Annotated in this window: 84 protein-coding genes, 1 other RNA gene, 1 pseudogene and 2 riboswitches (1 of these 88 running past the window's edge); of the genes and pseudogenes, 58 read left to right on the forward strand and 28 right to left on the reverse strand. The window is 63.7% G+C overall.

All coding sequences use genetic code 11. From position 1 onward, the window contains the following. Together ACVOLS_RS02595 and ettA are read right to left on the reverse strand one after the other, a co-directional pair. On the reverse strand, positions 1-260 hold the start of the coding sequence (locus ACVOLS_RS02595; protein ID WP_282266305.1) for an NCS2 family permease. Its footprint begins 1,057 nt before the window's first position; the window shows 260 of its 1,317 coding nt (coding positions 1-260); its start codon is at positions 258-260; its stop codon lies off the left edge, out of view. A gap of 257 nt (positions 261-517) precedes the next feature. Next, positions 518-2,182 (reverse strand): energy-dependent translational throttle protein EttA, encoded by a 1,665-nt coding sequence (gene ettA, locus ACVOLS_RS02600; RefSeq protein WP_303748868.1) that lies wholly within the window; start codon positions 2,180-2,182, stop codon positions 518-520. A 219-nt stretch (positions 2,183-2,401) separates the two neighbouring features. On the opposite strand from ettA, the gene ACVOLS_RS02605 reads away from it, so the two are divergent. The 5 genes from ACVOLS_RS02605 (at position 2,402) to ribD (ending at position 6,867) form a co-directional block, all read left to right on the forward strand. Further along, on the forward strand, positions 2,402-2,881 hold the full coding sequence (locus ACVOLS_RS02605) for an RcnB family protein (RefSeq protein WP_481544356.1): 480 nt from the start codon (positions 2,402-2,404) through the stop codon (positions 2,879-2,881). 159 nt (positions 2,882-3,040) lie between these two features. Beyond that, on the forward strand, positions 3,041-4,294 hold the full coding sequence (glyA, locus tag ACVOLS_RS02610) for a serine hydroxymethyltransferase (protein ID WP_481544357.1): 1,254 nt from the start codon (positions 3,041-3,043) through the stop codon (positions 4,292-4,294). A gap of 155 nt (positions 4,295-4,449) precedes the next feature. Continuing rightward, complete coding sequence (gene nrdR / locus ACVOLS_RS02615) at positions 4,450-4,983, forward strand: transcriptional regulator NrdR (protein ID WP_481507937.1); 534 nt, start codon at positions 4,450-4,452, stop codon at positions 4,981-4,983. Between the two features lie 231 nt (positions 4,984-5,214). Then, positions 5,215-5,682, forward strand: coding sequence for a GNAT family N-acetyltransferase (locus tag ACVOLS_RS02620; protein ID WP_481544358.1), 468 nt, complete (start codon positions 5,215-5,217; stop codon positions 5,680-5,682). Between the two features lie 99 nt (positions 5,683-5,781). Then, the gene (gene ribD / locus ACVOLS_RS02625) at positions 5,782-6,867 is read left to right on the forward strand and encodes a bifunctional diaminohydroxyphosphoribosylaminopyrimidine deaminase/5-amino-6-(5-phosphoribosylamino)uracil reductase RibD (RefSeq protein ID WP_481544359.1); all 1,086 of its coding nucleotides are present in this window, start codon (positions 5,782-5,784) and stop codon (positions 6,865-6,867) included. Positions 6,868-7,271: 404 nt separating this feature from the next. On the opposite strand, the gene ACVOLS_RS02630 is transcribed toward ribD, so the two are convergent. After that, positions 7,272-7,895 (reverse strand): hypothetical protein, encoded by a 624-nt coding sequence (locus ACVOLS_RS02630; RefSeq protein ID WP_481544360.1) that lies wholly within the window; start codon positions 7,893-7,895, stop codon positions 7,272-7,274. Between the two features lie 346 nt (positions 7,896-8,241). Here ACVOLS_RS02630 and ACVOLS_RS02635 point away from each other — a divergent pair, with 346 nt between their 5' ends. The 10 genes from ACVOLS_RS02635 (at position 8,242) to ACVOLS_RS02680 (ending at position 15,319) form a co-directional block, all read left to right on the forward strand. Continuing rightward, positions 8,242-8,394: a hypothetical protein gene (locus tag ACVOLS_RS02635; RefSeq protein ID WP_481544361.1), complete on the forward strand. Its 153-nt coding sequence runs from the start codon at positions 8,242-8,244 to the stop codon at positions 8,392-8,394. A gap of 133 nt (positions 8,395-8,527) precedes the next feature. After that, positions 8,528-8,713: riboswitch (FMN riboswitch) on the forward strand. A 75-nt stretch (positions 8,714-8,788) separates the two neighbouring features. After that, a complete protein-coding gene (locus ACVOLS_RS02640; RefSeq protein ID WP_481544362.1) occupies positions 8,789-9,391 on the forward strand; it encodes a riboflavin synthase in 603 nt (200 codons plus the stop codon). Further along, on the forward strand, positions 9,388-10,488 hold the full coding sequence (ribB, locus tag ACVOLS_RS02645) for a 3,4-dihydroxy-2-butanone-4-phosphate synthase (RefSeq protein WP_481544363.1): 1,101 nt from the start codon (positions 9,388-9,390) through the stop codon (positions 10,486-10,488). Before ACVOLS_RS02640 ends, ribB begins: the two co-directional genes overlap by 4 nt. A gap of 112 nt (positions 10,489-10,600) precedes the next feature. After that, entirely contained in the window at positions 10,601-11,068 is a 468-nt protein-coding gene (gene ribH, locus ACVOLS_RS02650; protein ID WP_481544364.1) for a 6,7-dimethyl-8-ribityllumazine synthase, read from the forward strand. Beyond that, positions 11,065-11,544 carry a transcription antitermination factor NusB gene (gene nusB / locus ACVOLS_RS02655; protein ID WP_481544365.1) on the forward strand — a complete coding sequence of 160 codons (480 nt, stop codon included), beginning with the start codon at positions 11,065-11,067 and terminating at the stop codon, positions 11,542-11,544. Before ribH ends, nusB begins: the two co-directional genes overlap by 4 nt. Positions 11,545-11,637: 93 nt before the next feature. Next, complete coding sequence (gene thiL, locus ACVOLS_RS02660) at positions 11,638-12,630, forward strand: thiamine-phosphate kinase (RefSeq protein ID WP_481544366.1); 993 nt, start codon at positions 11,638-11,640, stop codon at positions 12,628-12,630. Between the two features lie 180 nt (positions 12,631-12,810). Next, complete coding sequence (locus ACVOLS_RS02665; RefSeq protein WP_282266335.1) at positions 12,811-13,209, forward strand: roadblock/LC7 domain-containing protein; 399 nt, start codon at positions 12,811-12,813, stop codon at positions 13,207-13,209. 162 nt (positions 13,210-13,371) lie between these two features. Continuing rightward, positions 13,372-13,734, forward strand: a complete 363-nt coding sequence (locus ACVOLS_RS02670) for a roadblock/LC7 domain-containing protein (protein ID WP_057627433.1) — start codon at positions 13,372-13,374, stop codon at positions 13,732-13,734. A 77-nt stretch (positions 13,735-13,811) separates the two neighbouring features. Beyond that, positions 13,812-14,768, forward strand: coding sequence for a hypothetical protein (locus tag ACVOLS_RS02675; protein ID WP_481544367.1), 957 nt, complete (start codon positions 13,812-13,814; stop codon positions 14,766-14,768). After that, entirely contained in the window at positions 14,765-15,319 is a 555-nt protein-coding gene (locus ACVOLS_RS02680) for a GTP-binding protein (RefSeq protein ID WP_481510971.1), read from the forward strand. Before ACVOLS_RS02675 ends, ACVOLS_RS02680 begins: the two co-directional genes overlap by 4 nt. A gap of 122 nt (positions 15,320-15,441) precedes the next feature. Here the strand turns inward: ACVOLS_RS02680 and ACVOLS_RS02685 are convergent, their stop codons facing one another. Genes ACVOLS_RS02685 through ACVOLS_RS02705 form a run of 5 tightly spaced genes read right to left on the reverse strand, consistent with a single transcriptional unit; the run spans position 15,442 to position 20,066 of the window. Continuing rightward, positions 15,442-16,824, reverse strand: a complete 1,383-nt coding sequence (locus ACVOLS_RS02685) for an FAD-binding oxidoreductase (protein WP_481544368.1) — start codon at positions 16,822-16,824, stop codon at positions 15,442-15,444. Positions 16,825-16,843: 19 nt separating this feature from the next. Next, on the reverse strand, positions 16,844-17,416 hold the full coding sequence (locus ACVOLS_RS02690; protein WP_481544369.1) for a TlpA family protein disulfide reductase: 573 nt from the start codon (positions 17,414-17,416) through the stop codon (positions 16,844-16,846). A gap of 16 nt (positions 17,417-17,432) precedes the next feature. Then, complete coding sequence (locus ACVOLS_RS02695; protein WP_481544370.1) at positions 17,433-17,978, reverse strand: metal-dependent hydrolase; 546 nt, start codon at positions 17,976-17,978, stop codon at positions 17,433-17,435. Beyond that, positions 17,978-18,352: a YraN family protein gene (locus tag ACVOLS_RS02700; protein ID WP_481544371.1), complete on the reverse strand. Its 375-nt coding sequence runs from the start codon at positions 18,350-18,352 to the stop codon at positions 17,978-17,980. Before ACVOLS_RS02700 ends, ACVOLS_RS02695 begins: the two co-directional genes overlap by 1 nt. After that, complete coding sequence (locus ACVOLS_RS02705) at positions 18,342-20,066, reverse strand: penicillin-binding protein activator (protein WP_481544372.1); 1,725 nt, start codon at positions 20,064-20,066, stop codon at positions 18,342-18,344. Before ACVOLS_RS02705 ends, ACVOLS_RS02700 begins: the two co-directional genes overlap by 11 nt. 82 nt (positions 20,067-20,148) lie before the next feature. Here ACVOLS_RS02705 and rsmI point away from each other — a divergent pair, with 82 nt between their 5' ends. From rsmI to rnpB, 3 genes are all read left to right on the forward strand, one after another. Continuing rightward, the gene (rsmI, locus tag ACVOLS_RS02710) at positions 20,149-20,985 is read left to right on the forward strand and encodes a 16S rRNA (cytidine(1402)-2'-O)-methyltransferase (protein ID WP_481544373.1); all 837 of its coding nucleotides are present in this window, start codon (positions 20,149-20,151) and stop codon (positions 20,983-20,985) included. After that, on the forward strand, positions 20,963-21,727 hold the full coding sequence (locus ACVOLS_RS02715; protein WP_481544374.1) for a hypothetical protein: 765 nt from the start codon (positions 20,963-20,965) through the stop codon (positions 21,725-21,727). Before rsmI ends, ACVOLS_RS02715 begins: the two co-directional genes overlap by 23 nt. A 45-nt stretch (positions 21,728-21,772) precedes the next feature. Beyond that, an RNA gene (gene rnpB, locus ACVOLS_RS02720) (RNase P RNA component class A) lies at positions 21,773-22,124 on the forward strand. Between the two features lie 549 nt (positions 22,125-22,673). Here the strand turns inward: rnpB and ACVOLS_RS02725 are convergent. Then, on the reverse strand, positions 22,674-23,450 hold the full coding sequence (locus tag ACVOLS_RS02725) for an NRDE family protein (protein ID WP_481544375.1): 777 nt from the start codon (positions 23,448-23,450) through the stop codon (positions 22,674-22,676). A gap of 328 nt (positions 23,451-23,778) precedes the next feature. Between ACVOLS_RS02725 and mraZ the strand changes: the two genes are divergently transcribed. The 14 genes from mraZ (at position 23,779) to lpxC (ending at position 39,853) form a co-directional block, all read left to right on the forward strand. After that, positions 23,779-24,225 (forward strand): division/cell wall cluster transcriptional repressor MraZ, encoded by a 447-nt coding sequence (gene mraZ / locus ACVOLS_RS02730; protein WP_057627453.1) that lies wholly within the window; start codon positions 23,779-23,781, stop codon positions 24,223-24,225. A 14-nt stretch (positions 24,226-24,239) separates the two neighbouring features. Beyond that, on the forward strand, positions 24,240-25,208 hold the full coding sequence (gene rsmH / locus ACVOLS_RS02735) for a 16S rRNA (cytosine(1402)-N(4))-methyltransferase RsmH (protein WP_481544421.1): 969 nt from the start codon (positions 24,240-24,242) through the stop codon (positions 25,206-25,208). Continuing rightward, on the forward strand, positions 25,205-25,468 hold the full coding sequence (ftsL, locus tag ACVOLS_RS02740) for a cell division protein FtsL (protein WP_282266357.1): 264 nt from the start codon (positions 25,205-25,207) through the stop codon (positions 25,466-25,468). The genes rsmH and ftsL overlap by 4 nt, the downstream gene beginning before the upstream one ends. After that, positions 25,465-27,327 (forward strand): peptidoglycan D,D-transpeptidase FtsI family protein, encoded by a 1,863-nt coding sequence (locus ACVOLS_RS02745; protein ID WP_481544376.1) that lies wholly within the window; start codon positions 25,465-25,467, stop codon positions 27,325-27,327. Before ftsL ends, ACVOLS_RS02745 begins: the two co-directional genes overlap by 4 nt. An 8-nt stretch (positions 27,328-27,335) precedes the next feature. After that, entirely contained in the window at positions 27,336-28,811 is a 1,476-nt protein-coding gene (locus ACVOLS_RS02750) for a UDP-N-acetylmuramoyl-L-alanyl-D-glutamate--2,6-diaminopimelate ligase (RefSeq protein ID WP_481544377.1), read from the forward strand. Next, entirely contained in the window at positions 28,808-30,190 is a 1,383-nt protein-coding gene (locus ACVOLS_RS02755; protein WP_481544378.1) for a UDP-N-acetylmuramoyl-tripeptide--D-alanyl-D-alanine ligase, read from the forward strand. The genes ACVOLS_RS02750 and ACVOLS_RS02755 overlap by 4 nt, the downstream gene beginning before the upstream one ends. After that, positions 30,180-31,265 (forward strand): phospho-N-acetylmuramoyl-pentapeptide-transferase, encoded by a 1,086-nt coding sequence (gene mraY / locus ACVOLS_RS02760; protein WP_057627465.1) that lies wholly within the window; start codon positions 30,180-30,182, stop codon positions 31,263-31,265. Before ACVOLS_RS02755 ends, mraY begins: the two co-directional genes overlap by 11 nt. Continuing rightward, positions 31,265-32,584, forward strand: coding sequence for a putative lipid II flippase FtsW (gene ftsW, locus ACVOLS_RS02765; protein ID WP_481544379.1), 1,320 nt, complete (start codon positions 31,265-31,267; stop codon positions 32,582-32,584). Before mraY ends, ftsW begins: the two co-directional genes overlap by 1 nt. Next, entirely contained in the window at positions 32,584-33,681 is a 1,098-nt protein-coding gene (gene murG, locus ACVOLS_RS02770; protein ID WP_481544380.1) for an undecaprenyldiphospho-muramoylpentapeptide beta-N-acetylglucosaminyltransferase, read from the forward strand. The genes ftsW and murG overlap by 1 nt, the downstream gene beginning before the upstream one ends. A 43-nt stretch (positions 33,682-33,724) precedes the next feature. Continuing rightward, complete coding sequence (gene murC / locus ACVOLS_RS02775; RefSeq protein ID WP_481544381.1) at positions 33,725-35,161, forward strand: UDP-N-acetylmuramate--L-alanine ligase; 1,437 nt, start codon at positions 33,725-33,727, stop codon at positions 35,159-35,161. Between the two features lie 91 nt (positions 35,162-35,252). After that, complete coding sequence (locus ACVOLS_RS02780; protein WP_481544382.1) at positions 35,253-35,981, forward strand: cell division protein FtsQ/DivIB; 729 nt, start codon at positions 35,253-35,255, stop codon at positions 35,979-35,981. Next, on the forward strand, positions 35,978-37,213 hold the full coding sequence (gene ftsA, locus ACVOLS_RS02785) for a cell division protein FtsA (protein WP_057627474.1): 1,236 nt from the start codon (positions 35,978-35,980) through the stop codon (positions 37,211-37,213). Before ACVOLS_RS02780 ends, ftsA begins: the two co-directional genes overlap by 4 nt. 217 nt (positions 37,214-37,430) lie before the next feature. Then, positions 37,431-38,657 carry a cell division protein FtsZ gene (gene ftsZ, locus ACVOLS_RS02790; RefSeq protein WP_282266376.1) on the forward strand — a complete coding sequence of 409 codons (1,227 nt, stop codon included), beginning with the start codon at positions 37,431-37,433 and terminating at the stop codon, positions 38,655-38,657. Between the two features lie 284 nt (positions 38,658-38,941). Next, entirely contained in the window at positions 38,942-39,853 is a 912-nt protein-coding gene (lpxC, locus tag ACVOLS_RS02795; RefSeq protein ID WP_481544383.1) for a UDP-3-O-acyl-N-acetylglucosamine deacetylase, read from the forward strand. A gap of 226 nt (positions 39,854-40,079) precedes the next feature. Here the strand turns inward: lpxC and ACVOLS_RS02800 are convergent, their stop codons facing one another. Then, complete coding sequence (locus ACVOLS_RS02800) at positions 40,080-40,514, reverse strand: DciA family protein (RefSeq protein WP_062169276.1); 435 nt, start codon at positions 40,512-40,514, stop codon at positions 40,080-40,082. Positions 40,515-40,526: 12 nt separating this feature from the next. On the opposite strand from ACVOLS_RS02800, the gene ACVOLS_RS02805 reads away from it, so the two are divergent. From ACVOLS_RS02805 to ACVOLS_RS02815, 3 genes are all read left to right on the forward strand, one after another. Next, positions 40,527-41,477 (forward strand): M23 family metallopeptidase, encoded by a 951-nt coding sequence (locus ACVOLS_RS02805; protein ID WP_282266381.1) that lies wholly within the window; start codon positions 40,527-40,529, stop codon positions 41,475-41,477. 177 nt (positions 41,478-41,654) lie between these two features. Beyond that, positions 41,655-44,366, forward strand: a complete 2,712-nt coding sequence (gene secA / locus ACVOLS_RS02810) for a preprotein translocase subunit SecA (RefSeq protein WP_481544384.1) — start codon at positions 41,655-41,657, stop codon at positions 44,364-44,366. A 264-nt stretch (positions 44,367-44,630) separates the two neighbouring features. Then, on the forward strand, positions 44,631-45,575 hold the full coding sequence (locus ACVOLS_RS02815) for a Nudix family hydrolase (protein WP_481544385.1): 945 nt from the start codon (positions 44,631-44,633) through the stop codon (positions 45,573-45,575). A 24-nt stretch (positions 45,576-45,599) separates the two neighbouring features. Here ACVOLS_RS02815 and ACVOLS_RS02820 read toward each other — a convergent pair whose 3' ends face one another. Together ACVOLS_RS02820 and metF are read right to left on the reverse strand one after the other, a co-directional pair. Continuing rightward, positions 45,600-46,226, reverse strand: coding sequence for a DUF4124 domain-containing protein (locus tag ACVOLS_RS02820; protein WP_481544386.1), 627 nt, complete (start codon positions 46,224-46,226; stop codon positions 45,600-45,602). 46 nt (positions 46,227-46,272) lie between these two features. Further along, positions 46,273-47,103 (reverse strand): methylenetetrahydrofolate reductase [NAD(P)H], encoded by an 831-nt coding sequence (gene metF / locus ACVOLS_RS02825; protein ID WP_481544387.1) that lies wholly within the window; start codon positions 47,101-47,103, stop codon positions 46,273-46,275. Positions 47,104-47,415: 312 nt separating this feature from the next. Between metF and ACVOLS_RS02830 the strand changes: the two genes are divergently transcribed. From ACVOLS_RS02830 to proP, 4 genes are all read left to right on the forward strand, one after another. Then, on the forward strand, positions 47,416-49,029 hold the full coding sequence (locus ACVOLS_RS02830) for an APC family permease (RefSeq protein WP_481544388.1): 1,614 nt from the start codon (positions 47,416-47,418) through the stop codon (positions 49,027-49,029). 102 nt (positions 49,030-49,131) lie between these two features. Further along, on the forward strand, positions 49,132-49,686 hold the full coding sequence (locus tag ACVOLS_RS02835) for a DUF3228 family protein (protein WP_481544389.1): 555 nt from the start codon (positions 49,132-49,134) through the stop codon (positions 49,684-49,686). Continuing rightward, a complete protein-coding gene (locus tag ACVOLS_RS02840; RefSeq protein ID WP_481544390.1) occupies positions 49,670-50,107 on the forward strand; it encodes a ribosomal maturation YjgA family protein in 438 nt (145 codons plus the stop codon). The genes ACVOLS_RS02835 and ACVOLS_RS02840 overlap by 17 nt, the downstream gene beginning before the upstream one ends. 305 nt (positions 50,108-50,412) lie before the next feature. Then, on the forward strand, positions 50,413-51,942 hold the full coding sequence (gene proP / locus ACVOLS_RS02845; RefSeq protein ID WP_481534906.1) for a glycine betaine/L-proline transporter ProP: 1,530 nt from the start codon (positions 50,413-50,415) through the stop codon (positions 51,940-51,942). Positions 51,943-52,292: 350 nt separating this feature from the next. Here the strand turns inward: proP and ACVOLS_RS02850 are convergent, their stop codons facing one another. Beyond that, on the reverse strand, positions 52,293-52,556 hold the full coding sequence (locus ACVOLS_RS02850; RefSeq protein WP_481544391.1) for a hypothetical protein: 264 nt from the start codon (positions 52,554-52,556) through the stop codon (positions 52,293-52,295). Between the two features lie 455 nt (positions 52,557-53,011). On the opposite strand from ACVOLS_RS02850, the gene ACVOLS_RS02855 reads away from it, so the two are divergent. From ACVOLS_RS02855 to ACVOLS_RS02880, 6 genes and pseudogenes are all read left to right on the forward strand, one after another. After that, positions 53,012-56,203 carry a type VI secretion system Vgr family protein gene (locus ACVOLS_RS02855; protein ID WP_481544392.1) on the forward strand — a complete coding sequence of 1,064 codons (3,192 nt, stop codon included), beginning with the start codon at positions 53,012-53,014 and terminating at the stop codon, positions 56,201-56,203. 597 nt (positions 56,204-56,800) lie between these two features. Next, positions 56,801-58,747 (forward strand): annotated as a pseudogene (locus ACVOLS_RS02860) (phospholipase D-like domain-containing protein); the annotation flags it as partial. 783 nt (positions 58,748-59,530) lie between these two features. Continuing rightward, positions 59,531-60,883: a DUF1090 domain-containing protein gene (locus ACVOLS_RS02865; protein WP_481544393.1), complete on the forward strand. Its 1,353-nt coding sequence runs from the start codon at positions 59,531-59,533 to the stop codon at positions 60,881-60,883. Positions 60,884-61,404: 521 nt separating this feature from the next. Beyond that, positions 61,405-64,302, forward strand: a complete 2,898-nt coding sequence (locus ACVOLS_RS02870; RefSeq protein WP_481544394.1) for a type VI secretion system Vgr family protein — start codon at positions 61,405-61,407, stop codon at positions 64,300-64,302. A 3-nt stretch (positions 64,303-64,305) separates the two neighbouring features. Continuing rightward, positions 64,306-65,928 carry an esterase/lipase family protein gene (locus ACVOLS_RS02875; protein ID WP_303748919.1) on the forward strand — a complete coding sequence of 541 codons (1,623 nt, stop codon included), beginning with the start codon at positions 64,306-64,308 and terminating at the stop codon, positions 65,926-65,928. A gap of 115 nt (positions 65,929-66,043) precedes the next feature. Beyond that, positions 66,044-66,925: a T6SS immunity protein Tli4 family protein gene (locus ACVOLS_RS02880; protein ID WP_481544395.1), complete on the forward strand. Its 882-nt coding sequence runs from the start codon at positions 66,044-66,046 to the stop codon at positions 66,923-66,925. 320 nt (positions 66,926-67,245) lie between these two features. Here the strand turns inward: ACVOLS_RS02880 and ACVOLS_RS02885 are convergent, their stop codons facing one another. Continuing rightward, positions 67,246-67,608, reverse strand: a complete 363-nt coding sequence (locus ACVOLS_RS02885; RefSeq protein ID WP_481544396.1) for a VOC family protein — start codon at positions 67,606-67,608, stop codon at positions 67,246-67,248. Between the two features lie 141 nt (positions 67,609-67,749). On the opposite strand from ACVOLS_RS02885, the gene ACVOLS_RS02890 reads away from it, so the two are divergent. Further along, positions 67,750-68,514: an SDR family oxidoreductase gene (locus ACVOLS_RS02890; RefSeq protein ID WP_481544397.1), complete on the forward strand. Its 765-nt coding sequence runs from the start codon at positions 67,750-67,752 to the stop codon at positions 68,512-68,514. 129 nt (positions 68,515-68,643) lie between these two features. Here the strand turns inward: ACVOLS_RS02890 and ACVOLS_RS02895 are convergent, their stop codons facing one another. The 4 genes from ACVOLS_RS02895 to ahcY all read right to left on the reverse strand — a co-directional run bounded on the left by ACVOLS_RS02895 (position 68,644) and on the right by ahcY (position 71,924). Next, positions 68,644-69,099 carry a GyrI-like domain-containing protein gene (locus tag ACVOLS_RS02895; RefSeq protein ID WP_481544398.1) on the reverse strand — a complete coding sequence of 152 codons (456 nt, stop codon included), beginning with the start codon at positions 69,097-69,099 and terminating at the stop codon, positions 68,644-68,646. 66 nt (positions 69,100-69,165) lie between these two features. Continuing rightward, positions 69,166-69,381, reverse strand: coding sequence for a DUF4287 domain-containing protein (locus ACVOLS_RS02900; RefSeq protein WP_481544399.1), 216 nt, complete (start codon positions 69,379-69,381; stop codon positions 69,166-69,168). A 61-nt stretch (positions 69,382-69,442) separates the two neighbouring features. Further along, complete coding sequence (locus tag ACVOLS_RS02905; protein ID WP_481544400.1) at positions 69,443-70,243, reverse strand: aminoglycoside adenylyltransferase family protein; 801 nt, start codon at positions 70,241-70,243, stop codon at positions 69,443-69,445. 235 nt (positions 70,244-70,478) lie between these two features. Next, a complete protein-coding gene (gene ahcY / locus ACVOLS_RS02910; protein WP_481544401.1) occupies positions 70,479-71,924 on the reverse strand; it encodes an adenosylhomocysteinase in 1,446 nt (481 codons plus the stop codon). Positions 71,925-71,956: 32 nt separating this feature from the next. Further along, positions 71,957-72,075, reverse strand: a riboswitch (S-adenosyl-L-homocysteine riboswitch). A gap of 116 nt (positions 72,076-72,191) precedes the next feature. On the opposite strand from ahcY, the gene ACVOLS_RS02915 reads away from it, so the two are divergent. Together ACVOLS_RS02915 and ppc are read left to right on the forward strand one after the other, a co-directional pair. Next, complete coding sequence (locus ACVOLS_RS02915; RefSeq protein WP_481544402.1) at positions 72,192-74,693, forward strand: alpha/beta hydrolase family protein; 2,502 nt, start codon at positions 72,192-72,194, stop codon at positions 74,691-74,693. 441 nt (positions 74,694-75,134) lie between these two features. Beyond that, positions 75,135-77,846, forward strand: a complete 2,712-nt coding sequence (ppc, locus tag ACVOLS_RS02920; protein ID WP_481544403.1) for a phosphoenolpyruvate carboxylase — start codon at positions 75,135-75,137, stop codon at positions 77,844-77,846. A gap of 160 nt (positions 77,847-78,006) precedes the next feature. Here ppc and ACVOLS_RS02925 read toward each other — a convergent pair whose 3' ends face one another. The 6 genes from ACVOLS_RS02925 to metK all read right to left on the reverse strand — a co-directional run bounded on the left by ACVOLS_RS02925 (position 78,007) and on the right by metK (position 83,914). After that, the gene (locus ACVOLS_RS02925) at positions 78,007-78,528 is read right to left on the reverse strand and encodes an acyl-CoA thioesterase (RefSeq protein WP_303748927.1); all 522 of its coding nucleotides are present in this window, start codon (positions 78,526-78,528) and stop codon (positions 78,007-78,009) included. 182 nt (positions 78,529-78,710) lie between these two features. After that, positions 78,711-79,613: a phosphatidate cytidylyltransferase gene (locus ACVOLS_RS02930; RefSeq protein ID WP_481514052.1), complete on the reverse strand. Its 903-nt coding sequence runs from the start codon at positions 79,611-79,613 to the stop codon at positions 78,711-78,713. Between the two features lie 77 nt (positions 79,614-79,690). Then, positions 79,691-80,284: a lysophospholipid acyltransferase family protein gene (locus ACVOLS_RS02935; protein WP_303748928.1), complete on the reverse strand. Its 594-nt coding sequence runs from the start codon at positions 80,282-80,284 to the stop codon at positions 79,691-79,693. Continuing rightward, on the reverse strand, positions 80,284-80,907 hold the full coding sequence (locus ACVOLS_RS02940; protein WP_481544404.1) for a CDP-alcohol phosphatidyltransferase family protein: 624 nt from the start codon (positions 80,905-80,907) through the stop codon (positions 80,284-80,286). The genes ACVOLS_RS02935 and ACVOLS_RS02940 overlap by 1 nt, the downstream gene beginning before the upstream one ends. Positions 80,908-81,334: 427 nt before the next feature. Next, entirely contained in the window at positions 81,335-82,549 is a 1,215-nt protein-coding gene (locus tag ACVOLS_RS02945; protein WP_481544405.1) for a DUF1444 domain-containing protein, read from the reverse strand. 129 nt (positions 82,550-82,678) lie between these two features. Further along, a complete protein-coding gene (gene metK, locus ACVOLS_RS02950; RefSeq protein WP_296247203.1) occupies positions 82,679-83,914 on the reverse strand; it encodes a methionine adenosyltransferase in 1,236 nt (411 codons plus the stop codon). A gap of 194 nt (positions 83,915-84,108) precedes the next feature. On the opposite strand from metK, the gene olsF reads away from it, so the two are divergent. From olsF to ACVOLS_RS02985, 7 genes are all read left to right on the forward strand, one after another. Next, positions 84,109-85,821 (forward strand): bifunctional ornithine lipid synthase OlsF, encoded by a 1,713-nt coding sequence (gene olsF / locus ACVOLS_RS02955; RefSeq protein ID WP_481544406.1) that lies wholly within the window; start codon positions 84,109-84,111, stop codon positions 85,819-85,821. Next, positions 85,818-86,621, forward strand: a complete 804-nt coding sequence (locus tag ACVOLS_RS02960; RefSeq protein WP_481544407.1) for a UDP-2,3-diacylglucosamine diphosphatase — start codon at positions 85,818-85,820, stop codon at positions 86,619-86,621. Before olsF ends, ACVOLS_RS02960 begins: the two co-directional genes overlap by 4 nt. A 66-nt stretch (positions 86,622-86,687) precedes the next feature. After that, positions 86,688-88,073, forward strand: coding sequence for a TolC family protein (locus tag ACVOLS_RS02965; RefSeq protein WP_481544422.1), 1,386 nt, complete (start codon positions 86,688-86,690; stop codon positions 88,071-88,073). Continuing rightward, a complete protein-coding gene (locus ACVOLS_RS02970) occupies positions 88,070-89,080 on the forward strand; it encodes an HlyD family secretion protein (RefSeq protein ID WP_481544408.1) in 1,011 nt (336 codons plus the stop codon). Before ACVOLS_RS02965 ends, ACVOLS_RS02970 begins: the two co-directional genes overlap by 4 nt. Continuing rightward, complete coding sequence (locus ACVOLS_RS02975) at positions 89,065-90,228, forward strand: ABC transporter permease (protein WP_481544409.1); 1,164 nt, start codon at positions 89,065-89,067, stop codon at positions 90,226-90,228. Before ACVOLS_RS02970 ends, ACVOLS_RS02975 begins: the two co-directional genes overlap by 16 nt. Next, positions 90,225-91,337 carry an ABC transporter permease gene (locus ACVOLS_RS02980; RefSeq protein WP_481544410.1) on the forward strand — a complete coding sequence of 371 codons (1,113 nt, stop codon included), beginning with the start codon at positions 90,225-90,227 and terminating at the stop codon, positions 91,335-91,337. The genes ACVOLS_RS02975 and ACVOLS_RS02980 overlap by 4 nt, the downstream gene beginning before the upstream one ends. Positions 91,338-91,365: 28 nt before the next feature. Further along, positions 91,366-92,421 carry a metal-dependent hydrolase gene (locus ACVOLS_RS02985; RefSeq protein WP_481544411.1) on the forward strand — a complete coding sequence of 352 codons (1,056 nt, stop codon included), beginning with the start codon at positions 91,366-91,368 and terminating at the stop codon, positions 92,419-92,421. On the opposite strand, the gene ACVOLS_RS02990 is transcribed toward ACVOLS_RS02985, so the two are convergent. Next, positions 92,415-93,236 (reverse strand): methyltransferase domain-containing protein, encoded by an 822-nt coding sequence (locus tag ACVOLS_RS02990; protein ID WP_296247192.1) that lies wholly within the window; start codon positions 93,234-93,236, stop codon positions 92,415-92,417. The genes ACVOLS_RS02985 and ACVOLS_RS02990 overlap by 7 nt on opposite strands. A 57-nt stretch (positions 93,237-93,293) precedes the next feature. On the opposite strand from ACVOLS_RS02990, the gene ACVOLS_RS02995 reads away from it, so the two are divergent. Continuing rightward, complete coding sequence (locus tag ACVOLS_RS02995; protein ID WP_481544412.1) at positions 93,294-93,497, forward strand: hypothetical protein; 204 nt, start codon at positions 93,294-93,296, stop codon at positions 93,495-93,497. Positions 93,498-93,589: 92 nt separating this feature from the next. Further along, complete coding sequence (locus ACVOLS_RS03000) at positions 93,590-94,189, forward strand: nitroreductase family protein (protein ID WP_481514039.1); 600 nt, start codon at positions 93,590-93,592, stop codon at positions 94,187-94,189. Positions 94,190-94,440: 251 nt separating this feature from the next. Here ACVOLS_RS03000 and dusB read toward each other — a convergent pair whose 3' ends face one another. From dusB to ACVOLS_RS03015, 3 genes are all read right to left on the reverse strand, one after another. Beyond that, entirely contained in the window at positions 94,441-95,427 is a 987-nt protein-coding gene (gene dusB / locus ACVOLS_RS03005) for a tRNA dihydrouridine synthase DusB (RefSeq protein ID WP_481544413.1), read from the reverse strand. A 226-nt stretch (positions 95,428-95,653) separates the two neighbouring features. Next, the gene (locus ACVOLS_RS03010) at positions 95,654-96,604 is read right to left on the reverse strand and encodes a ribokinase (RefSeq protein ID WP_481544414.1); all 951 of its coding nucleotides are present in this window, start codon (positions 96,602-96,604) and stop codon (positions 95,654-95,656) included. 101 nt (positions 96,605-96,705) lie between these two features. Continuing rightward, on the reverse strand, positions 96,706-98,004 hold the full coding sequence (locus ACVOLS_RS03015) for a NupC/NupG family nucleoside CNT transporter (protein WP_481544415.1): 1,299 nt from the start codon (positions 98,002-98,004) through the stop codon (positions 96,706-96,708). Between the two features lie 203 nt (positions 98,005-98,207). Between ACVOLS_RS03015 and ACVOLS_RS03020 the strand changes: the two genes are divergently transcribed. Beyond that, positions 98,208-99,179 (forward strand): potassium channel beta subunit family protein, encoded by a 972-nt coding sequence (locus ACVOLS_RS03020; protein ID WP_481544416.1) that lies wholly within the window; start codon positions 98,208-98,210, stop codon positions 99,177-99,179. Positions 99,180-99,445: the final 266 nt, after the last annotated feature.

Genomic DNA, 99,445 nt, shown 5'->3' on the forward strand with positions numbered 1-99,445 from the left:
AAGAACGCATTCAAGCCCATGCCGGGTGCCATGCCGACCGGGTAATTGGCGGCCAATGCCATCACCGCCGAGCCAATTGCCGCCGCCAGACAGGTCGCCACGAACACCGCGCCCGGGTCCATGCCGGTGGTGCCGAGGATTTCCGGGTTGACGAAGACGATGTAGGACATCGTCAGGAAGGTGGTGATACCGGCCAGCACCTCGGTACGGACGCTGGTGCCGTGCTGTTGCAGTTTGAAGATTCGGTCGAGCAGGGACATGGGGAATTCCGACGGACAGGCGGCTTGCTGTCCCTTCTCCCGCCTGCGGGAGAAGGTGCCCCGAAGGGGCGGATGAGGGGTGCTTCACCCGCTCTTCAAGCCTTTTTGGCTAATGCAAGCGCTGTCGGTTTCCGCGCAGAACTTGCCCTCACCCCAACCCCTCTCCCGCAGGCGGGAGAGGGGCTCAAGCGGCGGTTGCGCGATCTGCGGGTACCGCCAAAAGCAGACGGCCGCACTGGGCGGCCGTCTGTCGGGTATTACTTCAGCGCCTTGAAACGCAGGCGCTTGGGACCGGCATCGTCGCCGAGGCGACGCTTCTTGTCCTCTTCGTACTCGCGGTAGTTGCCCTGGAAGAACTCCACGTGCGAGTCACCTTCGAAGGCAATGATGTGCGTGGCGATGCGATCCAGGAACCAACGGTCATGCGAAATGACGAAGGTGTTGCCCGGGAACTCCAGCAATGCATCTTCCAGCGCACGCAGGGTTTCGATGTCCAGGTCGTTGGACGGTTCGTCGAGCAGCAGCACGTTGCCACCCTGCAGCAGGGTCTTGGCCATGTGCAGGCGGCCACGCTCACCACCGGACAGCGAGCCGACCATCTTCTGCTGGTCCTGGCCCTTGAAGTTGAAGCGGCCGATATAGGCGCGCGATTGGATCTCGACACCGTTGATGTTGAGGATGTCCAGGCCGCCAGCGATTTCCTGGAACACGTTGTGGTTGCCGGTCAGCGCGTCGCGGCTCTGGTCGACGTAGGACAGCTTGACGGTCGGGCCGACCACGATCTCGCCCGAATCCGGCTTTTCCTGGCCGGTGATCATCTTGAACAGGGTCGACTTACCGGCACCGTTCGGGCCGATGATGCCGACGATGGCACCCGGCGGGATGATCATCGACAGGTTGTCGATCAGCAGGCGCTCGCCGAACTTCTTGGAGACGTTCTTGAATTCCATCACCGAGTTGCCCAGGCGCTCGCCCGGCGGGATGAAGATTTCATTCGTCTCGTTGCGCTTCTGGTAATCAACGCTCTGCAGCTCTTCCAGACGGGCCAGACGGGCCTTGCCCTTGGTGCGGCCACCCTTGGCGTTCTGGCGCGACCACTCCAGTTCCTTCTGGATCGCCTTCTGGCGGGCCTTTTCCTGGTTGTCTTCCTGCTTCAGGCGCTCGTCCTTCTGCTCCAACCACTGGGTGTAGTTGCCCTTCCACGGAATGCCGCGGCCACGGTCGAGTTCCAGGATCCACTCGGCGGCGTTGTCCAGGAAGTAGCGATCATGGGTAACGGCCACCACGGTGCCGGTGTAGCGCGCCAGGAACTGCTCCAGCCATTCCACCGACTCGGCGTCCAGGTGGTTGGTCGGTTCGTCGAGCAGCAGCATGTCCGGCTTCTGCAGCAGCAGGCGGCACAGTGCCACGCGGCGCTTTTCACCGCCGGACAGGTTGCCGATCACGGCGTCCCACGGCGGCAGGCGCAGTGCGTCGGCGGCCACGTCCAGCTGGTTCTCCAGCGTGTGTGCATCGCCAGCGGCCAGGATGGCTTCAAGCCGTTCCTGTTCCTTCGCCAGTGCATCGAAGTCGGCACCTTCCTCGGCATAGGCGTCGTAGATCTTGTCCAGCGCGGCCTGGGCCTGCAGCACTTCGCCCACGCCTTCCTCGACTGCCTGACGCACGGTCTGGGCAGGGTCCAGACGCGGTTCCTGCTCCAGGTAGCCGACCTTGATGCCGGCCTGCGGGCGGGCCTCGCCCTCGAAATCGGTGTCCACGCCGGCCATGATCTTCAGCACGGTGGACTTGCCGGCGCCGTTCAGGCCCAGCAGGCCGATCTTGGCACCGGGGAAGAACGACAGCGAGATGTCCTTGATGATCTGCCGCTTGGGCGGGACCACCTTGCTGACGCGGTTCATGGTGTAGATGTATTGCGAGGACATGACGTCTCCGTAGCGCACGCCTGCGCCCGGTCCAGTGAGGACAGGGCCAAAGGCAAAAGGGAATCCCCGATTATAACCGCAACCCCGGTATGGCCGGCGGCGACGGGCGGGGCGCTTGCTGATTTATGAATGGGAAAGGCCGTAACCGTTTCCAGCCGGAAGCCGTTCAGATCAAGTGAGCATTATGGAAACCGTCCACCAACCCAGTGAGGGCCACCCATGAAGATGAACCGCTTTGTTGTCGCCGCGATGACCACCGTATTGGCGTTAGGTGCCACCGCCCCGGCCTTTGCGGCGGGTGACCGTGATGACCACGACCGAGGCCGCCACGGCTGGGATGACCGCGGCAGGGGTCATGATCGCGGCCGGGGTCATGACCGCCATGAGCGTCGGGACGACCGTCGTCACTACGCCAATGGTTACCGCGAGGGCTACCGCGATGCCCGCCATAACGACCGTCGTTACAACGATCGTCGCTACTACGCGCCGCCACGCGTGGCCTACCGCCCCTACGGGTTTGAACGTGGCCACCGCTACAGCAACTACTACGGTGGCCCGGTCTATGTGGTCAATGACTACGACCGTTACCACGTGCGCCGTCCGCCCTACGGCCACCGCTGGATCCGCGATGATCGCGGCAACATGCTGATGGTGGCCATCGCCACCGGCATCATTGCGGACATCGTGTTCAATCATTGAGCCAGGCTGCGGCCGGTTCCCTGGAAGGCGCCCTGCGGGGCGCCTTCTTCGTTTACGGGCCGTGGATGTTGGTTGCAGATGGCACCGCCTGCTCCCGGGCCGGGGGGCGAAGGAAGCGCTACAATCGACAGCTCCCTCGCCCCCGTACCAGGAGCTGTGATGTTCCCGCGTGAAGCCCGTATCGAGTCCTACGATCCCGAGTTGGCCAAGGCCATTGCCGATGAGTGCCAGCGTCAGGAAGACCATGTCGAGCTGATTGCCAGCGAGAACTACGCCAGCCCGATGGTGATGGAAGCGCAGGGCAGCCAGCTGACCAACAAGTACGCCGAGGGCTACCCGGGCAAGCGCTACTACGGTGGCTGCGAGTACGTGGACATCGCCGAGAAGCTGGCCATCGACCGTCTCAAACAGCTGTTCGGCGCTGATTACGCCAACGTGCAGCCGCACAGCGGCTCGCAGGCCAACCAGGCCGTGTACTTCGCGCTGCTGCAGCCGGGCGACACCATCCTGGGCATGAGCCTGGCCCACGGCGGTCACCTGACCCACGGTGCCAAGGTCAATGCCTCGGGCAAGATCTTCAATGCGATCCAGTACGGTGTGAACGAAGCCGGCCTGATCGACTATGACGAAGTCGAGCGTCTGGCGCTGGAGCACAAGCCGAAGATGGTGGTGGCTGGTTTCTCCGCCTATTCGCAGGTCATCGACTGGGCGCGCTTCCGCGCCATCGCCGACAAGGTCGGTGCCTACCTGTTCGTGGACATGGCGCATGTCGCCGGTCTGGTCGCTGCCGGCGTGTATCCGAGCCCGATTGATCACGCGCACGTGGTCACCTCGACCACCCACAAGACCCTGCGCGGTCCGCGTGGCGGCATCATCATTGCCAAGGGCGCTGGCGAAGAGATCGAGAAGAAGCTGCAGTCGATCGTGTTCCCGGGCATCCAGGGCGGTCCGCTGATGCACGTCATCGCCGCCAAGGCGGTGGCCTTCAAGGAAGCGCTGGAACCGGAATTCAAGGCCTACCAGCAGCAGGTGGTGAAGAACGCCCAGGCGATGGCCACCACGCTGATCGCGCGCGGCTACAAGATCGTCTCCGGCGGCACCCAGAACCACCTGATGCTGGTCGACATGATCGGCAAGGACGTGTCCGGCAAGGACGCGGAAGCCGCGCTGGGCAAGGCCCACATCACCGTCAACAAGAACTCGGTGCCGAATGACCCGCGTTCGCCGTTCGTGACCTCGGGCCTGCGCCTGGGCACCCCAGCCATCACCACCCGCGGTTACGTGGAAGCCGACTGCGTCGCGCTGGCCAACTGGATTGCCGACGTACTGGACGCACCGGCTGATGAAGCCGTCATCGCCCGCGTGCGTGATGCGGTCAGCGAGCAGTGCCGCAAGTACCCGGTTTATGGCTGATCGGCGTCGGGTGCCAGCGGTTTGTGGCACCCGGTCTGCCCACAGTTGACCGCATTACCCCGGGTTGGGCGCTTGCCCCGGCCCGGGGTTTGTTGTATCTGCGTTACAGGTTTTCCACGTCGCATGCGCGGCGCCTGATGTCCAAGGCTTGAAACATGCATTGCCCGTTCTGCCAGCACACCGACACCCGCGTGATCGATTCACGCGTTTCCGAAGATGGCGCCACCATCCGTCGTCGCCGTGGCTGCGAAGCCTGTGGCGAACGCTTCAGTACGCTGGAAACCATCGAACTCAAGCTGCCGGTCATCGTCAAGAGTGACGGCGGCCGTGAGGCCTTTGATGCGCGCAAGTTGCGGGTGGGTTTCGACCGCGCGCTGCAGAAGCGGCCGGTGTCGGAAGAGCGCATCGAGGCGGCAGTACGTGCGGTGGTGCACCAGCTGCGCATGTGCGGCGAGCGCGAAGTGCCGTCGATCAAGGTCGGTGGCTTCGTGATGGATGAGCTGCGCAAGCTCGATCATGTCGGCTACGTGCGCTTCGCCTCGGTCTACCGCAGCTTCGAGGACGTGGCCGATTTCCGCGATGAGATCGAAAAACTCGAGCGCGACCATTCCGCCGACAACGATCAGCTGCCTTTGTTGGAAGGGGCGGGGTCGCCGGATGGCAGGACCGCCAAGTCGGCGAAGCGTTGAGTTTGGTCCGCTTTCAGCGAAGGTGATGCGCGCGTTTGGCTTATGTCTGTCTGTAGGAGCGGCGTAAGCCGCGAAGCTGACTGTTCATCAGATGGCACAGCTAGCTGGGGCTCAAACAACGTTGGCTTCGCGGCTCACGCCGCTCCTGCACACGGGCCCATGCCCAGGCTGGCGGCGCAATCGATGCAGGCGTACCGTGTGCGCCGATCTTCGTGCAGGTGTTGAATCCCGATGTTGATGGTCAATCTGATCGACCGCCCCGAATTGCTGCCCGTTCTGGCTGCCGCGCATGTGCAGGCATTCGGCAGCTTGTTGCCGGAATGGACCTTGGCCCAGGCCGAGGCCGAGCTGCGGGCGCAGCACCGCGACAGCATTCCCTGCAGTTGGCTGGCTGAGGACGACAGTGGTTGGCTGGGTTCGGTCAGCCTGCTGCACGACGATCACGAGCAGATCCGTGGCTGGTCGCCATGGCTCGCTTCGCTGTACGTGAACCCAGCCGCACGCGGCAAAGGCGTGGGCGCTGCGCTGGTGGCGCACTGCGTGACGCAGGCGGCGGCGCTGGCGGTGCCGGTGTTGTACCTGTACTGCGAAGCGCCGCTGGTGCCCTGGTATGGCGCGCTTGGCTGGCGCGTGCATGCCGAGCTGCAGCTGGGGCCGCTGGCCATCACTGTGATGGCGGTGGACACCGGCTACGCCTGAGTTGCAGTGCGCCTGCCGGTGCAGGCGGCGCTGCGCATACACTTGCCTGCAACCGCTCCCGCACTGGCGGCGGACTGCATTCGCAAAGAGGTTCCAGCAATGAGTCAATTCTCCTCCACCGATCACTTGTTGATGGCACGCGCGCTGCGCCTGGCCGAGCGCGCGGCCTGGACCACGCGGCCCAACCCGATGGTGGGCTGCGTCATCGCGCATGGTGACGAGGTGGTGGGGGAGGGCTGGCATCAGCGTGCTGGCGGCCCGCACGCCGAGGTGTTCGCGCTGCGCCAGGCCGGTGAGCGTGCCCGTGGCGCGACTGCCTACGTCACGCTGGAGCCTTGCGCGCATTACGGGCGCACGCCGCCTTGTGCGCTGGCCTTGATCGATGCCGGTGTGGGCCGGGTGGTTGCGGCGATGGCCGACCCCTTCCCGGATGTGGACGGGGGCGGTTTTGCGCTGCTGCGGCAGGCTGGTATCACGGTGGAGGTCGGGTTGATGGCAGCGCAGGCGCGCGAGCTCAATCGCGGTTTCCTGTCCCGCATCGAGCGGGGCAGGCCGTTCGTCCGGGTGAAGCTTGCCGGTAGCCTGGACGGGCGCACGGCGATGGCAAATGGCGAATCAAAGTGGATCACCGGTGAAGCCGCGCGCGCCGATGTGCAGCAGTGGCGCGCACGTGCGGCGGCAATCCTGACCGGTGCGGCCACGGTGCTGGCGGATGATCCGTTGTTGACCGCGCGGCCAGAGTCAGGCGAGTTCCTGCCGCCGTTGCGGGTGGTATTGGATGCACGCTTGCGCACATTGGAATGCAAGCGCGTGCGCGAAGGCGATGCGCCTACCTTGTATCTGCATGATCCAACATTGGTCGCACCCAACGTGGACGGTGCCGAGTTCGGCACCGTGCGCATGCAGGATGATGGCCGGCTTGATCTGGGCGAAGTGATGGCGCTGCTGGCTGCGCGCGGCATCAACGAGGTACATGTCGAAGCCGGGCCAACCCTGTGTGGTGCCTTGCTCAAGGCCGGATTGGTGGATGAGCTGCTGCTGTACATGGCACCGCTGCTGATGGGCGACGGCGCAAGGCCGCTGCTGGCAGGCTTGGGCATTGAATCCATGGCGCAGGTGCAGCGCTTGCAGTTGGTGGACACCCGCATGCTGGGACAGGATCTGCGCCTGTTGCTGCGGCCGTAATGCAACCAGCCTGCAGTTGTGGGAGCGGCGTAAGCCGCGAAGCACGTACATCGTCAGATCGCACCAGCAACACGATGTTTCATTGATGCCAGCTTCGCGGCTTACGCCGCTCCCACAAGGCAGGGTCTGACAGGGCTGGCGCCTGTGAGATTGCCCTGGTGCAAGTTCTTGTCGAGCTCAACCTGGCCGAATGCAGCCGTCTGCGGTTGTGGGAGCGGCGTAAGCCGCGAAGCACGTGCATCATCAGATCGCACAAATGCCCGGTGCTTCCATACGGCCAGCTTCGCGGCTTACGCCGCTCCTACAAGGCAGAGCAGGTGTTGATGCCGCTGTCTGGCCGCGTAAACCGCGCAAAAAAACGGGGGCCTCTCGGCCCCCGCTGCATTAATCCCGGTACTGCCGGATCAGAAGCTGGCGCGCACGCCGACCGAGTACTGGGCAAAGTCGCCCAGCCACTGGCCTTCCGCAACTACGCCCCAGGTCTTGTTGAACTTGACCTGGCCGCCCAGTACGCCGACGAACTCGGTGTCCATGTCGCTGCCATCAAGGGCGCCGCCCTTGATCCAGGCTTCAGTGCGCGCCGACGGCTTGCCGCGCAGGCCGATGGTGACGCGGCCGGCGTTGGTGTGAGTCTTGTAGGTGCCGTTGTATGCGCCAGCACCGCTGAGCTTTTCTTCAAGGCTCAGGCGCAACCAGGCGATGTCGGTGGTGAAGTCGACGCGCTCGCTCATGTTCATGTGGTAACCGGCGCCCAGCTCCGGCTGGCTCAGCTTGAGCTTGGAGCGCTCGCCGTTGCCCCAGCTGATCGACTTGTGGACCTGGGAGTAGCCGGCGAACAGGTTGACCTTGCCGGCGATGTCGAACGAACCGCGCAGGTAGGCGCCGTCCAGGCTCGGGTCATCGAGGTCGTTGCTGTTGATCTGGAGCTGGGTCCAGCCGGCTTCGGCGTAGGTGTAGCTCAGCTCGTCGGCGGAGGCGACAACAGGTGCGGCTGCCAGCATGGCGGCCAGAAACAGGGTCTTGCGCATGGATTCCTCTTCAGTGCGATATCCGTGTCAACCAGCCCATTGCGGACCGGGACCGTACGTCATGTAGCGGCGGCCGGAGTCTAATGAAATCTTTACGCCTGAAAAGTCTGGCTGGTGGCCGGAATTGCAGTTGCGGTGGGTGCGCGTTGATTGGATTTAGGGCGCAGATAGGTGCTGATTGACTGGCGTTGGAAGAGAATGGATGCCTGTAGGTTCGCGGGGCTGCGGCCCGGGAGCGCTCCCGAGGGGCTCAATTTCAAGAACAATCCTATTACCGCGAGGTCGATTACCACCTAATTTGTGCGCGCTCCGCGATGAGCAATGGCACTCAGAGGTAGTAATCGTCTTGAAGCTTGAAAGCTGTTTGTTCCTCTGTGTGGCGGTTCTCTGGTTTGCAGCAGCGGCAATGGCGCAATGGCGTGATCATCTGATGAGCGTGCTGGGCGGCCTGTTTGCCTTGGTTGGTGTGGGCAGTTTGTTCGGACGCAGGCGGCATTAGCCGCGCGCCCGCTTCCACGATGGCTACAGTTGCAGACTCCCGTTCCACCGATGGGAAGCACTTGTTCAGCCCAGCCAAGGCCTTCCCGAGGGTGGCGCTGGTACAATCGTCGGGCCGGTTCGCCGGCACTCACAAACGTCTTCAGGGCGGGGTGCAACTCCCCACCGGCGGTAGGTGCAATGCCCCCCAAAGGGGCGCTGTGCGAGCCCGCGAGCGCTCCAGCAAGGCCCGCACAGCAGTGCGCTCGCCCGGTTGGAGGTCAGCAGATCCGGTCAGATGCCGGAGCCGACGGTCATAGTCCGGATGAAAGAAGACGGTGTTTCGGGCCCTCCAATGGGTCCGTGCGCCTGTTTGCCTTGCGGCGTTTTTCGCTCAACTACTGCGGAGAACGTTAGTGTTTACTGGAATCATCGAAGGCGTCGGCCGTCTGGCCGCTCGCGAACCCATCGGCGGCGATGTCCGCTTTACCTTTGCCGTCGGTAGCCTGCCGTTCGAGCAGGTGCAGATGGGCGAAAGCATCGCCGTCAACGGCGTCTGCCTGACCGTCATCGACTTCGACGGCAGCAGCTTCAAGGCCGATGCCTCAACCGAAACCCTGGACCTGACCACGCTTGGTGGTCTGGCCGAAGGTGCCGTGATCAATCTTGAGCGCGCGATGCGCCCGACCGACCGCCTCGGCGGCCATCTGGTCAGCGGCCATGTCGATGGCCTCGGCAAGGTGCTGTCCGTCCATGAGGATGCACGCGCCCTGCGCTGGCGCTTTGCCGCGCCCAAGCCGCTGCTCAAGTACATCGCCAAGAAGGGCTCGATCTGCGTGGATGGTGTCAGCCTCACCGTCAACGAAGCCGATGACGAAGGCTTCGAGGTCGCGCTGATCCCGCATACCGTCGCCAACACCGCGTTCTCCGCCACCGGCGTGGGCAGTGCGGTGAACCTGGAAATCGATCTGGTCGCCCGCTATGTCGAGCGCCTGCTGGGCCAAGGAGCCGCACAATGAATTTCGCCCCCGTTCCCGAACTGCTGGAAGAGATCCGCGCCGGTCGCATGGTCGTCATCGTCGATGACGAGGACCGCGAGAACGAAGGCGACCTGATCATGGCCGCTGAACTGGTCAAAGCGTCGGACATCAATTTCATGGTCACCCATGGCCGCGGCCTGGTCTGCCTGCCACTGACCCGTACGCGCGCAGCCGACCTCGGCCTGGCGCCGATGGTGCAGGCCAATACTGCGCAGTTCCAGACCAATTTCACGGTCAGCATCGAAGCCGCCGAAGGCGTGACCACCGGCATCTCCGCGCATGATCGTGCCCACACCATCCGCACCGCGGTGAAGGCCAATGCCAAGCCGTCCGACCTGCATCAGCCGGGCCACATCTTCCCGCTGATTGCCCAGCCGGGCGGCGTGCTGACCCGTGCTGGCCACACCGAAGCCGGCGTCGATCTGGCCATGCTGGCCGGGCTGGAACCGGCTGGCGTGCTGGTGGAAATCCTCAATCCCGATGGCAGCATGGCGCGCCGCCCGGAGCTGGAAGTGTTCGCCCGCGAGCATGGCTTGAAGATGGGCTCGATCGCCGACCTGATCGCCTACCGTCTGGCCACCGAGCACACCGTCGAGCGCGTGGACGAGCGCGAGATCGACACCGAGTTCGGCGCCTTCAAGCTGGTGACCTACCGCGACCGCATCGCCAACGACCTGCATTTCGCCTTGGTCCGCGGCACCCCGGACAAGGACACGCCGACCTTGGTGCGCGTGCAGGTGGAGAACCCGCTGGCCGACCTGCTGCATTGGCGCCGTGATGACTTCGGCGTGGCCAATACCGATGCACTGCGCGCCATCGATGCCGCCGGAACCGGTGTGATGGTGGTGCTGTCAGCCCCGCGCGACACCAACTCCCTGTTGGCCCGTCTGCGCCAGCAGCCGGCACCGGTCATTCCTGGCAAGGACAAGGACGTGGGCCAGTGGCGCCGTAACGGTGCCGGTGCGCAGATCCTGTCGGACCTGGGGCTGGGCAAGCTGCGTGTGCTCGGCACCCCGCGCCGGCAGATCGGCCTGGCCGGTTATGGGCTGGAAATCGTCGAAACCGTGCAGCCCTGAGCCATTGGCATGGCCTGCAAGCCCGGCTGGACTGGGCTTGCAGCCGCTTTCTGCGTCGCGGGTTAAGCCCCCGCACGTTAGACTTACCCACCTTTTGGAACCCCACGCCCCCATGAGCCACTACGAAGGCGACCTCCGCCCGGCCGGTTCGGCCCGTTTTGCCATCATTGCCAGCCGCTGGAATGCCCGCATCACCGATGCGTTGGTGACCGGCGCGCGCCAGAGCCTGGCCAGCAATGGTATCGGCGAGGACGCCATCGACGTGGTGCGTGTGCCCGGTGCCTGGGAAATCCCGCTGGTTGCGGCACGTCTGGCTGCGGCCGGGCAACACGCCGCAATCATCACCCTGGGCTGCGTGATCCGTGGCGATACCCGCCATTACGAGCACGTTGCCGACCGTTGTGCCGAAGGCCTGATGCGCGCCCAGCTGGATTTCGGCGTGCCGGTGCTCAATGGTGTGCTGGCGGTGGAGCGGGTGGAAGATGCCGAGGCCCGCGCAGGCGGCAGCCACGGCAACAAGGGTGAGGAAGCCGCCTTGGCGGCAATTGAAATGGTCAATCTTCTGGAACAGCTGCCATGAACAACAAGAACAACGGCAAGCCTGCCGGAAAGCCGGTTCGCCGCGACGGCATCGATCCGGTGCTGCGCTCGCGCGCGCGCCGCCGTGCCCTGCAGGCCATCTACGCCTGGCAGATCTCCGGCGGCAACGCGGAGTCGCTGCTGGCCCAGTTTGCCCATGAGCAGGCCCACGAAATCGCCGATCTGGTGTATTTCGAAAGCCTGCTGCGCGGTGTGCTCGACAACCGCCGTGACCTGGACGAGGCGCTCGCCCCGTTCGTCGACCGCGCGGTTGAGGAAGTGGACGCCATCGAGCGTGCAGTGCTGCGCGTGGCCGCCTACGAGCTGCGTTATCGCCAGGACGTGCCGTACCGCGTGGTGATCAACGAAGCCATCGAAACCGCCAAGCGTTTTGGTTCCGAGCACGGCCATACCTACGTCAATGGCGTGCTCGACCGCGCCGCCGTGGAGTGGCGCAAGACCGAGTCCAGCCAGTAAGCGCTGGCGGCGTGATCGCCGCGCTTGGGGTTTGCCACAACGCCGGGCCGATATCATCGGTGCCGGCGTTGTTGTTTTTGAGGGAGCGCAGTGATGAGCCTTGACGAGTTTGGCCTGATCGAACGCATTCGCCGGCGTACCGCCGTGCGTGCGGACATCGTGTTGGGGATCGGTGATGACGCCGCGTTGTTGCAGCCGGCGCCGGGCCAGCAACTGGTGGTGACCACTGATACGCTCAACGTTGGCGTGCACTTTCCGGCAGAAACGCCACCCGCCGATATCGGCTGGAAGGCCTTGGCGGTGAACCTGTCCGATCTGGCCGCAATGGGCGCGCAACCGGCCTGGTGCAGCCTGTCGCTGTCACTGCCCGATGCCGATCCGGACTGGGTCGATCAATTCGCTGAAGGTTTCTTCCAGCTGGCCGATCTGCATGGCATCGCCCTGATTGGCGGTGACACCACGCGTGGTCCGCTGTCGATCTCGATCACCGCGATGGGCCAGGCAGCAGCGGGGCAGGCATTGCGCCGCGATGGTGCCAAGCCCGGCGATGACATATGGGTCAGTGGTGTGCCGGGTGAGGCTGGCCTGGCCTTGGGGTTGTGGCAGCAGCAGACGCTGGATGTAAGCCGGATTGCAGACGATGCAGCGCTGGAGCATCTACGCCAGCGCCTGGCGCGGCCAACGCCGCGGGTTGAGCTGGGCCGTGCGCTGCGGGGTGTAGCGAGTGCTGCGGTTGATGTATCCGATGGTCTGCTCGCGGATCTGGGTCACATCTGCGCACGCAGCGGGGTTGCCGCCGATGTGCTTGAACACGCATTGCCGGCCTCGTCGGCGGCTGCGCTGGCGGGCCTGTCCGAGGCGTTCAGAACCTCGCGCGCCAGTTCCGGAGACGATTATGAGCTGTGCTTCACCGCGCCGCCGGAGCAGCGGCAGGCCCTGCACGAAACCATGGCATCCGTAGCAGTTCCGCTTACCCGTATTGGCTATATTCGAGCCGGGACAGGGGTACAGGTGATCAACCAGGAGGGGGCTGTGCGGGTGGCATCAAGGCAGGGTTACAACCACTTCTCAGGCGTCGGGGACTAGGGGAGAGCCCCGCAGGCAGTAAGACGGGTTTCAGTGTTCACGCGGCATCCACGTATTCATATTTAACATCTCGTTCGTGATGGAAGTCGCGGTTTGGTGCAATCGAGAGTCTGCATCCGGCGACAGCAAACAGGGGAAGTGGTCGTGGAAACAGCAACGTTGGAAAAAGTGAGGGCGAAGATGAGTGATGTAGGTACGCCCTCGGTCACGGTGGACAGCCGTGCCTTGGAAACAGCACTCGATACCGTCATTGAACGCAACGTTGGCATTTCCATGCTGCTGGTCTCCACGGCCGATGGCCGTGCGATCGCTCACCGTTCGTTGAACAAGCTCGATCCACGGCGCTTGTCGGCGATGAGCAATTCCTTCTTGACGCTTGGGGAAACCTTGTCGCGCGAGCTCGGCCTGACAGCGGCCGACTACGTGACCATGTCCACCTCACAGGGCAGCATGGTGCTGGTACGCGTTGCTGCGGACCGTCCCTATACGCTGGCCGCGCTCGGCCATGCCGATACCTCCCTTGCCATCCTGCTGTACGCCGCTCGCGATGCTGCGGCGCGGATCAAGGTGTTGCTGTAACTCTCTTGTTGTAAATCATCGGTGCTGCAGCTTGCCTGGCATGCCAGGGAGGCGGCGCGGGTGAACGGGTTCGAGTACGAAAACTGATGCGATGCCGGTGCTGCACAGCGGCCTGGCCGCATTCAACACTTAGACAACAATCGATCAGGAACGGAGAAAAACATGGCTGGGAACGTCAAGCTGGACAAGTTGAATGAAATCGCTGGGTTCGTTGGTGCTGCGCTGGTCGACAGTGACAGCGGCATGGCGCTGGGCATGCTCGGCGGTGGCCCGATCAACCTGGAAGTTGCTGCTGCTGGCAACACCGAAGTAGTGCGTGCCAAGCGCCGCGTTGCTGCCTCGCTCGGCATTACCGATGCCATCGAGGACATCCTGATCACCCTGACCAAGCAGTACCACCTGATCCGTCCGCTGGAAAGCAATGCGGACCTGTTCCTGTACGTGGTGCTGGACCGTTCGCGCGCCAACCTGGCGCTGGCACGCCATGAGCTGAAGTCGTTCGAACAGACGCTCGATTTCAAGTGATGCAATGACGTGCTGCTGCTCCATGACGGAGCAGCAGTACGTCGATAGAGCTTCGACTCACAGACTTGATCGACACCATGAGTGCACCCGCCCGCAAGATCTCTGCCGCCGTTATCGGCTGCCAGGGTTTGGATGTCCTGCACATGATGCGGCTGAAGGTTGCCAGTTCGTTGCTGATGGCCGAGTACATCCAGGCCGAGGTGCAGGAGTGGAACCACCAACAGGTGGATCTGCTGGTGGCCTGCATCGATGACAGCAATGGCCAGCAGTTGCTGCGCGAGGCCAGTCAGCAGGGTTTGCCGGTGCTTGCGGTCACGCGCAAGGTGTTGTCGGGTCTGAGCATTCCGGGCGTGGCCTACGGCGCCAGCGTCCGCGACATTTTCCAGCAGCTGCGACAGCTGTTGTTGGCGTCGGACAACAGTGGCGAGCGTTTCAAGCCGCGTACGCTGTTCCGTAGCCTTGGTGACAGCAAGGGCAAGCCCAGTCTGCTGCATATGGGCCTGGTCAAGCTGCTGATTGATGCCACGCATACGCGGGTAACTCTGCTGCGCGATCTGCCCTATGAGAACTTCCTGAAGGCCGCTGCCGAGCCGGGCTGGACCCTGTCGCTGCTGGGCAGTGCCGAGGGGCTGGATGAATGCATGGCTGACGCTGTCAGTACCCATGCATTCGAGGATTTCTGCTGGCAGGCGGCGGCACGCTCGCCGGAGCCGCTGTTGCAACGGGAAACCGCAAACCCTTGCCAGCTGCGCGGCTGGCCCGAGGTCGAGACCGGCAAGTTACCGGTGCAATGGCTGCTGCCAATGGCGGCGATGATGCGGCGGCCGTGGCAGCCGGGTGAACTGGCGCAGGCGACCGGCACGTCATTGGATGATATTGCCCGTATCATGGCCGCGGCGGCCTGTACCGGGCTGCTTGATGGCAGTGGCGCCGACGTTGTGTCGGCGCGTGGTTCCGGTAACAAGGTATCCGGCTTCTTCACACGTATCGCCAAGCGATTCGGGCTCAACTTCTCCAAGGGGCTTCAGGTCTGACGGCTATGGCAACCAAGTTGGTTTTTGTCGGTGAAATGGGTGCGGGTAAAACGACTGCGATCCGGTCGATCTCGGACATGGAACCGATCAGCACGGAAATGCCGATCAGCGACGAAGCAGCGCTTGAGGCATTTGAAGACAAGTCGCATACGACGGTGGCGCTGGATTACAGCTCCATTGAACTGGGCGATGGTGAGTTGCTGCACGTCTATGGCGTGCCGGGCCAGGCCTACCTGGATTTCATGTGGCCGATCGTGGCGGAAGGCGCAATTGGCGTGATCGTACTTGTGAGCGCACTCAACCCGCGCGCGCTGCCAAGTACGTTGACACTGCTGGAGCGTTTCCGTGCGTTGGCGCCGGATGCCTGCTTTGCCGTAGGCGTGACCTGCCAGGACCGCGAACCTGATTTCAGTTTCAGCGAGTTCCGCAATGCCCTGGCCGGCGAAGGCCACCGCTTGCCGGTGATGTGGGTGGACGCCCGCGAAACCAGCCAGGTCGATTTCCTGATCAAGGCACTGCTGTCCTGTCGTTACGCCGAAGCGATTGCCTGAGCTGGCGATGGTGCTGGTTGTTGATTGTGGGAGCGGCGTAAGCCGCGAAGCCGGTGAATCTTCCGACGTTGCGCTTGCAAGGCCCCTGCCGAGCATGGCTCGGCACTACAGCCAGCCGTGCCCTACGCCTCCGGCAACACCTTGCCCGGATTGAGGATGCCGTCCGGATCCAGCGCCAGTTTTATCGCGCGCATCGTCGCCAAGGTGCCTGCCGAAAACGCCTGCGCCATGAAATCGCGTTTGGCCAGGCCAATGCCGTGCTCGCCCGACAAGGTGCCGCCCAGCTGCAGCGCCAATGCAAATACCTTGGGCAAGGCCGCATGCGCACGCGCGTTCTCGTCCGCATCATCCGGGTGATAGAGGATGTTGACGTGCAGGTTGCCGTTGCCGGCATGGCCGAAGGTCACGATCGGCAGCTGGGCCTGTTCGGAGAGTCGCTGCACGCCTTCCACCAGCGCCGGGATCTGCGACACCGGCACCACCACGTCTTCATTGATCTTGCCTGGTGCGATGGTTTTCAGTGCCGGCGACAACGCGCGGCGTGCCGCCCATAGCTTGTCGCGTGCGCTGCCATCGGTGGCCACATCCAGCGCCAGCATGCCGTCGCCTTCAGCCGCTTCGGCCAATGCATTGAGCAGATAGGGCAGGGTGTCCTCATCGCCGTCTGCATCGATCAGCAACATCGCGCCGGCTTCGGGCACCTGCGCACCGTTGCGACGCAGCAGCTGCAGGCTGCGGGCATCCATGAATTCAAGGGTGGTCGGCGTCACCGGTTGTGCCATCACCCGCGATACGGCAGCGGCAGCCGCTTCGGCATCGCGGTACAGCACACGCAGGCCAGCCTGGCTGCGCGGGCGAGGGGTCAGCTTGAGCGTGGCTTCGACAATCAGCGCCAGCGTGCCTTCGCTGCCAACCAGCAGATGGGTGAGGTCGTAGCCGGTGGAATCCTTGGTATAGGCGCCGCCGCACTGGATCAACTCACCGGTGCCGGTGACCGCCACCAGCCCGAGCACGTTGTCGCGGCTGGTGCCGTACTTCACCGCGCGCGGGCCGCCGGCATTGCAGGCCAGGTTGCCGCCAATGCTGCAGATATCAGCGCTGGAAGGATCAGGCGGCCAGAACAGGCCGTGCGGCATCAGTGCCTGTTGCAGATCGCCGTTGAGTACGCCGGGTTCGACCACTGCGCAGCGATCACCGGGCTGTATCGCAACGATGCGGTTCATGCGTGCGAACGACACCACGATGCCACCAGCCGTGGGTACCGCAGCGCCGGTGGTACCGGTGCCGGTGCCGCGACCGACCAGGGGCACGCCGTGTTCGCGGCAGGCGCGGACGATGGCTTGAACCTGTTCGCGTGTGCTTGGCAGGGCCACGCCTTGCGGCAAGGCGTGTCGCCAGGAGTTGTCCTGCGCATGGGCTGCGAGCGAGGTGGCGTCGGTGCGCCAGCCATCGCCCAGCAGCTGTGCCAAGGTGTGCTTGAATGCGTCGGAAAGGGCGGTGTTCACCCGCCCATTCTAGGCCGTGTCATCCGCCACTGTTGGTGTTGATGTTCTGCGCAGGCCGGGTGCGTACATGTTCGGGCAGCTGGGCCAGCACCTGCTCCAGGATCCTCGGCAACGACTGTTCCGAATAGCCGCGATGGACGGCGTTGATGCGGCCATCCTGGTCCAGCACGAACATCAGGGGGATGGCCTTCACCCCATAGGCTTCGGCGGCCTTGCCCTTGCTGTCGAGTACGTATTCCAGGTCGAGCTTCCTGTTGCGGCGTGCAAAGTTCACCACCTGCGCGCGCGGTTCGTCCCAGTTCACTGCGATGACCTCCAGCGCATCCTTGCCAACCACGCTTTGCAGGTGCGCGAGCACGGGCAGTTCGCGCATGCAGGGGCCACACCAGCTCGCCCAGAAGGTCATGATGACCACCTTGCCGCGACGTTGCTGCAGGTCGACCAGTTCCCCGGGCAGGTTCTTGCCGAGTGCGATCGAGGGCGGGAACTCGCCGGCGGCAGGAACTTCAGCGGCGGCGAATGATGGGATGGACAGCAGCAACAGGCAGCAGGACAACAGCAGTCTTGAAGACTGCAGCAGGCGGTGGCGCATGGTTCCCCCAGGTGGCTCAATCGTTGACGCGGCGGCGCCAACCCTGCGGCGATTGAACCATCTTCCAGCCGATTACCGCCACCAGCAAAGGCAGCCATACCCAGCGCAGCTCCGACAACACCGTCTGCAGGCCGCGCGCACTGAAGAAGTTGTTAGCGAACGGGGATACGCGGATCGGTCGCCAAGGAGCGAACAGGCGCTGATCGCTCCACGGCCACCACAGCGCGACGCCTAGGCCGCCGGAGGTCAGGGCGTCCAGCAATGGGTGCGACAACGCGCAGATGAAGACGAATGCAAACGCCTGCAGGCGGCCCGCACGCAGTGCCCTGGCGAAGGCAACGGCCAGGGCCGCCAACAGCGTGGCGAACAGCAGTGAGTGGCTGGCGCCGCGATGACCAAAGCTGTCGGCGTAGGGGATATGCAGGGCGAAGGCCAGTACATCGGCATCGGGCAGCATCGCAGCGATGATGCCCGCGCCCAGCAGGCGCGTGGAAACGCGCCCGCGCTCGCTGGCACACCACAGTGCAAGTGGGATCGCGGCGTGGGTGAATATGCTTGGCATCAGCAGTCGTCGGCGCGGAAAGCGTCGCGTATCCAGTTCAGGCGCGGCGGTTCGCCACTGGCTTCAACCACGTCGAAGCGGCAGGGGCTGTTGGCCAGCGCAGGGTGTTGGTTGAGGTAGAGCTGGGCAGCGCGGACCAGCTTGCGGCGCTTGCTGATATCGATGGAGGCAGCGCCGCCGCCAAACTGCGCTGAGCGGCGGTAACGCACTTCGACAAAGACCAGGCTGGCTGCTTCGCGGTCGTACATCACCAGGTCCAGCTCACCGCCGCGAAAGCGTACGTTGCTGGCCCGCCACTGAAGGCCAGATTTTTGCAGCAGTGCGCGGGCAGCGGTTTCCACCGCTGCACCGCGTTCGTTCTGCTCAGCGACCATCACCGATGGCGACCGGGCGGCCAGTGCTGAAGGTCGACCAGGCCGGGGTGCGCAGCACGTTGCCGAAACCGTCCAGGTGCAGGGTGCCGGTGGCACCGCTGAGGCCGCCGCTGGTGCTGTTGGCCAGCTTCTCCATGTAGGCGGTGATCTTCCAGGCGTCGTAGCCGAAGGCGAACAGACGACCGGCGCCGCCGCGTGCGGTCGGCAACGTGGTGGCAACTGCTGCCGCGGCAGGCAGGCCGGCGACGCCGCGGCTGCTCCAGGCCTCGGTCGGGAAGGCGATGCCATCCAGGGCGACATCGTCTTCGGCCTTGCCGGTGCCTGCGGTCAACTGCGAGGTGCCGACACGGGTGACGCCGCCCAATCCGGCCAGGGCCAGCTGCGGCGCCAGTACGCGCGCCTGGTTGCCCTTGACTGCGAGCAGGATCGCGTCGACGCCGGTTGCCTGGCGCAGCTGCGCGGTGATGTCGGCCGGCACGTCGCCGACGTTGATGGTCGCGGCGATCTTGCCGCCGCGCTCACTGAAGCGTTCCTTGAAGGCGCCGCTGGAACGACGGCCAGCATCGTCACTGCTGGCGATCACCAGCACATTGCGGCGCTCGCGACCGAGCAGGTATTCGGCGGCCATCAGGCCGTCATCTTCCGGTGCCAGCGAGAAAGCCGCACTGCCTGGCGGCGGTGCGTCCTTGCCACGATTCAGGGCGAGCAGCGGCACCGGTAGCTCGCTGCGGTGGAACAGCGCATCCACTTCGTCGCGGCCGAGCGGGCCGACAATGAAGTCGACGCCGTTGCCGACCGCTTTGTCGTAGGCCGCGCCGGCACCGCTGGCGGTGCCCTTGGTGTCGATGAAGTCGATCGATGGGCGGCGGCGGCTTTCACCGTAGTAGCCGGCCAGCAGGCCGTCGCGTACCGAGGCACCGGCCGCGGCCAGGTTGCCGCTGAGTGGCAACAACACCGCCATCTTCACCGGCGGACGATAGCCGTCGGCATCGGCCGCCGGGCGCTTGCTGGTATCCAGCTGCGAGGCGGTGTCACGGTCGAATGGTCGCGGCAGCGGCAGGCCACGGCCGATCATCGCGCGGCCAGCGTGGTTGTAGAGCGGGTCGCCGACCGGCAGCGCGGCGGCGCGGCTACTGAGGGTGGCGTCGTTCAGGCCGGCCAACAGGCGGGTGATGGCACGCTGGTTGTCATTGCGGGCGGTGCCGCTGAGCAGGGTGCCGGCGCGGGCGCGTTCGGCGGCGGCGGCAAAGGCGTCGCCGTTGGCTTCCAGCGCCTGCGCGCGGGCCAGGTACCAGCGTGCCTGCAGCGCTGCCGGCAGCGCTGCCGGGTTCTCGGTCAACACCTGCAGTACGGTGGCCGGCTGCTTGTCGCTCAACGCCAGCTCGGCCTGCAGCAGGTTGAAGCGCTGGCGGGTGGCGCCGGACAGCTGGCGCGGCTGCACCTGTGCCATCAGCATGCGTGCACGCGCGCTGTCACCGGCCTCCTGCCAGGCAAAGGCGGCATCGGCCAGCAGCGAGCTCTTGCCAGCACCGCGAACCAAAGCAGCCTGGGCTTCCAGCTGCTGTGCGGCTTCGCGCGGCTTGCCTTGTTCAAGCAGGGCGATGGCGGCCTGCTGGGCGGGGGAGCTGGTCGGCGCTACGCTGGTGGTGGCGCAGCCGACGAACAGCAGCATCGACAATGACAGGGCGGAAATCCGTGCGGCTGGCTTGTTCATTTGAGGTCCGTTCGACAGGGCGCGGCAGTGCCGGGCGGGGGAAACGGTACGATTCTACCCTTGGCCCACGGAAATACCGATGATGAGTACTGCTGCTGCCACCTTGTATGTCGTTGCCACGCCGATCGGCAACCTTGGCGATCTGAGCCCGCGTGCACAGGAGGTGCTGCGTTCGGTGGCCGCCATCTGCGCGGAAGACACCCGTCATACCGGTCAGCTGTTATCGCATTTCGGCATCAGCAAACCCTTGGTGGCGCTGCACGACCACAACGAAGAAGCGATGGCCGAGCGCGTCGTGGCGCGCCTGCTGGGCGGTGAGTCGTTGGCGGTGGTCAGCGATGCCGGCACGCCACTGGTCAGCGACCCGGGCTTCCGTCTGGTACGCGCGGCGCGCGCGGCCGGGGTCAAGGTCAGCCCAGTCCCAGGCGCCTGCGCGGCAATTGCCGCGTTGAGTGTGGCCGGATTGCCCAGTGATCGTTTTGTATTTGAGGGCTTTCTGCCGGCCAAGGGCGCAGCCCGGCGCGAGCGCCTGAACAAGCTGGCGGCCGAGACCGGCACCCTCGTGTTTTATGAATCCTCGCACCGCATCGCCGAATCGCTGGCCGACATGGCGGCGGCTTTTGGTGGTGAGCGCCCGGCGGTGGTGGCGCGCGAACTGACCAAGCTGTTCGAGACCGTGCTTGATGGCAATCTGGATCAGCTGCTGGCCAAGGTGTTGGCCGACGACAATCAGCGCAAGGGCGAGTTTGTGGTGATGGTGCAGGGCGCCGGTGACGATGAACAAGCCAAAATCGCCGAAGGTCGGCGCCTGTACGCCAAATTGAACGAGCACCTGCCGCCTTCCACTGCCGCCAAACTGGCGGCCGAACTGAGCGGCGCGCCGCGCAAGGCTTTGTATGGACAGGGCAGCAACGACTGAGGCGATGTGGGCGGCGGCTGATGCCGCCAGCCTGCGCCAGCAACTGGACCTGCGCGAGCACCCGCTGGCGGGTGGCACGGGTGCCGAGATCAAGACCCAGCGCGAGCGCTGGATGATGGTGCGCTGGTTGACCGCCTGGGCATCGGAGCTGGTCTATCCGTTAAGGGTGAGCAAGCGCGAGAGCCCGGATTTCATGCTGGACGCTGGCAATGCACGGGTCGGCGTGGAATGCATGGAAGTGGTGCCTGAGGCCTTCAAGCAGGTACAGGCCAAGTTGAACGGCATCAACTCCGGCTGGGTGCGGCCGGTGCCGCAGCACCGTGCCGAGGAAGCGCGGGCCGAATGGGATAGTCCGCTGCTGCGTCAGTTGTTGGCGGATACCTATGAGGGTAGTCCATGGGCGGGCGATGAGCCTGAGCGGCTGTGGGTGGAAGTGATGCGCTGGGCGGTGGAGAAAAAGCGCCAGGTGCTGCACAAGCCGGGTTATGCCCGGCAATCACGCAATGTGTTGTTGCTGTACGACAACTGGCCGTTGCCGACGGTGGCCTTCGTCGAAGACGCCGATCCGGCAGTTTTACGCAGCTGGGCGTTGGCGGCGCTTGATGAGTTGTCGCAGCAGTTGCGGGACGGTGGCGCACATGCGGACTTCCAGCAGATCGACATCCTGCATGAAGGCTGGCTGCTGTCATTCACTGCGGAGGGAGTGCGGCCGCTGCGTTACCAACTGCTTGCAGCTGAATGAAATGATCGGCCGGTGCGGTGCCGGACGTGCGATAATGCGCGCGGCGGAGTCGGCCAGACAGTCGCGTCATTCCTTCGGGAATGCCGAGGAAAGTCCGGGCTCCACAGGGCAAGGTGCCAGGTAACGCCTGGGCGGCGCAAGCCGACGGAAAGTGCAACAGAAAGATACCGCCTACGTCTCTTTCGAGAGGCCGGTAAGGGTGAAATGGTGCGGTAAGAGCGCACCGCGAGTCTGGCAACAGACCGGCACGGCAAACCCCACCTGGAGCAAGACCAAATAGGGACCTAATGGCGTGGCCCGCGTCGGGTCCGGGTAGGTTGCTTGAGCGTTACGGTGACGTAGCGCCTAGAGGAATGACTGTCCACGACAAAACCCGGCTTATCGGCCGGCTCCGCCGCTTTTTCTGCCCGCCGGGCAGAAAAAGCCCCAAAGTTTTGCGTGGCAAAACTTTGGGCCCCGGGCCTCTGGCCTTCCAATTCCCCGCGCCTGTCGGCGCGCCCCCTTTACTAAAGGGGGCTGTTGCTCTTCGGATTTTTTGCTTGGCTCGCTGCGCATCGTGGCGGGGAGGGTGCGGCTGTGGCTTTTGTGGCTGCGAATTTTGCTCTGTTTTTGGCTCCAGCTCTGGCCCTGATTGTGATTGTGGCTCTTGCTCTTGCTCTTGCCTCTGCCTCTGCCTCTGGCTTTTGCTGAGGCTTTGGCTTTGGCTTTGGCTCTGGCTGTTGCTGTTGCTGTTGCCGTGGCTTTGGCCTTGGCTGTTGCTCCTGCCTTGCTGTGTTCTTTCCCTTCTCCCGCCTGCGGGGGAAGGTGCCCGAAGGGCGGATGGGGGGCTTTTGATCTTGCTTTGGCTGTGGGCCAAAGCCAAAGCCAAAGCCAAAGCCAAAGCCAAAGCCAAAGCCAAAGCACCCCTCCCTAACCCTCTCCTTCGCCTGCGGCGAATGGGAGGGAACTAGGAGCCAAAGCCTTCTTTCCCAATCTCCATGCGCACCTCCCCCAGATACACGCCATCTGGGCCGAAGCGGCGTTCGTGGATGAATCCTCCTCCATCCTGGTCGATCGCCACGATGGTGCTGGCGCGGGTGCCGTAGTCGGTCCCGCGTATGAACGCGCTCGACAACCGCCGTTCCAACTCCAGCGGAACACCGGTAGCTGGAAGCTGTGCGTCTGGTGCCTGCTGCTCATCAGCCAGTGCCGCCCAAAGCGGCTCCAGACCGCGGTCACCGGCGGCCAGCCAGGCCTCAAGTACGCACATCAAACGACGAGTCTTGGGCCAGGGCGCATCCAGTGCGCCGTTGGACATGCCGTGCACGCCTGGCGCCAGATCCTGCCGGGCCTGCGGATGGTTGCCCAGATAGCTGCAGCTTTCAGCGTCGGCGACCAATAGATTGAAGGGTGCGAACTCCGGCGCCCGGCTGGCCAGGGTGTCGGCATAGTCCGTGGCCGGCTGTCCGCCAGCCAGGTAGCTGGCGATCAGCTCGCCACGCGAAGGTCCACCAGTGGCTGCGCTCGGGTCGCGCACATTGGTGACCACGGCTGCCTGCCCGCGCAGATTCACGCCCATCCAGCTGCCGCCGGAGCGCAGGTCGCGGCCGGCGATCACGTTGTCGTAGGGCGATGGCCAACGCTGCAACGGCGCGGTGGGGCGGGCGTGGAACTCGTCACGGTTGCCGGCCATGAGCAGGCGCCAATGCGGGTGGGTTTTCCAGGCGAGGGCGACAAGGCACATGCACGGAGTGTGCCGTTTTGCGCGGGTGCCAGCCAAGTGGGGCTGAATGGCGGCTGGGCTCAGGCTCCATTTTCACGCCACCTCTACGCCACTGAATTTCATACAAATCTCAAAATTTGAAGTAAACCAGTAACTTGTGGATAAACCTTGAACAACTCTCTAAACATTGGTGCAAGCCATTGATGCGGCAGGTGATTTTGTGCGCGGAAAGTTGTTGACAACCCTATGGCCGCTGCTAAGGTGGGCATCAGAGGGGAAACCGGGTTTTTTGTGGTTTTTCGTGGTTCAATAACTTCCCAAGCAAAACCAACGAACGGGTGCCATAGGCGTGTTCCAGGGTGAGACTGCCATCACGGTTGACGACAAGGGACGCATGGCGGTGCCAACCGCTTATCGCGACCTGGTCGCGCGTGCCAGCGGTAATCGCCTTGTGCTGACCTACAACCCCTTCGAAGCCGGTTGCTTGTGGTTGTACTCAGAGCAGGAGTGGGAGCGGGTGCGGGACGACGTAATGGCAAAGCCCAATACCCAGCGCGTAGTGCGCACCCTGCAGCAGAAGCTTGTCGGCTCGGCCGCCCATCTGGAACTGGATGGCAATGGCCGTATCAGCCTGCCGTCCAGTCACCGCAGCGCGGTGGGCATCGAGAAGAAAGCAGTGTTGATGGGCATGGGTGAAAAGTTTGAATTGTGGAGCGAGCAAGCGCATCGCGCACTGATCCAGCAGACGTTGTCTGACGAGGATCTGGGCGATGGGCTTCTCGATCTGAAGTTGTGAGCCGGGGTGCCCGGGTGCGCGGAGGAGCGCAGGCCGGTCACCCAGCGGTGTCGCAGCCGCCGGCAGCTCACCTGCCGGTGCTGTACACCCAGGTCCTTGACGGCCTGAGGGTGATCGAAAACGGTATTTATCTGGATGGCACGTTCGGTCGTGGCGGTCACGCTGGCGGCGTGCTGCGCCAGCTCGGCGCGGATGGGCGCTTGCTGGTGATGGACAAGGACCCCGAGGCCATTGCCGTGGCCGAGCGCGATTTCGCGCCGGACGGCCGTGTCTCGATCTATCGCGGCAGCTTTGCCGACCTGCTGGACTGGAGCGAAACCGCTGCCGGTCTGGATGGCGTTCTGTTCGACCTGGGCGTGTCCTCGCCGCAGCTCGACGTGGCCGAGCGTGGTTTCAGCTTCGGCAAGGACGGCCCGCTGGACATGCGCATGGACCCGGACTCGGGTGAAAGCGCTGCGGATTGGTTGAACCGCGCCGAAGATCGCGAAATCGCCGACGTGCTTTTCACCTATGGCGATGAGCGCCAGAGCCGTCGCATCGCCCGCGCCATCGTTGCCCGTCGCGAGAAGCAGCCGTTCACGCGTACCGCTGAACTGGCCGAGCTGATCGCCTCGGTGATGCCGCGCGGCAAGGACAAGATCCATCCGGCGACGCGCAGCTTCCAGGCCATCCGCATCCACATCAACCGCGAGCTGGCCGATCTTGAAGCCGGTCTCGACGCGGCGATGGCTCGACTCAAGCCCGGTGGCCGTCTGGCGGTGATCAGCTTCCACTCGCTGGAAGACCGCATCGTCAAGCAGTTCATGAACCGCCATGCCAAGGCGCCGCCGACCAATCGTCGGCTGCCGGAGCTGCAGGCCTTCGTGCCGACGCTGGAACTGATCGGCGGTGCCATCAAGGCCGATGACGACGAGCTGGCGATGAACCCGCGCTCGCGCAGCGCGGTGCTGCGTGTGGCCCAGAAGTGCGAGGTGGCCGGATGAGCCGCCTGCTGTTGATCGTCCTGCTGGCATGCACGATTGCCTCGGCAATCGGCGTGGTGTTCATGCGCCATCGCCACCGTCAGCTGTTCGTCGAGCTGTCCAAGCTGGAGCATGCCCGCGACGAGATCAACATCGAGTTCGGCCGTCTGCAGCTGGAACAGGCGACTCTGGCCCAGGCCACGCGTGTGGACCAGGAGGCCCGTGGCCGCTTGGGCATGAAGTTCCCCGAGGCCGCTGACATCGTGGTGATCCGGCCATGAACAAGCCCAGCCGCAACCGTACCCGCACGCAGTTCAACCTGCGCACCCGCATGCTGATGGTCGGCGTGGGGCTGGGTCTGTGTGCGGTGACGCTGGTTGGTCGTGCCGCGTATGTGCAGCTGATCAACAACGATTTCTACCAGCGCGAAGGCGAAGCCCGCTTCCTGCGCGATGTACCGATCCCGACCTCGCGCGGCATGATCACCGACCGCAACGGCGAGCCGGTGGCAGTGTCGACGCCGGTGGCTTCGATCTGGGTCAACCCGCAGGAACTGCTGCGCGCCCCGGAGCGTATTCCCGAGTTGGCACGCGCGCTGTCGCTGCCGGTGGACGAACTGACCACCAAGCTGACCCAGAAGGCCGACAAGGAATTCATGTACCTGCGCCGCCGGATCAATCCGGACGTGGCCGAGCAGGTGGTCGCGCTGAAGATTCCGGGCGTGTTCTCGCAGCGCGAGTTCCGTCGCTATTACCCGCAGGGTGAGGCGATGGCGCACGTGCTGGGCTTCACCAACATCGACGATCTCGGCCAGGAAGGGCTGGAACTGGCCTTCGACGAATGGCTGCGCGGCAAGCCCGGCGCCAAGCGCGTCATCCGCGACCGCAAGGGCGCGATCGTCGAGAGTATCGATCTGGTGCGTCCTGCCGAGCCGGGCAAGGACCTGACCCTGAGCATCGATCGCCGCATCCAGTTCCTGGCGATGCGCGAGCTGCGCAACGCGGTCACCACCAACAAGGCGGCTGGCGGTTCCATCGTGATCATGGATGTGGCCACCGGCGAAGTGATGGCCATGGCCAACCTGCCGACCTACAACCCGAATTCGGTCAGTGGTGCGACCCCGGACACGCGCCGCAACCGCGCCGTCACCGATCTGGTCGAGCCCGGTTCGACGATGAAGCCGCTGACCATTGCCACTGCGCTGCAGAACCACGTGGTGACGCCGGACACGATCATCGACACCAATCCGGGTTACATGTCGCTGGGCCGTTACACCATCCGCGACGTGCCGCGTAACAACGGTGTGCTGAATGTAACCGGCGTGATCACCCGCAGCTCGAACATCGGTGCGGCCAAGATCGTGGCGCGCATTCCGGACCAGACCTTCTACGACTCGGTGCGTGGCTTCGGCTACGGCGTGGCCCCGAACAGCGGCTTCCCCGGTGAATCGTCGGGTGTGGTCGCGCGCCCGGGCAGCCCGAGCTGGTATGGCACCACCAAGACCACCATGTCCTACGGCTACGGCCTGTCGGTGACGCCGTTGCAGATCGCGCAGGCGTACTCGGCACTGGCCAATGGTGGGCAGGTGATCCAGCCGACCTTCATCAAGGGCCAGCGTAACGAGGCACGCCAGGTCATCGACCCGGAAGTCGCGCGCGAAGTCGTGCGGATGATGGAAACCGTGGTCACCAACGGCGGTGCCAAGCAGGCGGCCATCCTTGGTTACCACGTGGCCGGCAAGACCGGCACCGCGCGCAAGAACGGCCCGAACGGCTATGAGCGCGGCCACTACAATCTGTTGTTCGCCGGTGTCGTACCGGCTACCGCGCCGCGCTATGCGGCGGTGATCGTGGTCAACGACCCGCAGGGCTCGCTGCAGTACGGCGGCCTGGTCTCCGCACCGGTGTTCCATCACGTGATGGAAGGCACGCTGCGCTTGATGGACGTGCCGCCGGACGACATCCAGTCGTGGCTGGCCGCGCAGGCCGCGGGCAAGGTGGGTGGCAAGCCGGGCAGCAGCGCTGCGCCGCTGCCGATTCCGCAGGACCCGGACGAGGCACCCAATGCCACGGCCGAATTTGATGCCGCACTGCCGACGGCCGTCGCTCCGACGCCTGCCGCCACGGAGGTGCGCCAGTGAGCCACACAATGAAGTTGTCACAGCTGCTGCCGGATCTGGTCCTGTCACAGGACCCGCAGATCGGCGGCCTGGTTCTGGATTCACGGCATGTGCGCGCCGGTGATGCGTTCGTCGCCATCGCCGGCTTTGGCGCGCATGGCTTGGGCTTTGTCGAGCAGGCCAAGGCCGCCGGCGCGGCCGCGATCCTGTTTGACCCGCCGGCACCGGCCGAACTGCCGGCACCGGCCGATGCCATCGCCGTGCCCGGCCTGCGTACGCGCATGGGCGCGATGGCAGACCAGTTCCACGGCCAGCCCTCACGGGCGATGACCATGGTCGGCGTCACCGGCACCAACGGCAAAACCTCGACCGTGCAGCTGCTTGGCCAGGCCTGGCATCTGCTGGGCACGCCCAGTGGCTCGATCGGCACCTTGGGTGTTGGCCTGTACGGCGATGTGGTGCCGATCGGTTTCACCACGCCGCTGGTGCTGCAGATGCATGAAGTGCTGGCCCAGCTGCGCGATGGCGGTGCCAAGGCGGTGGCGATGGAAGTCAGCTCGCATGCCCTGGACCAGGGCCGCGTCGATGCCGTGCATTACGACGTGGCGGTGTTCACCAATCTCACGCGTGATCACCTCGATTACCACGGCGATATGGAAGCGTACGGCGCGGCCAAGGCCAAGCTGTTCCATCGTCCGGGCCTGAAGGCTGCGGCGATCAATCTGGACGACGCCTTCGGCCGTGAACTGATCACCACGCTGGCAGCCGATGTGCAGGCCATCGGCCTGAGCTCGACCGGTCAGGCTGGCGCCACCATCCGCGCCGAGAAGCTGGTGCTGGACGGGCAGGGCCTGGGCTTCGATCTGGTCATCGGCGACGAGCGCCATGCGCTGCGCTCGCCGCTGCTGGGCCGCTTCAACATCGACAACCTGCTGGCTGTGGCCGGCGCGCTGCATGGTCTGGGCCAGTCAGCTGCAAGCATCGCCAAGGTGCTGGGCCAGCTGCAGCCGATTCGCGGCCGCATGAACCGCCTCGGCGGTCAGGGCGAGCCGACCGTGGTCATCGATTACGCGCACACCCCTGACGCGCTGGAACAGGCGCTGCGCAGCCTGCACGGCCATCTTGATGGTCGTCTGCTGTGCGTATTCGGTTGCGGTGGCGAGCGTGACACTGGCAAGCGCCCGCAGATGGCGGCGATTGCCGAAGCATTGGCCGACGTGGTGTTCGTCACTGACGACAATCCGCGCGGCGAGAATGGTGACGTGATCGTCGCCGACATCATGGCTGGCTTTGTGACGCCTGCGCAGGTGACTGTGGTGCGCGATCGCGCCCGCGCCATCGACGCCGCGGTCGCACAGGCAGGGGCCGGCGACATCGTGTTGATCGCCGGCAAGGGCCATGAGCCCTACCAGGAGATTGCAGGTATCAAACATCCTTTCGATGACACCGACGTGGCATCGCGCGCATTGCAGGCGCGCAAGACCAGTGGCGAGGTGCACGCATGAAGCGCACGCCTCTGTCGCTGATCGCGCATTGGGCCGGTGGTGAGATCCACGGCGACGACGCCAGCATCGATGCGGTCAGCAACGACACGCGTACGCTGGCAGCGGGCAGCCTGTACGTCGCACTGCGCGGCGAGCGTTTCGACGGCCACGACTTTGCCGCCAAGGCGGTAGAGCAGGGTGCCAGCGCCTTGCTGGTGGAGCGCCTGTTGCCGCTGGAAGTGCCGCAGATCGTGGTCGCCAACACCGAGCTGGCGCTGGCGAAGATTGCCGCAGCGATGCAGCAGCAGCGCGCTACCCGCGTGTTCGCCATCACCGGCAGCAACGGCAAGACCAGCGTGAAGAACCTGCTGCTGGCCGTCATGCAGCACGCCGCTGCAGTGCTGGGCCAGCATGTGTATGCCACGCCGGGCAACCGCAACAACGAGATCGGCCTGCCGCTGGCGGTGATCGATGCGCCGGAAGATGCCGACTTCGCCATCTACGAGATGGGTACCGGCAAGCCGGGCGATATCGCCTACCTGACCGCCATCGCCGCGCCGGACGTGTCCATCGTCAACAATGTCGCCCCGGCACACCTGGAGCGCATGGGCAGCCTGCTGGAGATCGCCAACACCAAGGCAGCCGTCTACGACGACCTGCGCGATGGCGGTGTTGCGGTGGTCAATGCCGACGATGCGTTCTCACCGTATTTCGCCTCGCGTGCTGGTGACCATCAGGTGATCCGCTTCGGCCTGGAAGTCAGCGCCGATGTCACTGCCACCAACATCGTGCTCGACGAGGCTGGTTCGCGCTTCCAGCTGCGCACGCCGCAAGGTGATGCCGAGGTCGCGCTGCAGTTGCCGGGTCGCCATAACGTGCTGAACGCATTGGCTGCCGCCTCGATGGCACTGGCCGCCGGTATTGCGTTGCCGCTGGTTGTCGAAGGTCTGGCGCAGGCGCGCCCGGTTGCTGGCCGTCAAGTGGCGCATGTGCTGGACAACGGCGCGGTGCTGATCGACGACAGTTACAACGCCAACCCGGGTTCACTGGCAGCGGCGATCACCGCGCTGGCGGCTGGCAAGGGTGAAGGCTGGCTGGTGCTGGGTGATATGCGTGAGCTTGGCCCGGACGCGCAGGCATTGCATGCGCAGGCCGGCCAGCGCGCCCGCGAAGCCGGTCTCAAGCGTCTGTACACGTTGGGCCCGCTGAGCGCAGCGGCATCGGTGGCATTCGGCGAAGGCGGGCGTCATTTCGACTCCCACGCCGCGCTGGCCGCCGCGCTGGAAACCGAACTTCATGCTGGTGTGCGTTGCCTGGTCAAGGGCTCGCGCGGCAGCGCCATGGACAAGATCGTGACTGCGCTGTTGAAGCGCGGCGAGGACACTACACATGTTGCTTGAATTGGCCCGTTGGCTACAGCAGTTGGACGGCCTGTTCCGGTTGTTCAACTACATCACCTTCCGCGGCATCCTCGCCGCGCTGACCGCCTTGTCGCTGTCGTTGTGGTTGGGCCCGATGGCGATCCGTCGCCTGGCCCAGCTCAAGGGCGGTCAGCCGATCCGCAAGGACGGCCCGCAGTCGCACTTCTCCAAGGCCGGCACGCCGACCATGGGCGGCGGCTTGATCCTGACCACGGTGCTGGTCTCGGTGCTGCTGTGGGGCGACCTGCGCAACCGTTATGTGTGGCTGGTGCTGGTGGTGATGCTGTGCTTCGGCGCGATCGGCTGGTACGACGACTGGTTGAAGATCGCCAAGCGCGATCCGAACGGCCTGAAGTCGCGTTGGAAGTACGCGCTGCAGTCGATCTTCGGTCTGGCCGCCGGCATCTTCCTGTACAAGACCGCGGTGGTGCCGGCTGAGCTCACCTTCTACATCCCGATGTTCAAGTCGATTGCGCTGCCGCTGGCAGGCATCAGCTTCGTCGCGATTGCCTACTTCTGGATCGTCGGCTTCTCCAACGCGGTCAATCTGACCGATGGTCTGGATGGTCTGGCGATCATGCCGACGGTGCTGGTGGCCTGTGCGCTGGGCGTGTTCGCCTATGCCTCGGGCAACGCGGTGTTCTCCAGCTACCTGCAGATCCCGCAGATTCCCGGTGCCGGTGAACTGGTCATCATCTGCGCGGCGATTGCCGGCGCGGGGCTGGGCTTCCTCTGGTTCAACACCTATCCGGCGATGGTGTTCATGGGCGACGTCGGCGCGCTGGCGCTGGGCGCGGTGCTTGGCACCATCGCGGTGATCGTACGCCAGGAGCTGGTGCTGGTGATCATGGGCGGCGTGTTCGTGATCGAAACCCTGTCGGTGATGATCCAGGTGGCTTCGTTCAAGCTCACCGGCAAGCGCGTGTTCCGCATGGCGCCGATCCATCACCACTTCGAGCTGAAGGGCTGGCCGGAGCCGCGCGTGATCGTGCGCTTCTGGATCATCTCGGTGGTGCTGGTATTGATCGGCCTGGCAACGCTAAAGGTGCGCTGATGGACGACTACTCGCGTCAGGCAACCCGACTTGAAGCCATTGGTGGCAGCTACGACAAGTGGCTGCTCGGCGCCGCCGTGGCGCTGGCTTCGCTCGGGATCGTGATGGTGGCTTCCAGCTCCATCGCGCTGACGCAGAGTCCGTTCTATTACCTCACCCGCCACCTGATCTTCATCGCCATTGGTGTGGTCCTGGCCGCGGTGACGATGCGGGTGGAGTTGAAGGAAATCGAAAAGTACAACCAGCTGCTGTTGCTGGGCTGCTTCGCGCTGCTGGTGGTGGTGTTCATCCCCGGCCTTGGCAGCAGCGTCAACGGTGCGCAGCGCTGGATCAACCTGGGCTTCTCCAAGTTCCAGACCGTGGAAGCGGTCAAGGTGCTGTACATCGTCTGGCTGTCCAGCTACTTGGTGCGCTTCCGCGATGAGGTCAATGCCACCTGGCAGGCCATGCTCAAGCCGGTCGGTGTGGTCGGCGTGCTGGTGGTGCTGCTCCTGATGCAGCCCGACTTTGGTTCGTCGATGCTGTTGTTGGGCATCACCACCTGCATGCTGGTGCTGGGCGGCGCGCAGATCAAGCGCATCATCCTGCCGGTGCTGCTGCTGTTGCCGGGCCTGATCGCGCTGGTGATCTTCGAACCCTACCGCATGCGCCGCGTTACCTCGTTCATGGATCCGTGGCAGGACCAGCTGGGTTCGGGTTACCAGCTGTCCAATGCGCTGATGGCGATCGGCCGTGGCGAGTGGACCGGCGTGGGCCTGGGTGCATCGATCCAGAAGCTCAACTATCTGCCCGAGTCACATACCGACTTCATTTTCTCGGTGATCGCCGAGGAGCTGGGCTTCATTGGCGTGTGCGGCATCATCAGCCTGTACGTGCTGCTGGTTGGCCGTGCCTTCTGGCTGGGCCTGCGCTGCATCGAAATGCGTCGCCACTTCGCCGGATACATCGCCTTCGGTATCGCCTTGTGGATCAGCCTGCAGACCTTCGTCTCGATTGGCGTGAACCTGGGCATGCTGCCGACCAAGGGCCTGACCCTGCCGCTGATTTCTTCCGGCGGTTCCAGCGTGATGATGACCTGCGTGGCGATGGGCCTGCTGCTGCGCGTGTCCTACGAATACAACCGTGCAGTGCGTCGCCAGGAAGTCCGCGAGGATCTCGAAGGTGCCGAGCCGGATGTTGCCGAGGCGCACGACGGCGCACCGGCTGAGCCGCGTACGGAAGCTGCCAGTGCGGTTGCTGCGGCAATGCAGAGCAGTGCTGCACGCGGCACCAGTCGCATGCAGCAGCGCGTCGAGCCTACCTTCGGGAGGATCGCGTAATGGCAGCAGCGAACAAGAATCTGGACCAGCGCCCGGTAATGATCATGGCCGGCGGTACCGGTGGTCATATCTTCCCGGGTCTTGCCGTGGCCAAGGTGCTGCGCGAGCGCGGCATTCCGGTCACCTGGCTGGGTGCCGACGGTGCGATGGAAACCCGCCTGGTACCGCAGCACGACATCCATGTCGACACGCTGGCCATCTCCGGCCTGCGCGGCAAGGGCAAGCTGGCCTTGCTGGGTGCACCGATCCGGGTAATGCGCGCGATTCGTGGTGCAGGTTATGTGCTGCGTGATCGCAAGCCGCGTGCGGTGGTGGCGTTTGGTGGCTTTGCGTCCGGCCCGGGCGGCATTGCCGCTCGCCTGCATGGCCTGCCGCTGCTGGTACACGAACAGAACCGTGCGCCGGGCATGACCAACCGCATCCTGTCGCGTTTTGCGCGCCGCGTGCTGTCCGGTTTCCCGGGCAGCTTTGCTGATGGTAAGGAAGAGGTGGTTGGCAATCCGGTGCGTGCCGAGATCGCTGCATTGCCTGCGCCGGAGCAGCGTTTGGCCGACCGCAGTGGCCCGATGCGGGTGCTGGTGCTGGGCGGTAGCCAGGGCGCTCGCGCGTTGAACAACGCCATGCCCAAGGCCTTGGCTGCGCTGGCTGACAGCGTCGCCATCGAAGTCTGGCACCAGTGCGGCGAGAAACTGCACGAAGAGGCGCTGCAGGCGTATCGCGCCGCCGGCGTGGAAGGCCGCGTCGACATGTTCATCAAGGACATGGCGGCCGCCTACAGCTGGGCCGATCTGGTGGTGTGCCGTTCCGGTGCATCGACCCTTGCCGAGTTGTGCGCTGTCGGTATCGGCAGCGTGCTGGTGCCGTTCGCCGCCGCGGTCGACGACCACCAGACCCGCAATGCCGAATATCTGGTCGAACGCGGCGCCGCCGAACTGCTGAAGCAGGACGACGCGCTGGCGACCAACCTGGAAGGCGTGCTGCGCACGCTGGCAAACACCCCCGGCCACCGCATGCAGATGGCGCAAGCCGCGCGTGGGTTGGCCAAGGTCGATGCGGCCGAACGCATCGCAGACATCATTCTTGAGGAAGCAGCATGAACACGGCATCGCGCACCCGCGCCAGCCACACCGGAGGCCAGGCATGATCCGCCGCCTCAACGACACCTCCGACCTGGTCCGCGCCTTCCCGCGCGTGCATTTCGTCGGCATCGGCGGCACCGGCATGAGCGGCATCGCCGAAGTGATGCTGACCCTGGGCTATGAAGTCTCCGGTTCCGACAACGCCGACAACGCAGCCACCCGCCGTCTGGCGCGTCTGGGCGCGCGCGTGATGCGCGGTCACTCCGCCGCCAATGTGCTGGGCACCGATTGCATCGTGGTTTCCAGCGCCATCCGCGAGGACAACCCCGAGCTGATGGAAGCGCGCAGCCAGCGCATTCCGATCATGCCGCGCGCGGCGATGCTGGCCGAGCTGATGCGTTTCCGTCGCGGCATCGCCGTCGCCGGTACCCATGGCAAGACCACCACCACCTCGCTGACCGCCGCGATCCTGAGCGAAGGCAAGCTGGACCCGACCTTCGTGATCGGTGGCCAGTTGCTGGCCGCCGGTGCCAACGCCAAGCTTGGCGGTGGCGAGTGGCTGGTTGCCGAGGCCGATGAAAGCGATGGCAGCTTCCTGCGCTTGAATCCGCTGGTGGCGGTGATCACCAATATCGACGCCGACCATCTTGAAAACTACGGCAACGACTTCGCCCGCGTGCAGGCAGCGTTCGCCGAGTTCCTGCAGCGCCTGCCGTTCTACGGTCTGGCGGTGCTGTGCATCGATGACCCGGAAGTGGCCGCGCTGGCTGCCAAGACGCCGCGCCACGTGATGAGCTACGGCCTGAGCAGCAATGCCGACGTGCGCGCCGAGGACGTGGTGCAGGACGGCCCGCGCATGCGCTTCACCCTGCGCCTGCCGGAAGGCACCAGCGTGCCGGTGGTGCTGGCACTGCCGGGCAAGCACAACGTGCTCAATGCACTGGCCGCCGCTGCGGTGGCTTGGCAGTTGGGCGTGGCACCGGAAGACATCGCCGCTGCGCTGCAAAAATTCGAAGGCGTTGGCCGTCGCTTCAACGACCTTGGCGAAGTCACCACCCACAAGGGTTCCAAGGTGCGCGTGATCGACGATTACGGTCATCATCCGCGCGAACTGGAAGCGGTGTTTGCCGCTGCCCGTGGTGGCTGGCCGGACAAGCGTCTGGTAGTGGCTTTCCAGCCGCACCGTTACAGCCGTACCCGTGATCAGTTCGATGCCTTCGCAGCGGTGCTGTCGGAAGTGGACGCACTGGTGCTGAGCGAGGTCTACCCGGCCGGCGAAGCGCCGATTCCCGGTGCCGATTCCAAGTCGCTGGCACGCGCAATCCGCGCGCGCGGCCGCAGCGAGCCGGTGGTGGTGAGTCACTCCGCCGACCTGGCTTCCGTGCTGCCGGATGTACTGCAGGACGGCGATCTGCTGTTGATGATGGGGGCCGGCGACATCGGTGCCGTTGTCCAGCAGGTGGTCACCGACGGCTTCAAGGAGGCCAAGGGCGAATGATGCCTATCGCGCTGCCGCTGCGCCGTACCCACGCAACCGCACTGCGGGCTGCGGTGGTGGCCTGCGGCCGCGCTGCAGGGGAGGGCGCACGATGAATGCCATCCTGCGCATGCTCGCCTGGTTGCTGGCCATCGCCCTGGTGGTGCTGCCGGTGGTGGCGGTGGTCAACGGCTGGGTGGGTGCCGAGCGCTGGCCACTGGCCAAGCTGCGCGTGCACGGCGAGTTCAAGCGCGTGCCGGCCGAAGAACTGCAGAAGACCTTGCTGCCATATGCACGCTCGGGCTTCTTCGCGGTGAAGTTGCAGGACGCACAGGCGGCTGTGGAAAAGCTGCCGTGGGTGGAAAGCGCGCAGGTCCGCAAGCAGTGGCCGGATTTGCTGGAAGTGAGCATCGTCGAGCACCGCCCATTTGCACGTTGGGGCAAGGATCGCCTGCTGTCCGAGCAGGGCCGCTTGTTTGCGGTGCCGCACGGTCTGGAGAACGCGCCGCTGCCCGAACTCGATGGCCCCGATGGCATGACCACCGAAGTTGTCGAGCTGTACAACGATTCACGCGCACTGTTTGCACCGGCCGGTGTGGACGTACGCAAAGTCGCGATGGACGCGCGCGGCAGCTGGTCGCTGGCGCTGGATAACGGCACCGAAGTGGTTGTTGGGCGCAACGATGCACGCTCACGCCTGAGCCGCTTCGTGCGCGTGCTGCCGCAGCTGACCCGCACCCAGGTGCCGATCGTGCGCGCCGACCTTCGCTATACCAATGGATTCACGCTGAGCTGGGGAACCCCGCCGCCGGCAACAAAGCAGACGCAGGACAGGACATGAACCGCAAGGGTGACAAATCACTGATCGTTGGCCTGGATATCGGCACCTCCAAGGTGGTGGCGTTGGTCGGCGAGTACTCGCCGGGCAGCCCGATCGAGGTCATCGGCATCGGCTCGCACGAGTCGCGCGGTCTCAAGCGCGGCGTGGTGGTGGATATCGAATCCACCGTGCAGTCGATCCAGCGCGCCATCGAAGAAGCCGAGCTGATGGCCGGCTGCGAGATCCGTTCGGTGTATGCCTCGATCTCCGGCAACCACGTGCAATGCCGCAACTCGCAGGGCATCACCCCGATCCGCGAAGGCGAAGTGAGTTGGGGCGATCTGGATCGCGTGCTGGAAGCGGCCAAGGCCGTGGCCATCCCTGCCGACCAGAAGATCCTGCATGCGATCCCGCGCGAGTACGTGCTCGACGATTCGCAGGAAGGCATCCGCAATCCGGTCGGCATGACCGGCGTGCGTCTGGAAGTGCACGCCCACCTGGTGGTGTGCGCACAGTCTGCCGCCGCCAACGTCAGCAAGTGCGTGCAGCGCTGCGGCCTGCAGGTGGACGACCTGGTGCTGTCCTCGCTGGCCTCCAGCGTTGCGGTGCTGACCGCCGACGAGCGCGAGCTCGGCGTGGTGATGGTCGACATCGGCGCAGGCACCACCGATATTGCGGTGTTCATCCAGGGCGCGATCTGCCACACCGCATCGCTGCCGATTGCCGGTGACCACGTCACCAACGACATCGCCCACATGCTGCGCACGCCAACCCCGGAAGCGGAGCAGATCAAGGTGCGCTACGCCTGTGCGCTGGCGCAGCTGGCAACGGCCGAAGAAAGCATCCAGGTGCCTTCGGTCGGCGATCGCCCGCCGCGTCGCATGCCGCGTCATTCGCTGGCGCAGGCAGTGCAGGGCCGTTACGAGGAGATCTTCGAGATGGTGCAGGCCGAACTGCGCCGCTCGGGCTTCGAGGAAATGGTGCGCGCGGGCCTGGTGCTCAGCGGCGGCGCTTCGAAGATGGAAGGTGTGGTCGAACTGGCCGAGGAAATGCTGCAGATGCCGGTACGCGTTGGCATTCCGCAGCACGTCACCGGGCTGGGCGAAGTGGTTGGCAACCCGGTGCATGCCACCGGCGTGGGCCTGCTGCTGATGGGCAGCCAGATCGAACACCCGCGTCGCCCGTCGCTGCCCACCGGGCGCGCCGGCAGCATGTTCAACAAATTGAAGAATTGGTTCCGCGGCGAGTTCTGAGCGCGGGACCGGTGGTAGAGCAGTGAGGCAGTCAGAAGGGCAAGCAGTAAGGCAAGACGAAGTGCTGTAACGCAGTCATTGAAGCAAGCAACAACCACCGTGCAGGGGCAACCCGATGCGGTACACCTAAAACAACTCGCCGGTGCGGGCGGGCGCAGAAGGAGAAGGATTCTTCCCGGATGCCCGAACCAATCACGGCAATAGAGAGGACATGGACATGGCGCATTTCGAACTGATTGAAAAGATGGCACCGAACGCGGTGATCAAGGTCGTTGGCGTGGGCGGCGGCGGCGGTAATGCCGTGGCGCACATGGTCAACAGCAGCGTGGATGGCGTGGAATTCATCACCGCCAACACCGACTCGCAGGCCATCAAGAATTGTGGTGCCAAGCTGCAGCTGCAGCTTGGCACCAACGTAACCAAGGGTCTGGGCGCAGGCGCAAACCCGGAAGTCGGCCGCCAGGCCGCACTGGAAGACCGTGAGCGCATCATGGACGCCCTGCAGGGTGCGGACATGGTGTTCATCACCGCCGGCATGGGCGGCGGCACCGGCACCGGTGCTGCACCGGTGGTGGCACAGCTGGCCAAGGAAATGGGCATCCTGACCGTGGCCGTGGTCACCAAGCCGTTCCCGTTCGAAGGCCGTCGCCGCATGCAGGTGGCGCTGAAGGGTATCGAGGAGTTGAGCCAGCACGTCGATTCGCTGATCACGATCCCGAACGAAAAGCTGATCACCGTGCTTGGCCGCAACGCCACCATGGTGCAGGCCTTCCGCGCTGCCAATGACGTCCTGCAGGGCGCGGTGCAGGGCATCGCCGATCTGATCGTGCGTCCGGGCCTGATCAACGTCGACTTCGCCGACGTGCGCACTGTGATGTCGGAAATGGGTCTGGCGATGATGGGCACTGGCACCGCACGTGGTGATGACCGCGCCCAGGCTGCTGCCGAAGCCGCGATCCAGAACCCGTTGCTGGACGACGTGAACCTGGCCGGCGCCAACGGCGTGCTGGTCAACATCAGCGCCGGCACCGACATCACCATGAGCGAGTTCGACGAAATCGGTCGCACCGTGCATGCCTTCGCTTCGGAAGACGCCACCGTGGTGATCGGCACCGTGATCGATCCGGATCTGGGTGACGAGATCAAGGTGACCGTGGTTGCCACCGGCCTGAACCGTGCCGTTGCCAAAAACGCCCAGCGTCCGGGCGAGCGCGGCCCGATCAAGCTGGTGCGTAACGCCACCACCGGCCAGGCCGAGTTCGACGAGTACGAAAGCCCGGCCGACGCCGTGGCCAAGGCCGTGGGTCACACCATGGGCATGGGCCTGCGTCGTCCGAGTTCGGACACCGTGTCTGCTTCCACCTCGTCGGCGTCGCCGGCTGCTGCAGAGCTGCCGAACGACTACCTGGACATCCCGGCGTTCCTGCGCCGCCAGGCTGACTGATGCGGTAGCGGGGGCCATCCAGGTCTGATCATCGCGTGCGCCGGCAACGGCGCCGTGGGTCGGACTGGCGGGTTGCTGGATGCAGAGCTGATACGTCGGGGCTGTCCACCCCGGCGGGAATACCATGTCCTTTATCGTCGGGCCAAGGCCGGCCCGGCGATATTTTCGGTACTGGACGGTAGCTGACGGCCGGATTTGGCGCTGCGAAAGGCGCGTGTTAACGCGTGTTATTCTTGTTTGTCCCCCTGGCTGCGCGTGCGCGGCCCCTCCGGCCTTACATACACATGATCCAGCAACGCACTCTCAAGAATACGATCCGCGCCACCGGCGTCGGCCTGCACAGCGGTGACAAGGTCTATATGACCCTGCGCCCGGCACCGGTTGACCATGGCATCGTGTTTCGTCGAGTGGACCTGGAGCCTGTAGTGGAGGTCCCGGCGCGTGCCGATCTGGTCACCGAGGTCACCCTGTGCACCGGTTTGACCTATGAAAGCGCAAAGATCCAGACCGTTGAACACCTGATGTCGGCCCTGGCCGGCCTCGGTGTGGACAACGCCATCGTCGAGCTGTCCTCGGCCGAGCTGCCGATCATGGACGGTTCCTCGGGTCCGTTCGTGTTCCTGCTGCAGTCGGCGGGCATCATCGAGCAGGGCGCGGCCAAGCGTTTCCTGCGCATCCTCAAGACGGTGGAAGTGCGCGACGGCGACAAAATCGCCAGCTTTTCACCGTATGAAGGCTACAAACTGGGCTTCACCATCCAGTTCGATCACCCGATGATCCCGGCCAAGCAGTCGCGGGTAGAGATCGAGTTCTCCACGGCCGCCTACATCAAGGAAATCTCGCGCGCCCGTACCTTCGGCTTCATGCGTGACCTCGAGTACATGCGTGAGCGCAACCTGGGCCTGGGCGGCTCGATGGACAATGCCATCGTGCTCGACGAGTTCCGCGTGTTGAACGACGACGGCCTGCGTTATACCGACGAATTCGTCCGCCACAAGATCCTGGACGCCATCGGCGACCTGTATTTGGCCGGTGGGCAGGTGCTGGGTGCCTACGAGGGCTTCAAGTCCGGCCATGCGCTCAACAACAAGCTGGTGCGCGCCCTTCTGGCCGACCAGAGCGCCTGGGAATGGGTCAGCTACGACTCGCCGGTGGCTCCCGAGCCGGTGCAGTACGGCATCCCGGCCTACGCCTGAGTTAAATAGCGGTGAGGCCGTAGGAGACGCGGCCTTCACGGACTACGACTAGTCCTATTTGTCGTCGTTGTGTGAACCCGATCCGGGTTTCAGTCTGAATTTAACCATTAATTAACAAAAGACTAACTCCTTCGCTGCATTCCGCGGCTAGGATTCCTGCTGGCTCCAATCCGGTCCTTTGAACGGCCGAGTGGAGGCCGGGGCCGATCAGGCACCCGGTGGCCCTTCAGGACTTTGTTGATTTCACATCCTGCAGGGCAGCCAATGCGTCACGCAGTCCTTTATGTGTGGCTTCGCTTACTGCTGTGCTGCGTTGATCGTTACGCACTGGGGAGTGCGCGGACGCGGTCGCAGTCTTGACGGTCACCCGGGTGGCCTTCAGCCCGATGGATCGGGCCGCGTCGAGCAGCTGGTCTTCGGCAAGCCTTACTTTGGCGTGCCACACCGGCGATTCGACGAGAAAAACGAGGTGTTCGCCGTCCACATTGGCCAACCGGCAACGGTTAGCCAGCGCCGGCGGCAAATGGGGGCGCAATTGCCGGTCCATCGCATCAAGCCACAGGGCTCGGCGCAGCGGATTACCTGCTTTGTCCGCCATCGCCGCTTCCAGCGCCTGTTTGGGCGCGGAACGGGAACGAACACTGGATTTCGGCTCTGACATAAGAATTTTTCAATGACATTTAAAAAGATCGTAATCAAAACGCGTGAACAAAAGGCCAAGACGCCGTTTTCACGTGTTCAGATGTTCTTTGAGGATCGTCCTCAAGCCCTGTTGGGTAGCGTACTTGGCCTTGGTTGCCTGATGGGCGTGGCCCTGAGCTTCGCCATTGGCATGGCCGGCGATGCGGCGCTGCAGTCCAAGGTTGACCATCAGCAGCAGGAACTGGCCAAGGTCCGCGCCGATGCGCAGACCCAGGTCAACGCGCTGGCCGCCCGCCTCGGCGAGCTGCAGGCGCAGGCCACCCGGCTCAACGCCCTGGGTGAGCGCCTGACCCAGATGGGCAAGCTGGAAGACGGCGAGTTCGACTTCCAGGAAACCCCCGGTATGGGTGAAGGCGAGCCCGGCCCGACCCAGGACATCCCGGTCAGCGCGGTAAACACCGACTTACAGGTGCTGGAGCAGCGCTTCGCTGCTTCAGGCAAACAGTTATCGGTGATGGAATCGCTGCTGTTCGACCACCAGCTCGAACAGAACGCCGTGCCTTCGCGCATGCCGATCCGCAACACCTACGTCACTTCCAGCTTCGGTGGCCGCGCCGACCCGTTCGGCCGCGGTGTTGGCAACCACAAGGGCATGGACTTCCACGCCCGCGTTGGCGACCCGGTGCTGGCCGTGGCCGACGGTGTGGTCAGCTTCTCCGGCGTGAAGGGAGGCTACGGCAACGTGGTCGAGATCGACCACGGCAATGGCTACAAGACCCTGTATGCGCACAATTCGCGCCTGACCGTGCGTGAAGGCGGTTTGGTGCGGGCCGGTCAGGAAGTGGCCAAGGCCGGCTCCACCGGCCGTTCGACCGGCGCTCACGTGCATTTCGAGGTCTGGCAGAACGGCGTGGTAATGAACCCGCGCAAATTCCTCGGCGAGGGTGGCAACACGCCGGTCGGCCGGCTCAGCCGTGGCTGATGGGTGGCAAGTCAGCTCCGGCTGACTTGTTTTGGGGTGCTTGAAACCCAAGCGTTCGCCCCAAGCTACAATAGGCGTTGCCATCGACAGGGCGCATTGCGCCCTGTTTCGTTTGTGACCGGTCAACCCAGGGGGTGAGCCAGGTCGCACGGCATTTCATTCAAACCGGTTCCTTCAATGATCAACAGCCTGCTTACCCGCGTTTTTGGCAGCCGTAACGAGCGCCAGCTTCGCCAGCTCAACCGTATCGTCGCCAAGATCAATGCCTTGGAACCGGAGATCCAGAAGCTCTCCGATGACCAGCTGAAGGCCAAGACCCCCGAGTTCCGTGAGCGCATCGCCGCTGGCGAAGCCCTGGACAAGGTGCTGCCGGAAGCCTTTGCGGTCTGCCGCGAAGCCTCCAAGCGCGTGCTTGGCATGCGCCATTACGACGTCCAGCTGATCGGCGGCATGGTCCTGCACCTGGGCAAGATCGCGGAAATGCGTACCGGTGAAGGCAAGACCCTGGTGGCAACGCTGCCGGTCTACCTCAACGCGCTGGAAGGCAAGGGCGTGCACGTGGTCACGGTCAATGACTACCTGGCCCGCCGCGACTCGGCGCAGATGGGCAAGCTGTACAACTGGCTGGGCTTGAGTGTCGGCGTGGTCTATCCGGGCATGCCGCATGGTGACAAGCGTGCTGCCTATGACGCCGACATCACCTACGGCACCAACAACGAATTCGGCTTCGACTACCTGCGCGACAACATGGCGCTGACCCGCGCCGATCGTTTCCAGCGCGGCCTGCACTACGCCATCGTCGACGAAGTCGACTCCATCCTGATCGATGAGGCGCGTACCCCGCTGATCATCTCCGGTCCGGCCGACGATTCACCCGAGCTGTACATCCGCGTCAACCGCGTGGTGCCGGGCCTGATCAAGCAGGAAACCGAGGAAGGCGAGGGCGACTTCTGGGTCGACGAGAAGGGCAAGCAGGTCTTCCTGTCCGAAGCCGGCATGGAACACGCCGAAGAGCTGCTGCGCGAAGCCGGCATCATCGGTGCGGACAACGACAACGGCCTGTACGCCGCGCAGAACCTGACCGTGGTCCACCACCTCAACGCCGCCCTGCGCGCGCACGCCATCTACCAGCGTGACGTGGACTACATCGTGCGTGATGGCGAAGTCGTCATCGTCGACGAATTCACCGGCCGTACCCTGGCCGGTCGTCGCTGGTCCGATGGCTTGCATCAGGCGGTGGAAGCGAAGGAAGGCGTGCCGGTCCAGCGTGAAAACCAGACGCTGGCCAGCATCACCTTCCAGAACCTGTTCCGCATGTACAAGAAGCTGTCCGGCATGACCGGTACGGCAGATACCGAAGCGTTCGAATTCCAGAGCATCTACGGCCTGGAAGTGCTGGTCATCCCGACCAACAAGCCGACCGTGCGCAAGGACTACCCGGACCAGGTGTTCCTCAACCGCAAGGGCAAGTTCAACGCGGTGCTGGCCGACATTGAAGAATGCGCCAAGCGCGGCCAGCCGGTGCTGGTGGGTACCACCTCGATCGAAACCTCGGAAATGCTGTCCGAGCACCTGCGCAAGGCCGGCGTGAAGCACGAAGTGCTCAACGCCAAGCAGCATGACCGCGAAGCGACCATCGTTGCCAACGCGGGTCGTCCGGGCTCGGTCACCATCGCCACCAACATGGCCGGCCGTGGTACCGACATCGTGCTCGGCGGCTCGCTGGAAACCGAACTGCACGAGCTGGGTGAAGACATCAGCGACGAGCAGAAGGCCGCAGTGAAGGCGGCGTGGCAGGAACGTCACGAAGCGGTCAAGGCGGCTGGCGGCCTGCACATCGTCGGCACCGAGCGCCACGAATCGCGTCGTATCGACAACCAGCTGCGCGGCCGTTCGGGTCGCCAGGGCGACCCGGGTTCGTCCCGTTTCTACCTGTCGCTGGAAGACAACCTGATGCGCATCTTCGCCTCCGATTGGGTGCAGAAGGCGATGCGCATGATGGGCATGAAGGAAGACGACGTCATCGAAGACCGCATGGTCAGCCGTCAGATCGAGAAGGCACAGCGCAAGGTTGAAGCGCACAACTTCGACATCCGCAAGAACCTGCTCGACTTCGACGACGTCAACAACGATCAGCGCAAGGTGATCTACGGCCAGCGCGATGAGCTGCTGGATGCCGAGTCGGTCAAGGAAAACATCGACGGCATCCGCGGCGACGTGATCTATGACCTGGTCTCCCGCTTCGTGCCGCCGAACTCGGTGGACGAGCAGTGGGACCTGCAGGGCCTGCAGGCCACGCTGGAAGGCGAGTTCGGCGTGGAGATGGACGTGGTTGGCCTGGTCAAGGCACACGAAGAACTGGACGCCGAAGCGATCGTGCAGAAGGTCATCGACCGTATGGACGAGCACTTCGCGCAGAAGGAAGCGGCGGTTGGTGCGGAGACCATGCGCGCACTGGAAAAGCACGTGATGCTGACCGTGCTCGACCAGAGCTGGAAGGAGCATCTGGCTCGCATGGATTACCTGCGCCAGGGCATCTACCTGCGCGGTTATGCGCAGAAGCAGCCCAAGCAGGAGTACAAGAAGGAGGCCTTCGAGCTGTTCTCGGAAATGCTGGAGAACGTCAAGCGCGAAGTGATCACCATGCTGTCGCGCGTACGCGTGCGCAGCGAGGAAGAAGTGGCGGCGATGGAGCAGCTGGAGCGCCAGCAGGCCGAAGCGCGTCTGCAGATGTCGCAGTTCCAGCACCAGGACAACGGCGGCTACAGTGCCGACGAGGAAGCGGCGGACGTGCTCGACGAAGCCAATGCCCCCAAGGTCGGCCGCAACGATCCGTGTCCGTGCGGAAGTGGCAAGAAGTACAAGCACTGCCACGGCCAACTGAACTAAGAAGAAGCCCCGCCATTGCGGGGCTTTTTTTGAGCGCAGCCTTGTAGTGCCGAGCCATGCTCGGCAAGGGCATTCCCGGTGAAGCCCCTGCCGAGCATGGCTCGGCACTACAGTCAGCCTGGCTTTTGTGGGAAGCGGCGTCAGCCGCGAAGCCGACGACCTGTCCGATGCATCGCCGGTAAGGCCCCTGCCGAGCATGGCTCGGCACTACAGGGGCTCAGCGAACGATTGCACCAACAGCCCTGTTTTCGGCATGCTCAGGGCATGACATCCCCTTCACGCTCGATCCACGTCGTGGCCGCCGTCATCACCGACGCGCGTGGCCGCATCCTGCTCAATCGGCGCACCGGCGACAGCGACATGGCCGGTCTCTGGGAATTCCCCGGTGGCAAGCGCGAGCCTGGCGAGACATCGGAGCAGGCGCTGGCACGTGAACTGCGCGAGGAACTCGGCATCGAGGCTGAGATCGGTGAGTGGGTGATGGACGTGCCGCAGATCTACCCGGACAAGCGCCTGCGCCTGGAAGTGCGTCGTGTGCACAACTGGAAGGGCACGGCACGCGGCCGCGAGGGTCAGGCCATCACCTGGGTTACCCCGGACAAGCTGTCGCGCTATTCGATGCCGCCGGCCGATCTACCGGTGGTGGCGGCGCTGCGCCAGCCCTGCCACTACCTGGTCACGCCGGAGCCGACTGATGGCGTGGACCCATGGTTGGCGTCGATCGAGGCCGCCATCGCCGGCGGCATCCGCCGCATCCAGCTGCGCACCCCGATGGCAGCGCAGCGCGAAGCCTTGGCCAGAACCGTGGTCGAGCGCTTCGGCAAGCAGGTTGAAGTGCTGGTCAATCGCGATATCGCCTTGGCCAGTGCGCTGGGTGTCGGCGTGCACCTTGGTAGCGAGCAGCTATTGCAGCTACAGGCGCGGCCTCTGCCCGAATCAATGCTGGTGGCCGCGTCCTGCCACGATCTTGTGCAGTTGCAGGCGGCACAGCAGCTGGGCTGCGACTTCGCGGTGCTGGGGCCGGTGCAAGCCACCGCCAGCCATCCGGAGGCGGCCAGTTTGGGTTGGGATGCCTTTGTTGAACTGCGTGAGCGGGTCTCGCTGCCGATCTATGCGATTGGTGGCATGGATGCTGGCGATGTCGAAACCGCGCGTCGCCATGGTGCCTTGGGTGTTGCCGCGATTCGCGCATTGTGGCCGCAGGCCTGAGCCGCTGGCGGCGTCGCGTAGCGCTTACAAGGTGATCCAGAAGCAGTTGTATTGGCGGCGCAGATGCAGGATGGTCCGCGTCGGCGTGGCGCTGCGCGGCAGGGTCTGCTCCAGGCGCAACGCTATTGGACGACGTGGGCCGCTGCCGGCATTGCTGATCGCCTGCACTTCCGGATAGCCACTGGTGCCGGCCGCCTGCGCGGGATTGACCGGGGTGCCATCGGTATAGGTGAATGGCTCGGGCGGCGCGGGAACATAAGCCGGTTCTTCTGGAAACACCGGTGCGATGTCGATCAACGGCCGTTGCACGATCTCGTCCAGCCTATCCATCACCCGGGTCGCGGCAGCGCTGGAAAGCCCATTCCAGAGATAGATGCCTGACAGGCGATTGGGATCGCGCGCATCGGCAGCCGATTGGATCTGCGCGACCAGTTCGCTGAGCCGCCGTGCGCAGCTGTCGCGGTACAAGCCACTGCCGCCGACTGCACGCGGATTTGGCAGCAGCCGCGCGCGGGCGCCCATCACCTCGCAGGGCTTGTCGCCATAGACGGTTTGTCCCTGCGCATTGGTGCAGCGGTTGATCTGCTGCGCGCGTGCATTGAATGCCGGCAGGGCGGAGCAGGTGAGCAGCAGGAGCAACAACAGGCGCATCGGCCAAGGGTAGCCGGTGGCTGTGCACGCAGGAAGTGATGGCGGTTCAGTTGTGGCCGATGCGTTCCAGCACGGCATTGGTCGGCTTGGCCAGATTGAGTGTGTAGAAATGCAGTGACGGTGCGCCGCCGGCGATCAGGCGTTCGCACAGCCCGGCAACCACGTCGGCGCCGAAGCTGCGTACCGATTCGGCATCGTCGCCATAGGCCTGCATGCGCTTGCTGATCCAGCGCGGGATCTCCGCGCCGCATTGTTCGGAGAAACGACGCAGCTGGCTGAAGTTGGAGATCGGCATGACGCCGGGAATGATCGGTACCTCAACGCCCAGCTTGCGTGCGGCATCGACGAAGTGGAAATAGGCGTCGGGGTTGTAGAAATACTGGGTGATGGCGGCATCGGCACCTGCGTCGATCTTGGTCTTGAAATGGCGCAGGTCGGTCAGTGCATCGCTGGCTTGCGGGTGGGTTTCCGGATAGGCGCCGACTTCGATACGAAAGGCATCGCCGTGCTCGGCACGGATGAAGGCGATCAGCTCGGAGGCGTAACGCAGGTCACCGGGGAAGCCCATGCCCGAGGGCAGGTCGCCGCGCAGGGCGACGATGCGTTTCACCCCGATGGCGCGGTAGAGCTTGAGCAGCTCGCGGATCTCCTCGCGGGTGCCGCCGACGCAGGACAGGTGCGGTGCCGCCTGCAGGCCGTGATGCTGGTTGAGGTGGCGCACGGTCTCGGAGGTATAGCTCAGGGTCGAGCCACCGGCACCGAAGGTACACGACACGTATTCCGGCGCGTGGGCCTTGAGCTTGGCGGCGGTACGGTCCAGCTGGGCGCGCTGGTCATCGGTCTTGGGCGGGTAGAACTCAAAGCTAAGCGCGGTCATCGGAAACGGCCGGGGCTGACGGGATGTTGGCGATTATATCTCTCCATCAAGATGGATATGCAATTGTTTCAGCCGAGACTAGGGAAAGCAGTCTGCTTGCGCCCCCTCCCTGCGCCTTCGGCGCAAGGGAGGGGGTAGATAGCGGCAGCGGGCTTTGCCGCTTTGGGCATGTCATCGAACGACAGCAATCCGTTGGCTGTGCAAGTTCTGGCGGCAACACCTCGCCACCGCAAACGACGCTCGGCTTAACGTCTGGTTTGCGATGATCGGTCGCCAACGCCGCCCCGGCGCCGTCCCAATTGGAAAGCCACCATGACCGCATCCAGCGCCATCCGCCGCGACGTCGGCCCCATTGCCCTGATGCTCACCGGCCTGGGCTCGATCATCGGCTCAGGCTGGCTGTTCGGAGCCTGGCGGGCCGCTGGTCTGGCTGGGCCCGGCGCGATCTGGGCCTGGGTGCTGGGAGCGGCCATCATCCTCACCATCGCGCTCACCTATGCCGAGCTTGGTGCGATGTTCCCCGAATCCGGTGGCATGGTCCGCTACAGCCATTACTCGCACGGTTCATTGGTCGGCTTCATTGCCGCCTGGGCCAACTGGATCGCCATCGTCTCGGTGATCCCGGTCGAGGCGGAAGCGTCTGTGCAATACATGGCATCGTGGCCATGGCAATGGGCGCAGGACATGTACGTGCAGCAGCCGGGCGGAATGGGTGAACTCAGCCATGCCGGCCTGCTGATTGCCGCAGTGCTGGTGGTGGTCTATTTCCTGATCAACTTCTGGAGCGTGAAGCTGTTCGCGCATTCCAACAGCGCCATCACCGTTTTCAAGCTGATCGTGCCGGCGCTTACTGGCGTGGCTTTGATCGCCAGTGGTTTCCACAGCGAGAATTTCTCGGTCGGTTTGAAAGGGCCGGGCACGCCGATTCTGGATTTCTCCGCCATCCTCACCGCGATCGCTACTGCCGGCATTGTTTTCAGCTTCAACGGTTTCCAGAGCCCAGTAAACCTAGCTGGTGAGGCGCGCAACCCCGGCCGCAGTATTCCGTTTGCGGTGGTCGGATCGATCCTGTTGGCGGCGGTGATCTATGTACTGCTGCAGGTGGCATATATCGGCGCGGTACCGAGCCAAATGCTGGCCGAGCACGGTTGGCATGGCATCGATTTCCGTTCGCCCTTCGCCCAGTTGGCCTTGATCCTCAACCTGCATTGGCTGGCGATGCTGTTGTACGTGGATGCCTTCGTCAGCCCCAGCGGCACCGGCATGACCTACACCGCAACCACCGCGCGCATGATCTACGGCATGCAGCAGAACGGCACCGCGCCCAAGGTGCTGGGCAACATCCATCCGCGCTGGGGCGTGCCGCGCCCAGCGATGTGGCTGAACCTGGCGGTGTCCTTCCTGTTCCTGTTCTTCTTCCGTGGCTGGGGCACGCTGGCGGCGGTGATCTCTGTGGCTACAGTCATCTCCTATATGACGGGGCCGATCAGCGTGATGTCGCTGCGTCGCACCGCGCCGAACCTGCATCGCCCATTGCGGGTAGTAGCGCTGCCGATACTGGCAGGTGTGGCCTTCGTGATGGCCACCGAACTGCTGTATTGGGCGCGCTGGCCTCTCACCGGCGAAATCATCCTGCTGATGGTTGTGGCCTTACCGGTGTACATCTACTACCAGCGCAAGATTGGTTGGCATGATTTCTCGCGCCAGCTGAAAGGTGCGATGTGGTTGATCTGCTATCTGCCACTGTTGGCATTGGTGTCGTGGGCGGGCAGTACTGCCTTCGGCGGCGCTGGCTACCTGAGCTATGGCTGGGATCTGCTGCTGGTGGCAGCAATTGGTGTCGTGTTCTATCTGTGGGGCGTCAACTCCGGCTGGCGCACGCCGTCGATGGATGTGGCCGAACACGAGGCGCAGGCGCAGGCCTGAGCTGGCTGGCGAAGGCTCGCTGCGAGCAGTGGACGTAGATGCCGCGGTTCCGGTCTTCGCACCGATCGCCGACAATGTCGCCCTCCTTTGCTGGAAGCGATGATGTCCATCTACCTGACGCCGTTTGCACGTACCCGTTTGTTTCCGCGCACGCCGCGCGCCAATACCATCCAGGACTGCAGTGCCGAGGAGTTCGAGCAGTATTTGAATACGCATGCTGCCGACAAGGTGCTCGATGGCTATGCGCCGTTCTGCAAGCTGCATGTCTACAGGAACTGGACCAGCACCCGCTGCCTGACCGTAGCGCTCACCGAACAGAACCGGCACCTGCTGCGCTCGGGGTACGAGGCGCGCAGCCGCGAGGAGTTGCCGGTGCTGGTGCGCTGGTTCGAAGGCGTTGAGCCGGCGGTGGCCGAGTATCTGGTGGTCATCCTCTACAGCCGCGAACAGCTGGAGAAGGAAGGCTCGCCGATCGAAGCCGACTGGGGCGTGGTGGGCTGCCTGTACACCGCCACTGCCGAAGAAATTCCGATGGCGCCCATCACCATGATGCGCAATGCCTTGGGTGTTGAAGAAGGTGGCTCAGGTGTGCCGATTGACCGTACCGCTTACGCGCGTGCTGTTGAGTTCTGGGGTGCCAATGCAAACTGGCGCTGATTCTCTGCCGCTCACCGCGAAGCGAAGCGGTCTGTTCGCAATCAGTGGCTGGCATGTGCTGTTGGCGGTTCTGGTATTCGTTGTCGAAGTGATCATCGCCACACGCCTGCCGCATGTGTCGTGGATACGTGCTTACCTCGGTGATGTACTGGTGGTGATCCTGCTTTACGCAATGATCCGCAGCGTTCTGCGCATCAATGATTATCTGGTCCTGCTGTTTGTGTTCGTGTTCGCTTGCGGCATCGAGTTTGCACAGTATTTCCATGTCGCTGAGCGGCTTGGCTACGTGCGTGGTGATGTCATGTACATGGTGATAGGCAATACGTTCTCGTGGGGCGACATCATTTGTTACGCAGTGGGCTGTGCGGCAACAGGGCTTATCGTACTGCTAACGCGCATGCTCGGCCGTATTCATCGTTGAAGCATGCCGTATTGCGTGTCTGCACGGGAAACGCTGTAGACGCGCCTTTAACAAGCCTTAACAGCTGTTCGCGTAGAATTTGCGGGCTCAGCATCATTCAGCGATTACGCACAGGCACCCTGCCTGTTGATGCTTGGACAGCCGGCACTGCGCCTTTACCGGGATGATCCCGGTTTTTTCTGTCCCCGACCGTTCCCGTGGCCTTGCCGCGGGGCATTCCTTCGTGCGCATTACGGCCTGCGCGAACTCATGTAAGCCAAGGCCAAGCACGCAATCAACTCAGTAACGGGAGGACTGGTCCTGTCATGTCTACAGGTGAATCCACTATCCGCAATGAGCCGCTGCAAATCGAAGACATTACCGTCATCGATAAGGCAAAAGTAAAGAAAGCAGTCACCGCCGCCGCGTTGGGTAATGCGATGGAGTGGTTTGACTTTGGTGTGTACGGCTTTGTCGCCTATGCCTTGGGCAAGGTGTTTTTCCCGGAAGCGTCGCCCAGCGTGCAGACCATCGCCGCGCTTGCAACGTTCTCGGTGCCGTTCCTGGTGCGTCCGCTGGGCGGCGTGTTTTTTGGGGTCATGGGGGACAAATTCGGCCGGCAGAAAGTGCTGTCGGCAACCATCATCCTGATGGCAGTCAGTACCTTCTGCATCGGTTTGATTCCATCGTATGAAAGCATCGGCATACTCGCGCCGATCCTGTTGCTGCTGTGCAAGTTGGCGCAGGGTTTCTCCGTTGGTGGCGAGTACACCGGTGCTGCGGTGTTCGTTGCCGAGTTCGCACCGGACCGGCGACGTGGCTTCCTCAGCAGCTGGTTGGACTTCGGCTCGATCATTGGCTTTGTTTCCGGTGCCGGCGTGGTGGTATTGCTGAGCAGCATCGTTGGCGAAGCGCAGTTCCTTGAGTGGGGCTGGCGTATTCCGTTCTTCCTCGCCGCGCCGCTGGGCTTGATTGGCCTGTACCTGCGCCATGCAGCGGAGGAAACCCCGGCCTTCACCGAGCAGCTGGAGCGCATGGAGAAAGAGGATCAGGACGCCGTCGGCAGCGCGCCGCGGATCTCCTTCAAGGAGATCGTGACCAAGTATTGGCGTTCGCTGCTGGTCTGTGTGGGTATCGTGCTGGTCACCAACGTCACCTACTACATGTTGCTGACGTACATGCCAACCTACCTGTCGCATAACCTGCATTACTCAGAAGATCATGGTGTGTTGATCATCATCGTGGTGATGGTGGGCATGCTGTTCGTGCAGCCGTTTGTCGGTATGGCCAGCGACCGCATCGGCCGTCGTCCGTTCATTGCCGCGGGTAGTCTTGGTTTGCTGATTGCTGCGATCCCGGCGTTCCATCTGATCACCAGCGGCAATACCGGTTGGATCTTCGTTGGTCTGTTGTTGCTGGCGGTATTGTTGAATTGCCTGATCGGCGTGATGGCTTCAACCTTGCCGGCGATGTTCCCAACGCGTGTGCGCTACAGCGCACTGGCCAGTGCGTTCAACATCTCGGTGATCATTGCCGGTGTCACTCCTACGCTTGCCGCGTGGCTGGTGGAAACCACCGGCGACCTGATGATGCCGGCCTACTACCTGATGGTAGTGGCGCTGATTGGTCTGGTAACCGCGTACTTCATGCATGAGACGGCCAACAAGCCGATGCGCGGCGATACGCCGAATGCGGGTAGCCGCCGCGAAGCGCGCGAGCTGCTGCAGGAGCAGTACGACCATATCGAGGCAAGTGTTGATGGCCTGGATGTTGAGATCAACGACATGCAGGACAAGCTTGCCGATCTTGAGCGGCGCAAGCAGGCACTGATCGATCGTCATCCAGACCTTGTCTGACAAGCTCCCTCCCTTGCACCGAAGGTGCAGGGGGCGGCGTTTGATTGTGTAGAGCCGAGCCATGCTCGGCTGGGGCTCTACCAGGAAAGCCTCTGCCGAGCATGGCTCGGCACTACCGCTTCGCCCCCTCCCTTTCGCGCAGCGAAGGGGAGGGTTGGGGAGGGGTGTTCTTCGCAAGAAACTCAACGCGCAGGGATCTCTGGTTTGCAGTCGTAGCCCGGGTAAGTGCAGCGTACTCAGGGGCCTTTGGCGATCTGAAAGACCACGAAATCCTTGTCCCCCGGTGCGCTGCGCTTATCCGGGCTGCGTCATTTCCGCTATCAATCCTTCGCGCTGATCAGGAACGCAGATCAAACATTGCACCGAAAACGCAATGCATTGAGCTGCGGGAAGCGCGCGATGATGGCGATGGCGTCGTTCCAGTGCGTCTCAAAGGCTTCGTCCGGCACCGGCAGAAATGCAGGGTCCACGCCGTTGAAGCGGAACTCAATTCCCCGATCAGGCAATAGCTGACGGGTGATCGCAGTCGGCGTGCGGCCGTTGCGCAGGTGCCAGACAAGTTCTTCAATCACGGTATTCCAGGCATCCACTTCAAGATCATCAATCCACTGCATGTGGCGGGTCCTTGGCTCGGTGGTAGTGCAGGGCAACGCGGGGCGGTGAAGTGCTGGGTACGGCTGAATCCGGATACGCGGTGACCGATCATCGCTCAAATGGGCTGGCACTGCGTTATCTGCGCTGTAGCGCTGTCCGGACCGCGGGCCTGTCGGTAAATTCGCCGCATGTTCGGACATTCAAGAAGAATCTCAATTATCAATAGCTTCAAGGCCGGACAACGCGCCTGTTGAATCAGCTTTCTGGCAACGCAACGCAACGCAAGCAGTAAGCGCTGAAACAACACATTTTTTGCGCATGCAAAGGGACAGTTGCTGTGCACGGCTCCATGCGCTTTGTTAAAGGAGCAATGCCTGGATTGTGAAAACCTGTTACGACGACTTCTGGTAAATTCCGCGAAAGGAATCCGATTGGTGTCTGCAGATTGCAGACGGTCGTCACATCTGGAATAGGCATGGATAAGCTGAATAACCTTCTGGCACAGGTCGCTGTGCTGGGCAATGCGCAGCGTCAGTACCAATTGCAGTGCGCTGAACTTGGTAGCAACGTGGTCGAGCGGTGGTGGGGGCGTGATGCCTTGTCCGCACATGCATTGACCGAAGTGGACGTACTTTCCACCGATCAACACATCGACCTGGATGCACTGCTCGCCAAGCAGGCAGCGTTGCTGATCCGCACCGCAGATGGTGGCGAACAGCGACGCAGCGGTTTGATCGCATCGGCGCAGCGCATGGGCAGTGATGGCGGATTGGTGCGCTACCGCTTGTCACTCCATTCCTGGACCTGGTGGTTGCAGCACGCGCGCCATAGCCGGGTTTTCCAGGACAGCAATGTGCGGCAGATTGTGGATGCCGTTCTGCAGGACTATCCGGATCTTGCCAACTGGCGCTGGGCCGAAGGCTGCGATGAGTTTATTGCATCGCGCGTGCGCAGCTACTGCGTGCAGTACCGCGAAAGTGACCTCGATTTCCTGCAACGGCTGCTGGCCGAAGAAGGCCTGGGCTGGCGGCTGTACCAGGACGAGCAAGCACCGTGCGGCAACTGCATGGAGATCTTCGCCGACAGCCAGGCATTACCCGAGGATGCAGCCAGTGCCAAGATCGGCGTGCGCTTCCATCGCAGTGATGCCACCGAATCCAGCGACAGCATCCAGGCACTGGGCAGAAGCCGTGCCTTGGGCAGTACCCGCATCAGCCTGCTCAGCGACGATTACCGCTCCGTGCGTGGCATCACCGCGCAATTGCCGATGGATGGCGGCGGTGAGCAATCGCAGCGCGAGAGCTACGACCCGGTCGGCGCCTACGCTTTCAGCAACGCCGCCGCGGCAGCGTGGTACGCCAGGCTGCAAGCACAGTCGCATGAAGTGCACGGCCGCACCTGGCTTGGCCAGGGCACTGTGCGTGGTTTCCAATCCGGTACCTGGTTGCAGGTACTGCAGGCCCCGTTCTCCGCAGCACCAGAGTTGTTGCTGGCCGAAGTGGAACACGCCGGCATCAACAACCTGCCCACCGATGTTCGCCACGCAATGAACGACGCGCTGGGCAAAGCGCCCATCGGCACAGCGGACGCAGCGCTATGGCAACAGGCCGAGAAAGTGGGCTATGCCAACCGCTTCAAGGCTACCGAGCATGCAATGCCATGGCGGCCTGCGTTGGTGGATGGCACCGGCCAGCGCTTGAACCCGCGCCCGACCGCGCCCGGCTACCAGACCGCACGCGTGGTGGCTTCGCATGGCGGCAAGGGCCAGGACGTCCACGCAGACAGCATGGGGCGCATCCGCGTCTGCTTCCATTTCCAGAATGGCGAAGCCGACACCACCTGGCTGCGTGTCGCACAGCGTTACGCTGGCCCCGGCGTTGGCGCACAGTTCCTACCGCGTGTAGGCCAGGAAGTGTTGGTCGGCTTCCTCGATGGCGATATCGATCGGCCCATCGTCCTGGGCGCGCTTTATAACGGCCGCGGCGAAGCCGGCATCGCACCCACACCCGCTGGCGCCAGCGCCAGTGACGACCGCAGCGCCTACGCACAGGCCCGCGATGGCGCCGCCAGCGCACAAGCCAACCTGAGTGGCGGCCACGCCCCTGCTTGGCACGCAGCGGGCGCAGGCGACGAAGCACATCGCAATCCCGGCGCAGTCTGGGGCATCCGCTCACGCGAATGGGAAGGTGGCCAAGGCAGTAATCACCTCCTGTTCGACGACAGCGACCAACAACTACGCGTGCAGCTGGCCAGTAGCCAGCAGGCCGCGCAGCTGAGCCTCGGCCACCTGCGTCACCAAGCCGACAACTTCCTCGGCAGCCTGCGTGGCACAGGGTTTGAACTGCGCAGCGACGCCTGGGGCGCAGTACGGGCAAGCTCCGGCGCCTGGTTCAGCGCTTATGCGCATCGCAGCAGCAGCCCCGCCGGCGAAGTGGTGCAACCAGCGGCCTTGCTCAACCAGCTGCAAAGCCTGAGCACCCGCTTCAGCCAAGCCGCACGCACCCACCTGACCAGCACGTTGGTAATGAAGGAAGGCGTACGCAGCAAGGACAGCTCCAGCATCGTGCCGGATCAGGCACCGCTGGCTGCAATGCTGGCCAGCGCCAAGACCACGGTCGCAGGCGCTGAGTTCGATGCTGCAAGCGGCGAAGCTGGGCAGCGCAAGGCAACAGCGGGGAATGACCGCGTCCCCCACAGCGGCGACCCGTTGCTGGGCTTTGCCGCGCCAGCAGGCATCGTGCACGTCGCAGGGCAGGCATTGCACTGGTCGGTAGGCGAAGGCCTGCTGCTGGCCAGTGGTGGCGACAGTGACACCGCGGTCATGGGCAACGCACGACTGCACGCCGGGCAAGCCATCGGCATGCTGGCGTGTGCGGTTGAGGGCGGCGCGGGCGATGGCAATGCATTGAGCGTGGTTGCCGGTACAGGTGAGTTGAATGTGCAGGCCCAGAACGAAGAAGTGCGACTGCAGTCAAAGCAGGCATTACGCGCTGCCAGTGCGCAGGGTGTGGTGGAGCTTGCCGCTGGTAAGACGATTCACATTGCTACTTCGGGTGGCGCCAGCGTGACCATCGAGGGCGGGAACATCACGTTCAACTGCCCGGGCACGATTACCGTGCATGCGAGCAAGAAGTCGTTCGTAGGACCGGCTGAACTGGCGCGGGAGCTCCCTGTATTCCCAGTTCCAAGCTTCGCGCCTGAGCCTATGGATTTCAATTTCTGGTTGCAGGACATGCCTGGCCCAACGGGCAATCCGCTGGCGGAGACGTCATGGAAGATCATCAAGAATCGCGGCAAACCAGCGGGTGCCGTGCTGCGCGACCCAAAGCGGGTACTACTGGAAGGTGCGACCGATGCCGATGGGCAAGTTGTGCTTGATGACGAGCAGAAACAGCTATTGGCGCGTGAGTACGCCAGTACCCCCAGCCAGCTTTGGTTGCTGTATCCGGGGCATTCGGTGCAGATCAACGTTGCGCGCGACAACGGCGATTGGGATGACGACCAGCGCCTGCGCATGGAACTTGGCGCTGCAGGTTTTACCTCGGTTGTGCGCACCGACATGGTCGGAATACGGCAACAGGGCGAAATGGACTATGCAAGGAGCGCGCTCGAGCGGTTCGATCAAAGTGGAACGTCGACAAAGCTGAAAGATCTCATCAAGCGTTGAACTGCCACGCAATTACGGCGCGTTGGCGCAAGGAACGGACTCATGACAGGTGCAAGGACGGTAACTCAGATTGTTGATGGTAGTGGCAAGGCGCAACGCGCCTTCGAGCAGCCTGGCTGGTTTTTGACCAATACTGACGACAAGTTGGGCGAGGCATTCGAAGGCCAAAGTGTTGTGCTCGACCCTGCGCTCCCCGAATGGTCCGAGGTATTTGGGCAGCCGCTGCCGGGTCATGATGTCGAGTTCTTTGTCTGTGGTGACAGCTACTTCAAGCGCGTTGCTCGTGAGATCAGTAACGCTCAGGAGAGTGTTTTCATAGCGGGCTGGCAGATCAATTACGCCGTCCAGATGGGTGACGGCAGTACGTTGCTGTCCTGTCTGGACAAGGCTGTGGAAAATGGTGCCACGGTCTATGTGATGCCGTGGTTGGCGCCGCCGGGGCCGATAGATACCGGATATCTGCACACGATGATGGCGGTGTTCCATCTCAATGGTGGAAAGGGCCTGATCAATAGAGTTCCCAGGAAGGGCCGTGCGTACTGCATGCCAGCGCTCGGCCAGAGCGACATGAGCAGCTTGAACGCGTTCTTCTCGCATCATCAGAAAATGGTGGTAGTGGACAACAAAAAAGCGTTCGTTGGCGGCATTGATCTGGCCTACGGCAGGCGCGAAACCGGTACGTATAGTTTGCTGGCCGAAGGGCGGACTTTGGGGGAATACTATTCGCCAAATATTCCCCCAATCAAGGAACCAACGGCGATGCAGTTGAGTGACTGCGTGCCGCTGATAGAACTGCTGATCGCTGGTTTGTTGCCGATGGGGCGGGGATTGGCCGTGTTTCCGTTCACGCCAGCGAGGGGCATTTTTGCGCGTACCGTCGACTTCAGTAAGGGCATAAGCGACTGGGTGGGTGATCGACGCGATGGCATAAAAGACTTCGCTGATCGCCATAACCCGCTGGAAGGGATGGGCGATAAAGCGCTGGAGTATGGCGAAGCCAAAGCTATCGAGGCCCAACAATGGCTTTGGAACAAGGTGCCATCTCCGCAACGTGATCAAATTCGCAGTATTTGGGAGAAGGGCGGGCAGGAGTTCAGGCAAGGCGTTGACCTGATGTGGGACCTGCTGCTCGGGGTCGATATCTCCCAGCTTCCGTACAAGAAAGAGATCTTCGCGTTGGTCGAGGAGGCTGTGAATGCCTTCGTTGGCGTCCTGGTTAGCCTGTCCAGCGAGTGGATTGGCACCTTCCCGCGCTATGACCGTTTGTTCGACGAGCCCCTGCAGCAGCACCCGGGCCAGACCCGCATGGTCGATCCGGAACGCCAACCTCGGCAGCCTTGGCATGACGTGCATTGCGGCATCGAGGGGCCGGCAGTTCACGATCTCAGCCGAAACTTCACCCAGCGTTGGAATGCGGTCGCGCAAGCGTATCGGGGCACGTACTCCGCCAATCGCCACCAGCCGCTGGTGCGCTACTTTTTGCTGCTGTTCAATGTGGTTACACCTTCGCGGGCGAATGTAGCCAATATCGAACCGCAGCACAGATCAAAGCAGGTGATCGCGGGTGCGGCTGCCAATAAAAGCTGTTGGGTGCAGGTGCTGCGTAGTGCGCCAAAAGAATTGTTGCGGGCAGAGCATGCCGCAGGCGCCAAACAGGAAAAGCCGCCCGCCCAGAACAACTGCCTCAAGGCCATGCTGAAGGCGATTCATGGTGCCCAGCAATTCATCTACATCGAAGGCCAGTTTTTTCAGAGTGACAATGCCGGCTTTGTGGATGACTACGAGCCTGACAAGCCGCTGTCAGGGCCAGCGGGCGCGATGGTTTCCATCCGCGGTTTGGAAGGCTACGACAAGTACGCGGAATTGTTGGGCATCAAGGATGTGCCGATCAATACCATCAACCCGGCCACGGTGAAGTGGCAGAACACCGGGAAGGTGCTGCTTGATGATGACTATCAGGCGTTCGAGCGTGCGGTGCGGCGTATCCTCGGCAATCACGAGACCATCACTACGGTCGATGTGATGGAGCGCGCGGGCAAGGAGAAACCGAGTCGGCAGAACCCGCAACCGAAACCGCTATACCACTCGAAGTTGCTCAACCCGATCAACAAGGCTCTGGCCCGTCGCATCGAGCGTGCGATCAACGAGGGTAATCCGTTCCATGTTTATCTGCTGGTGCCAGTTCACCCGGAAGGCATGCTGGACCAGATCACCCTTATGCGCCAGGTGGATTTGACCATGCAGTCACTGGTGCATGGTACCCAGAGCTTGGTCAATTGCGTGCGCCGCGCGTTGGTTGCACGGTATGAGCAAGAGCATGGGGGACTGAGTGAGGAAGAGGCGCTGAAGAAGGCGCAGGAGATGTTGTTGAACGACCTTTTACGCCACGAAGAAGGCAAGCGCTGGCCGGAATACTTAACTTTACTCAACCTACGCAATCACGCAGTCATGCCCAGCGGTCGGCCTGTTACAGATCAGATCTATGTGCACAGCAAGCTGTTGATTGCCGACGACAATGTCGCGGTATTGGGTAGTGCAAATATCAATGACCGTAGCATGCTGGGAATGCGCGATTCAGAACTTGCGGTGATTGTTGCTGGGGGGCCGCAGGTAGCAGTGAAGTTGGATGGTTTGCGCACTTCAAAGGTTTCAGCGAGCGTCCATGAATTTAGAAAGTCTTTGTGGCGGAATATTTTTGCTGAAAAAGGCAACGGGAGTGTGCGGCCAGCGGAAAAACTGCTGAGCGTGGAGGTTCTTGGGCAACCTGCTGCAATGGACACCATTGAACTTATTCGACGACGGGCCGTTGATAACGCAAACGCGTATGAAGCGGCCTTTTCCTTTGTGCCGAGGAGCGAGCCTGCAAGGGTTGTTTCGGAAAATCCGACTAACGAAATGAATATGAACGCAGCGCTTTGGCCCACATGGCGCTATCCGGAGCCTGCAGACGCGCCAACGGGGGGGCGGTACGGGGAGAATCGTGGCAAGCTGAAGTTCCGCATGCCGTTTGATCCACTGTTTTGGCGTGAAGCAAAGCGAGCCGATGACGACGGGCATCTGATCTGGGAGATTGGCTATGACGCCAAAGCCCGCCCACAAGGCGTGGCCGGTATCGCACCAGAAAGTGTGCCGGTGGGTGTGCGGGGCTTCATCTGTGCTTTGCCGGTAGGCTGGTTGGCTAAAGAAAGCAATAACACGGGTTTCGCGCTATCGATTCTGGCCAATCTTGATAAAGAACAGGTCCAGCATGATGAAGTGCAAATCGCCCAGGTTGAAACCGTGCCGGCGCCAACTCAAGCTTGAGGCATAAATGCGATGGAAGGACACATGGAAACGGGACGGACGCTGCTACTTGTTTCGGCACTACTGCTCGGCCCGGCCGGCTGTGATGCCTCAATGCCATCGTCGGCACCTCACTCCGGCCCTATGGTTGAAGAGCGCCTGCAGACGCATATGCCACGTTTGCAGACAACGCGCGATTTCAGGCCGGCCTGGACGCCAGGTTCTACCCGCGAGTGTCTAGGGCGCCTGGTATTCGAGGTGGATGGCCCAATCGAATGGGCGCTGGATCCGCTACGCAAGGTGGAGGACAACGAACCACCCTTGTTTCTGGATGGCGTACCTGGCGATCGTCGCGAACGCATGGGCTACGGGGCCATGCGAGTGATGGTGTCGCAGCCAGCTACAGAAGAGGTGATGGAGATGCATCGTGACCGTTATCAGACTGCAGATCGCGGTACCAGCGTTGCTGCGTGGACAAGAGGCGTGCAGAGGCGCGAGGCTGCAGTTGAGGAGGCTCGAGCAAGGGGGGCGGATGAGGCAATAATCAGGGGACGAGAAGCAACAGTTGAGGAGGCCAAGCAAGAACTCAAAATTGCCCGTAACCGACGCATCCACAACTTCGGCTTTCCCGGTGAACTTGCAACAGAAAGCGGCACCGGCCGATTGGCCGTACGCGCGCTACTGGGTGGCAATGTCATTTCGCTGGTGTCCACTGTGAACTCGGAGGAGGGCAATCCGCGTCGAGAGGAAGCCATGGCCAAGATCCGCCGCGACATCAAGCGCATGCGGCTGCGCGCGCCCGGAGAAGTACCGGACGAACCCGGTGTCTGTTTCCCGGGCCTGTTCTTCCCCGACGATGGCACCACCGATTACCACGCGCACGCCTCGTTCCGTTACGTGGACCGCCCCAATGTCGCCTACAGCATCGACACCGGCTATCGACCGGCACCGGGAATGGGCGAAGGCATCGCCAAACAGCCAATTTCGAACTGGAGGCAGGTTCTGGCGTATCCCGGTGTATTGCTGACAATGCCGGCAGATGATGTGCAGCGGCGCGACGTTGTCAAACCAGGCGGAATTCTAGCCGGCGGGCTGAGCTTCGATAAAACCGGTATTGCCATCACCCGCGAGGGCGAGACCAAGCGCGATCCCAGTGTGCGTACCTATCAGCTTTATGCGGGCATGCCGGGAATCGAGGGAGTGCAGGCAATGCCTTTCGTTTCGATGACGATGCAAGCCTGGCCACAACAAACCTATTCGCAGCTCAAGCAGCAACCGCCGCCGCTGGAAGAAAGCGAAAAGCGCTTCGACGCCATCCTGCACAACCTCCACTTGCGGCACACCACGCCGGAGATGCCGGATTATGAGCGCCTGTTAGGCAAAGCGACGCCGCCGTAAAAGTAGGCGGAGGCAGTAGCTCTGCCCCCTCCCTTTCGCGTAGCGAAGGGGAGGGCTGGGGAGGGGTGCTTTTGGGGCTGTGCACGCCTGCAGCAAGCCCTCCCAACCTCCCCCTGCTTCGCAAGGGGAGGGGCCGAAGCAGGGCGCAGCTCAGGCGTCAGCAAGGAAGTTGCTGGAACATAGTTCCGACGAAGGGGAATCATGAAGAACGCTGGGGCGATATGCATGAGCCGGCAATGAGCAGATCGCAGAAGTGTTTTGAGGTGCGCCCGGCGAAATCGAAGAACCGTGACACCAGTCTCTCTACGCGCGATCCGCTGAAGGTCTACACATTTGTGAATAGGTCTTGCGTCTTCACATAAGCATTCGCAAAGCTCGCAATTTGAGCCAATTTCCAAGCTGTTCCCACCAATCCGGCTCCTCCAACCCGTAACGCGGGCTATAGGAAAGTTCTGATAGATTCGGCTTGGGGGATCCTACCGCGTCTGCTGAATGGCAGACGGGAAACGCATTGGGTTGGCATGGATAAGCTGAATAGCCTGATGGCGCAGGTGGCTGCGCCGAGTGATGCACAGCGTCAGTATCAATGGCGATGCTCGGGATTTGGCGGGGGCATGGTCGAACGCTGGTGGGGCCGCGATGGCCTGTCTGCGCATGCGCAGACGGATGTGGATGTGCTGTCCACCGATCAAGGCGTTGCGCTGGATGCGCTGCTTGGCACCCAGGCGGTGCTGGTGATGCGCATGGCCGATGGTGGCGAGCAGCAACGCAGTGGTCTGGTCGCGCACGCACAGCGCATGGGCAGTGATGGCGGACTGGTGCGCTATCGCGTGTCGCTGCGGTCGTGGACCTGGTGGCTGCAGCATGCGCGGCACAGCCGTGTGTTCCAGGATAAGAGCGTGCGCGAGATAGTCGACGCGGTGCTTGCCGACTATCCGGACTTGGCCAATTGGCGCTGGACCGAAGGCTGCGATGAATTCATTGGTACGCGCGTGCGCAGCTATTGCGTGCAGTACCGCGAGAGCGATCTGGATTTCCTGCAGCGGCTGTTGGCCGAGGAAGGGCTGGGTTGGCGCCTGTACGCCGAGGAACAATCCTCTTGCGGCAACGGCATGGAGATCTTTGCCGATAGCCTGGGCCTGCCGCAGGACGCCAGCAGCGCCGTAGCCGGTGTGCGCTTCCATCGCAGTGATGCCACCGAATCCACGGACAGCATCCAGATGCTGGGCCGACGCCGCGCCTTAGGCAGCACCAGCCTGAGCCTGGTCAGCGATGATTACCGTCAGGTGCGCAGCATCAGCACGCAGCTACCCTTGGACGGCGGCGGTGAGGCCTCCAAGCGCGAAAGCTATGACGTTGTTGGCGCATATGCCTTCAGCAATGCCGGTGCGGCAGATTGGTATGCGCGCTTGCATGCGCAGGCGCATGAAGTCCACGGCCGCAGCTGGCAAGGCCAAGGCACGGTGCGTGGTTTCCAGTCCGGCACCTGGCTTGAGGTGCAGCAGGCGCCGTTTGCGACCGCGCCCGAGTTGTTGCTGGTGGAGGTGGAGCACGTGGGCATCAACAACCTGCCCACTGATGTACGCAAGGCGATGGACGATGCCTTGGGTAGCACGCCGATGGCAGGGACCGATGCCGGACTGTGGCAGCAGGCCGAGAAAGTGGGCTATGCCAATCGCTTCAAGGCGACCGAGCGGAACTTGCCGTGGCGGCCGGCGCTGGAAGATGGCAACGGCCATCGGCTGAATCCACGGCCGACCGTGCCGGGCTATCAGACCGCGGTGGTCGTCTCGGGGCAGGGCGGCAACAGCAAGGACGTGCATGCCGACAGCCTTGGCCGGATTCGGGTGCGTTTCCACTTCCAGGATGAGCAGGGCGACACCACCTGGCTGCGGGTAGCCCAGCGCTATGCGGGCCCCGGTGTTGGCGCGCAGTTCCTGCCGCGTATCGGCCAGGAAGTGCTGGTCGGTTTCCTTGAGGGTGATATCGACCGTCCCATCGTGTTGGGTGCGCTGTACAACGGCCGTGGCGAAGCGGGTGTTGCACCCACGCCTGCTGGTGCCAGTGCCGACGCCGATCACAGCGCCTATGCGCAGGCGCGCGATGGCACCGCCAGTGCGCAGGGCAATCTCAGTGGCGGCCATGCGCCTGCCTGGCACGCGGCAGGCGCCGGCGACGATGCGCACCGCAATGCGGGCGCGGTATGGGGCATCCGTTCGCGTGAGTGGGACGGCGGCGAAGGCAGCAATCACCTGCTGTTTGATGACACCGACCAGCAACTGCGTGTGCAGCTCGCCAGCAGCCAGCAGACCTCGCAGTTGAGTCTTGGCCATCTGCGCCATCAGGCCGACAACTTCCTTGGCAGCCTGCGCGGCACCGGCTTCGAGCTGCGCAGTGATGCCTGGGGCGCGGTGCGTACAACGTCGGGCGGCTGGTTCAGTGCCTATGCGCACCGCAGCAACAGTCCTGCGGGCGAAGCCGTGCAACCGGCGGCCTTGCTCAATCAGTTGCAGGCCTTGAGTACACGCTTCAATCAATCGGCGCGCACGCATCTGACCACTGCGTTGGCGATGAAGGAAGGCGCACGCGGCAAGGACCGCTCCAGCATCGTGCCGGACAAGGCGCCGCTGGCAGCGATGCTGGCCAGCGCCAAGACCACGGTTGCCGGTACGGAGTACCAAGCTGCCAGCAGCGAAGCCGAGCAGCGGCAGGCAAGCGCCGGTGAGGGTCGGGTACCGCATAGCGGCGATCCGCTGCTGGGGTTCGCGGCGCCGGCTGGCATTGTCCATGTCGCTGGGCAGGCACTGCACTGGTCGGTCGGCGAAGGCCTGCTATTGGCCAGCGGCGGCGACAGCGATACCGCGGTGATGGGCGACGCGCGTCTGCATGCAGGCCAGGCCATCGGCATGTTGGCCACTGCCGTGGAAGGCGGTGGCGACGGCGGCAATGCATTGAGCGTGGTAGCCGGCACCGATGAACTGAACGTGCAGGCGCAACACGACGAAGTGCGCATGCAATCAAAGCAGGCCCTGCGCGCAGCCAGCGCCCAGGGCGTGGTGGAACTGACTGCCGGCAAGACCTTGCACATCGCCACCACCGGTGGCGCCAGCGTCACCATCGAAGGCGGCAACATCAGCTTCAACTGCCCGGGCAAGATCACCGTGCATGCGAGCAAGAAGAGCTTCCTTGGCGGCACCCATCTGTCCACCGAAATGAACAGCTGGCCAGACCCGCAGTTCGATGATGTCTACGTGGTGCGGCACCGGGCCACGGGCGAGCCCATGCCCAATACGCGGGTGCAGCTCACCCGCGGTGATGGTGGCCGCAGCGAGCTGGTCACCGATGCACAGGGGCGCCTGCCGCGGCAGAGCGGGCAGGGCATCGATGAGGTGCTCATCAAGATTCTTGGGAAGGTCTAGCGCATGGAAGAGAAACAGGACGTTGTGCTGCCCAGCGGAGACTGGGACGAGGATGGGCGGCCGGTCGCACGTGCGCGGCTTACCCAGGTCAAGGACAAACGCGACAAGGTGGTCGAGGCCGATACCGATGCGGTGATTCCGGTGATCTTCCTGCCCGGCATCATGGGCACCAACCTGAAGTCGACGGTCACCGGTGATCCGGTATGGCGGCCACCGAACACGGATGGTGTCGGCGCGGTGCTGGGTGCGATCGGACAGATGTTCGTGTTCCTGTTCCGTGGCGCTGCCACGCGGCAACGCTTGTTGAATCCGTTGACATCGGAAGTGGACGACCGCGGTCCGCTTGATGCGGAGAAGACCATTCCCGAGACGCTGGCGCGCGAACGTGGTTGGGGCCAGTTGATGCGCTCGGCCTACAACCCGGTGATGGCGGAGATGCAGCGCAAGCTCAATGACCTGATGTCGGCGGGCAAGCTGCAGCCGTGGTGGGCCGAAGATGGCGCCCGCGCGCCGGCCGAGTATGGCGAGATGGTCGGCGGCAATGCCGCGCTTACCTTGGAACAGGCCAAGCACGCCGCGCACTATCGCTTCGAAGTCTGGTCCGGTGGTTACAACTGGCTGCAGAGCAATCGTCTGTCGGCGCAGGACATTGTCGCGCGCATCGATAACGTGATCCTGCCGTATTACGCCACGCGCGGCATCAACGCGCAGAAGGTATTGCTGGTTACCCACTCCATGGGCGGCCTGGTGGCACGCGCGGTGTCGCAGGTGTCGAACTACGGCAAGTTGCTGGGCGTCTCGCATGGGGTGATGCCGGCAACGGGTGCAGCAGCTACATATCACCATTGCCGTGCTGGCTATACCGGTGTTTCGAGCATCATCCTGGGCCGTGATGCCGGCGAAGTGGTGGCGATCCTCGCCAAATCACCCGGTGGCCTGGAGCTGCTGCCCGCTGCGGATTACAACGAAGGCAAGGCCTGGCTGGAGCTGGGCGACAAGGGCCCGCGTCTGCCGGTTGGCGCAGATCCGTACAACGAGATCTACCTCAACACCAAATGGTATGGGCTGGTTCCCGAAGCCAATACTGGTCTGCTCGATCCGAGCGCACCGGCGCCGGCGGCGGCATCGGCACGCGAAGAAGAAGATGGCCCGGCGCTGACGCCACGTACCGGCTTCCAGATCAATATCGAAGGTGTGCGGGACTTCCACAAGGACATCGAGCGCAAGTACCACAAGCCGACCTTCGCGCATTACGGTGATGACGCCAAGCAGCTTGCCTGGGGTGACCTGGGCTGGAGCGGCGGCAGCATGACCGGCGTGGATTCGGTGACGCCGGTGTCGGACAACCACAACGGCAAGATCAAACTGCAGGACGCGGTTGGTGTGATCAAGCTGGAGATTGCCGATCCCGCCGATCCTGGTGATGGCACAGTCCCGGCGTGTTCAGGTGCAGCCCCCAAAGCTGAGGTCACGGGATGTTTCCGCCAAGGCAGTTTCGGCACCGGGCAGTACGCGCTGAAAGGAAAAAAAGGCTATGACCATCAAGGCAGCTACAACGACGAGCGCACACGCTGGGCAACCCTTTACGCCGCAGTGCGGTTTGCGCAAAGCGCGGACTGGGCGTGAGGCGTTGCATGCGATGACGCGGCGACCGCTCTTGCATGGCGTGCTGGCTGCAGTACTACTGACCTTTGCCTCGGGCGGCGTTGCCGGCGCGGCACCGAAACGACAGGGAAGCGAAATGAAGACTTTGTGCGTTGGCCGATTCCTGCTGGATGTGCCTGCTGCGACCTCGATCCAGCCCGGTTACATGTATGCACGCAAGAAGGTGGAGACGACTACCGGTGTATCTGCGGAGGCGTTCCGTCAGCGCGTGGCTGCGCGCATCGCTGCGCTGAAGGCAGCGCGGCATCGTGCGGGTGAGTCCATGTCGGTCAGTGAAACGCGTATTGACGATGATGCGGTGTTGGTGACGTCCTGGCTCAGCGAGAGCAGTCGCGCTGGTCATCGCCAGGAGCTTTACGTGCTGGACCCAGCGCACAACGTGCAATACCTGGTCAGTGGCGAGACTGAAGCGGCGAAGCTTCCTGCCGCGATTGAGAACTACCGCGCCTTGCGGCCAAGGATCAGCTACCGCGATCCCAACACCATTCCGACCACCGCGGGATTCTGCGTCGACTCGGGTTTCATTGCGGGCAATCGCATCAACAGCGAGGAGATGACCATCGGCCTGCGTCCGCGTGCGCATCCGGGCGCGCGCATGACCTTGATGTCATATGTCACCGGCAACCCTGACAAGCCCTTGCTGCAGCGTGCCTCCGACCTGCCGCCGGAATATGCAGCCGCCGCAGCGCGGATGCGCAATCTGCGCCGTGGTGAGCGCAACGTAGGGCCGATCCAGGGGCAGGAGATTCTTGCCCATGCAGAAGCTGACGGGGGCAAGATGTATGCCTTCCTGTGGGAATCGCAGGGACGTGCGGAGTCCTTGCAGTTCCCGTTCCTGTCGCTGCAGCTGCTGACCGAAGAGAAGGCCGATGCACCGGCATTCCGCGATGACGCACAGGCGCTGGGGCTGTGGGATCAAGTGCTGGGCAGCCTGCGCCTGCGCCCGGGGGCGATCTGAGTTTTGCTCGATTGTGGGAACGGCGTAAGCCGTGAAGCAGATGGCGCTGGAGCTTGCAGGTATTTGTGCCATCTGCAGATGTACCAGCTTCGCGGCTCATGCCGCTCCCACAACAGCAATCTTGGTTTTTCCGGCAGTTCAGGCTGCGTTTGCGGCCACGCGCAATCTGCATCTTTGAAGGAGCGGCGTAAGCCGCAAAGCTGATGGTGCTGAAACCCCCGACATTTGCACGGGTTGATGGTGCACCGGCTTCGCGGCTTAAGCCGCTCCTACAACAGCCCCGGTAAGCGTGCTCCAGGGCCCAGCATCCTGGCGAACCCTCAAAGCTCCTGCCCAAACATGATCCTGTGGCCGTCGATCGTGCGCACTCCGAACTCACGCATGCCCCACGGCTTGTCAGCGAGCGGCTGGGTGAATTCCGCGCCCGCCGCTTGGTACTCATCAAACAGACTGCTGGCGTCTGCCACGGTTATGTAGCCATACCAGGAGTGATCACCAAGCGCATGCGGTGGCGTAGCGTCGATGCATTCGCCCAGCATTATCCGGAAGCTGCCGCGCGACATGAAAATCCAGCCGGGCGCAGTGAAATCCATTTGCAGGCCAAGCACTGAAGCGTAGTAGTCAGTGGACTTTGCCAGATCCTGCACAGCGAGGGTAAAGCGCACATCGGTGAAGTCGCTCATCTCATTTCCTGCGGTGTGATATCAGCCATCGCGCGTTGACTCCGGTTGCAGCTGTTGGACCTTGGCTTTGGTGTCCGAATCTGGCGGGCAATACTGCCGTCATGGATGCAGCATGCAGCTCCCTTGTCGATTGGAGCTTACATGAAGCAGCTACATGGAAAGGTTGCGATCATCACCGGAGCCAGTTCCGGTATTGGCCGTGCTGCAGCAGTGTTGTTCGCCGCAGAAGGCGCGGCCCTTGTGCTGGGAGCGCGGCGCGCTGCCGAGTTGGATCGGCTTGTCGCGGAGATTGCCGGAAGTGGCGGCACTGCGGTGTGTCTGCCGGGCGATGTCTGCGAAGAGGCCTATGCAAAGGCCTTGGTCGATTTGGCCTTGGACCGGTTCGGTCGACTGGACGTGGCCTTCAACAATGCCGGCACGATGGGGCCATTGGGGCCGACACCCGGGCTGGCATTGGTCGATTGGCAGCGTACGTTGGATACCAACCTCACCGCGATGTTCCTGTCCGCCAAGCATCAGGTCCCGGCGATGCTGCGCGGCGGCAGAGGCAGCCTGATATTTACTTCAACCTTTGTCGGGCATACGGTGGGTTTCGCCGGTGCTGCGGCCTATGCAGCCAGCAAGTCCGGCATCATCGGGCTGACCCAGGCATTGGCATCGGAGTTCGGACCGCAGGGGTTGCGGGTGAATGCCTTGTTGCCCGGTGGCACCGATACACCGATGGCGCATGAAATGAATGGCTCAGCGGAAGCGATGGCGCAGGTGGCGCAGTTGCATGCACTGAAGCGAATTGCCGATCCAGGTGAGTTGGCGGCGGCGGCGATGTTCCTGGCCTCGGACCAGTCTTCATTCATGACCGGCGCGGCAATGCTGGTGGATGGTGGGGTGTCCATTCATCGCGGTTGATGCCGGGGGCGCATGCGAAACGGGCGCCGGGCGGCGCCTGTTCGCTTTGCTTGGCCGGAGTGCATGGAGCTGCTGAACCTCCCGCACTCCCAGAACAGGAGTCGGTGAGCAAGCTGCCTGTCTTGCCGATCAATGGATCGGGATATGCAGTTCCATCTGCGATTCCGGATCGAACGGATCGTCAAAGCGTGCGTCGTAACGTTCCAGGTCAACGCCGTCTTTTGCCTGTAGGCCGTGATCGGCCAGCAAGTGATCGTAGATTGCCTGGAACGTTGCGCTGATCTGCGGTGCGGTGCCAGTGTGGGTATAAACGGCATAGCGTTGCGCGGGAACCTGGACGTGGACCATGCCTTCCGGAATGACCGCTTCCTCGCTCACCTCGAAACCGGTGATGTAGCGCAGCGTGCCGTCGGCCTGCGGTATGCAGACGCCGTAGCTGACGACGGGATCGATCTTGCCGGTGACTTCATTTTCGCGCGGGATGAAGCGTTGCCAGAGTTCGGCATAGCCATCTTCGCCTTCGCGGAAGATTGCTTCCATGCCGATGACGTTGAAGGCCGGGCGCTCGATGAGGGTGGGTTGCATGTTGGGAGTTCTTGTCCGGGAGGTGCTGGCGTGTTGCTGTCGCGTGGGGAGCTTGGTATGCGCCTGTCAGCTTCCGCTCTGCGCCCGCTGGTAAGCGACCAGTGCGTTGGCATGACCGTGGCCGATATCGTGTTGTTCTTTCAGGAAGGCCACCTGTTCCATGTGCTTCTTGTCCTTGACCGTCTCCAGCTGCTGCAGCCAGTGCCTTATCGGTTTGCCGTAAGTCTTCTCGATGGACGGGAAATACGATGCCGGACCTTGGACTTTTTCGCTGCTGGCCATCTGCGTTTCCATGAAGGGGGGATGCTGGGCAATGATGCGGCAAAGGTCGTTTGTTGGCGACTCAGCTGGTGCCTGCCTGCAGGATCTCCGTGATGCGCGCCTTGGCGGTGTGAATGAAAGCGGCCAGTGGAGCGGCGGGCCAGAGGGGAGGGCTGTCGGTTGGCGCGAGATACTCCTGCCGTGCCTGCCTGATAAAGGCGTGATGCTGCTCCGGCAGATGCTGCAGCAGCCACTCCGCGGCGACATCCTTCGGCGCGATGCTTCCGGTCTGTGCGCTGTACCAGATGCGTGCCAATGTGAGCACGATGTTTGCTTCCTCGCCGTGCCAGTCGTCTGCGGTGCTCCACAGCGTCAGGGTATCAGCCAGCGCCCGCTGGAAGTCGCGCTCGGGCACGGAGGGAAGTAGTTCCATGAGGGCTGGGCCGTACAGGGCGATGCTGTGCTGACGGGCCTTGGTCAGGAGGATGGCGAGGTCGGGGTCCGGCGTGGGCGATTCCAGGACGTCGGCGAGGATGTCCTGCCGCAGCCATTCGCCGAACTGCAGCTCGCGCCGTGCTGGATGGCGCCAGGGCTTCACGTCGGCTTGCGTGATTACCGTCGCTTCCAGTGCACGCAGTGTTGGATGTTGGCCGGGCGGCGCGGAGATGGCCAGCAGCTCGCGCTGCAGTTGTCGCAAGGTGGCAGTGTCGGGATGCTGGGCCACGATCACCAGTAGATCGATATCGCTGAGTGGCTTCAAACCACCGTCGAGTGCGGACCCGTAGAGGTAAATAGCGAGCAAGTTGACTGCCAGCTGCTGCCGGATCACGTCGCAGGCGAGGGCGAGTTGTGCGGTGATGGCTTCGGGGACAGGTGCAGTCATGGCGGCGGCAGGCAATCGTGTTGGGACGATTGTGCCGCAAACAGAACGGACGCCTTGCGGCGCCCGTTCTTTGCAAAGCTTGCCTTCACTCCAACCCTTCCAGCGTGCGCAAGAAGACTGTAGTGCCGAGCCATGCTCGGCAGGGGCTTTACCGGACCTGCTAAAAGCTGCCCTCACCCCAACCCCTCTCCCGCGGGCGGGAGAGGGGCTAAAGCAAAGGCAAAGGCTTTGCCGATCAGTAGCGGTAGTGGTCCGGCTTGAACGGGCCGTCGACCGGGACGCCGATGTAATCGGCCTGTTCCTGGCTCAGGGTGGTCAGCTTCACGCCAATCTTTTCCAGGTGCAGACGGGCAACTTCTTCGTCCAGCTTCTTCGGCAGCAGGTACACCTTGTTTTCGTAGCTGTCCTTGTTCGCCCACAGGTCGATCTGTGCGAGAGTCTGGTTGGCAAACGAGTTGGACATCACGAAGCTCGGGTGGCCGGTGGCGCAGCCGAGGTTGACCAGGCGGCCTTCGGCCAGCAGGAAGATCGCGTTGCCGTTCGGGAAGATGTACTTGTCCACCTGCGGCTTGATGTTGACGTGCTGCACGCCCTTGTAAGCCACCAGCGCATCGACCTGGATTTCATTGTCGAAGTGACCAATGTTGCAGACGATGGCCTGGTCCTTCATCGCGCTCAGGTGCTCGATGCGGATGATGTCCTTGTTGCCGGTGGTGGTGACGTACAGGTCAGCACGGCCCAGTGTGGATTCGATGGTGTTGACCTCGAAGCCTTCCATCGCGGCCTGCAGGGCGCAGATCGGGTCGATCTCGGTGACCACCACGCGCGCGCCGTAGGCACGCAGCGAAGCGGCGCAACCCTTGCCGACGTCGCCGTAACCGCAGACCACGGCAACCTTGCCGGCCAGCATCACGTCCATCGCACGCTTCAGGCCATCGGCCAGCGACTCGCGGCAGCCGTACAGGTTGTCGAACTTGCTCTTGGTGACCGAGTCGTTGACGTTGATCGCCGGGATCAGCAGGGTGCCGGCCTGGGCCAGCTGGTACAGGCGGTGCACGCCGGTGGTGGTCTCTTCGGAGACGCCCTTCCAATCCTTGACCACGCGGCCCCAGTAACCCGGGCGCTCGGTTGCAACGCGCTTGAGCAGGTTCTTGATGACCTGTTCTTCGTGCGAGGAAGCCGGCTCGTTGACCCAGTTGCTGCCGTTCTCGAGCTCATAGCCCTTGTGGATCAGCAGGGTGACGTCGCCACCGTCGTCGACCACCAGCTCCGGACCGGTCAGGGTGCCGTCAGCCAGGGTGAAGGTCAGCGCGTCCAGGGTGCAGTCCCAATATTCTTCCAGCGACTCGCCCTTCCATGCGAACACCGGCGTGCCGGTGGCGGCAATCGCGGCGGCAGCGTGGTCCTGGGTCGAGAAGATGTTGCACGAAGCCCAACGCACTTCGGCGCCGATGTCCTTCAGCGTTTCGATCAGCACGGCGGTCTGGATGGTCATGTGCAGCGAGCCGGTCACGCGCACGCCCTTCAGCGGCAGCTCGGCCTGGTACTTGCGACGGATCGACATCAGGCCCGGCATTTCGTGCTCGGCGATGTCCAGTTCCTTGCGGCCCCAATCGGACAGCGAGATATCGCGAATCTTGTAATCACCTTCCTGCGAGAAGGTAGCGGCAACAGCGTTCATTTAGAGCTCCGGTGTGGTGCGAGCAGGCTCGCGTTCGCCGGGCGCCGTTGTTGCGTGAAAGCCGTCCGAGCCTGGCCGTTTGGGAAGTCCGTGCAAGAACACGGGCTGTAGTGGACGGTTCCACCCAACGGTCGCAGCGCCCCTCGGAACGGGCCGCTCAGTATATCGCGCCGACGCGCCCACGCCGCGGGCCCAACCAACGGCAGGGGCCAGCGTCGATGGGGATTGTTAAGTTGGGGGATTGTTTCCGTCCAATAGGAATGCGCCATGAATCTGTCCCCCCATCGCCGTCGCCGCGCCTCGGCCGCACTGGTGCTGTGCGCCGGCCTGTTGCTGGCGGTGCCGCCGGTCATGGCGCTGACCCCGCTGCAGGTGCCGAAGGGCGCCCAGCAGGGCGAAGGCTACCGGTTGCCGTCGGCCGCGCTGCAGGCGGTGGTGGATGCCCCACGCGCGCCCAGCCTGTACCTGTCGCCCAAGGGTGACCTGACTGCGCTGCTGCAGATCCCGGCGCTGCCGTCCATCGCCCAGGTCGCTGCCCCGGAGCTGAAGCTGGCCGGCCTGCGCATTCACCCCAAGACCGTCTCCGACAGCCGTTTCTCGTTCGGCAGCAAGCTGTGGCTGGCGTCCAACATCGATGGCAAGGAGCGCCAGATCAGCGGCCTGCCGCAACCGCTGTCGGTGGCTGCACTGACCTGGTCGCCGGACCAGAAGTACCTCGCGTTCAACCAGCTGAACCCAGCGACCGGCGCCAATGAGCTGTGGCTGGTGGATGTGGAGGCCGGCAGTGCGCGTCGTGTTGCCGAGCGCCTGAACAGCATCGTCGGCAGTGGCTATGCCTGGTTGCCGGGCAGCGATGCGCTGCTGGTCATGCAGCGCCCGGCGGGACAGGGCGCGCCGCCGCAGGGTGATGGCGTGCCGACCGGCCCTGCCGTGCAGCAGACCGAGGCCGGGCAGGGCGTGCGCTCGGTGCGGACCTACCAGGACATGTTGAAGAACGAGGATGACGCGCGCCTGTTCGAGTACTACATGCAGGCGCAGCCGGTGCGGGTGTCGATCAACGGTGACAGTGCCCCGGTTGGGGCGGCTGGCATCTATCTGGGCCTGACTGCATCGCCTGATGGCAAGTACCTGTTGAGCCAGCGCGTGCAGCGGCCGTTCTCCTATGCGGTGCCAGTCAGCCGCTTCCCGCGCAACATCGAAGTACTGGATGCCCAGGGCAAGCTGGTGCACACCGTGGCGCGTCTGCCGCTGGTGGACGGGCTGCCGACCGGCAACGATGCGGTTGCCACCGGCGTGCGCTCGATCAGCTGGCGTGCCGATGCGCCGGCCTCGCTGGTGTGGGCAGAGGCACAGGATGGCGGTGACCCCTCGCGTGAGGCCAAGGTGCGCGATGCGGTGCTGCTGCAGGCCGCGCCGTTCGACAAGCCGCCGGTGACGCTGGCGCAGCTGGGCTCGCGCTATGCAGGGGTTACCTGGGCCAATGGCGAATTGGCGCTGCTGGATGAGTACTGGTGGAAGAGCCGCCAGATGAAGCAGTGGAAGATCGCCCCGGATCACCTCGATCAGGCGGCAACCTTGCTGGTCCAGCGTTCGGAAGATGATCGCTACAGCGACCCGGGTGAGCCGGTGTTGCACACCGATGCTGCTGGCCGTTCGCGGCTGCAGCTGAGCGCCGATGGCAACAGTTTCTACCGTATCGGCGAGGGCGCGTCGGCCGAAGGTGATCGTCCGTTCCTGGACCGCGTTGAGCTTGCCAGCGGCAAGAGCGTGCGCGTGTTCCAGTCGCAGGCGCCGTACTACGAAATGCCCTTGAGCATCAGCGAAGGCGAGGGTGGCCGCATCCTCACGTACCGTGAATCCAACGACGTACCGGCCAACCTGATCGCCCGTGGCCTGACGGCAGATGCGCAGCCGGTGGAACTCACACACTTCGCGCATCCGCTGCCGGCATTGCGTGGGGTGAAGAAGGAGCAGATCCGCTACAAGCGTGCCGACGGTGTGGAACTCACCGCCGACCTGCTGCTGCCGCCCGGCTACGACGTAAAGAAGGACGGTCCGCGTCCGGTGCTGATGTGGGCCTACCCGGCCGAGTTCAAATCCGCGGCCGATGCCAGCCAGGTCAGCGGCTCCAGGTATCGTTTCAACGCCGTCAGTTACTGGGGCCCGCAGGCCTTCCTCGCCAAGGGCTATGTGGTGCTGAACAACCCAACGATGCCGATCGTTGGCGAAGGCGACACCGAGCCGAATGACACCTATGTGCAGCAGCTGGTTGCCAGCGCACAGGCGGCGGTCGATGAAGTGGTGAAGCGCGGTGTTGGTGATCGTGAGCGCATCGCAGTGGGTGGTCATTCCTATGGCGCCTTCATGACCGCGAACCTGTTGGCGCATACGCGTCTGTTCAAGGCGGGCATTGCGCGCTCGGGTGCATACAACCGTACGCTGACGCCGTTCGGCTTCCAGGCCGAAGAGCGCAACTACTGGCAGGCGCAGGACGTGTACCAGAAGATGTCGCCGTTCAATTACGCCGACAAGATCAAGGATCCGATCCTGTTCATCCACGGCGTTGACGACAACAACTCCGGTACCTTCCCGATCCAGAGCGAGCGCATGTTCGCTGCGGTGAAGGGCTTGGGTGGCACCTCGCGGCTGGTGATGCTGCCGAACGAATCGCATGGCTACCGCGCACGCGAATCGATCATGACCATGCTGGCCGAAAGCGAAGACTGGCTGGACCAATGGTTGGGTGCTGAAGCCGGCAAGAAGCGCTGACGTGTGGTTGCTGCCCCCGCGCCTTCGGCGCAGGGGCAGCAATGTAGTGCCGAGCCATGCTCGGCAGGGGCGTTACCGGTCAAAGCAAAAAGCCGCCCTCACCCCAACCCCCGCTCCGCGCCCCGGCCCTTGCGCTGGCGCAAGTTCGTTCAACAGGGGCACAAACCGATGGTTTGTAAACGCCCCTCTTTCACCCCGCAAGCGGGCGAGGGGCTTTGAGCAAGAGCGAAGCAACGTACTGCCGAGCATGGCTCGGCACTACAGGTGAAGCGATGTTTCGTCATGTCCTCGAACTGACTGTTTCGCCATGCGTTCCTGTCCAAAAGGACAGCCGCCAGACAACATTCAAATGCAACTGTTTCAGGTTTGGTGCACTGCAAAATTGTGCTGATTTTTGCGGTAGGCTTGACGGGTTTCCGCTCTCCAGGCTCTACGTCTTCGATGAACGAGTACCGCAGCAGCGTTGTCTTCGCCACCCCCGACCTGCCCCTGCGCGACGATGTGCGCCGCCTTGGCACAATGGTTGGCGATCTGATTTCCGAACAGGTATCGCCCGGCTTCCTCGATGAAGTGGAAGACGTGCGCACGGCCGCCATTGCCCGCCGCGAAAGCCAGGCACCGCTGCTCTCGCTGAGCACCCAGCTGGCTGGCCGCTCGCCGCGCGATGCCGAAGCGCTGGTGCGTGCATTCAGCACTTATTTCCAGGTGGTCAACATTGCCGAGCGCGTGCATCGCATCCGCCGTCGCCGTGACTACCAACGCGCAGGCACCAAGCGCCCGCAACCAGAAGGCCTGCATGACGCGCTGCTCGCACTGAAGGCGCAGGGCGTGACGCCGGAAGAACTGGCGCAGTGGCTGCCGCAGATCGATATCGAGCCGGTGTTCACCGCGCACCCGACCGAAGCCGTGCGCCGTGCCCTGCTGGAAAAAGAACAGCTGATGGTTGCCGCGCTGGTCGACAACCTCGACGGTCAACGCACGCCCGGCGAGCAGGCCGCTGATGCCGCACGTTTCCGCATGGCCTTGACCGCGTCATGGCAGACCGCCGATTCCTCGCCGGTGCGGCCAACGGTTGATGACGAACGCGAGCACGTTGGCTTCTACCTGACGCGCGTGTTGTACCGGGTGATCCCGGTGTTCTACGAATCGCTGGAACAGGCCGTGCGCGATACCTGGGGCAGGACCCTGCCGCTGCCGCGCCTGCTGCGTTTTGGTACCTGGGTTGGCGGCGACATGGACGGCAACCCGAACGTGGATGCCGGCACGATCACCACTACCTTGAACGCACAGCGCAGCGCCGTATTGGGCCTGTACCTGAAGGATATGCTTGCGCTGGCCAGCCTGCTCAGCCAGTCGATCGAACTGGTTGGCGTCAGCGATGAAGTGCTGGCGCGTGTGCAGGAATACCAGCAGCTGCTGCCGCAGGTGAAGTCGCGTCCACGTCATGCTGACATGCCGTATCGCCTGCTCAACGACCGCATGCGTGCGCGCCTGCAGGCGACGCTGGAAGATGCCCCCGGCGCTTATGCATCACCGGAAGAATTCATCCACGACATCCAGCTGATCCTCGACAGTCTCGACGCCAACAAGGGCAAGCATGCCGGCTGGTTCTCGGTGCGTCGTCTGCTGTGGCGCGTGCGTACCTTCGGTTTCCATCTGGCACGCCTGGATGTGCGGCAGGAATCCAGCGTGCATTCACGCGCGCTGGCCGAGGTGCTGGGCGGGCAGGACGCATTCGATGCGCTGGACGATGTCGCCCGCGGACAACTGCTGTCGCCGTATGCCGCTGGTACGGAAGTTCTGGGGCGTGGCGACGATGAAGCCGGCCAACGTCTGGATAAGGTGTTTGCTGCACTGGCCGATGCGCGCCGCCGACATGGTGCCGATGCGCTGGGCAGCTACATCATCTCGATGGCGCATGATCGCGGCGATGTGCTCGCAGTGCTCGCTTTGGCGCGGCGTGGTGGTTTGCTGGACGCAGACAGCGCAGTGCCGCTGGATATCGCGCCGCTGTTTGAAACCGTCGATGACCTGCAGCGCGGTACCGCCACCTTGCGTGACCTCCTTGCCGATCCGGTCTACCGCGCACATCTGGCCGCCCGCAACGATGTGCAGATGGTGATGTTGGGTTACTCGGACAGCGGCAAGGACGGGGGTATCGCCGCTTCGCGCTGGGGTCTGCAGCATGCGCAGGTCGAACTGCTTGAAACCGCTGCGGAATTCGGCGTCAAGCTGACCTTCTTCCATGGCCGCGGTGGTTCGATCAGCCGCGGTGGCACCAAGACCACGCACGCAGTGAACGCCTCCCCGCGTGGCAGCATCGGTGGACGCCTGCGCGTCACCGAGCAGGGCGAGGTGATCCATCGCAAGTACGGCATCCGTGCGCTGGCGTTGCGTTCGCTGGAACAGTCTGCCGGTGCGGTACTGCGCGCAAGCCTGCGGCCGCGCGCCGCCGAGCCGCGCGAAGAGCAGTGGAAGCCGGTGATGGCGCAGGTTGCCGAGCAGAGTTCCGTCGCCTATCGCGCGTTTGTCGGTGACGCGCAGTTCATGAGTTATTTCCGCCAGGCCACGCCGATCGATGTGATCGAACGGATGACGCTGGGTTCACGGCCGTCGCGGCGCCTGGGCCAGGATGCGGCGCTGACCAACCTGCGCGCGATTCCGTGGGTATTCGCATGGAGCCAGGCGCGTGCGGTGATTCCGGGTTGGTTCGGTGTCGGCAGTGGCCTGCAGGCCGCTGCAGATGCAGGGCATGAACAAACGCTGCGCGAGATGGCGCACGACTGGCCGTTCTTCGAGACTTTCCTCGATGACATGTCGATGGTGTTGAGCAAGGGCGACATCCATATCGCCGAGCAGTTCTCCAAACTGGCAGGTCCGCTGCATGAGCAGTTTTTCCCGCTGATCCGCGAGGAGCTGGCGTTGACCGCACATTGGGTGAAGCGCTTGAGTGGCCAGCAGGAGTTGCTGGAGCAGGACCCGCGGCTGGCGTTGTCGATCCGCCTGCGCAATCCCTACATCGACCCGATAAGCATCCTGCAGGTCGACCTGCTGCAGCGCTGGCGCGCAAGCGACCGCCAGGACGAAGGCCTGCTGCGTGCACTGGTAGCCTGCGTGAACGGTGTATCGCAAGGCGTGCAGAACACCGGCTGACGCCTTTCCTGTAGTGCCGAGCCATGCTCGGCAGGGGCTCTACCAGCAAAGCCCAACCGTAGTGCCGAGCCATGCTCGGCAAGGGGCTCTACTAGCAATGCCCCTGCCGAGCATGGCTCGGCACTACAGATATCGGCCAGCTTCGCGGCTTACGCCGCGCCTACAATCGGGGCACCGACAGATCGGCTTCACCGGACGGATTGCTCTGCAGCAGCTCCAGATGCCGCTGCTCCATCTCCTGGCGCAGCTGGCGACGGATCTGCGCGGCGGCGAAGCGACGCTTCTCGTCGCTGTTCTCCGGCTGCAGCGTCGGCACCGGGGTCGGCCGGCCATCCTCGTCCACCGCCACCATGGTGAAGAAGCAGCTATTGGCGTGGCGCACTGCGCCCTTGCGGATGTCTTCGGCAACGACCTTGATGCCGACTTCCATCGATGAGTTGCCGGTGTAGTTGACCGAAGCCAGGAAGGTGACCAACTCGCCGACGGCAATCGGTTGGCGGAAGGTCACCTGGTCCACGGACAGCGTCACCACGTAGTTGCCGGCATAGCGGCTGGCGCAGGCGTAGGCGACCTGGTCGAGCAGGCGCAGGATCGCACCGCCGTGGACCTTGCCGGAAAAGTTGGCCATCTCCGGTGACATCAGGACGGTCATCGACAGCTGGTGGGCTTTGTGTTCGCTCATGGCGGTTACTGCGATTGCGGGAAGAGCAGGCTACACCGTAGTGCCGAGCCATGCTCGGCAGAAGCTTCACCTGTAGTGCCGAGCCATGCTCGGCAGAAGCTTCACCTGTAGTGCCGAGCCATGCTCGGCAGGGGCATTCCCGGTACAGCCCCTTGCCGAGCATGGCTCGGCACTACAGGGGCTTACTGGAAGTTGTAGCGCACCACGTGGAAGAACACCGGCGCGGAGAACACCACCGAATCCAATCGGTCGAGGATGCCGCCATGGCCTTCGATCATCTCGCCCCAGTCCTTGGCGCCGAGGCTGCGTTTCACTGCAGACAACGCCAAGCCACCAAGGAAGCCACAGATCACGATCAGCAGCGACAACGCCGCCGACTGTAGCGGTGAGAACGGGGTGATCCAGTACAGTGCGGCGCCAACAGCGGTTGCAGCGAGACCGCCACCGACCAGGCCTTCAACTGTCTTCGACGGGCTGACCAAGGGTGCAAGCAGGTGTTTGCCGAACAGCTTGCCGAACACGTACTGCAGGACGTCGCTGAGCTGTACCACCAACAGCAGGTAGAACAGCAGCATCAGGTTCTGCCCCTCGTAGCCGGGAATGCGCAGCAGCATCAGTGCCGGTGCGTGGCTGAGGCAGAATACAGTGAGCATCACGCCCCACTGGATCTTGGTGTTGCGTTCCAGGAAGTTCTCGGTGTCACCCGACAATGCCGATACCGCTGGCAGCGCGAGGAAACCGTACACCGGGATGCACATGACGAACAGGCCGTACCAGTCGATGCCGATCAGCCAGTACTGCAGCGGAATGGCGATGTAGAAACACAGGCACAGAGCGAGATGGTCGCCACGTCGTGTTGGCGTCAGTGAGATGAATTCACGCAGCGCAAAGAACGACAGCAGGCCGAAGAACACCAGCGTGGCGATCTTGCCCAGCACGAAGCAGAACAGCAGCACCGCGGCCATCACCCACCACGCACGGATGCGCGCGTTGAGGTTGTCGACCACTGAGCCGGGTTTGATCCGGCCAAGGATGAAGCCGATCGAGCTGGCGAGTATCAGCACGCCGAACACACCGCCGATCATCCACCAGAAGCTGGGCGGTGCGCGCTCGATGGCCTGCTGCAGGAAACTGCCCAATGGCAGCTGTTGGAAGACGTTGTTCATGCCAGCTCCACCACCGCGTTGCGCGCGCGTTCCAGGAACTGCGCCTTGTCTTCACCGGGAATGCGGCTGAGGGGCGCGCCGAAGCGCGCGGTACACACCAGCGGCACCGGCACCATGCTGCCCTTGGGCAGCGCGCGGCGCGCGTTGTCCAGGTAGACCGGAACCAGTTCCACGTGCGGGTACTGCTGGGCCAGATGGAACAGGCCGGCCTTGAACGGCTGCGGCAAGGGCTCGTGGTTGCGGGTGCCTTCCGGGAACAGGATCAACGAATCACCTGCATCCAGTGCGTCATGCAGCGGCTGCAGCGGATCGCCTTCACACTTGCTGCGGTCACGTTCGATCAGCACCGCATTGAAGCCCTTGTCGGCGATGATCTTGCGCACGCCTTTGCTCCAGTAGTCGCGCGCGGCGACCGGGCGGGTGTGTTCTCGCAGTGCTGGCGGCAGTGCTGACCACAACGCGACTGTATCCAGATGACTGGCGTGGTTGGCGAAGTAAATGCGTTGAGTGTCGTTGGGGCGGCTGCCAACCCAGCGCGGGTAGGCACCAATGAAGATCTTGACGGCGGCGACCAGCAGGCTTGAGAGCATCAGTTGCCTGCCTTGAGTTGCGCGGCGATGGCGCGGGTACGGGTGATGCAGGTCAGCAGCGAGCCGGCGGCGATGATGATGGCGGCGGCTGGGAGTGTGTAATGCGTGTGCGTGCTCAACTGCTCGATGATGGCCAGTACGCAGGCTGCAGTGAGCACGAACATGCGGTGTTGTTTGGCCATCGGGCCACGAAAGTCCTGGGCCAGGCCGAGGCTGGCGCCGGACAGACGCACATAGGCGGTAAGCGCGGCAAGCAAGGCGCCAAGCCAGCCCAACCAGGGCATGCCGGCGGCATAGCCGAGCGCGACGATCAGCAGGGAGTCGGCGATACGGTCCGGGTATTCGTTGTAGAGCGTGCCGGTCGGTGTCTGCTTGCCGCCTTCCATCGCCACCATGCCGTCGAGCAGGTTGCAGATCAGGCGCAGCTGGATGCCGACGGCACAGGCGATAAGCCCGGGTATGCCTGGCCAATACAGCAGCGCAGCGGCGCCACCTGCAGCGAAGAAGATGCTGAGTACCGAAATCTGGTTCGGTGTGATTGAGGAGCGTGCCAACGCGGCGCTGAGGGCACGGGCCCAGCCGGTGGAACGGGCGGCAATTGGTCTACGGTCTTCCTTTCCCATGGGCCGATGGTAGTGCATTGGTTGTTATGGGGAACAGAGAGGAGGTGGCGGGGCTGCTGGGATGGGTCTGTCGAAGGGCTTTGAGCGCTGTTCTGGGTTCGGCTTCTGCTTTGGCTTTGGCTTTGGCTTTGGCTTTGGCAGTTGCTTTGGCAGTTGCTGTGGCAGTTGCTGTTTGCTGTCCCTTCTCCCGCCTGCGGGAGAAGGTGCCCGGAGGGCGGATGAGGGGGCTCTTGAGTTTTAGCTTTTTGTCTTTGCTGGATAGAGAGCCAAAACGAAAGCCAAAGCTGCCCTCATCCCAACCCTTCTCCCGCAGGCGGGAGAAGGGCTAAAGCAAATGCAAAAGCAACAGCCAAAGCCAAAGCCAACAAAAAAGCTGCCCTCGCAGGCAGCTTTCTTTGCTCAAACACCATCAGCGCAGGAAACCAGCTCAGATCACCTGCAGTCGCGCGCGCGTCTCTGCATCGGGGAATCCAAGCGTGAGATAACGCGGTGGGTGGATGTGCCGGGTGTCTTCACGCAGCAGGTGGCCGAGCACGGGTTGCGCCAGCTCCCAATCAACCATCAGGGTCTCGGCTTCCGCGCCATCCACAGGCATCACCAGAACCAATCGGTCGGTACGTGGAAGTGAGCTCGCCACCCCATCAGTCCAGGCGCACAGCGAAACCCGGTCTTCGTTGTGGACCATGAAACTGGCGACAAATACGTCTTCTTCATGCTTCTGGTGCACGCGCTCCAGCAGCTGCTTCTGCAGCGCATAGGCGTCGGCGTTGAGTTCAATCCGCAGTTGCCGCTGCTGCTCGCGCAGTCCTGCATCCACCAGTGCGTGCGGATGCAGCTGGCCGTCGTCGTAACGCAGCACTTCCCAGGAAATCACGCGACCATCGGCAAACGCATTGGCGGCCAGTTCCAGCATGTGGGTTTGCCCCTGCAGGTCGCCTTCACCGGTGACCAGCAATACGTCACGCGTAGCCAACATGAAAACCGGTAGCCCAGCGACCGGCACCCGGTGCAGCAGATCGGGTAGCAGCGCGCGGCTGCTGTCGTAAGCGTCGCCCCAAGCGGCCTGGTAGACGCCGGGCATTACCTCGACGAAAGGCTCGTCGGGACTTTGCCGCAGATTGGCGCGGGCGATGGCCAAGGCCTGGTCGAAGTCGACGCCCCAGGCCGCTTCCGGTCCGCGGGTGAGGGTGGCGGTGTGGTCGGGATGGTCTACCGCCAGCAGCTCGACGCACTCTTCGCTCAGGCGCCGGTACTGCAGCTGCATCGGCGGCGCGTCCCAGCCATCCTGCTCGGCATGGTGCAGGCTGATTTCCTCAAGCTGGGTGATGCTGCGGATCAAGGGGCGCAGCATGGGCCGGGTCTGCTCCCAGCTCATCGCGGCATCGTTGTCATGGATGCCAAGCAAGCTGCTGAAGGATTGCAAGGCCTTGCGCTGCTGTCCGCGCGGAGCGCCCATGTAGGCGTGGTAGGCGTTGTGCAGGTTGAAGTAGGAGCCGTTGGCATGGCGGATGCGGAAGGTATCCGCTTCGTATTCCAGTTCATGCGGGTAGCCATTGCTGCGCACCGCGTCCATGAACTTGCGGGCAAACTGGTCCTGGTCGGGTTTGTCCTTGAACAGATTGCCGAAAAGTGCTGAAAACATGCCAACCCTCCCTGTGTATGCAGAGCAATGGTGTGCGGGCACATCGGTACTTGGCAAGCGCGGTTGTACAAAAAGCAGACGGGCCGCTTGCGCGGCCCGTCCGGGTAGTGCTTTTACCTGCCGCTGGACTTACTTCAGCTTGGCAGCCTTGCGCAGGGCTTCGGCACGGTCGGTGTTCTCCCAGGAGAACGCAGTCGCGTTCTGGGTCTTGCCGTCGCCGTCGACGTACGAGAATTCCTTCGGCTTGCGGCCGAAGTGGCCGTAGGCAGCGGTCTGCTGGTACATCGGGTGGATCAGGTCCAGCATCTTGATGATGCCGTACGGACGCAGGTCGAAGTGGGCGCGGATCAGCTTCTCGATCTGTGCGTCCGGAATCTTGCCGGTGCCGAAGGTGGTGACCGAGATCGAGGTCGGCTCGGCCACGCCGATGGCGTAGGAGACCTGCACTTCGCACTTGTCGGCCAGGCCGGCGGCAACTACGTTCTTGGCGACGTAACGGGCAGCGTAAGCGGCCGAACGGTCAACCTTGGACGGGTCCTTACCGGAGAACGCGCCACCACCGTGACGGGCCATGCCGCCGTAGGTGTCGACGATGATCTTGCGACCGGTCAGGCCGCAATCGCCCACCGGACCGCCGATCACGAAGATACCGGTCGGGTTGATGTGCACCTTGTTCTTCGGCAGCTTGTCCAGCCATGCCTTCGGCAGCACCGGCTTGAGGATGTGCTCGCGCACGGCCTCGACCAGGTCCTTCTGCTTCACGCCCGGATCGTGCTGGGTCGACAGCACCACGGCGTCCAGACCTTCGATCTTGCCGTCCTGGCCGTAACGCAGGGTCACCTGGCTCTTGGCGTCCGGGCGCAGCCACGGCAACGGCGAGTTCTTCTTCTTGCGGACCTTGGCCTGCTGCTCGACCAGACGGTGCGAGTAGTAGATCGGCGCCGGCATGAATTCCGGGGCTTCATTGCAGGCATAGCCGAACATCAGGCCCTGGTCACCAGCGCCTTGCTCTTCCGGCTTCTTGGCCTTCTTGTTGGTGCCGTCAACGCCGGCAGCAATGTCAGGCGACTGCTTGCCCAGCATATTGATGATGGCGCAGGTGTGGCCGTCGAAGCCGACATTGGAGTTGTCGTAGCCGATCTCGTTGATGACGTTGCGGGTCAGTTCTTCGATATCGACCCACGCCGAGGTGGTCACTTCGCCGGCGACAATCGCCGCACCGGTCTTGACCAGGGTTTCGCAGGCCACGCGGGCGCGCTTGTCCTGGGCCAGGATCGCGTCCAGCACCGCATCGGAGATCTGGTCGGCAATCTTGTCCGGATGGCCTTCGGAGACCGATTCGGAGGTGAACAGGTAGCTGGACATCGGGCTATATATCCCTTGATTCGGATGGAAAGATGGGCGCGCATCATACACGGTCGGCACCTTGACGGAATAGTGCCGAAGTGTCTGTTGCCATCCGGTTAAGGCTTGGTCACCGGATTGCCGCAAAACCGCAACCAGCCTGCCTTGTAGCGGGCGCAGGCTCCCGGCCAATGGGCCGACAGGGAGACCTCGCCATGCAACAGATCGCGCAGCGCCTGCAGCAACGCTATCCCGATTGGTTCCACGGCCCGCGCCGCCACCTGGCCCGGCCGCTGCTGCGCACAGTGGGGCGCTGGTCACGTTTCGACCAGATGGACGCCTTCCTGCAGCGCAGCGCCGGCCTGCAGGGCTTCCCCTTCGTCAGCGCGGCGCTGGGCTTCCTCGATGCCGGTTATGCGGTGGATGCGGCAGCGCTGGCGCGGATTCCGGCCAGCGGTCGCCTGCTGATCGTCGCCAACCACCCGTCCGGGGCGCTGGATGCGCTGGCCTTGCTGGATGCGGTGGGCCGGGTCCGCAACGACGTGCGGATCATCGCCAACGACATGCTGCTGGAGCTGGAGCCGTTGCGTGAGCTGCTGCTGCCCGTTCGCATCCTCGGCGGCCGTGCCCAGCGGGCCAGCCTGCAGGCAGTGGAACAGGCACTGCAGGCCGAGCAGTGCGTGATCGTGTTCCCGGCCGGTGAGGTCTCGCGGCTGTCGCTGCAGGGTATCCGCGACGGCCGCTGGAACCGCGGTTTCGTCCGTTTCGCCCGTGCCTGCGACACGCCGGTGCTGCCGGTGCGGGTGCAGGCGCGCAACTCGGCCCTGTTCTACGGCGCCTCGGCGCTGTTCAAGCCTGCAGGTACCGCCTTGCTGGCGCGGGAGATGTTTGCCCGCCGCAAGCGCCCGCTGCGCCTGCAGATTGGCCAGCTGATGCGGCTGGATGCGCAACAGGACCCGGCACGGCAGCTGCAGGCGGTGCGGGACGCGCTGTACGCACTGGGCAAGGAGCAGCAGGGCGCCGAACTGCGCGAGAACGGTCCGCAGTCGCTGGCTGAGCCGGTTGCAGCCGCAGACGTCGCCGCCGCCATCGAGGCGACGGAGCTGCTCGGCCAGACCAGCGACGGCAAGCAGATCCGCCTGGCCCACTGCGCCGCCAACTCACCCTTGCTGCTGGAGCTGGGTCGGCTGCGTGAGCTGACCTTCCGCGAAGTGGGCGAGGGTACCGGCCGCAGCCACGATCTGGATGATTTCGACCCGCTCTACCAGCACATCGTGGTCTGGGACGCGCCCGCCGAGCGCATTGCCGGTGCCTACCGGGTCATGCGCGGCGCACCGGCCTTGGCACGCAGTGGCCTGCAGGGCCTGTATACCGCCAGCCTGTTCCGCTACTCCGACGATGCCATCCCGCGCATTGCCGAAGGCATGGAGCTGGGCCGCAGCTTCGTGGTGCCCGACTACTGGGGCAGCCGTAGCCTGGACTACCTGTGGCAGGGCATTGGTGCCTACCTCGCCAGCCAGCCGGGGGTGCGCTATCTGTTTGGCGCGGTGTCGATCAGCGCTGCCTTGCCGCGCGAGGCGCGCGAGCAGCTGGTGGCCTATTACCAGCAGTACTACGGCGCCGCTCGCAGCCTGGCCGAGTCGAACCGGCCCTTCCAGTACTTCGCCGCGCCGCCGAGTTTCGGTGAGCTGGATACGCAGGCCGCGTTCGACGTGCTCAAGGCCAACCTTGCGACGCTGGGCACCAGCGTGCCGACCTTGTACCGGCAGTACACCGACCTGTGTGAACCGGGCGGCGCGCGCTTCCTCGCGTTCGGCGTGGATCCGGATTTCAGCGATTCCATCGACGGCCTGATCGAGGTGGACCTGCAGGCCATCCGCCCACACAAACGCAAACGCTATCTGCGTGATGCCGGAGCAACGGCATGAGTGCGGTGCCGCTGCTGCCGCCGCACAGGAGAGCCGTGTTCATCTCCGACACGCATCTGGGTGCACGTTACTGCCACGCCGCCGAGTTGGCGCGCTTCCTTGGCAGTCTCCGTTGCGAACGCCTGTATCTGGTCGGCGACATCGTCGACCTGTGGTGGCTTTCCCATAAACGTGCGACCTGGCAACAGGCGCACAACGATGTGATCGAAGCCTTGCATGCGCTGCGTCGTGCGGGCACCGAGATCATCTACATCCCCGGCAATCACGATGCACCACTGCGCCGCACTTGCGGCCTGATGCTGCCGGCCATGCAGGTGCGGCGCCGTGCCATCCACACCACCGCCGATGGCCGGCGCCTGTTGGTCGTGCATGGTGATGACTACGACGGCGCCACCCATTTCGGTGGGCTGCAGGAGCGCTTTGGTGACTGGCTGTATTACCGCATCCTCACCGGCAACCGTCTGCTCAACGCCGCGCGGCGCAGGCTTGGCCTGCGCTACTGGTCGCTGTCGGAATTCCTCAAGCGGCAGAGCGGCGCAGCCGAGCGCTATATCGAGCGCTTCGTGCAGGCCGGGTTGGCCGACGTGCGCCGGCGCGGGCTGGACGGCATCATCTGCGGCCACATCCACCGCGCGGCGCTGGTCGAGCGCGATGGCCTGGTCTACGCCAACGACGGCGACTGGGTGGAAAGCCTGACCGCGCTGGCCGAAGACCCGGATGGCAGCCTGCGTCTGCTCGATCATTCCGGCCGCAGCCTGGTCTGTTTGCCGGGAAGCCTGCGGCAGGCGCAGGCGGCCTGATCGCCCGGCTGACTTCTTCCTCACCCGTTGGGCGGCTATGCTGGGCCCAGCCAACGAGCAGGGAGTATCGGGGTGGCAGGCAAGCAACCAGCATCGGTCGCGATAGGGTTGTGTGTGCTGTGGATGCTGCTGGCACCGCCGGCAGTGGCGGCAGAGGTGGTGCCTGCCTTGAGTTACGAGCAGGCGCGGCAGCGCCTGGAGCAGGTGTCCGACGCGCTGGCCGCCGCCGATGCCGGCGTGCGCAACAAGCTGGACCTGCAGGATGCCAGCCGCTACCTGCGGCTGCCGGAAATCACCGCCGACGTGCGCCGCATGCAGTTCCAGAAGACCTTGAACCTGCCGCTGGGTTCACTGGCGCCGGTGGCCGAGGCATTCGGCATCGAGTCGCCGCTGGAGTTCGGCGAGCGTGACTGGCGCACGCGTCCAATTGTTACTGCCAGCGTGCCCTTGTACAGCGGTGGCTTGATTCCCGCTGCGCAAGGAGCTGCACAAGCGGCCAGCGAACTGGCCCAGGCCGATCGCGAACTGCAGCGACAGTCGTTGTCGTTGCAGTTGGTGCAGGCCTACTTCGGCCAGCAGTTGGCCGAGCAGGCGGTGCAGGTGCGCCGTGATGTACGTGATGGTTTGCAGCGGCATCTTGAGGATGCACAGAAACTCGAGCGCGAGGGCTTCGCCACCAAGGCGCAGCGTTTGCAGGCCAACGTCGCGCGTGACAAGGCCGAACGCGAATACCAGAAGGCCGTCAACGACCTGTCCACCCTGCAGCAGGCCTTGGCCACCTTGCTGCGTAGCGGCGGCACGGTTGCGACTACGTCGCCGCTGTTCGTGATCAATGGCCCGGTCGGTGCGCGTGAGGAGTTCGAGCGCAGCGCCCAGCAGCGGCATCCGCAGGTTGGCCGGCTGCGCGCGCTGACTGCGCAGGCCGAGCAGGGCGTGCGTGCGCAGCAGGCCAAGCTCAAGCCGCAGATCTATCTGTTCGGCCAGTACGACCTGCGCCGTCGCGATGCGTTGTTGACCGACGCCGACTGGGCCTTCGGTATCGGCCTGCGCTACACCTTCCTGTCGCCGACGGCGCGGCCGCTGCAGGTCAGCGCGGCGCGCGCGCAGCTGGAGCAGGCGCAATCGGGGCTGAGCGAAGTGGAGAACCAGTTGCAGCTTGGCGTCGGCAAGGCCTGGAACGAGCTGGAGACCGCCCGCGTGCAGTTCCAGCTGCTGGACAGCAGCATCGCCCAGGCGCAGGAAAACCTGCGCCTGCAGGAGCTGTCGTTCCGTGAAGGCCAGTCCACCTCGCTGGATGTGATCGACGCGCGGCTCGGCCTGGGGGGGGCGCAGGTGGAACGTGCACAGGCCGCCTATCAATTCGACGTGGCGCTGGCGCAGCTGCTGGAAGTGAGCGGACAGCTGCAACGTTTTGACGACTACCGCCAACGCGCGGACAAGGTGCTGGAATGAGCGATTCGCTGCAGGTGGAGACCAGTCCGCGGCAACGCCGCGTATTCCTGATTGCCGGCGTGGTGCTGCTGGTGCTGGTGGCGGTCGGTCTGTGGCTGGGCCTGCGCAGCCCGCCGGACCAGGTGCAGGGCATGGCCGATGCCGACAACGTCAACGTCGCCGCCAAGGTCACCGCGCGCCTGCAGCAGTTGCATGTGCGCGAAGGCGATCGGGTCAAGGCCGGGCAGGTGCTGTTCGATCTCGATAGCCCTGAAGTCGCCGCCAAGGAGCGCCAGGCCGACGCGGTGGTGGCTGCGGCTGCGGCGATGGCATCCAAGGCCGAGGAGGGCGCACGCAGCGAGGATATCCGCGCCGCCGAAGCCAACTGGAAGCGCGCACAGGCCGGCGCCGAACTGGCGACCAGTACCTTCCGCAGGCTCGACAATCTCTACGCCGAGGGCGTGGTAAGCCGGCAGAAGCGCGACGAAGCACAGGCGCAGGCGCGCAGTGCCAACGAACTGACCCGCGCTGCCCGCGCGCAGTACGACCTTGCCCTTGCCGGTGCACGGGTGCAGGACAAGGACGCGGCACTGGCACAGGTGCGGCAGGCCGAGGGTGCCAAGGCCGAGGTGGATGCGGCCCGCCAGGAAACCCAGGGCCGCGCGCCGCTGGCCGGCGAGGTCGGCAAGCGCATGGCCGATATCGGCGAGCTGGTGCCGGCCGGCTATCCGGTTTTCACCCTGGTCGACATCGATCACTTGTGGGTGGCATTGAACCTGCGCGAGGACCAGATGAACGGACTCAAGCCAGGCGCCCGCCTGCAGGGCACGATTCCGGCCCTGCAGGACCGCAGTGCAGCGTTCGAGGTGTATTTCATCAACCCGGCCGGTGACTACGCCACCTGGCGCAGCACGCGGCAGTCATCCGGCTATGACGTGCGCAGCTTTGAGGTGCGGGCGCGGCCGCAGCAGCCGATCGAAGGATTCCGGCCGGGCATGAGCGTGCTGTTTGCATGGCCGCAGGACTGACACCGGGCAAGGCCTTCGCCGCCTCGCTGCGGCGCGAGTTGCAGCACTGGCGCAGCGACCGCTGGGAGCTGGCTCTGGTGACGCTGCTGCCAGTGCTGTTGATGGCGCTGATGATGTGGTTGTTCTCCGGCTCGGTGCTGCGGCAGGTACCGATCGCCTTGGTTGATCTGGACCACAGCCCGACCAGCCGTGGCCTGGCACGCGCCATCGATGACAGCCCCGGCGTGCGGGTGGCAAGCCAACCGGCGTCGCTGCAGCAGGCGCAGGCGCAGCTGCGGGCGCTGGAAGTGTTTGCCATCGTGCTGGTGCCGCGCGACCTGAGCCGGCGCGCGCTGCGTGGCGAAGCCGTGCCGGTCTACGCCTTCTACAACGCCACCTACATGGCGACCGGGCAGTCTGCCGGGCGCGATATCGGCGACGCGGTGAGCGCCTACAACGCGCGCATGCTCAAGGAGCAGATCGCGCTGCAGGTTGGCCCGGCAAAACTGCGTGGGCCGCCGGTGACGGTGCAGGCGACGGTGCTGTACAACCCGGCGCGCAGCTATGAATTGTTCCTGCTGCCGCTGATCTTCCCGGCCATGCTGTCCCTGCTGGCCGCGCTCGCAGCCGGTGCCGCGTTTGGGCGCGAGCAGCGCGATGGTCTGCTCGGCGGCTGGTTGCAGCAACGGCCGTGGGCGGCGATGGCCGGCAAGCTGTTTCCGTATGTCGCGCTGTTCTCGCTGTATGGCGCGCTTGGCGTGCTGTATCTGGCCTATGTGCGCGGTGACGGCATGGCCGGCAGTCTGTGGCTGATGCTGCTGGCGCAGCCGCTGTTCTATCTGGCCTGCTGCAGTTTCGCGCTGCTGTTCATTGCCGTGACCCGCGACACCTGCACGGGCTTGTCGGCGGTGGGTCTGACGATTGGTACGGCGTTGGCGTTCTCCGGTGCCACCTTCCCGGTGATCGAGGCACCGTTGTTCACCCGTGTCTGGAACCTGTTGCTGCCGCTCACCGCCTATGTGCAGGTGCAGATGCAGCAGTTGTTCATGGGCGCGTCTTGGCAGATATCGCTGCGGCCACTGACGGTACTGCTGGTGATGAGCGTGGTGGCCGGTGGGCTGGGGGCCAGCCTGCTGCTGCGTGCGGCCCGCCAGCAGGCACGCGCATGAGCGGCTTCGTGACCAGCTTCCGCATCACCTTGCAGGCAATGTTCGCCGACCCGGCGGCGCGCGCGGTGATGATAGGCGCGGTGCTGCTGTACTCGTTCTTCTACCCGGCGGCGTATCGCCACCAGGTCGCCAGTGACCTGCCGATCGCGGTGGTGGATGCGGATCACAGCGCCAGCAGCCGCGAGCTGATCCGGCATGTGGACGCACTGCTCGCGGTGCGGGTGGTCAGCCAGCCGCCGGATCTGGCCCAGGCCAAACAGCAACTGCTGCGCGGCGAGGTGGATGGCATCGTGCTGATCCCGCAGCGGCTGGAGCGTGACATCCTGCGTGGCGGCAGCGGTCAACTGGTGTTGCTGGGCAACGGTGCCTACCTGAGCCGGGCCAGCACCATTCTCAACGGGCTGGCCGAGGGCATCACCGGCTTTGGTCGCCAGCAGGCGGTGCGCCAGACGGCGTTCATGGGCGCGCCGCAGGCAGCGCCGCTGCAACTGGTGCAGCGGCCGCTGTACAACACCCGCGAAGGCTATGGCAGCAGCGTGGTGCCCGGCGTATCGGAATTGATCGTGCACCAGACCCTGCTGCTCGGCATCGGTGTACTGCTGGGCAGCCGCCGCGCGCAGCTGGGCAGGCGATTGCAGTTCGACCTGCCGACCTTGTCGGGCATGGCCTTTGCATTCGTTGTGGTGGCGGTGTGCGGGCTGCTGTACTACGTCGGCTTCACTGCCTGGGCGCAGGACTACCCGCGCGGCGGCAATATCCCGGGAATGTTGTTGGCGGTGCTGCTGTTCGCGCTGGCGACGGTGCCGTTCGGGATGTTCATTGCCAGCTTCTTCGATACTCGCGAGCGTGCGTTCCAGTACGTCACCGCGGTGTCGATCCCGTTGTTCTTCCTGTCCAACCTGTCGTGGCCGACCATCGCCTCACCGCCGACCCTGGTGGCGTTGGCCAAGCTGTTGCCGACCACGGCCGGCATCAATGCCATCGTCCGCACCCAGCAGTTGGGTGCGCGCTTGCCGGAGATAGCTGGCGAGCTGCTCAACCTGCTGTTGCTGGCGCTGCTGTACGGCGGCCTGATGCTGTGGCGACTGCATGGCAAGCGGCAGCGCTGAGCGCAGCGTTGGCTGCTAGCATCGGCGCATGGATTCCCTCAGTCAGATCGTTCTCGGTGGCGCCATCGCCGCCGCCATCACCCCCGCCGCGCATCGGCGCGCCGCCTTGCTTGCTGGCGCTGCGTTGGCCACGCTGCCGGATCTGGACGGCTTGGCGATAATGGCCTTCACCGACAACCCGGTGAGCCTGATGACGGTGCACCGCAGCTTCAGCCATTCGCTGTTCGTGCTGCCTTTGCTGGGCAGCTTGATCTGGTGGTTGTACAAGCGCTTCGGACATGGCCGGGTTGCCCAGGCGCCAGTACGCTGGTGGTGGGCGATGGTGCTCGCCTTGGTGACGCATCCGCTGCTGGATGCCTTCACCGTTTACGGCACGCAACTGTGGTGGCCGCTGACGCCGCCACCGACCATGTGGTCCAGCGTCTTCATCATCGACCCGCTGTATACCATCTGGCTGCTGATTGGCTGCGGCATTGCCTGGTTCGCATGCGCTCGGCCCTTGGCGCAACGCGCGCTGGTGGCGGGCCTGGTGTTGAGCAGCGGTTATCTGGGCTGGTCGTTGGTAGCCAAGGCGCAGGTGGACCGAGTGGCCGCGCAGTCACTGGCGCATATGGGCCTGGCCGATGCGCCGCGTTTCTCGGTGCCGATGCCGTTCAACACCTTGCTGTGGCGGGTGGTGGCGATGACGCCGCAGGGCTATGTGGTCGGTGATCGCTCGCTGTGGGCTGATCACGGGCCGATGCAGTTCGAGGGCTATCCGTCGAATGTGCAGGCGTTGCGGCAAGCCGCCGATGTGCCGGCGGTGCAGCGCTTGAACTGGTTCAACCATGGCTTCATGCGAGCCCAGGTCGTCGATGGCGAACTGGTGCTCAGCGATCTGCGCATGGGCCTGGAGCCGGATTACAACTTCAACTTCGCTGTTGCCAGCGAACGCGATGGCCAGTGGCAGGCGATGCCGCCACGGCAGGTGATGCCGGCCTATCGGCAGGCCGGCAATCGTGATGTGCTGAAACAGCGTTTGGCGCTGATGTGGCAGCGCATCTGGCGGGCACCGGTTGCCACCGGCGCCGCCGCAACTCAATAGACCGTGGCGCGGGCCTGCACGAAGGAATAGAAGAACACCGCATTGGGGTCGTTCTGCACCTGGGTGAACTCGGCGCGCATGCCATCCACCGTAGCCTGGTCGACCTTGCCGGCCTCCAGCAACTGCTCGGCGGCCGACAGCAGCAACTCTTCCCACAGCGCGAACATCACCTTGCGCCGTGCTGGTTCGCGGTTGTCCAGGTGCACGGTCTTGGTCTGCGTCTGCACATCGCGGAAACCACCGGCCAGCAGCAGGTTGCCGAGCTTGGCACCGACGAACGGGTCGCCCCCGCTGTCGATCTGGAAATCGTTGAACGCCATCCAGTAGCGCCACAGGTTGGGCGAGTAGGGATCGAGCAGGAACGAGGCATTCATTACCTCGGTGACGAACACCGGCGAGCCCGGGCTCAGCACCCGCCGCACTTCGGCCAGCGCGCGCGCGGGCGAGGGCACGTGCTCCAGCACCCAGCACAGGAAGGCGCCGTCGAAGCTGCGCGGTTCGAACGGCAGGTCGGTGGCATTGGCGCGCTGAAACTCGACGCGCTCCTGCAACCACGGCATCTGTGCCAGATGCGCGTTGGCGGCAGCCAGCTGGCGCTCGTTGAGGTCGATGCCGGTGACCCGCAACTCGGGAAAGCGGCGCAGCAGGATCTCGCTCTGCGCACCGACACCGCTGCCTACTTCGAGGATGTGGCGGGAGTTGCGGAAGTCGATGTCATGGAAGATCGCCGGTTCAAACAGGCGTGCCTGCTTGCGCAGCCGCTCCTGTTCGTTTGCGGAGAAGCCATGCAGGTAGGGGAAGTCGTTGAGAGTCATGAAAACAGCGTCGTGCAGTGATCCGCCCAGTATCGCCAGCCGGTGTTACCGCAGCGCATGCATAACGGAACCCAGCATTGCGGTGCCGCTGGCAATGTCGGCGTGGCGCGGGTTTGCGGCCATGGGGCGCTGATAGCCATTGGTTCTGAGAATTCGCTGATTTGGAATCAGGCTTTGGTGAGAGCTTGGAGCGGGCTCTCCAGGGCCGAAAAAGCGAAAACCGCATTTGTTCTGAAAATGAAACGAATTATTGGTTTTTAAGTAATTGTTCTAATTTTGATGGCAAATACAATGGGCGCCATCAAGCAAAGGCCAGCGGTGTTGCGGGCCTGCTTTCCCCTCAGGAAACGATCATGAACAGCCAAGTCATCTCCCTGTACAAGAAGCGCCGTTCCCAGTACGCCCTCGGCAAGCAGCTGCCGATCAGCCAGGACGACACCACCCAGCTGATCAAGCAGGCCATGCGTGAAGCGCCGTCGGCCTTCAATGCGCAGTCCTCGCGCGCGCTGATCCTGTTCGGTGACCACAGCCAGAAGTTCTGGGAGCTGACCAAGGAAGAACTGCGCAAGATCGTACCGGCTGATGGCTTTGCCGCTACCGAAGCCAAGCTCAACAGCTTCGCCGCAGGTGCCGGCACGGTGCTGTACTTCGTCGATACCGACGTGGTGAAGGGCCTGCAGGAGCAGTTCGCCCTGTATGCCGACAACTTCCCGGTCTGGGCCGAGCAGTCCAACGGTATGGCCCAGTTCGCGGTGTGGACCGCGCTGGCTGACGCAGGCGTCGGTGCCAGCCTGCAGCATTACAACCCGCTGGTGGACGACGTGGTGCGTGCGCACTGGGGCGTGCACGGCAACTGGCAGTTGCGTGCACAGATGCCGTTCGGCTCGAATGAAGCTCCCTTCGGCGAAAAGACCTTCATGGAAGACGAAGCACGCTTCAAGGTATTTGCCTGATCAAAGTGTTCGGCTGATTTCGAGCGGTGCGGTTCTCTCCCCCGCGCACCGCTGACAGTCGAACGGGCCCACCAGTGCAAGCTGGTGGGCCTTTTTTTTACCTGTAGTGCCGAGCCATGCTCGGCAGAGGCTCCATGCACAATCTGACAGATCGCCTGTAACGCCCCAGCCGAGCACGGCTCGGCTCTACAGGGTCTTCGTGCACAATCGGACGGATCGCCGGTAATACCCCAGCCGAGCATGGCTCGGCTCTACATTGACGCTGCTTCGCCGGCTACCAGCGCATCAAAATAATCACGGGTCAGCTGGATCTGCGCATCGGCGGTCTCCGCAGCGTTGACCACCGCACGGAACGCGGCATTCTCCGGGCGATCCTTCGCATACCAGCCCAAGTGCTTGCGGGCGATGCGCACGCCTTGCGGCTCGCCGTAGAACGCATGCAGATCGTTGAGATGACCGAGCAGGATGTCGCGGACCTCCTGTACCGATGGCGGCGGCAGTTCCTCGCCGGTGGCCAGGTAATGCGCGATCTCGCGGAAGATCCACGGCCGGCCCTGCGCGGCGCGCCCGACCATCACCGCATCGGCACCAGTGAGCTTGAGTACCTGCTCGGCCTTGCGCGGCGAATCCACATCGCCATTGGCCAGCACCGGGATCTTCAACATCGCCTTGATCGCGGCGATGGTCTCGTACTCGGCCACGCCGGTGTAATGCTGGTCGCGGGTGCGGCCATGGATGGCCAGCGCGGCGATGCCGCTGTCTTCGGCGATACGGGCGATGGTCGGCGCGTTACGCACCTCAGCACACCAGCCGGTGCGGATCTTCAACGTGACCGGCACATCGACGGCATTGACCACCGCTTCGAGAATCCGGGCGACCAAGGCCTCGTCACGCATCAGCGCCGAGCCGGCCCAGGCGTTGCAGACTTTCTTGGCCGGGCAGCCCATGTTGATGTCGATGATCTGCGCGCCGTGGTCGACGTTGTAACGCGCCGCCTCGGCCAATTGCTGCGGCTCGGTGCCAGCGATCTGCACGCTGATCGGCGCCGGTTCACCGGCATGGTCCATGCGATGGATGGACTTGCGGGTGGTCCAGAAGCGCGGGTCGCTGATGGTCATTTCCGAGGCGGCCAGACCCGCACCGAGCCGTTTGCACAGCTGGCGGAATGGCTTGTCGGTAACGCCGGCCATGGGCGCGAGCACCACATTGGGCGCAATGGTGTAGGGGCCGATCTGCATGAACGGTATTGTAAGGCGCCGGCTGGAACCCCGGCTGTAGGAGCGGCGTGAGCCGCGAAGCTGGCAATGCGTGAAAGGCTTAAGAGCCAGCCCCTCCCCAACCCTCCCCTTGCCTACGGCAAAGGGAGGGAGCAAAGGCGGCGAAGCCGCGAGTGCTTGAAAGGCCCAAGAGCCTACCCGTCCCCAACCCTCCCCTGCTGCGCAAGGGAGGGATACAGCGGTTGCCTCAAACGTCGGCCGGCGTCATCCGCGGCATCGCCAGTGCGGCACCTTCGTTCTCGGTGGAACGGGCGGCGTACTGGTTGGCGAAACGCACATGCTTGATGAACGCAGCTTCTGGTGCCTGTGCCAGCGAGGCGGCAAGGGCGCCGTTGAAGGCATCGCCGGCACCGGTGGTGTCGACCACCTGTACCGACTCGGCCGGCACGCGGTAGTACGGCTGGCTGTCGCTGCGCAGCTTGTCTTCATCGTGCGAGACAAATACGCCGACCGCACCCAGCGTCACCACCACGGTGTTGCCGGACAGCTTGCGGCACAGGGCGTGCAGGCTGGCACCGTCCAGCGCTGCCACGTCGTCGGCCTCGATGCGTTCGCCGACGTGACGGCTGAGCAGGGCGGCAAACTCGGTTTCGTTCGGGGTCAACACGTCGGCCAGCTTGAGCAGGCTGATGGTGGACGGGGCATTGGCCGGGGCGGCATTGAGCATGGTCAGCACGCCGGCCTCGCGGGCCTGCGCCAGCGCGGCTTCGATGGTTTCCACCGGCGACTCTAGCTGGGCCAGCAGTACCTTGGCGCCGCTGATCAGGGCGGCGTTGGCGGCGACGAAGTCGGTGCTCAGCGAGGCATTGGCACCGGCGCCAATCACGATCGAGTTGCGGCCGCGGCCGTCGACGTAGATGCCAGCGGTACCGGTTGGTTCGGCAGTGGCTTCGGCCACCAGCGCGATGCCGTCGGCACTGGCCAGCTGGCGGGCGAGGTCGCCGCCAGCATCCGCACCGAGGGCGCAGACGAAGCTGGTGTCGGCACCGGCGCGACGAGCGGCGACGGTCTGGTTGAAGCCCTTGCCACCGGGGCCTGTGCTGTAACGGCCAGCGATGGTCGCTCCCGGCGCGGGCAGGGTATCGCAGCGCCAGACGTGATCGACATTGAAGGAACCGGCAACGACTACAGAACTCATGGAATCTACGTCTCTAAGGTGGCGATGAAACAGCAGCTGCGATGGCTTGGCCATCTGACTCGGCCTCCTTGCGGCGGCCGGGCCGGATCAGCTGGATTGAATCAACTGAAGTGGGTCAGCACGCCGGCAATGGTGGCGGTCATCAAGGTGGCAATGGTGCCGCCCAGAACCGCACGCAGGCCGAACTTGGCCAGATCCTGGCGACGGTCCGGGGCCAGCCCGCCAATGCCGCCGATCTGAATGGCGATCGAGCTGAAGTTGGCGAAGCCGCACAGGGCGTAGGTCGCGATCAGGCGGCCTTCTTCGCTCAAGGTGGTGCCAGGAACGTTGCCCTGGATGATCTGCGACAGGTCCATGTAGGCGACAAATTCGTTGATCACGACCTTCTGGCCAATCAGCGAACCCACGGTGGTGGCGTCAGCCCACGGCGTGCCGATCACCCAGGCGATCGGGGCCAGCACGTAGCCGAAGATGGTTGCCAGATTGGTCGGCTTGCCGATGGCGGCGGCCAGGCCGGTGACGTCGCCGATCCAGGTCAGTGGCGCATTGAGCAGGGCGATCAGGGCGATGAAGGCCAGCAGCATGGCGCCGATGTTCAGGGCCAGGCGCAGACCATCGCCAGCGCCGGCGGCGGCGGCGTCGATGATGTTGGAGGAGGTCTTTTCCACTTCCATCTTGACCGTGCCGCGGGTCAGCGGGGTACCGGTTTCTGGCACCAGCAGCTTGGCGACCACCAGCGTGGCCGGTGCGGCCATGATCGAGGCGGCCAGCAGATGCTTGGCGTAGAAGGCCTGCGAGGCCGGGTCGCCACCGCCGAGCATGCCGACGTAGGCAGCCAGCACGCCGCCAGCGATATGCGCCATGCCGCCGATCATCATGGTGATCAGCTCGGACTGGGTCATCTTGGAGATGTACGGGCGCACGGTCAGCGGCGCCTCGGTCTGGCCGATGAAGACGCTGGCGCAGACGCTGGTGGTTTCCGCGCCGGACACGCGCATCACCTTGGTGATGGCCGCAGCCATGACCCGCACGATGGCCTGCATCACGCCCAGGTGGTACATCACGCCCATCAGCGCCGAGAAGAAGATGATGGTCGGCAGCACCTGGAAGGCGAAGATGAAGCCGTACTTGGGCACATCCATCAGGCTGCCGAAGATGAAATTCGAGCCTTCATTGACGAAGCTCAGGATTTTGACGAAACCCTTGCCCAGCCAATCGAACACATCGCGGCCGCCCGGAACCAGCAGCACCAGCGCCGCAAACGCGATCTGCAGGGAGATGCCGGTGGCAACCAGCTTCCAGTCAACGGCTTTCTTGTTATTGGAGAACAGCCAGGTGATGCCCAAAAGCACCGCCAGGCCGAACAGGCCGAAGCCGATTCTGCCCAAACCTTCGAACATGAGTAATCCCCGGGCGTGCCCGCAAAAGACGCAAGCCTAGAGCAGCGGCTGATGCCGGGCAAGAATATCTCTGGCATAAGTCGGCAATTGCTGGGATTGCGCCGGTATCGGCAAGGTCTGTGGGGCGGTCTGCTGCGCAGCCGGGGTTACACTTGCGGCCTGTCTGCGCGAATCCTGCGCACCGTCTTACGTTGGAGCCAGCCATGCAATACCGTCGTCTCGGGTCGTCCGGCCTGCAGCTGTCCGCACTGTCATTTGGTGCCTGGGTAACCTTTGGCAGCCAGATCGGGCGCGACGAGTCACGCAACCTGATCGCCTGCGCCTGGGACAACGGCGTCAATTTCTTCGACAACGCCGAGGGCTATGCCAAGGGCCGCGCCGAGGAGGTGATGGGCGACGTGATCGCCGACCTGCGGCTGCCGCGTGATGGTTATTGCGTGTCGTCCAAGGTGTTCTTCGGCTCAGCCGAGGAGCCGGCGCCGACCCAGCGCGGGCTGTCGCGCAAACACGTCACCGATGCCTGCCACGCCGCGCTCAAGCGCCTGCGGGTGGACTATCTGGACCTGTACTACTGCCACCGCCCGGATGCGGAGACGCCGATCAGCGAAACCGTGCTGGCAATGGACACCCTGATCCGCCAGGGCAAGGTGCTGTACTGGGGCACCTCGGAGTGGTCGGGCGCACAGATTGCCGAGGCCGTTGCCTTTGCCCGCGCCAACCATCTGTATGCGCCGAGCATGGAGCAGCCGCAGTACAACCTGCTGCACCGCGCCCGTGTGGAGCAGGAGTACGCGCCGTTGTATGCCGATGCCGGTTTGGGCACCACGATCTGGTCGCCGCTGGCCTCGGGCCTGCTGACCGGCAAGTACAACGATGGGATTGCCGATGATTCGCGTCTGGGCCAGTCCTCGCTGGGCTGGCTGCAGGCATCGGTGCTGGGCGAGCCGGGCGATGATCGGCTGGGCAAGGTGCGGCGTTTCACTGCCTTGGCAGCGCAGCTGGGCGAATCGCCGGCGCAGCTGGCTATTGCCTGGTGCCTGCGCAACCCGCAGGTGTCCAGCGTGATCCTGGGTGCGAGCCGGGTGTCGCAGCTGGAAGAGAACCTGCGCGCGCTGGACGTGCTGGCGCGGGTGGAAGAGGGCGCCTGGCAGCAGATCGAGGCGATCTTCGCCTGATCGCGAAGCGGTAGTGCCGAGCCATGCTCGGCAGCGCCTTGCCTGCAGGGCTTCAGACCCGTGTTTGTCGGTTTCTTGGAATTTGTGGGAGCGGCGTCAGCTGCGAAGCCGCAGATTTGTCAGATTGCCGGCTGGTAGGTGATCTCGGCATCGCCAGCTTCGCGGGCGGAGGCCGGCCCAGACAACCGGCCGGCCGGGCGTGAAGGCCCCCAGCCCCCCCCTGGGCGGCCGAGCCACGGGGGGGGGGTTTATTGTGGGGTGGAGGG

It is taken from the genome of Stenotrophomonas sp. STEN038, assembly GCF_056759895.1.

Coding starts and splice junctions, on each gene's coding strand:
- nusB (WP_481544365.1), top strand. CDS start 11,065: ATGAACAACAAGAACAACGGCAAGCCTGCCGGAAAGCCGGTTCGCCGC.
- ACVOLS_RS03020 (WP_481544416.1), top strand. CDS start 98,208: ATGCAATACCGTCGTCTCGGGTCGTCCGGCCTGCAGCTGTCCGCACTG.
- olsF (WP_481544406.1), top strand. CDS start 84,109: ATGCAACAGATCGCGCAGCGCCTGCAGCAACGCTATCCCGATTGGTTC.
- proP (WP_481534906.1), top strand. CDS start 50,413: ATGTCTACAGGTGAATCCACTATCCGCAATGAGCCGCTGCAAATCGAA.
- ACVOLS_RS02755 (WP_481544378.1), top strand. CDS start 28,808: ATGAAGCGCACGCCTCTGTCGCTGATCGCGCATTGGGCCGGTGGTGAG.
- ahcY (WP_481544401.1), bottom strand. CDS start 71,924: ATGAACGCTGTTGCCGCTACCTTCTCGCAGGAAGGTGATTACAAGATT.
- secA (WP_481544384.1), top strand. CDS start 41,655: ATGATCAACAGCCTGCTTACCCGCGTTTTTGGCAGCCGTAACGAGCGC.
- murG (WP_481544380.1), top strand. CDS start 32,584: ATGGCAGCAGCGAACAAGAATCTGGACCAGCGCCCGGTAATGATCATG.
- ACVOLS_RS02675 (WP_481544367.1), top strand. CDS start 13,812: ATGAGTGCACCCGCCCGCAAGATCTCTGCCGCCGTTATCGGCTGCCAG.
- ACVOLS_RS02665 (WP_282266335.1), top strand. CDS start 12,811: ATGAGTGATGTAGGTACGCCCTCGGTCACGGTGGACAGCCGTGCCTTG.
- ACVOLS_RS02745 (WP_481544376.1), top strand. CDS start 25,465: ATGAACAAGCCCAGCCGCAACCGTACCCGCACGCAGTTCAACCTGCGC.
- ACVOLS_RS02705 (WP_481544372.1), bottom strand. CDS start 20,066: ATGAACAAGCCAGCCGCACGGATTTCCGCCCTGTCATTGTCGATGCTG.
- ACVOLS_RS02780 (WP_481544382.1), top strand. CDS start 35,253: ATGAATGCCATCCTGCGCATGCTCGCCTGGTTGCTGGCCATCGCCCTG.
- ACVOLS_RS02970 (WP_481544408.1), top strand. CDS start 88,070: ATGAGCGATTCGCTGCAGGTGGAGACCAGTCCGCGGCAACGCCGCGTA.
- ACVOLS_RS02990 (WP_296247192.1), bottom strand. CDS start 93,236: ATGACTCTCAACGACTTCCCCTACCTGCATGGCTTCTCCGCAAACGAA.
- ACVOLS_RS02995 (WP_481544412.1), top strand. CDS start 93,294: ATGCATAACGGAACCCAGCATTGCGGTGCCGCTGGCAATGTCGGCGTG.
- rsmI (WP_481544373.1), top strand. CDS start 20,149: ATGAGTACTGCTGCTGCCACCTTGTATGTCGTTGCCACGCCGATCGGC.
- ACVOLS_RS02805 (WP_282266381.1), top strand. CDS start 40,527: ATGACATTTAAAAAGATCGTAATCAAAACGCGTGAACAAAAGGCCAAG.
- ACVOLS_RS02915 (WP_481544402.1), top strand. CDS start 72,192: ATGAATCTGTCCCCCCATCGCCGTCGCCGCGCCTCGGCCGCACTGGTG.
- ACVOLS_RS03010 (WP_481544414.1), bottom strand. CDS start 96,604: ATGAGTTCTGTAGTCGTTGCCGGTTCCTTCAATGTCGATCACGTCTGG.
- ACVOLS_RS02715 (WP_481544374.1), top strand. CDS start 20,963: ATGGACAGGGCAGCAACGACTGAGGCGATGTGGGCGGCGGCTGATGCC.
- ACVOLS_RS02835 (WP_481544389.1), top strand. CDS start 49,132: ATGTCCATCTACCTGACGCCGTTTGCACGTACCCGTTTGTTTCCGCGC.
- ftsW (WP_481544379.1), top strand. CDS start 31,265: ATGGACGACTACTCGCGTCAGGCAACCCGACTTGAAGCCATTGGTGGC.
- ftsA (WP_057627474.1), top strand. CDS start 35,978: ATGAACCGCAAGGGTGACAAATCACTGATCGTTGGCCTGGATATCGGC.
- lpxC (WP_481544383.1), top strand. CDS start 38,942: ATGATCCAGCAACGCACTCTCAAGAATACGATCCGCGCCACCGGCGTC.
- ACVOLS_RS02840 (WP_481544390.1), top strand. CDS start 49,670: ATGCAAACTGGCGCTGATTCTCTGCCGCTCACCGCGAAGCGAAGCGGT.
- ACVOLS_RS02695 (WP_481544370.1), bottom strand. CDS start 17,978: ATGCCAAGCATATTCACCCACGCCGCGATCCCACTTGCACTGTGGTGT.
- ACVOLS_RS02850 (WP_481544391.1), bottom strand. CDS start 52,556: ATGCAGTGGATTGATGATCTTGAAGTGGATGCCTGGAATACCGTGATT.
- ACVOLS_RS02885 (WP_481544396.1), bottom strand. CDS start 67,608: ATGAGCGACTTCACCGATGTGCGCTTTACCCTCGCTGTGCAGGATCTG.
- ACVOLS_RS02605 (WP_481544356.1), top strand. CDS start 2,402: ATGAAGATGAACCGCTTTGTTGTCGCCGCGATGACCACCGTATTGGCG.
- ACVOLS_RS02700 (WP_481544371.1), bottom strand. CDS start 18,352: ATGGTCGCTGAGCAGAACGAACGCGGTGCAGCGGTGGAAACCGCTGCC.
- ACVOLS_RS02875 (WP_303748919.1), top strand. CDS start 64,306: ATGGAAGAGAAACAGGACGTTGTGCTGCCCAGCGGAGACTGGGACGAG.
- ACVOLS_RS02880 (WP_481544395.1), top strand. CDS start 66,044: ATGAAGACTTTGTGCGTTGGCCGATTCCTGCTGGATGTGCCTGCTGCG.
- ACVOLS_RS02830 (WP_481544388.1), top strand. CDS start 47,416: ATGACCGCATCCAGCGCCATCCGCCGCGACGTCGGCCCCATTGCCCTG.
- ACVOLS_RS02815 (WP_481544385.1), top strand. CDS start 44,631: ATGACATCCCCTTCACGCTCGATCCACGTCGTGGCCGCCGTCATCACC.
- ACVOLS_RS02725 (WP_481544375.1), bottom strand. CDS start 23,450: ATGTGCCTTGTCGCCCTCGCCTGGAAAACCCACCCGCATTGGCGCCTG.
- ACVOLS_RS02690 (WP_481544369.1), bottom strand. CDS start 17,416: ATGCGCCACCGCCTGCTGCAGTCTTCAAGACTGCTGTTGTCCTGCTGC.
- nrdR (WP_481507937.1), top strand. CDS start 4,450: ATGCATTGCCCGTTCTGCCAGCACACCGACACCCGCGTGATCGATTCA.
- dusB (WP_481544413.1), bottom strand. CDS start 95,427: ATGCAGATCGGCCCCTACACCATTGCGCCCAATGTGGTGCTCGCGCCC.
- ACVOLS_RS02630 (WP_481544360.1), bottom strand. CDS start 7,895: ATGCGCAAGACCCTGTTTCTGGCCGCCATGCTGGCAGCCGCACCTGTT.
- ribH (WP_481544364.1), top strand. CDS start 10,601: ATGAGCCACTACGAAGGCGACCTCCGCCCGGCCGGTTCGGCCCGTTTT.
- ribD (WP_481544359.1), top strand. CDS start 5,782: ATGAGTCAATTCTCCTCCACCGATCACTTGTTGATGGCACGCGCGCTG.
- ppc (WP_481544403.1), top strand. CDS start 75,135: ATGAACGAGTACCGCAGCAGCGTTGTCTTCGCCACCCCCGACCTGCCC.
- ACVOLS_RS02975 (WP_481544409.1), top strand. CDS start 89,065: ATGGCCGCAGGACTGACACCGGGCAAGGCCTTCGCCGCCTCGCTGCGG.
- metK (WP_296247203.1), bottom strand. CDS start 83,914: ATGTCCAGCTACCTGTTCACCTCCGAATCGGTCTCCGAAGGCCATCCG.
- murC (WP_481544381.1), top strand. CDS start 33,725: ATGATCCGCCGCCTCAACGACACCTCCGACCTGGTCCGCGCCTTCCCG.
- ACVOLS_RS02750 (WP_481544377.1), top strand. CDS start 27,336: ATGAAGTTGTCACAGCTGCTGCCGGATCTGGTCCTGTCACAGGACCCG.
- ACVOLS_RS02870 (WP_481544394.1), top strand. CDS start 61,405: ATGGATAAGCTGAATAGCCTGATGGCGCAGGTGGCTGCGCCGAGTGAT.
- ACVOLS_RS02620 (WP_481544358.1), top strand. CDS start 5,215: ATGTTGATGGTCAATCTGATCGACCGCCCCGAATTGCTGCCCGTTCTG.
- ettA (WP_303748868.1), bottom strand. CDS start 2,182: ATGTCCTCGCAATACATCTACACCATGAACCGCGTCAGCAAGGTGGTC.
- ACVOLS_RS02895 (WP_481544398.1), bottom strand. CDS start 69,099: ATGCAACCCACCCTCATCGAGCGCCCGGCCTTCAACGTCATCGGCATG.
- ACVOLS_RS02890 (WP_481544397.1), top strand. CDS start 67,750: ATGAAGCAGCTACATGGAAAGGTTGCGATCATCACCGGAGCCAGTTCC.
- ACVOLS_RS02820 (WP_481544386.1), bottom strand. CDS start 46,226: ATGCGCCTGTTGTTGCTCCTGCTGCTCACCTGCTCCGCCCTGCCGGCA.
- ACVOLS_RS02960 (WP_481544407.1), top strand. CDS start 85,818: ATGAGTGCGGTGCCGCTGCTGCCGCCGCACAGGAGAGCCGTGTTCATC.
- ACVOLS_RS02855 (WP_481544392.1), top strand. CDS start 53,012: ATGGATAAGCTGAATAACCTTCTGGCACAGGTCGCTGTGCTGGGCAAT.
- ACVOLS_RS02945 (WP_481544405.1), bottom strand. CDS start 82,549: ATGTTTTCAGCACTTTTCGGCAATCTGTTCAAGGACAAACCCGACCAG.
- ACVOLS_RS03015 (WP_481544415.1), bottom strand. CDS start 98,004: ATGTTCGAAGGTTTGGGCAGAATCGGCTTCGGCCTGTTCGGCCTGGCG.
- ACVOLS_RS02800 (WP_062169276.1), bottom strand. CDS start 40,514: ATGTCAGAGCCGAAATCCAGTGTTCGTTCCCGTTCCGCGCCCAAACAG.
- ACVOLS_RS02930 (WP_481514052.1), bottom strand. CDS start 79,613: ATGATCGGCGGTGTGTTCGGCGTGCTGATACTCGCCAGCTCGATCGGC.
- ACVOLS_RS02935 (WP_303748928.1), bottom strand. CDS start 80,284: ATGCTCTCAAGCCTGCTGGTCGCCGCCGTCAAGATCTTCATTGGTGCC.
- ftsZ (WP_282266376.1), top strand. CDS start 37,431: ATGGCGCATTTCGAACTGATTGAAAAGATGGCACCGAACGCGGTGATC.
- ACVOLS_RS03000 (WP_481514039.1), top strand. CDS start 93,590: ATGAACAGCCAAGTCATCTCCCTGTACAAGAAGCGCCGTTCCCAGTAC.
- ACVOLS_RS02940 (WP_481544404.1), bottom strand. CDS start 80,907: ATGGGAAAGGAAGACCGTAGACCAATTGCCGCCCGTTCCACCGGCTGG.
- ACVOLS_RS02670 (WP_057627433.1), top strand. CDS start 13,372: ATGGCTGGGAACGTCAAGCTGGACAAGTTGAATGAAATCGCTGGGTTC.
- metF (WP_481544387.1), bottom strand. CDS start 47,103: ATGACCGCGCTTAGCTTTGAGTTCTACCCGCCCAAGACCGATGACCAG.
- ACVOLS_RS02985 (WP_481544411.1), top strand. CDS start 91,366: ATGGATTCCCTCAGTCAGATCGTTCTCGGTGGCGCCATCGCCGCCGCC.
- glyA (WP_481544357.1), top strand. CDS start 3,041: ATGTTCCCGCGTGAAGCCCGTATCGAGTCCTACGATCCCGAGTTGGCC.
- ftsL (WP_282266357.1), top strand. CDS start 25,205: ATGAGCCGCCTGCTGTTGATCGTCCTGCTGGCATGCACGATTGCCTCG.
- ACVOLS_RS02925 (WP_303748927.1), bottom strand. CDS start 78,528: ATGAGCGAACACAAAGCCCACCAGCTGTCGATGACCGTCCTGATGTCA.
- ACVOLS_RS02905 (WP_481544400.1), bottom strand. CDS start 70,243: ATGACTGCACCTGTCCCCGAAGCCATCACCGCACAACTCGCCCTCGCC.
- thiL (WP_481544366.1), top strand. CDS start 11,638: ATGAGCCTTGACGAGTTTGGCCTGATCGAACGCATTCGCCGGCGTACC.
- ACVOLS_RS02865 (WP_481544393.1), top strand. CDS start 59,531: ATGGAAACGGGACGGACGCTGCTACTTGTTTCGGCACTACTGCTCGGC.
- ACVOLS_RS02980 (WP_481544410.1), top strand. CDS start 90,225: ATGAGCGGCTTCGTGACCAGCTTCCGCATCACCTTGCAGGCAATGTTC.
- ribB (WP_481544363.1), top strand. CDS start 9,388: ATGAATTTCGCCCCCGTTCCCGAACTGCTGGAAGAGATCCGCGCCGGT.
- ACVOLS_RS02900 (WP_481544399.1), bottom strand. CDS start 69,381: ATGGCCAGCAGCGAAAAAGTCCAAGGTCCGGCATCGTATTTCCCGTCC.
- mraY (WP_057627465.1), top strand. CDS start 30,180: ATGTTGCTTGAATTGGCCCGTTGGCTACAGCAGTTGGACGGCCTGTTC.